Source organism: Streptomyces incarnatus (assembly GCF_001027185.1).
GTDB classification, from domain to species: Bacteria; Actinomycetota; Actinomycetes; order Streptomycetales; family Streptomycetaceae; genus Streptomyces; species Streptomyces puniciscabiei.
In genome coordinates this window covers 8,187,344-8,302,686 of the sequence record NZ_CP011497.1, presented here as the reverse complement: position 1 = coordinate 8,302,686, position 115,343 = coordinate 8,187,344, and the positions used below count along the sequence as shown (strand labels likewise).

The 115,343-nt window shown below is 71.2% G+C and carries 97 protein-coding genes and 5 pseudogenes (2 of these 102 running past the window's edge); 45 read left to right on the top strand and 57 right to left on the bottom strand.

Annotation, left to right across the window (positions count from 1 at the left end):
- The 4 genes from ABB07_RS37900 to ABB07_RS37885 all read left to right on the top strand — a co-directional run.
- Position 1, top strand: partial view of an ABC transporter ATP-binding protein gene (locus tag ABB07_RS37900; protein ID WP_208902960.1) — a 1-nt sliver only. 1,070 nt of this gene lie to the left of the window's left edge; only 1 of the gene's 1,071 nt is visible here; the start codon falls outside the window, past its left edge; the stop codon is cut by the window's left edge — 1 of its three bases falls inside, at position 1.
- A 27-nt stretch (positions 2–28) separates the two neighbouring features.
- On the top strand, positions 29–1,339 hold the full coding sequence (locus tag ABB07_RS37895; RefSeq protein WP_208902959.1) for a flavin monoamine oxidase family protein: 1,311 nt from the start codon (positions 29–31) through the stop codon (positions 1,337–1,339).
- On the top strand, positions 1,332–2,765 hold the full coding sequence (locus ABB07_RS37890) for an aminobutyraldehyde dehydrogenase (RefSeq protein WP_208902958.1): 1,434 nt from the start codon (positions 1,332–1,334) through the stop codon (positions 2,763–2,765). The genes ABB07_RS37895 and ABB07_RS37890 overlap by 8 nt, the downstream gene beginning before the upstream one ends.
- 184 nt (positions 2,766–2,949) lie before the next feature.
- Complete coding sequence (locus tag ABB07_RS37885) at positions 2,950–4,167, top strand: GNAT family N-acetyltransferase (protein ID WP_208902957.1); 1,218 nt, start codon at positions 2,950–2,952, stop codon at positions 4,165–4,167.
- On the opposite strand, the gene ABB07_RS37880 is transcribed toward ABB07_RS37885, so the two are convergent.
- Complete coding sequence (locus tag ABB07_RS37880; RefSeq protein WP_244189666.1) at positions 4,157–5,119, bottom strand: FAD-dependent oxidoreductase; 963 nt, start codon at positions 5,117–5,119, stop codon at positions 4,157–4,159. The genes ABB07_RS37885 and ABB07_RS37880 overlap by 11 nt on opposite strands.
- A gap of 120 nt (positions 5,120–5,239) precedes the next feature.
- On the opposite strand from ABB07_RS37880, the gene ABB07_RS37875 reads away from it, so the two are divergent.
- Complete coding sequence (locus ABB07_RS37875; protein WP_208902955.1) at positions 5,240–5,776, top strand: hypothetical protein; 537 nt, start codon at positions 5,240–5,242, stop codon at positions 5,774–5,776.
- A 33-nt stretch (positions 5,777–5,809) separates the two neighbouring features.
- Here ABB07_RS37875 and ABB07_RS37870 read toward each other — a convergent pair whose 3' ends face one another.
- The 7 genes from ABB07_RS37870 to ABB07_RS37840 all read right to left on the bottom strand — a co-directional run bounded on the left by ABB07_RS37870 (position 5,810) and on the right by ABB07_RS37840 (position 16,128).
- Positions 5,810–6,124, bottom strand: coding sequence for a hypothetical protein (locus tag ABB07_RS37870; RefSeq protein WP_208902954.1), 315 nt, complete (start codon positions 6,122–6,124; stop codon positions 5,810–5,812).
- 145 nt (positions 6,125–6,269) lie between these two features.
- On the bottom strand, positions 6,270–7,028 hold the full coding sequence (locus ABB07_RS37865; protein ID WP_208902953.1) for an SDR family NAD(P)-dependent oxidoreductase: 759 nt from the start codon (positions 7,026–7,028) through the stop codon (positions 6,270–6,272).
- Between the two features lie 31 nt (positions 7,029–7,059).
- Complete coding sequence (gene sbnA / locus ABB07_RS37860; RefSeq protein WP_208902952.1) at positions 7,060–8,043, bottom strand: 2,3-diaminopropionate biosynthesis protein SbnA; 984 nt, start codon at positions 8,041–8,043, stop codon at positions 7,060–7,062.
- 36 nt (positions 8,044–8,079) lie between these two features.
- A complete protein-coding gene (gene sbnB / locus ABB07_RS37855; RefSeq protein WP_208902951.1) occupies positions 8,080–9,150 on the bottom strand; it encodes a 2,3-diaminopropionate biosynthesis protein SbnB in 1,071 nt (356 codons plus the stop codon).
- Positions 9,147–10,151: a TauD/TfdA family dioxygenase gene (locus ABB07_RS37850; protein ID WP_208902950.1), complete on the bottom strand. Its 1,005-nt coding sequence runs from the start codon at positions 10,149–10,151 to the stop codon at positions 9,147–9,149. The genes sbnB and ABB07_RS37850 overlap by 4 nt, the downstream gene beginning before the upstream one ends.
- Before the next feature lie 99 nt (positions 10,152–10,250).
- Positions 10,251–13,532, bottom strand: a complete 3,282-nt coding sequence (locus ABB07_RS37845) for a non-ribosomal peptide synthetase (protein ID WP_208902949.1) — start codon at positions 13,530–13,532, stop codon at positions 10,251–10,253.
- 13 nt (positions 13,533–13,545) lie between these two features.
- Positions 13,546–16,128: a Pls/PosA family non-ribosomal peptide synthetase gene (locus ABB07_RS37840; RefSeq protein ID WP_208902948.1), complete on the bottom strand. Its 2,583-nt coding sequence runs from the start codon at positions 16,126–16,128 to the stop codon at positions 13,546–13,548.
- A gap of 363 nt (positions 16,129–16,491) precedes the next feature.
- On the opposite strand from ABB07_RS37840, the gene ABB07_RS37835 reads away from it, so the two are divergent.
- Together ABB07_RS37835 and ABB07_RS37830 are read left to right on the top strand one after the other, a co-directional pair.
- Positions 16,492–17,478, top strand: coding sequence for a L,D-transpeptidase (locus tag ABB07_RS37835; RefSeq protein WP_244189665.1), 987 nt, complete (start codon positions 16,492–16,494; stop codon positions 17,476–17,478).
- 211 nt (positions 17,479–17,689) lie between these two features.
- Positions 17,690–18,109 carry a hypothetical protein gene (locus tag ABB07_RS37830; protein WP_208902947.1) on the top strand — a complete coding sequence of 140 codons (420 nt, stop codon included), beginning with the start codon at positions 17,690–17,692 and terminating at the stop codon, positions 18,107–18,109.
- Positions 18,110–18,270: 161 nt separating this feature from the next.
- On the opposite strand, the gene ABB07_RS37825 is transcribed toward ABB07_RS37830, so the two are convergent.
- A complete protein-coding gene (locus ABB07_RS37825; RefSeq protein WP_208902946.1) occupies positions 18,271–19,323 on the bottom strand; it encodes a PP2C family protein-serine/threonine phosphatase in 1,053 nt (350 codons plus the stop codon).
- Between the two features lie 349 nt (positions 19,324–19,672).
- Here ABB07_RS37825 and ABB07_RS37820 point away from each other — a divergent pair.
- Positions 19,673–19,972 (top strand): annotated as a pseudogene (locus ABB07_RS37820) (glycoside hydrolase family 11 protein); the annotation flags it as partial.
- On the opposite strand, the gene ABB07_RS37815 reads toward ABB07_RS37820, so the two are convergent.
- The 5 genes from ABB07_RS37815 to ABB07_RS37795 form a co-directional block, all read right to left on the bottom strand.
- Positions 19,954–20,601: a CoA transferase subunit B gene (locus ABB07_RS37815; RefSeq protein WP_208902945.1), complete on the bottom strand. Its 648-nt coding sequence runs from the start codon at positions 20,599–20,601 to the stop codon at positions 19,954–19,956. The pseudogene ABB07_RS37820 and the gene ABB07_RS37815 overlap by 19 nt on opposite strands.
- Before the next feature lie 2 nt (positions 20,602–20,603).
- Entirely contained in the window at positions 20,604–21,404 is an 801-nt protein-coding gene (locus ABB07_RS37810; RefSeq protein WP_208902944.1) for a CoA transferase subunit A, read from the bottom strand.
- Between the two features lie 214 nt (positions 21,405–21,618).
- Positions 21,619–23,571: a helix-turn-helix domain-containing protein gene (locus ABB07_RS37805; protein WP_208902943.1), complete on the bottom strand. Its 1,953-nt coding sequence runs from the start codon at positions 23,569–23,571 to the stop codon at positions 21,619–21,621.
- Positions 23,572–23,687: 116 nt separating this feature from the next.
- Positions 23,688–25,085, bottom strand: coding sequence for an MFS transporter (locus ABB07_RS37800; RefSeq protein ID WP_208902942.1), 1,398 nt, complete (start codon positions 25,083–25,085; stop codon positions 23,688–23,690).
- A gap of 170 nt (positions 25,086–25,255) precedes the next feature.
- Positions 25,256–26,083 carry a 3-hydroxybutyrate dehydrogenase gene (locus ABB07_RS37795; RefSeq protein WP_208902941.1) on the bottom strand — a complete coding sequence of 276 codons (828 nt, stop codon included), beginning with the start codon at positions 26,081–26,083 and terminating at the stop codon, positions 25,256–25,258.
- A 441-nt stretch (positions 26,084–26,524) separates the two neighbouring features.
- Between ABB07_RS37795 and ABB07_RS37790 the strand changes: the two genes are divergently transcribed.
- Positions 26,525–27,991, top strand: a complete 1,467-nt coding sequence (locus ABB07_RS37790) for an extracellular catalytic domain type 1 short-chain-length polyhydroxyalkanoate depolymerase (protein WP_208902940.1) — start codon at positions 26,525–26,527, stop codon at positions 27,989–27,991.
- 141 nt (positions 27,992–28,132) lie between these two features.
- On the opposite strand, the gene ABB07_RS37785 is transcribed toward ABB07_RS37790, so the two are convergent.
- Positions 28,133–29,188: a LacI family DNA-binding transcriptional regulator gene (locus tag ABB07_RS37785; RefSeq protein WP_208902939.1), complete on the bottom strand. Its 1,056-nt coding sequence runs from the start codon at positions 29,186–29,188 to the stop codon at positions 28,133–28,135.
- Positions 29,189–29,309: 121 nt separating this feature from the next.
- On the opposite strand from ABB07_RS37785, the gene ABB07_RS37780 reads away from it, so the two are divergent.
- Entirely contained in the window at positions 29,310–31,439 is a 2,130-nt protein-coding gene (locus ABB07_RS37780; protein WP_208902938.1) for an amylo-alpha-1,6-glucosidase, read from the top strand.
- 349 nt (positions 31,440–31,788) lie between these two features.
- Here the strand turns inward: ABB07_RS37780 and ABB07_RS37775 are convergent, their stop codons facing one another.
- Together ABB07_RS37775 and ABB07_RS37770 are read right to left on the bottom strand one after the other, a co-directional pair.
- Positions 31,789–32,673, bottom strand: a complete 885-nt coding sequence (locus tag ABB07_RS37775; protein ID WP_425264789.1) for an alkaline phosphatase family protein — start codon at positions 32,671–32,673, stop codon at positions 31,789–31,791.
- A 298-nt stretch (positions 32,674–32,971) separates the two neighbouring features.
- Positions 32,972–33,196 carry a hypothetical protein gene (locus tag ABB07_RS37770; RefSeq protein ID WP_067317736.1) on the bottom strand — a complete coding sequence of 75 codons (225 nt, stop codon included), beginning with the start codon at positions 33,194–33,196 and terminating at the stop codon, positions 32,972–32,974.
- A 629-nt stretch (positions 33,197–33,825) separates the two neighbouring features.
- Here ABB07_RS37770 and ABB07_RS37765 point away from each other — a divergent pair.
- Both ABB07_RS37765 and ABB07_RS37760 read left to right on the top strand, forming a co-directional pair.
- Positions 33,826–34,794 carry a pentapeptide repeat-containing protein gene (locus ABB07_RS37765; protein ID WP_208903796.1) on the top strand — a complete coding sequence of 323 codons (969 nt, stop codon included), beginning with the start codon at positions 33,826–33,828 and terminating at the stop codon, positions 34,792–34,794.
- Between the two features lie 141 nt (positions 34,795–34,935).
- A complete protein-coding gene (locus tag ABB07_RS37760; protein ID WP_244189664.1) occupies positions 34,936–36,042 on the top strand; it encodes a PP2C family protein-serine/threonine phosphatase in 1,107 nt (368 codons plus the stop codon).
- A gap of 41 nt (positions 36,043–36,083) precedes the next feature.
- On the opposite strand, the gene ABB07_RS37755 is transcribed toward ABB07_RS37760, so the two are convergent.
- A complete protein-coding gene (locus tag ABB07_RS37755; RefSeq protein WP_208902936.1) occupies positions 36,084–36,794 on the bottom strand; it encodes a DUF1275 family protein in 711 nt (236 codons plus the stop codon).
- Between the two features lie 224 nt (positions 36,795–37,018).
- Between ABB07_RS37755 and ABB07_RS37750 the strand changes: the two genes are divergently transcribed.
- The 3 genes from ABB07_RS37750 to ABB07_RS37740 all read left to right on the top strand — a co-directional run bounded on the left by ABB07_RS37750 (position 37,019) and on the right by ABB07_RS37740 (position 39,565).
- Positions 37,019–37,879: an NAD-dependent epimerase/dehydratase family protein gene (locus ABB07_RS37750; RefSeq protein ID WP_208902935.1), complete on the top strand. Its 861-nt coding sequence runs from the start codon at positions 37,019–37,021 to the stop codon at positions 37,877–37,879.
- 169 nt (positions 37,880–38,048) lie between these two features.
- A complete protein-coding gene (locus tag ABB07_RS37745) occupies positions 38,049–38,945 on the top strand; it encodes a LysR family transcriptional regulator (protein WP_208902934.1) in 897 nt (298 codons plus the stop codon).
- 158 nt (positions 38,946–39,103) lie between these two features.
- Positions 39,104–39,565: an SRPBCC family protein gene (locus ABB07_RS37740; protein WP_208902933.1), complete on the top strand. Its 462-nt coding sequence runs from the start codon at positions 39,104–39,106 to the stop codon at positions 39,563–39,565.
- 161 nt (positions 39,566–39,726) lie between these two features.
- On the opposite strand, the gene ABB07_RS37735 is transcribed toward ABB07_RS37740, so the two are convergent.
- From ABB07_RS37735 to ABB07_RS37720, 4 genes and pseudogenes are all read right to left on the bottom strand, one after another.
- Positions 39,727–39,867: a hypothetical protein gene (locus tag ABB07_RS37735; RefSeq protein ID WP_208902932.1), complete on the bottom strand. Its 141-nt coding sequence runs from the start codon at positions 39,865–39,867 to the stop codon at positions 39,727–39,729.
- A gap of 132 nt (positions 39,868–39,999) precedes the next feature.
- Positions 40,000–40,269: pseudogene (locus ABB07_RS41610) on the bottom strand (LysR family transcriptional regulator); the annotation flags it as partial.
- A 298-nt stretch (positions 40,270–40,567) separates the two neighbouring features.
- Positions 40,568–41,674, bottom strand: coding sequence for an NAD(P)-dependent alcohol dehydrogenase (locus ABB07_RS37725; RefSeq protein WP_208902931.1), 1,107 nt, complete (start codon positions 41,672–41,674; stop codon positions 40,568–40,570).
- Positions 41,675–41,699: 25 nt separating this feature from the next.
- Entirely contained in the window at positions 41,700–43,157 is a 1,458-nt protein-coding gene (locus ABB07_RS37720) for an aldehyde dehydrogenase family protein (RefSeq protein WP_208902930.1), read from the bottom strand.
- Between the two features lie 106 nt (positions 43,158–43,263).
- Between ABB07_RS37720 and ABB07_RS37715 the strand changes: the two genes are divergently transcribed.
- Complete coding sequence (locus tag ABB07_RS37715) at positions 43,264–43,692, top strand: MarR family winged helix-turn-helix transcriptional regulator (RefSeq protein WP_208902929.1); 429 nt, start codon at positions 43,264–43,266, stop codon at positions 43,690–43,692.
- A gap of 29 nt (positions 43,693–43,721) precedes the next feature.
- Here ABB07_RS37715 and ABB07_RS37710 read toward each other — a convergent pair whose 3' ends face one another.
- The gene (locus tag ABB07_RS37710; RefSeq protein ID WP_208902928.1) at positions 43,722–45,020 is read right to left on the bottom strand and encodes a phosphatase PAP2 family protein; all 1,299 of its coding nucleotides are present in this window, start codon (positions 45,018–45,020) and stop codon (positions 43,722–43,724) included.
- A gap of 320 nt (positions 45,021–45,340) precedes the next feature.
- Between ABB07_RS37710 and ABB07_RS37705 the strand changes: the two genes are divergently transcribed.
- Positions 45,341–45,496, top strand: coding sequence for a DUF6131 family protein (locus ABB07_RS37705; RefSeq protein WP_208902927.1), 156 nt, complete (start codon positions 45,341–45,343; stop codon positions 45,494–45,496).
- A gap of 121 nt (positions 45,497–45,617) precedes the next feature.
- Here ABB07_RS37705 and ABB07_RS37700 read toward each other — a convergent pair whose 3' ends face one another.
- The 6 genes and pseudogenes from ABB07_RS37700 to ABB07_RS37675 all read right to left on the bottom strand — a co-directional run bounded on the left by ABB07_RS37700 (position 45,618) and on the right by ABB07_RS37675 (position 50,229).
- Positions 45,618–46,349, bottom strand: coding sequence for a dienelactone hydrolase family protein (locus ABB07_RS37700; protein ID WP_208902926.1), 732 nt, complete (start codon positions 46,347–46,349; stop codon positions 45,618–45,620).
- A gap of 61 nt (positions 46,350–46,410) precedes the next feature.
- Positions 46,411–47,664, bottom strand: a complete 1,254-nt coding sequence (locus ABB07_RS37695; RefSeq protein WP_208902925.1) for an FAD-dependent oxidoreductase — start codon at positions 47,662–47,664, stop codon at positions 46,411–46,413.
- 36 nt (positions 47,665–47,700) lie between these two features.
- Entirely contained in the window at positions 47,701–48,093 is a 393-nt protein-coding gene (locus ABB07_RS37690; protein WP_341845914.1) for a DinB family protein, read from the bottom strand.
- Positions 48,068–48,423: pseudogene (locus ABB07_RS37685) on the bottom strand (cupin domain-containing protein); the annotation flags it as partial. The pseudogene ABB07_RS37685 and the gene ABB07_RS37690, both read right to left, overlap by 26 nt.
- A 406-nt stretch (positions 48,424–48,829) precedes the next feature.
- Positions 48,830–49,654 (bottom strand): cytochrome c oxidase assembly protein, encoded by an 825-nt coding sequence (locus ABB07_RS37680; protein ID WP_208902924.1) that lies wholly within the window; start codon positions 49,652–49,654, stop codon positions 48,830–48,832.
- An 8-nt stretch (positions 49,655–49,662) separates the two neighbouring features.
- Complete coding sequence (locus ABB07_RS37675; RefSeq protein ID WP_208902923.1) at positions 49,663–50,229, bottom strand: DUF2243 domain-containing protein; 567 nt, start codon at positions 50,227–50,229, stop codon at positions 49,663–49,665.
- Positions 50,230–50,534: 305 nt separating this feature from the next.
- On the opposite strand from ABB07_RS37675, the gene ABB07_RS37670 reads away from it, so the two are divergent.
- Positions 50,535–51,449 (top strand): GNAT family N-acetyltransferase, encoded by a 915-nt coding sequence (locus ABB07_RS37670; protein WP_208902922.1) that lies wholly within the window; start codon positions 50,535–50,537, stop codon positions 51,447–51,449.
- Here ABB07_RS37670 and ABB07_RS37665 read toward each other — a convergent pair.
- Together ABB07_RS37665 and ABB07_RS37660 are read right to left on the bottom strand one after the other, a co-directional pair.
- Complete coding sequence (locus tag ABB07_RS37665; RefSeq protein WP_208902921.1) at positions 51,395–52,684, bottom strand: MFS transporter; 1,290 nt, start codon at positions 52,682–52,684, stop codon at positions 51,395–51,397. The two genes, ABB07_RS37670 and ABB07_RS37665, sit on opposite strands and share 55 nt — an antisense overlap.
- Before the next feature lie 125 nt (positions 52,685–52,809).
- Entirely contained in the window at positions 52,810–53,826 is a 1,017-nt protein-coding gene (locus ABB07_RS37660; protein ID WP_208902920.1) for a zinc-dependent alcohol dehydrogenase family protein, read from the bottom strand.
- A gap of 171 nt (positions 53,827–53,997) precedes the next feature.
- Between ABB07_RS37660 and ABB07_RS37655 the strand changes: the two genes are divergently transcribed.
- The 3 genes from ABB07_RS37655 to ABB07_RS37645 all read left to right on the top strand — a co-directional run bounded on the left by ABB07_RS37655 (position 53,998) and on the right by ABB07_RS37645 (position 59,468).
- Positions 53,998–54,879, top strand: a complete 882-nt coding sequence (locus tag ABB07_RS37655) for a helix-turn-helix transcriptional regulator (RefSeq protein WP_208902919.1) — start codon at positions 53,998–54,000, stop codon at positions 54,877–54,879.
- 714 nt (positions 54,880–55,593) lie between these two features.
- Positions 55,594–56,949, top strand: a complete 1,356-nt coding sequence (locus ABB07_RS37650) for an alpha/beta hydrolase family protein (protein ID WP_244189663.1) — start codon at positions 55,594–55,596, stop codon at positions 56,947–56,949.
- Positions 56,950–57,563: 614 nt separating this feature from the next.
- Complete coding sequence (locus tag ABB07_RS37645; protein ID WP_208902918.1) at positions 57,564–59,468, top strand: ArnT family glycosyltransferase; 1,905 nt, start codon at positions 57,564–57,566, stop codon at positions 59,466–59,468.
- 81 nt (positions 59,469–59,549) lie between these two features.
- Here the strand turns inward: ABB07_RS37645 and ABB07_RS37640 are convergent, their stop codons facing one another.
- Positions 59,550–60,752, bottom strand: coding sequence for a PucR family transcriptional regulator (locus ABB07_RS37640; RefSeq protein ID WP_208902917.1), 1,203 nt, complete (start codon positions 60,750–60,752; stop codon positions 59,550–59,552).
- Positions 60,753–60,932: 180 nt separating this feature from the next.
- Between ABB07_RS37640 and ABB07_RS37635 the strand changes: the two genes are divergently transcribed.
- The 3 genes from ABB07_RS37635 (at position 60,933) to ABB07_RS37625 (ending at position 64,211) form a co-directional block, all read left to right on the top strand.
- Entirely contained in the window at positions 60,933–61,922 is a 990-nt protein-coding gene (locus ABB07_RS37635) for an SGNH/GDSL hydrolase family protein (RefSeq protein WP_244189662.1), read from the top strand.
- Between the two features lie 488 nt (positions 61,923–62,410).
- Positions 62,411–62,833 (top strand): hypothetical protein, encoded by a 423-nt coding sequence (locus ABB07_RS37630; RefSeq protein ID WP_208902915.1) that lies wholly within the window; start codon positions 62,411–62,413, stop codon positions 62,831–62,833.
- A 190-nt stretch (positions 62,834–63,023) separates the two neighbouring features.
- Entirely contained in the window at positions 63,024–64,211 is a 1,188-nt protein-coding gene (locus ABB07_RS37625; RefSeq protein WP_208902914.1) for a permease, read from the top strand.
- Between the two features lie 244 nt (positions 64,212–64,455).
- Here the strand turns inward: ABB07_RS37625 and ABB07_RS37620 are convergent, their stop codons facing one another.
- Positions 64,456–64,656 carry a hypothetical protein gene (locus tag ABB07_RS37620; protein ID WP_244189661.1) on the bottom strand — a complete coding sequence of 67 codons (201 nt, stop codon included), beginning with the start codon at positions 64,654–64,656 and terminating at the stop codon, positions 64,456–64,458.
- Between the two features lie 433 nt (positions 64,657–65,089).
- Here ABB07_RS37620 and ABB07_RS37615 point away from each other — a divergent pair, with 433 nt between their 5' ends.
- The gene (locus ABB07_RS37615) at positions 65,090–65,830 is read left to right on the top strand and encodes a dienelactone hydrolase family protein (RefSeq protein ID WP_208903794.1); all 741 of its coding nucleotides are present in this window, start codon (positions 65,090–65,092) and stop codon (positions 65,828–65,830) included.
- Between the two features lie 351 nt (positions 65,831–66,181).
- Here ABB07_RS37615 and ABB07_RS37610 read toward each other — a convergent pair whose 3' ends face one another.
- Both ABB07_RS37610 and ABB07_RS37605 read right to left on the bottom strand, forming a co-directional pair.
- Positions 66,182–67,765, bottom strand: coding sequence for an MFS transporter (locus tag ABB07_RS37610; protein ID WP_208902912.1), 1,584 nt, complete (start codon positions 67,763–67,765; stop codon positions 66,182–66,184).
- Between the two features lie 68 nt (positions 67,766–67,833).
- Positions 67,834–68,244 (bottom strand): MerR family transcriptional regulator, encoded by a 411-nt coding sequence (locus ABB07_RS37605; RefSeq protein WP_208902911.1) that lies wholly within the window; start codon positions 68,242–68,244, stop codon positions 67,834–67,836.
- Positions 68,245–68,303: 59 nt separating this feature from the next.
- Here ABB07_RS37605 and ABB07_RS37600 point away from each other — a divergent pair, with 59 nt between their 5' ends.
- Entirely contained in the window at positions 68,304–68,669 is a 366-nt protein-coding gene (locus tag ABB07_RS37600) for a hypothetical protein (RefSeq protein ID WP_244189839.1), read from the top strand.
- A 213-nt stretch (positions 68,670–68,882) separates the two neighbouring features.
- Here ABB07_RS37600 and ABB07_RS37595 read toward each other — a convergent pair whose 3' ends face one another.
- Positions 68,883–69,971, bottom strand: coding sequence for a carboxylate-amine ligase (locus ABB07_RS37595; protein ID WP_279617434.1), 1,089 nt, complete (start codon positions 69,969–69,971; stop codon positions 68,883–68,885).
- A gap of 1,007 nt (positions 69,972–70,978) precedes the next feature.
- Between ABB07_RS37595 and ABB07_RS37590 the strand changes: the two genes are divergently transcribed.
- The 4 genes and pseudogenes from ABB07_RS37590 to ABB07_RS37575 all read left to right on the top strand — a co-directional run bounded on the left by ABB07_RS37590 (position 70,979) and on the right by ABB07_RS37575 (position 74,379).
- Complete coding sequence (locus ABB07_RS37590) at positions 70,979–71,647, top strand: DedA family protein (protein ID WP_208902909.1); 669 nt, start codon at positions 70,979–70,981, stop codon at positions 71,645–71,647.
- A pseudogene (locus ABB07_RS37585) lies at positions 71,644–72,234 on the top strand (phosphatase PAP2 family protein); the annotation flags it as partial. The gene ABB07_RS37590 and the pseudogene ABB07_RS37585, both read left to right, overlap by 4 nt.
- Before the next feature lie 91 nt (positions 72,235–72,325).
- On the top strand, positions 72,326–72,988 hold the full coding sequence (locus ABB07_RS37580) for a response regulator transcription factor (RefSeq protein ID WP_208902907.1): 663 nt from the start codon (positions 72,326–72,328) through the stop codon (positions 72,986–72,988).
- Positions 72,985–74,379 carry a sensor histidine kinase gene (locus tag ABB07_RS37575; RefSeq protein WP_208902906.1) on the top strand — a complete coding sequence of 465 codons (1,395 nt, stop codon included), beginning with the start codon at positions 72,985–72,987 and terminating at the stop codon, positions 74,377–74,379. The genes ABB07_RS37580 and ABB07_RS37575 overlap by 4 nt, the downstream gene beginning before the upstream one ends.
- Positions 74,380–74,549: 170 nt before the next feature.
- Here ABB07_RS37575 and ABB07_RS37570 read toward each other — a convergent pair whose 3' ends face one another.
- The 7 genes from ABB07_RS37570 to ABB07_RS37540 all read right to left on the bottom strand — a co-directional run bounded on the left by ABB07_RS37570 (position 74,550) and on the right by ABB07_RS37540 (position 81,906).
- Positions 74,550–75,218, bottom strand: a complete 669-nt coding sequence (locus tag ABB07_RS37570; RefSeq protein WP_208902905.1) for a response regulator — start codon at positions 75,216–75,218, stop codon at positions 74,550–74,552.
- Positions 75,215–76,498, bottom strand: a complete 1,284-nt coding sequence (locus tag ABB07_RS37565; protein ID WP_244189824.1) for a sensor histidine kinase — start codon at positions 76,496–76,498, stop codon at positions 75,215–75,217. The genes ABB07_RS37570 and ABB07_RS37565 overlap by 4 nt, the downstream gene beginning before the upstream one ends.
- 35 nt (positions 76,499–76,533) lie before the next feature.
- Positions 76,534–77,385 (bottom strand): ABC-2 transporter permease, encoded by an 852-nt coding sequence (locus tag ABB07_RS37560; RefSeq protein WP_208902904.1) that lies wholly within the window; start codon positions 77,383–77,385, stop codon positions 76,534–76,536.
- Positions 77,382–78,320, bottom strand: a complete 939-nt coding sequence (locus ABB07_RS37555) for an ABC transporter ATP-binding protein (RefSeq protein ID WP_208902903.1) — start codon at positions 78,318–78,320, stop codon at positions 77,382–77,384. The genes ABB07_RS37560 and ABB07_RS37555 overlap by 4 nt, the downstream gene beginning before the upstream one ends.
- A gap of 402 nt (positions 78,321–78,722) precedes the next feature.
- Positions 78,723–79,835, bottom strand: a complete 1,113-nt coding sequence (locus tag ABB07_RS37550; RefSeq protein ID WP_208902902.1) for an ABC transporter substrate-binding protein — start codon at positions 79,833–79,835, stop codon at positions 78,723–78,725.
- A 273-nt stretch (positions 79,836–80,108) separates the two neighbouring features.
- Positions 80,109–81,200, bottom strand: a complete 1,092-nt coding sequence (locus tag ABB07_RS37545; protein ID WP_279617413.1) for a sensor histidine kinase — start codon at positions 81,198–81,200, stop codon at positions 80,109–80,111.
- Between the two features lie 10 nt (positions 81,201–81,210).
- Complete coding sequence (locus ABB07_RS37540; protein WP_208903792.1) at positions 81,211–81,906, bottom strand: response regulator transcription factor; 696 nt, start codon at positions 81,904–81,906, stop codon at positions 81,211–81,213.
- 257 nt (positions 81,907–82,163) lie between these two features.
- Here ABB07_RS37540 and ABB07_RS37535 point away from each other — a divergent pair, with 257 nt between their 5' ends.
- From ABB07_RS37535 to ABB07_RS37525, 3 genes are all read left to right on the top strand, one after another.
- Positions 82,164–83,240: an endonuclease/exonuclease/phosphatase family protein gene (locus ABB07_RS37535; protein ID WP_208902900.1), complete on the top strand. Its 1,077-nt coding sequence runs from the start codon at positions 82,164–82,166 to the stop codon at positions 83,238–83,240.
- A gap of 262 nt (positions 83,241–83,502) precedes the next feature.
- A complete protein-coding gene (locus tag ABB07_RS37530; protein ID WP_208902899.1) occupies positions 83,503–84,330 on the top strand; it encodes a maleylpyruvate isomerase family mycothiol-dependent enzyme in 828 nt (275 codons plus the stop codon).
- 188 nt (positions 84,331–84,518) lie between these two features.
- Positions 84,519–85,259, top strand: coding sequence for a VOC family protein (locus ABB07_RS37525; protein WP_208902898.1), 741 nt, complete (start codon positions 84,519–84,521; stop codon positions 85,257–85,259).
- A gap of 247 nt (positions 85,260–85,506) precedes the next feature.
- Here ABB07_RS37525 and ABB07_RS37520 read toward each other — a convergent pair whose 3' ends face one another.
- From ABB07_RS37520 to ABB07_RS37510, 3 genes are all read right to left on the bottom strand, one after another.
- Complete coding sequence (locus tag ABB07_RS37520) at positions 85,507–85,863, bottom strand: hypothetical protein (protein WP_208902897.1); 357 nt, start codon at positions 85,861–85,863, stop codon at positions 85,507–85,509.
- A gap of 91 nt (positions 85,864–85,954) precedes the next feature.
- Entirely contained in the window at positions 85,955–86,728 is a 774-nt protein-coding gene (locus tag ABB07_RS37515) for a class I SAM-dependent methyltransferase (RefSeq protein ID WP_208902896.1), read from the bottom strand.
- Positions 86,729–86,767: 39 nt separating this feature from the next.
- A complete protein-coding gene (locus ABB07_RS37510; RefSeq protein ID WP_244189823.1) occupies positions 86,768–88,108 on the bottom strand; it encodes an MFS transporter in 1,341 nt (446 codons plus the stop codon).
- A 212-nt stretch (positions 88,109–88,320) separates the two neighbouring features.
- Between ABB07_RS37510 and ABB07_RS37505 the strand changes: the two genes are divergently transcribed.
- Positions 88,321–88,875 (top strand): GNAT family N-acetyltransferase, encoded by a 555-nt coding sequence (locus tag ABB07_RS37505; protein ID WP_208902894.1) that lies wholly within the window; start codon positions 88,321–88,323, stop codon positions 88,873–88,875.
- Positions 88,876–88,935: 60 nt separating this feature from the next.
- Here ABB07_RS37505 and ABB07_RS37500 read toward each other — a convergent pair whose 3' ends face one another.
- From ABB07_RS37500 to ABB07_RS37485, 4 genes and pseudogenes are all read right to left on the bottom strand, one after another.
- The gene (locus ABB07_RS37500; protein ID WP_208902893.1) at positions 88,936–89,289 is read right to left on the bottom strand and encodes a hypothetical protein; all 354 of its coding nucleotides are present in this window, start codon (positions 89,287–89,289) and stop codon (positions 88,936–88,938) included.
- 140 nt (positions 89,290–89,429) lie between these two features.
- A complete protein-coding gene (locus ABB07_RS37495) occupies positions 89,430–92,795 on the bottom strand; it encodes a GH92 family glycosyl hydrolase (protein WP_244189660.1) in 3,366 nt (1,121 codons plus the stop codon).
- A gap of 425 nt (positions 92,796–93,220) precedes the next feature.
- A pseudogene (locus ABB07_RS42115) lies at positions 93,221–93,775 on the bottom strand (ATP-binding protein); the annotation flags it as partial.
- A gap of 25 nt (positions 93,776–93,800) precedes the next feature.
- Positions 93,801–94,709, bottom strand: coding sequence for a LysR family transcriptional regulator (locus ABB07_RS37485; protein WP_208902891.1), 909 nt, complete (start codon positions 94,707–94,709; stop codon positions 93,801–93,803).
- A gap of 70 nt (positions 94,710–94,779) precedes the next feature.
- Between ABB07_RS37485 and ABB07_RS37480 the strand changes: the two genes are divergently transcribed.
- Together ABB07_RS37480 and ABB07_RS37475 are read left to right on the top strand one after the other, a co-directional pair.
- Positions 94,780–95,721 (top strand): NAD-dependent epimerase/dehydratase family protein, encoded by a 942-nt coding sequence (locus tag ABB07_RS37480; RefSeq protein ID WP_208902890.1) that lies wholly within the window; start codon positions 94,780–94,782, stop codon positions 95,719–95,721.
- A 44-nt stretch (positions 95,722–95,765) separates the two neighbouring features.
- The gene (locus ABB07_RS37475) at positions 95,766–96,650 is read left to right on the top strand and encodes an aldo/keto reductase (protein ID WP_208902889.1); all 885 of its coding nucleotides are present in this window, start codon (positions 95,766–95,768) and stop codon (positions 96,648–96,650) included.
- Between the two features lie 80 nt (positions 96,651–96,730).
- Here ABB07_RS37475 and ABB07_RS37470 read toward each other — a convergent pair whose 3' ends face one another.
- Positions 96,731–97,996 carry a PP2C family protein-serine/threonine phosphatase gene (locus ABB07_RS37470; protein ID WP_208902888.1) on the bottom strand — a complete coding sequence of 422 codons (1,266 nt, stop codon included), beginning with the start codon at positions 97,994–97,996 and terminating at the stop codon, positions 96,731–96,733.
- Positions 97,997–98,221: 225 nt separating this feature from the next.
- Positions 98,222–99,301 (bottom strand): hypothetical protein, encoded by a 1,080-nt coding sequence (locus ABB07_RS37465; RefSeq protein ID WP_208902887.1) that lies wholly within the window; start codon positions 99,299–99,301, stop codon positions 98,222–98,224.
- A 315-nt stretch (positions 99,302–99,616) separates the two neighbouring features.
- On the opposite strand from ABB07_RS37465, the gene ABB07_RS37460 reads away from it, so the two are divergent.
- Positions 99,617–100,519, top strand: a complete 903-nt coding sequence (locus tag ABB07_RS37460; RefSeq protein ID WP_208902886.1) for an NAD-dependent protein deacetylase — start codon at positions 99,617–99,619, stop codon at positions 100,517–100,519.
- Position 100,520: 1 nt separating this feature from the next.
- The gene (locus ABB07_RS37455; RefSeq protein WP_425264835.1) at positions 100,521–101,234 is read left to right on the top strand and encodes an Rv1733c family protein; all 714 of its coding nucleotides are present in this window, start codon (positions 100,521–100,523) and stop codon (positions 101,232–101,234) included.
- 19 nt (positions 101,235–101,253) lie between these two features.
- Here the strand turns inward: ABB07_RS37455 and pstS are convergent, their stop codons facing one another.
- A complete protein-coding gene (gene pstS, locus ABB07_RS37450; protein WP_244189659.1) occupies positions 101,254–102,180 on the bottom strand; it encodes a phosphate ABC transporter substrate-binding protein PstS in 927 nt (308 codons plus the stop codon).
- Between pstS and ABB07_RS41230 the strand changes: the two genes are divergently transcribed.
- The 5 genes from ABB07_RS41230 (at position 102,164) to ABB07_RS37430 (ending at position 109,565) form a co-directional block, all read left to right on the top strand.
- Positions 102,164–102,391: a hypothetical protein gene (locus ABB07_RS41230; RefSeq protein WP_244189658.1), complete on the top strand. Its 228-nt coding sequence runs from the start codon at positions 102,164–102,166 to the stop codon at positions 102,389–102,391. The genes pstS and ABB07_RS41230 overlap by 17 nt on opposite strands.
- 210 nt (positions 102,392–102,601) lie before the next feature.
- The gene (locus ABB07_RS37445) at positions 102,602–106,225 is read left to right on the top strand and encodes a hydantoinase B/oxoprolinase family protein (protein WP_208902883.1); all 3,624 of its coding nucleotides are present in this window, start codon (positions 102,602–102,604) and stop codon (positions 106,223–106,225) included.
- Positions 106,226–106,386: 161 nt separating this feature from the next.
- Positions 106,387–107,619, top strand: coding sequence for a site-2 protease family protein (locus ABB07_RS37440; protein WP_208902882.1), 1,233 nt, complete (start codon positions 106,387–106,389; stop codon positions 107,617–107,619).
- Positions 107,620–107,775: 156 nt separating this feature from the next.
- Positions 107,776–108,645, top strand: coding sequence for an esterase/lipase family protein (locus tag ABB07_RS37435; protein WP_208902881.1), 870 nt, complete (start codon positions 107,776–107,778; stop codon positions 108,643–108,645).
- A 29-nt stretch (positions 108,646–108,674) separates the two neighbouring features.
- Positions 108,675–109,565 carry a GNAT family N-acetyltransferase gene (locus ABB07_RS37430; protein WP_208902880.1) on the top strand — a complete coding sequence of 297 codons (891 nt, stop codon included), beginning with the start codon at positions 108,675–108,677 and terminating at the stop codon, positions 109,563–109,565.
- Positions 109,566–109,604: 39 nt separating this feature from the next.
- Here ABB07_RS37430 and ABB07_RS37425 read toward each other — a convergent pair whose 3' ends face one another.
- Complete coding sequence (locus ABB07_RS37425) at positions 109,605–110,600, bottom strand: hypothetical protein (RefSeq protein ID WP_208902879.1); 996 nt, start codon at positions 110,598–110,600, stop codon at positions 109,605–109,607.
- Positions 110,601–110,857: 257 nt separating this feature from the next.
- On the opposite strand from ABB07_RS37425, the gene ABB07_RS37420 reads away from it, so the two are divergent.
- Both ABB07_RS37420 and ABB07_RS41225 read left to right on the top strand, forming a co-directional pair.
- Complete coding sequence (locus tag ABB07_RS37420) at positions 110,858–111,649, top strand: VOC family protein (RefSeq protein WP_244189657.1); 792 nt, start codon at positions 110,858–110,860, stop codon at positions 111,647–111,649.
- A gap of 274 nt (positions 111,650–111,923) precedes the next feature.
- Positions 111,924–112,064, top strand: a complete 141-nt coding sequence (locus tag ABB07_RS41225) for a hypothetical protein (RefSeq protein WP_244189656.1) — start codon at positions 111,924–111,926, stop codon at positions 112,062–112,064.
- Positions 112,065–112,145: 81 nt separating this feature from the next.
- Here ABB07_RS41225 and ABB07_RS37410 read toward each other — a convergent pair whose 3' ends face one another.
- The 3 genes from ABB07_RS37410 to ABB07_RS37400 all read right to left on the bottom strand — a co-directional run.
- Positions 112,146–113,777, bottom strand: coding sequence for a sigma-70 family RNA polymerase sigma factor (locus tag ABB07_RS37410; RefSeq protein WP_208902878.1), 1,632 nt, complete (start codon positions 113,775–113,777; stop codon positions 112,146–112,148).
- A 111-nt stretch (positions 113,778–113,888) separates the two neighbouring features.
- Positions 113,889–115,028: a serine hydrolase domain-containing protein gene (locus ABB07_RS37405; RefSeq protein ID WP_208902877.1), complete on the bottom strand. Its 1,140-nt coding sequence runs from the start codon at positions 115,026–115,028 to the stop codon at positions 113,889–113,891.
- Between the two features lie 141 nt (positions 115,029–115,169).
- On the bottom strand, positions 115,170–115,343 hold the 3' end of the coding sequence (locus ABB07_RS37400) for a hypothetical protein (RefSeq protein ID WP_208902876.1). The gene runs 402 nt beyond the window's last position; only the last 174 of its 576 coding nucleotides appear in the window; its start codon lies beyond the right edge, outside the window — the gene reads right to left on this strand; it ends in the stop codon at positions 115,170–115,172.

Here is a 115,343-nt window from a genome sequence, read left to right as displayed (position 1 = left end):
ACCCCGCCCCATGACGAAAGCGAATGCGATGCATCACGACGTGATCGTGCTCGGCGCGGGCCTCGCCGGACTCGCCGCCGCCCGGGACCTGGCACAGGCCGGCACCGACGTGCTGGTCCTGGAGGCCCGGGACCGCGTCGGCGGCCGGGTCGAGCAGACCCGCACATCCGACGGCCGCACCGTCCAGCTGGGCGGCGAAGTGGTCGGCCACGCCCACACCGCCTACCTCGGCCTCGCCAAGGAACTCGGCCTGGAGCTGGTGCCCAGCTACGTGGCCGAACCCGGCCGCATCACCCGCGCGACACCCGAGGGCCGCTCGGCCGGCGACCCGCACTGGTTCGGCCCCGGCGACGCGGCCCAGCACGAGCGGCTGAGCAGGGAGTTCGGCGACCTCGCCGCGACGGTCGATCCCGACGACCCGTGGTCGCACCCGGAGGCGTCCGCCCTGGACCGGCTGTCCGTCGCCGACTGGCTGCGCTCCCGTCATGCCGCGCCCGCCGTGGTACGGCTGTGGGACATCGGCCAACTGGCCCTGGCGGGCGGGTCGTACGAGCGGATCTCGCTGCTGGCCGCGCTGCGCAAGAGCGCGGCGGTGCCCGGTGCCGGCGACTACGACTACGCCGCCTGGGAGGGGCTGCGCCTGGCGGCGGGGTCGGCGACCCTCGCCGAGGTCATGGCGCGAGAGCTGGGCCCCCGCATCCGCCTCGGCGCGCCCGTCGCCGCGGTCGACGTGCGGCCCGGCCGGTGCACCGTGCGCCTGCTCACCGGCGAGGTCCTCACCGCGGCGGCCGTGGTGAGCGCGCTGCCGGTGGGCCCGCTGCGGTCGGTCCACATCACAGGGGTGAGCGACGCCCGCCTGGCCTCGCTGCACCGGCAACGCCAGGCGACCGCCGCGAAGTTCGCCGCCGTCTACGACGGTCCCTTCTGGCGCGCCGACGGCCTCAGCGGCCTGTCCGAGACGGAGGGGATCCTGGGCAGCACCTGGCCGCAGAACGAGGGCGTGCTGTCGGCGCTGATCCCACCCGAGCGCTACGGCGTCCTGCTGGGCACCCCGCCGCAGCTGCGCACCCCGGAGCTGCTCGCCGAGATCGCCGCCATGTTCGGCGAGGAGGCACTCCGGCCGACCGCCTGCCACCTCCGGCTGTGGGGCACCGACCCGTGGACGCAGGGCTACGTCACCCAGTGGCCACCGGGTGAGGTCATGGCAGTCGGTCCGCTGCACGGCACCCACGAACCGCCGTTCTACGTGTGCGGCTCGGACCAGTGGGTCGCCGGATACATGGAAGGCGCCGTCCGCACCGGCCGCGCCGCCGCCGAGGAGGCACTGCGCCATGGCTGACACCCCTGCCCTCACGGCGGTTCTCAACCACATCGCCGGCGAGGACGTTCCGGCCGTCTCCGGAGCCACCCTGCGACTGATCGACCCCGCGACCGCACTCCCGCACGGGCTCGCCCCGCTCTCCGGACCCGAGGACGTCGACTCCGCCTGCCGGGCGGCCGAGGACGCCTTCGACCGCTGGTCGGCCACGACACCGGCGCACCGGCAGACCGCGCTGCTGCGCATCGCCGACGCGGTGGAACGGGAGGCGGACGCCCTGGCACGCGCGGAGGTGACCGACACGGGCAAGCCGCGCGCCCTCTTCCTCGCGGACGAACTGCCCGCGATCGTGGACGTGCTGCGGTACTTCGCCGGGGCGGCCCGGAACCTGCCGGGTGCCGCGGCCGCCGAGTACACCCCGGGCCGCACCTCCGTCCTGCGCCGCGATCCGGTGGGCGTGTGCGCCCAGATCACGCCCTGGAACTACCCGCTGATGATGGCCGTGTGGAAGATCGCTCCGGCGCTGGCCGCGGGCAACACCGTCGTCCTGAAGCCGTCCGACTCCACGCCCTCCACCGCCACGCTCCTCGCCCGGCTGGCCGCCGAGCACCTGCCGCCGGGCGTGCTCAACGTCGTGTGCGGCGACCGGGACACCGGACGCCTGCTGGTCGCCCACCCCCACGCCCGGCTGGTCGCCGTCACGGGCAGCGTCCGTGCCGGACAGGAGATCGCGGCCGCGGCGGGGGCCGACCTGAAGCGGCTCCACCTCGAACTCGGGGGGAACGCACCGGTGTTGATCCATGAGGACGCCGATCTCGACGAGGCGGTCGAGCAGCTGTCGTACCTGTCCTTCTACAACGCGGGTCAGGACTGCACGGCCGCCGCCAGGATCCTGGTCCACCGGCGCGTCCACGACACCTTCCTGGACGCCTTCGCCAAGCGGGCCGCACAGCGCACGCCCGGCACGTCCGCCGACGCCCGCGCCGACTTCGGCCCACTGGCCAACGCGGCCCAACTCGACTCGGTGCGCGGCCTGTTGCGGCGTCTTCCGGCGCATGCCGAGATCGTCACCGGAGGCACGGTCCCGCCGCGTCCGGGCTACTTCCACGAGGCCACGGTGGTGGCAGGAGCCCGGCAGGAGGACGAGATCGTGCGGAGCGAGGTGTTCGGGCCGGTCGTCACCGTCCAGCCCTTCGCCGACGAGGCCGACGCCGTCCGCATGGCGAACGCCGTGCCGCAGGGGCTGGCCGCGAGCGTCTGGACCCGCGACCACGACCGCGCGATGCGCGCGAGCCGGGCCCTGCGCACCGGCATCGTCTGGGTCAACACCCACGGCACGACCGTCTCGGAGATGCCGCACGGCGGCGTACGGCACTCCGGTTACGGAAGCGACCTCTCCCTCGCGGGCCTGCTCGACTACACCCAGGTCAAGCACGTCATGCTGTGACGACGTGGCCGAGAAGACCGGCCCGGCCGCCAGGGGCGGTCCCGGCCGGCCACGACGTGGTCCGCCCTTCCCCGAGCTGCAGCGGTCGGGCATTCAACGCCCGCTGGTCCTTGGACAGTTGCTCGGTAAGATCGCCGCAGCGCGGAACTCCACACCGACACCGAGCCCAGTGGAGCTGAGGGACATGGCCGCATGGACCACCCGGGTGGCCCGCCCGGACGATCAGACCGACATCCACTCCCTGTTGTCCGACACGTGCGACACGGTGGTCGTTCCGGCGTCGGAACTCCTCGCCGACGCCATTGCGCGCGGTCTGGTGCGGGTGGCCGAAGCAGACGGGAAAGTGGTGGGCTGCATAGCCGCGGAAATGCCGGCGCCCGGGCACGTGCGCCTGTCGGCGATATCGGTCCGGGACGGGATGCGCCGCCAGGGCATGGCCTCCCGTCTCCTGGCCGAGACGGTGAAGGAGGTCCCGCAGCGGCCGAACGAACCGCCGCTGATATCCGCCGTGGCGAAGACGGGCGAACTGGCCCTGGTACGGCTTCTGCTGAAGGGAGGCTTCATAGGGACGCGGGTCATACGCACGGGCCGTACGGACGACGACGTCCACATCCACTATCAGTACACGTTGCGCGTCGCCTACATAGACCCGGACGCCCGGCATCTCGTGCCCGTCAGTGCGCGCGAGCAGCTCACCGATTCCCTGGCACCGGCGGACCACGCCGTGACCGCCCTGGTGACGCTGGCCGGTGAACCCGCCTTCGAAGTCGCCCGGTTCGAGCGGGACGACCCGGCGACTCTGCAGTCCGGGGAAGCCGCCGCGGGCATCGCCTTCTCCGGTTCGATACTCGCCGCCATCACCTTCCTGCTGGGTTTCGCCTTCGCCTCCGGCCGGTTCCCCGACGACGTACGCCTGCTGCTCATCGGGGCGACGTTCAGCACCGTGCTCTCTCTGGTCGTGTATGCCAGCGCCTCCGGTGAACTCGCGCGGATCCGCTCCAACTCCTTCGGCAGGATCATGAAATGGGGGAACGTACTGTCCGAGTACGGCGGCGTGTTTCCCTTGCTCATCTCGCTGCCCGTCATCTACGCACAGGTCAGCGACGACCCCTGGACGACCACGGTGCTCGCCGTGGTGATCAGCACCGCCCTCGCCTGGTACGAGCGATCCGAGTTCTCCATAGCCCGCCGGTTCCACCGCAGCCCCGGTGAGGTCGCCTTGATGGCGCTCACGGCCGTCTCCCCGACGGTTGGTTCCGTGCTGGTGGCAGCGCGGGTCACCAGTTGGCCCTGGACCATGGTCCTCACGGCGACGCTGGCGGCGCGGACCTGGCTGTATCTCTTCCGCAGAGGACCGGAGAGCGGGATCGAGGAGCGCCGGCAGTGGCAGATCAGGGAGTGAGCGGCGCCCCCGCACGAACCCGCTCGGCGATCTCGCGGGCGCAGGCCCAGGACAGCGTCAGTCCGGCTCCGCCATGACCGTAGTTGTGCAGCAGCCGCGTGCCTTCGCGCGTCTCTTCACCGAGCCGGACCCGCGCGCGGACCGGCCGCAGGCCGACCCGGTGCGTGATGACCCGGGCCGCGGCGATCGACGGCTCGACGGCGGCGCAGCGCCGGATGATCTCCTGGGCGGCGGCCTCGTCGGGCCGGAGGTCCCAGGTGTCCCGTTCCGACGTTCCGCCCAGGACCAGCACCTCGGAGTGCGGGTAGATGTAGGTGAGTTCGGCGGCCCCCGGAGTGTCGTCGCAGAAGAACGACCGGATGCCGGGGTTCTCCACCACCACGAGCTGGCCGCGCACCGCCTCGACGGCGGGGTCCGCCGCCAGCGACCGGGCGCCCACCCCCGAACAGTTGACGACGACCGGCGCTTCACGGGTCGCCTCGTCAAGGGTGTTGTAGTGGTGACTGCGCATCCGCCCGCCGGCCCGGGCCAGCCGGCGGGTGAGGTAGCGGAGGTAGCGGGGCATGTCGACGACCGGGGCGCGATACCGCCATCCTGTGGCGAAGCCCGGGTGGAGCTCGTCCGGTGCGCAGACACGAGCGCCGACCGAGCTGCCCCAGGCCGGCATGTCGCACGGGGCACGGGATTCGTGGGTGCCCTCCAGCAACCGGACTCCCGTGTCGGCGTCGTCGCTCAGCGCGGTCAGGACCGACAGGGTTTCCCTGCTCCACGGGCCGACCAGGTGCGCCGGCTCGACCAGATACGGGTCCCACATGGCGCCCGCGGCTGCCGAGGTCGTCTCACCGGGGCACCGATCGCTGTCCACGCGTACGTCCCAGCCCGACTCCGCCAGACACACGGCCGTGGTGAGCCCCGCGACCCCGGCACCGATCACCACCGCGCGGCCCTGCAATGCCCGCCTCCGTTCTCCGCGTCGCGATGCCGAGCCTATCCGTTCGCCTGACTCCCGGCGCCGCAGCGGGTTACTGTACGAACACATCGCGACGCTCACCGTAACCGGAGGAGAAATCCTGTGTCATCGCCCTGCGACCCCCAGCATGCTCCCGCCGGCGATGTGGGCGCAGCGCTCATGCTGATCGACTCCCGGCTCAAAGCCATCTACGACGACGACCACCAGACCGACTCGGAACAACAAGCGCTCACCGACCAGTTCGCCGCGTCCTTGGGCCCCGGCGGATTCGAGGACATGCTGGACGGCGCGTGCACGCTCATCTACATGTTCATGCGGTGGCTGCGGATGGCCTACGAGGACCACGACAAGGACGTCATCGAGTGCGTGGTGCCCCACCTCGTGGCCACGATGCGCATGATGCCGAAGAGTGTTCGTCCCGAGACGATTCCCACCATGGCCGGACTGGTCATCGCCGCAGGCACCGGCCTGAGCCCCAGCCTGTGGCGCAGGCAGTACGGCTACTGGACCAAGGACGAGATGAATCCCCTGGAGGCCACCGCCTTCCTGCTCGCGGAGCACATCAACCGCATCACCGACGACCGCAGCTTCGCCACGCGCCTGATCAGCGACGCCCTGTCTTCTGTGGAGGAAGGCTGACGCAGCGCCGGACCCCACCGTCGGGGGATGGTGTCACGGAAAGCTGTGGTGCCGCACCAGTACCACCACGGCCAGCACCACGAGAGCCACCGCGTACCCCGCCAGAAGCACTGGCGGAAGCCAGGGCTGGGGCAGTCCGGCGTGCCGTGCCTCGCGCGCCTTCTTCACGCACTCGCCCACCCCGATCAGGCCGCTCACGAACGCGAGCATGTGCGCGTAGCGGTGCCAGCCCGAGTTGTCGAGCACCGTCAGCGAGAAGGCGCCACCCCCGGTCAACACCGTCGCCCAGAAGTACGCCATGAACGGCACCACTTCCGGCTCGTTCTTCTCAACTGTGCTGTCCGACACGCTCCGCTCCCCCTCAGCTGTCATGTCGTGCCCGGCGATCATTGATCAGTTGTCAAAGACGCGGTCACGCAGCCCGCGGTTGCCCGGCACACGACATCTTCCAGGGCAATGCGGGCGGCGCCGCGGGCGCCTCGGCCGGCAGCGTCTACGGAAAGAAGCGGCCCGCGCTCGGGTGGTCCTGGGCACCGTCCACGCAGATGTTGGCGCCGTTGATCCCGCCGGCGCGGGCCGACAGGAGGAAGCACGCCACGTCCGCCACCTCGTCCAGCTCGACCAGCCGCCCCCAGGGGAAGTCGTCGCGGGCGAAAGCCTCGTACTGCTCCGGCCGGTTGTCCCGGAACCAGGCCCAACCCCCGCCTTCGAACATCACCGAACCCGGACTGAGCGCGTTCACCCGGATGTTGCGCGGGCCCAGCTCCTGGCCGAGTGTGGCGGCGAGGTGGATCTCCGCCGCCTTCGCCGAGGCGTACGACGACCTGGGGCCCGGCTTCCATCCCGTGATCGACGCCACCACGAGCGCGCTGCCGCCCCCGCGCCGCTCGAAGTGCGGCACCGCGGTGCGGATGGCGTGGGCGGCATGCAGCACGTTCAACTCGTACGTCCGCAGCCAGTCCTCGGGCGTCGAATCCAGCAGCCCACCGCCGTGCACACCGCCGGCATTGGCCACCAGCAGGTCGAGTCCGCCCATCCGCTCGGCCGCCTCGTCCACGGCCCGGGCGAGCGCGTCCGGATCCGTGACGTCCGCCTGGACGCCGGGGAGTCCCGACTCCTTCAGCCTCTCCGGGTCCCGTCCGCAGACAGTGACCGCCGCCCCCTCTGCCTGCAGCGCCCGGCCGATGGCCAGTCCGATACCGCTGCTTCCTCCGGTGATGAAGGCTGTCTTCCCCGTAAGTCCCAGATCCACGGCGGCAGCCTGTCACCAGACGTCGGCATGATCAACCGGTGTCCGCCTGTGCGGTGTCCGCGGCGTCGAGTATCTGATCGCCGTACAGGTCCTGCAGCCAGTTGGTCTGGTAGACGGTGTCGAGGTAGCGCTCGCCGAGGTCGGGTGCGATGGCGACCGCCGTGACGGCGCGTGTGTCGTGTTCGGCCAGCCAGTCCGTGGCGGCGCTGACCACCGTTCCGGTGGAGCCGCCGAACAGGAAACCGCGTCTGGCCAGGCGCCTGCACATACGGATGGTGTCCCTCTCCTCCACCTGGATCACCTCGTCCACATAGGACTCGTCCAGCAGCGGCGGACGCATGCTCATGCCGAGGCCCGGGATCATCCGGCGGCCGGGTTCGCCGCCGAACGCCACCGAGCCGACGCTGTCCACGGCGACGATCCGTACCGGCCGGTGCCACTGGCGGAAGTAGCGTGCACAGCCCATCAGGGTCCCGGTGGTGCCCGCCCCGACGAAGAGGACGTCCAGGTCGGGGAACTGGCGGGCGATCTCCGGGCCGGTCGTGCGGTAGTGCGCCCACCAGTTGCCCTCGTTGGTGTACTGACTCAGCCAGACGTATCGGTCGTCGGAGGCGCACAGCGCACGGACGTACTCGATCCGCGTGCCCAGGAAGCCGCCGTTGGAGTCCTGGTCGGCGACGATGTGGACCTCGTTGCCGAGCGCCTCCATCAGCAGTCTGGTCGACAGGTTGCAACGGGAGTCCGTCACACACAGGAACCGGTAGCCCTTGCTCGCGGCGATCATGCTGAGCGCGACGCCCAGGTTCCCGGAGGACGATTCGACGAGGACGGAATCCGGTCCCAGTATTCCGTCGCGCTCGGCGCGCTCGACCATCTCGTTCGCGGCCTTCAGCTTGATGGAGCCTGCGAAGTTGAAGGCCTCGCACTTCAGATACAGCGGGTATCCGCAGATCGACTCCAGGTCGACGAAGAGATCGCCCTGGTTGAAGTCGTACGGAGCGGAGATGACAGGCACGGCGGACCTCCTGGTGCCGGGCCGAGGGCGACCGCCTCAGCCGTAGCGGCGAAGTTCGTGGAAGAAGTCATCGATGAGACGGAGGTGCCCGGCCCGGGACACCTCGTCGTAGACGTACTTGCCGACGGCGAGGTCGAGGACGCCGAGTCCGAAGGGCGAGAAGATCACGGGCCGGTCGGCCGGCGGTGTGGCGCGTCCGGCCATGACGTCGCTGAGCGTTCCGTCCAGGAAGTCGCGGTTGCCGGTGAGCTGTTCGACCAGGTGGGGTGACGTGTCGGCCTTCAGACAGTGCTCGACGTCGTCGACGAAGTTGGCCGAGGCCAGCAGGACCTCGGGGGCGAGGTCACGCAGCGACACGTGCAGGACCAGGGGGTTGTGGCCGAACCAGGCCGGGTCGCTGACGTGGGGGCGGCCGGCGATGGTGGCGAAGACCACGAGGTCGCTGGCGCGGACGAGGTCCTCGGCGCTGTCGTGGACGGTGATCGGTGCGGTGGTGCCGGCCTGCCGCAGATAGCCGCAGAATCCGGTGGCGCTGTCGGCGGACACATCGTGCACGCCGACCGCCTCGAAGGCCCAGCCCGTGCCGGTCAGGAAGGTGTGGATGTAACGGGCGATCAGGCCCGTGCCGAAGAAGCCGACGCGGGTGGGGCGGGGGCGGCCGCGGCTGAGCCGGTCGGCGGCCAGCGCCGCCGACGCCGCGGTTCTGGTGGCACTGATGATCGAGCTCTCCAGGCAGGCGAACGGATAGCCCGTTTCGTGGTCGTTGAGGATGAGCACCGCGCTGGCTCGTGGCAGCCCGGCGCCGACGTTCTGCGGAAAGCTCGAGATCCACTTCAGACCGTCCACGGGGGCCGATCCGCCGAGGGAGGCCGGCAGGGCGATGATCCGGGCCGTGGGCCGGTCGGGGAAGCGCAGGAAGTACGACGGCGGGTTGACCGTGTCTCCGGCGTCGTGCAACCGGTAGGCGGCCTCGACCAGCGCCACCAGGTGCTGCTCCCGCCCCCTCAGTGCTCGCTGTACCTGGTCCCCGGTGATCACCGCGAAGGTCGGCGCGGGAGTCCGCGCGGGCATGCCCGGCTGGGCGGCGGTCGGCAGTACGTCGGTCATCGCTCGCTCGCCCCCGGGGCCGGGCAGCCGTCGGCCGGCCGCAGGGGCTCGGCCATGCCGACCAGCACCTGCCGCTCCCCGGTGAAGGCCTCCCTGCTGTGCGCGGTGCGGATGTTGTCCACGAGCAGCAGGTCACCGGCCTGCCAGGGGTCGCGCCGGGTGTGCGCCTCGTAGGTGGAGTTGATCAGCTGGACGACGTCCTCACCGATCGGGCTGCCGTCGCCGTAACGGGTGTTGAACGGCAGCCCGTCCTCGCCGTAGACGTCGACCAGGTACTCGCGCACCTCCGGGGCCAGCGTCCACTCGTTGAGGAAGGCGATCTGGTTGAACCAGCAGCGCCGGCCGGTGCGCGGATGGCGGACGACGGCGCTGCGGCGCTGCTCGGTGCGCAGGGTCCCGTCGGGCTGCCAGGTGAAGTCGATGGCGTTGGCGCGGCAGTAGCGCTCGATCTCGGCGCGGTCGCCGGTGCCGAACGACTCCGCCAGGCTCGCCCCGATCTCGTCGTTGTAGGTGCGGGTCAGCAGCCAGCCCTCCCGCTCGAACCGTTCGGTGAGCGCGGTGGGCAGGGCCCGCAGTACCTGTTCGGCATCGGCGACCGCCGTCGCCCCGCCCTGTTCGGGCGCGGTCAGGCAGGCGAACAGCAGCAGGCCGGGCACCTCACGCGGGTAGCTCAGCTCGTGGTGCATGCACATCGGCTGGTTGGCCGGCCAGGTCGTGGAGGCGTACAGGCCGGGACGGTGGGCGTGCCGGGGGGCGAAGGCCTCCCGCTCCGTCATCAGACCGTCGGCCAGACGCGTGAAGACGGCACCGACCTGATCGATGTCGCGCAGCCCGAGTCCGCGGACGACCAGCGCCCCGTGCTCGGTGACCTGTGCGCGCAGCGCCGCTCGGTACTCGGCCACCCAGCTGGGGGCGTCGTCGAGGGGATCGACGTGCAGCAGTGCCGGCTTGTCCGGCCGCAGCTCCACATCGAGCGGTGATGCCAGGGATGAGAACGGCAACTCGGATTCCTTTCGGTCGACCGCCTGGGGTACGACGGGTCTCAGGAGGAGACAAGTGGGACGAGGGGTCTCAGGAGGAGACAAGTGCTGCGAAGGGTCTCAGGAGGAGGCAAGCGGGACGACGGTGCTCAGGACGGCCCGTGCCGCCTCGGCCGGACGGGTGCGCAGGAAGTGGTGGCCCCCGTCGGCGAGTTCGTGCAGATCGACGTGTTCGGCCAGGAGCAGCCAGTCACGGTAGTGGTCGGCGTAGCCGTCGGTATGCGGGTCGTCGGCCGCGACGACCACCGTGACCGGCGCGGACAGCCGCACCGGCGGCGGCGCTTCGAGGGCCTGGCGGAAGTAGCGGTGCGCGCAGACACAGTCGTGCCGGTAGGCCGCACCGAGGTGTTCGGCGTGCGGTTCGTTCAGCTCGGCCAGTTCCGGGTAGCCGCCGTCGGCGGTGAGCCGGGCCGCGATCTCGGCGTCGCTCCGGCTGTCGAGCTCTTCGATCGCCGTGTGCCGGTCGGTGGCCGTGCCGAGCAGGTGTGCGCCGAGGAACACCCGCGTGACGCGCACGCCTCGCTGCGTGAGCCTCCGGGCCGTTTCGATGGCCGGCGCGGCACCCGAGGAATGGCCCCACAGCATGACCCGGGTCAGGCCACGCGCCGTGATCTCCGCGGTGACCTGCTCGGCCACCTGCTCGATCGTCGCGAACGGCTCGGGGTGTGCGGTCAGGCTGTGACCGGGGAGGTCCACGGCGAGCACCGTCACTCCCCCGCCCGCCAGCGCGCGTGCCAGCGGCTGGTAGTTGACCGCGTTGCCGCCCGCATGGGGGAAGCACACCAAGGCGCACTGCGGCACACCGCCGCCGTCCGACAGGGGCAGCAGCAGTTCCGGGCGCTGCCGGGCCGTGCCGTCGATGAGGGCGGCCAGGTCGGCGAGGACCGGGTGCCGGGTGATGTCCTTCAGGGACACCGACCGGTCCAGCGCGAGGCTGAGTCTGACCGCGGTCAGGGAGGTGCCCCCGGAGTCGAAGAAGTTGTCCGTACGGCCGATCCGCTCCTGCGGCACCCCCAGCAGCTCGGCCCAGGCCGCGGCCAGCCTCCGCTCGGTCGGGCTGAGCGGGGCGGCGTCGTCGCCCGCCTCCCTCTGCGGTGCCGACTCCTCGGCCAGTGCCGTCAGGGCCTTTCGGTCGATCTTGCCGTTGGCGGTCAGCGGAAGGCTGTCCTGCCAGTGGAAGGCCGAGGGGACCATGTAGGCGGGCAGGGTCGCGGCGAGGGCCTCGCGCAGCACCTGCGGCAGCTGCTGTCGGCCGGAGTAGAAGGCGATCAGCTGCTTGCCGCCGCCGGACCGCTCGGTGACGACCACCGCGCCGTCCCGTACTCCGTCCACCCGCAGCAGGGAGTTCTCGATCTCGCCGATCTCGATCCGGAAGCCGCGGATCTTGACCTGGCTGTCCCGGCGGCCGAGGAACTCCAGCTTGCCCCCGGGGTGCCAGCGACCCCAGTCCCCGCCCAGGTAGAGCCGTTCACCGGGCCGGTACGGGTCCGTCCGGTACGCCTCCCGGGTCCGCTCGGGATCGTTGACGTACCCCCGGCCCACGCAGACGCCGGAGAACGCGATCAGCCCCGGGGCGCCCAGCGGGACCAACGACAGGTGTTCGTCCACGACGTAGACGCGCACGTTGCCCACGGGCCGCCCGAGCAGCACCCGGTCGGGTACCTCCCGCATGACCTCGTGGTTGGTGTCGTCCGAAGTCTCCGTCAGCCCATAGGCGTTGAGCAGCCCGATGCCCGGCTGGACCGCGAACCAGCGCTGGACCAGCTCCCGCTTCAGTGCCTCGCCGGTCACCGACACGCACCTGAGGTCCGGCAGGGCGCGCGGCTTCTGCTCCAGACGGGAGACCACGACCTCCAGGTAGGAGGGGACGAGCTGGGTCACGCCGACCCGGCCGCGCTCCAGCGTGTCGAGGAACCGCTCCACGTCCGTGATGACGTCCTGCTCCACCAGCAGGGTCCGCCCGCCGACCAGCAGCGGTGCCATGAGCTGCCACAGGGAGATGTCGAAGCACTGCGGGGCCGTCTGCGCCACCACGCACCCCTCGCCGAGCGCCAGGTCGTCGATCTTGGCGTACAGGTGGTTGAGCATGCCCGCGTGCTCGCACATCGCCCCCTTCGGCTCTCCGGTGGAGCCGGACGTGAAGTAGATGTAGGCGAGTTGACCGGGGTCGACCTGAACGCCGAGGTCGTCGTCGGCGTGTGCTTCGGCGTACGCCTCCTCGACCGGCAGCTTCTCGACTCCCGGCAGTGTGGCCAGGGCCTGGTCGAGGGTGTGGGTACTGCCGGACTCGGTCAGCACCAGCCGGCACCCCGAGCGCGACAGCGTCGCCGCGATACGGCCGGCCGGGAAGTGCGGCTCGATCGGCAGGTACGCGCCGCCCGCCTTGAACACCGCCAGCATCGCCGCCGTCCAGTCCAGGTCGCGCTCGGTGACGACGGCGACCACGTCCTCCCGGCCCAGCCCCCTGGCCAGCAGCGCTCGGGCCAGCCTGTTGGCGCGGCGGTTGAGCTCGTCGTACGTCCACTCCTGTCCGCCGTGTACGGCCGCCACCGCCTGCGGATGTGCCCGCACCCGCTGCTCGAACAGTTCATGTGGCCGCGCGTCGGGCAGCTGCCGATGGGGCCCGGCCAGGCCTTCCAGCTGCTCGCGCACCTCCTCGGCCGACAGCAGGCCCTGCCGCGTGTGGTCGGCGTCCGGATCCTGTGTCATCAGCCGCAGCGCCGTGACGTGGTAGCCGCCGATACGCGCGGCGGCCGCGGCGTCCAGCACGTCCGTGCGGTACCGGAGACGCAGCGTCAGCCGCCCGCTCCGGTCGGACCAGCGCACCTGCAGGACGCCGTCGTCCGCGTGGGCCTCGTCGGCCCCGATGGGACCGAACACGGCCTCGTACGGCGGCTCCGTCAGCCCCAGCTCCCGCCGCAGCTTCTCCACCGGGAACTCCCGGTGTGCCAGCACCTCCGCCTCGGCGTGCTCGGCGGCCGACAGCAGCGCCTGCCAGGTCCCCGGCGGAACAGCGGACCGGCACGGCAGGGGCTCGCCGCGCACACCGGTGGTGTAGCCCGTGACCACCTCGGGCTCGCCGGACAGCACGGCCAGCACCTTGAGGTGTGCGGCCAGCAGCAACGCGCTGACCGGCACTCCCCGGTGCCGGACCAGCTGCCGCACCGCCTCCGTCACGTCGTCCGGCACCGGCAGCTCGTGCTCGTCGGCTCCCGGCACCGGCAGCTCGTGCTCTTCCGGTCCCGCCGCCGGCTCCGGAACCCACCGCGGCACCGTGGTGACACCGCCGGCGGTCAGTACCCGCCGCCAGAACTCCCGGTCCGCTTCCACGCCCGTTCCCATCGATTGGCCTTCCTCAACTCGCGTTGACTGCAGTGGCGTTGGGCGATGACGTTGCCCGGCCGAGGTCGATGGACCGGCGGCCGCTCCGGCGCATGTCCACCGCGGGATTGCCGCCCCACTGTGCGTTCCTGGGGACTTCCTCGCCCTTCATGAGGAAGGAGTCGGGTGCCAGCACCGAGCCGTCGCCCATGGTCACGCCGTAGTGCACATGGGCGCCGACGCCCAGCGTGCAGCCGGTGCCGAGCGTGGTGCCGTCGGACTTGAAGGTGCCGTCCTCCTGCGAGTGGCACTGGATCTTGCTGCCGGCGTTGAGGGTGCACTCGTCGCCGATGGTGGTGAGCGTCCGCTCGGTCAGGTAGCAGCCGTCGTCGAACACCCTGCTGCCGATGCGGACGCCCAGCAGCCGCCAGACCAGGCTCTTGAAGGGGGTTCCGTTGAAGACGTTGAGGAAGTGGTCGGGGACCTTCCACAGCCGCTCGTGCCACCAGAAGTACGGGTCGTAGATGGAGCACAACCGGGGGCGCAAGGCACGGAACGACGTGATGCAGCGCTCCACCAGGATGAAGTACGCGGTGGAGAAGGCGAGGGTGAGCGCCAGGTACCCGGCGATCACCACGTGTCCGACGACGCCGTACAGGTCCACCGAGGCGAGACCGAACAGGGTGAGCGCGAAGGTGTGCAGCCATCGCACGAGCAGCATGAGCACCATGGAGCGAAGGTTGTAGCGGTTCTTCGCGGCGAGCCGGCGGCGCAGGGTGTCGCCCGTCCTGAGGTGGTCGAACCGTGCGTCACGGTCCACCGAGCGGGGGATCTCGAAGCACGGTGAGCCGAGCAGTCCCACGCCTTCACGGACCTCGCCGTCGAGGGGAACCATCACCTTCGTCGCGAGCAGGCAGTTGCCCCCCGTCCTGCCGCCTGCCGGGTAGGCGATGTTGTTGCCCAGGAAGTTGTGCGGGCCGATCGACACCCGGGACAGCCGGAAGGACGTACTGGAGAAGTCGGCGTTCATGATCGAAAGTCCGTCGGCGACCATCGTTCCGCTGCCGACGGAGACCAACAGGGGTGTCTCGTGCTGCACTTCGGTGCCGAAGTTCGAGCCGGTCTGCTCGACCCGTGACAGGTCGTATCCGAGTCCGCGGAGGTAGTGCACGATGTAGGAGCTGTCGCCGAAGAGCCAGGCGAAGAACTTGATGTTCGTCATGCGTGCCGTGGCCCGGTGCAGCGCGTAGTGGAACCCGTAGAGCGGATAGACCCTGTCGGGCTTGACGACCAGACCCACCAGGCGCGGGAGCGTGCACAGGGCCACCAGCCCCACGGCGGCGCACCCGAAGAACAGCACGAGGGAGAGCACCAGGGCGTCGGAGAGCAGTTCCGACCGGGACAGTGCGGCGGTCTGCGGGTCGAGTCGCTTGCCGATCGCCGGTACCTCGGTGAACAGCATGTACGCACCGCCGACGGCCAGCGGAACGTAGAGGAGGAACAGCTGCACCAGGGTGCCGAGCCCGAACCAGGCCCGCCGCGCGGTGCCGCAGCCGACCGGAGCGACCCGGACGTAGTCGGTCCGGGTGGGCTCGGCCGGGGATCCGTGCCAGTGCTCGCCGTCCGGGACCGCCTGACCGCGGTGCAGGGCGGACGCGTGGCCCAGCTGGGCACCGTCCCCCATCGACGTGTCGATGTCCAGGACGGTCTTCTCTCCGATGTGGACGTCCCTGCCGAGGGTGATCCGGCCGGTCTGGATGTGTCCCGCGTGGGCCCGGTAGCCGAGGAAGAACGAGTCCTTGCGGATCACCGTGCCCGCACCGATCGTCAGCAGGTCGGTGCAGACCGGGACCGAGTGGGAGAGGATCGTCACTCCCTTGCCGATCCGCGCGCCGAGGGCCCGCAGATACAGCACGTACAGCGGAGTCCCGGTGAGGAACACCATCGGATTGGCGTGCAGCAGCACCTTGACGAGCCAGAAGCGCAGGTACGCCGGACCCCAGACGGGGAACTCACCAGGTCGCCAGCGGCCGATGAGGAGCCATTTCGCGACGACCGGGAGCGCGCACAACGCGATGAACCCGATGCCTCCGAACAGCAGCGACCGCAGGTAGACGTCGGCCACCCCCGAACCGGTGGCGATCCACTCGTAACCCGCGGCGGTGACGAATCCGGAGACGAGGGAGTAGCCCAGGAAGAGCAGTAACTGGATCGTTCCGCAGAGCAGATGGCTCCGAGCTCTCCCCTGCGGCGCCGGAGCCGGCGACGACACGGGCGCCGATTCCGACGGGGCGTCCACCGGCTCGACCGCAGCAGCGGCCTCTCCGAGGGCCGCCGTCAGACGCTGGATCGTGGGGTGCTGATAGATGTCCCTCATGGACGGGGACGGCAGATCCGCTGTCTTCCTCATTCGCGCGCAGAACTGGGCCATGACCAGGGAGTTGGCGCCGAGGTCGGCGAAGAAGTGGCTGTCGACCGGGACGCGCTCGACACCCAGGAGGTCGGCCAGTGCCTCCGCCAGCTTCCGCTCGGTCTCCGCCCGCCCGGAGCCGCTGCCGCTCAGTGCGACAGCGGGTTCGTCCGGTTCCGACACGACCTGGGAGGACTGCTCCACCATGCGATCTCCTGGAGAACGTAGATGTTCCTGATCACGGCCCGGCGGATTCAGTTTGTCCAGATAGATGCGGTCCTGCCACCTTCCCGCCGATTCAACCGCCGGCGAAGAGCGATCCGTACGGTCATATTCCCCTGGTATCCCGCCAGGCCGGGCGGCACGTGACTCACCCGTACGGCGGTCCCCCGGACGGCAGCGCGCGCTCCTCGGGCGACTAGGGGTGCGCCCCTCAGACTTTCGCCCCGGCCGTGGGCACCGAGTTTTGAGACAGGTTTTACGCAACGCGCGCAACTGTGCCCCCGGTGCTCGCTGTCTGACAGGAGGTCGGGCCCGTGAGGGCCGAGGAGCGAGAGAGCGGGGCAGGTCGTGGGACGGCGCAAGGGCGGCATAGGGATCGCACTCGTCACGGGGGCGATGCTGGTGGGCGTGACTGCCTGCGGTGGAGGCGGCAGCGACAAGGCGAGCGGGGGCGACGCCAAGGCGTCGGGCAAGCCGAGTGCGAGTGCCTCTCCGTCACCGACGAAGCCCGCGGGGCCGCCGATGCTGCTGGACACGATCACCCCGCAGTCGGGGACCACGGTCGGCGTGGCCATGCCGATCTCGGTGGTCTTCACGAACCCGGTGGCGGCAAAGGCCCGGGCCGCGGTCGAGAAGCACATGAAGGTGAGCGCCTCGCAGCCGGTGGCCGGCGCCTGGCACTGGTTCGGTGACCGGCGCGCCGACTGGCGGCCGAAGACGTACTGGCCCTCCGGCACGAAGGTGAAGATCGACGCGGACCTGAACGGCGTCAGCAACGGAAACGGTCGCTACGGCGTCCGCAGCTACACGCACACCTTCCAGATCGGCGACGACGTACGGGCCGATGTCTCGGTGACCGGCCACACCATGAAGGTGACCCGCGGCGGCAAGCTGGTGCGCACGCTGTCGATCAACGCGGGCAGCGCCGAGTATCCGACGTGGAACGGCACGATGGCCGTCATCGACAAGGAGGAGAAGGTCCACATGACCTCCTGCAGCGTGGGCATCAGCTGCGACAAGGGCAGCCCCAACTACTACGACCTGACGCTGCCCTGGGACGTCCACCTGACCCAGTCCGGGACGTACGTGCACTTCTCGACCGGCGACCCCAATCCGGGCAGCGGCAGCGCCCGCGGCTCGCACGGCTGCGTCCACCTGTCCATGGCGGACGCCAAGTGGTTCTACGGCCAGGTCAAGCAGGGCGACCCCGTCACCATCACCGGCTCACCCCGCGCCAAGGCCTCGGCCGACAACGGCTACGCCGACTTCAACCTGGGCTGGGACCAGTGGCTCGTGGGCAGCGCCTCCGGGGAGGGGACGACCGCGACGCTGTGATGCGCCGCGGTGGGCGGCGCCGGTCAGCACTCCACGATGCCGACCGGCGCCGCCGTGCCGCGCGGATGACGTTTGTCGTACAAAGTAGAGCGAAAGGCTTGACACAGCGCATGGAGCATCGCTAATCCCAAATCGCTACAAAACGTGCAGATACTCTCACGTTGAGTAGTCAACCCGGGGCCTCGATGTCCCGGCAAGAAAGGGACGAACCATGCGCAGAATTCAGCGCGTTGCCGTCGTAGCCACGGCGGTCGCGGGCCTGTCCGTCCTCGGCGCGGGCGTCAGCTTCGCCGGTGGCCACGGGGCCCCTCCGCAGATCACCGCCGTGGCCAACTCACAGGCCACCGCCATGGCCGTCGGGGGCGGCACCGCGGTGGCCAACTCACAGGCCACCGCAGTGGCCACGTGGGACGGCTACGACCACCGCCCACCGCACTACGCCCCGCACTCGGCTCCCTACGCCGCCCCGCAGACAGCCCCGGCCCCTTACTCCGCTCCGCAGACAGCCCCGGCCCCTTACTCCGCCCCGCAGGCGGCTCCGGCACCATACTTCGCCCCGCAGGCATCCCCGTATTCCGCGCCGCAGGCAGCTCCGGCTGCGTACTCCGCGCCGCAGTACGTCACCGGCTGACGGCTCGGACTGGCCACCGGGACCGGCGGCCATCGCCGGGCGTCAGGTCCAGGGTGCCCGCGGCGCCGGCTTCCGGGAGCCGTCGTACGTCGCCCGGGCGCCCAGGGCCTGAGCCCGGCCCGTGACGAGGCGGACCCAGCCGCAGCACGGCTTCCAGGCGGCTACCCGGAGGGCTCTTGAGGTCCGGGGCGCCGGGAGCGCACGGCGACGGCGGCGATGTCGTCGTCGAGCCTTCCGCCGCCGTAGTGGAGGAGGTCCCGGTGAAGCTGGTCCAGCAGTTCGCGGGGTGCTGCCGGGCCGAGCTGCCGCATCCACTCCGCCAGCGGGAAGAACACGCCGGCGCGGTCCCGGGTCTCGGTCACACCGTCGGTGTAGAGCAGCATCTGGTCGCCCGAGGCGAAGGCGACGGTGTCGACGTGGTAGTCGTCCCCGAGGAGCGCCGAGAGATTGAGGGGCGGCGAGGGGACCGTGGGCTCGAGGACGCGGATCTCTCCGCTCTGCATCAGCAGTGGCGGAGGGTGCCCGCAGTTCAGGACCTTCACATGCCCGCCGGCGTACGGGATCTCGGCGATCAGAGCGGTGGCGAAGTGCTCCGGCTGGTCCGGGTCGATGATCGCGAGGCTGTAGCGGCACATGCTGGTCTCCAGGCGATGGATGATGCCTCTCAGGTCGGGCTGGTCGTACGCGTTCTCCCGGAAGCAGTTGATCACCGCGGAGGCCGCCCCCACCGCCGACAGCCCCTTGCCCCGCACGTCACCGATGAGCAGCCGTACCCCGTACGGCGTGTCGGCCACCTCATAGAAGTCGCCTCCGATCCGGGCCTGCTCCTGGGCCGCCAGATACAGCGACTCGATCTCGACATTCTGGACGCGACGCGGCAGCGGACGGAGCAGCACCTGCTGTGCCGCGTCGGCGACGAGCCGGATCTGGAAGAGTGTCTCCTCGCGCTGGAGCCGCAGGTGGCTCGTATAGGCGGCCGCCAAAGTGACCGCGACGATCGCGGCCGCCGTGTAGGGCGTACCCAGATCCGTGTACACGAGGCTGAGCCCGATCATGACCAGCAGGCAGAACGCCCCCAGCAGGATCGTGGCGAGCACCGGCCACATCGCGGCGGCGAGGGCGGGCGCGGCGGGCAGGAGCCGGCTGAAGGCGATCTCCCTGGGGGTGGCGAAGGCCAGGCCGGCGATGACGACGGTGAGGATCAGGGGTGACATAAGTACGGGGTCACGTCGGCCACCGTACGGAGGGCGGTGACGCCGCGGCCGTCCTGTCCTGATCACAAAAGGTATCTTATCGGGGCATAACGGGCTTCGTTGTGCGAGGGCGCGAGCTGTCCGAACAGTGTCGATGCCGCTCCATGGCTTGTTCCTGACGTCACCGAGGCAGGACGCGAGCAATCGAGCAGGTCGATACCGAAACTTTCGGCGGCAATTCCAGGGACGACTACCTTAATTTCGTCAGAGATTTCGGAAACTGAACCGTTGCCCGCCCCTCCGGCTCGACGCATACTCAGCCCTGGCATGACCACGCCATGTCGCCCATCGGTCCCCAGCGGGAGGAAACATGGACGCACAGAACCTGCCCGGCCACCCGATGAGCCGCAGGGGCTTCATCGGCCGGGCCGGCGCGCTGGCAGCGGTCGCATCGGCGTCGGGCTGCTGCTGCCCGCCGCCGCCCACGCCGCCACGACCATCACCACCAACCAGACCGGCACCGACAACGGCTTCTCCTACTCGTTCTGGACGGACGGCGGCGGGTCCGTCTCCATGACACCGGCCCACCGGGACCTACCAGGGCACGGTGAGTTCCGACGGCGGCACGTACGACGTCTATCGGACGACCCGCTACAACGCGCCCTCAGTGTCGATCAGCAGCCGGGCGCCGGTCGCGGCCCGGACCTGCTCCGCCGTGATGCCGGGCGCGGTTTCGACCAGTCTCAGTCCCGCGGCGGTGACGTCGATGACGGCCAGGTCGGTGATGATCCGGTCGACCACGCGGCGGCCCGTGGCGGGCAGGGTGAGCTCCTCGACGATCTTCGGGGAGCTGTCCTTGGCGACGTGCTCCATGACGACCAGCAGCCGACGGGCGCCGTGGACCAGGTCCATCGCACCGCCCATGCCCTTGACCATCTTGCCGGGGATCATCCAGTTGGCCAGATCGCCCCGCGCCGAGACCTGCATGGCCCCCAGCACGGAGACGTCGATCCGGCCGGCCCGGATCATCCCGAAGGAGAAGGCCGAATCGAAGTAGGCGGTACCCGGGACGGTGGTCACCGTCTCCTTCCCCGCGTTGATCAGGTCGGGGTGCTCCTCGCCGTCGTACGGGTAGGGGCCGACGCCCAGGATGCCGTTCTCCGAGTGCAGCACCACATGCACCCCGTCCGGCAGGTGGTTCGGGATCAGGGTGGGCAGACCGATGCCCAGATTGACGTACTGGCCGTCGCGCAGTTCCCGGGCGGCGCGGGCGGCGAGCTGGTTCCGGTCGAGCGGCATGGTCACTTCTCCTCGGAGTCGGTGCGCGACGTGGTCGCTGCGGCGCCGGTGCGCGCCGGCCGGACGGTGCGGCGCTCGATGCGCTTCTCCAGCGAGGGATCGACGGCGACCACCCGGTCCACGTACACACCCGGCAGGTGGATGTCGTCCGGCGGCAACTCACCGGGTTCGACGACGCGTTCGGCCTCCACCAGGGTCACGCGGCCCGCCATCGCGCACAGCGGGTTGAAGTTGCGTGCCGCGGCGTGGAACACGCAGTTGCCGTGCCGGTCCGCGACGGCCGCACGCACCAGCCCGAAGTCGGCCGTGATGGCTTCCTCCAGCAGGTAGCGGCGGCCGCCGAACTCCCGTGTCTCCTTGGGCGGGGAGGCCACCGCGACGCCGCCGTCCGGGGTGTGGCGCCAGGGCAGGCCGCCCTCCTCCACCTGGGTGCCCACCCCGGCCGGGGTGTAGAAGGCGGGGATGCCGGTGCCGCCGGCCCGCAGCCGCTCGGCGAGCGTGCCCTGCGGCGTCAGCTCCACCTCCAGTTCGCCGGAGAGGTACTGGCGGGCGAACTCCTTGTTCTCACCCACGTAGGAGGACGTCATCCGGGCGATCCGGCCGGCCCGCAGCAGCAGGCCGAGTCCCCAGTCGTCCACACCGCAGTTGTTGGACACGACCCGCAGACCTGATGTACCGGCCTCGGCCAGCGCGGCGATCAGCGTCGACGGGATTCCGCACAGGCCGAAGCCGCCCACCGCGAGGGTCGCACCGTCGGGGATGTCCGCCACTGCCCGCCCGGCCGCGGCCATCACTTTGTCCATGCCGTTTCCTTCCCCACCGGGATTCGTTCCGTTCATCGGCCCGGCCCGCCCGCCGTAGTGCGACGGAGACCAGGCATTCCTCACCCTTACGGCACCGGTCGTCACCGGCCATGTGTGACGCCGCCACGAATGGGCCGGCAGGGGCGGTGCTCACCAACATGTCTGCAGGGGCCGCCGGGATGGAGAGTTGTGGGACCGGCCACCCCAGGCCGGGTCAGGTTGCCGACAACAGGTGCAGGCGCAGGGCGAGTTGGAGCTCCAAGGCCCGCTCGGGGGCGTTCCAGTCAGGGCCGAGCAGCGCCTGGATGCGCTCCAGCCGCTGCACGACGGTGTTCACATGCACGTGCAGCTCCTCCTTCGCCCGGGTGAGACTCCCGCCGCAGCCGAAGTAGGCGTGCAGGGTGCGCACCAGTCGGGTGCCGCGCCGGGCGTCGTACTCGAGCAGCGGTCCCAGGGTGGTGGCGACGAAACCGTGCACGTCGTGGTCCCTGCCCAGCAGCACCCCGAGGAAGCCGAGCTCTGCGGCGCACGCTCCGGTGCCGTCGCGGCCCAGCACGTGCAGGGCCTTCAGGCACCGCGCGCTCTCGGCGTGGGCGTCGGCGATCGCCCGTGGCCCCGTGGCGGGTCCGGCGCCGGCCACCGTGACCGGCGCGCCCACCAGTTGGGTGAGCTGTCCGGCGGCGACCCGGGCCGCCTCGCCCGGCCCGGTGCCGTCGTCCGGCAGCAACAGCACGACGGCGCCCTCGTGTTCCGCGCTGCCGCTGCCGGATCCGAACAGGTACTGCACAGCTGCGGCGGCGAGCCGCTCCCCGGCCGAGTCGCCGGTCACGGCGGCGAGCACCAGGTGGGGCCGGTTCAGGTCGATGCCCAGCCGGCGGCCACGGTCCACCAGACCGGACGGGTCGCGGTCGGGCGCGCTGAGCAAGTCGGTGATGAGGTCGCCACGGACCCGGTTCTCGGTCTCGGCGACCGAGCGCCGCAGCAACAGCAGCAGAGCGGTGACGACGCCGCTGCGCTCGAACAGGCGCCGGTCGGGACCGTCCAGTTCCGGACGCCCGTGCAGGACCAGGCATCCGAGCAGCTCCTGCCCGGCCAGCACGGCGCAGACCCAGCGGCCGTCGCGGAACACCGCGTGGGCGGCGGCGCGTGAGCTCTCGGCGGCGGCGACCAGGGCCGCGGCGTCCGCGGCACTCATGGCGTCCGGTGTGCCCCAGGTGCACATGCCGTCCTCCCCGGCGGCCTCGGTGAGCGGCCATCCGGCGCCGTCGTGCACGACGACGGCACCCCGCAGCAGGCCCGCCACGGCGGCGGCCACGTCCGTGATGTCACCGCCGCGCAGCACCAGATCGGTGAGCCGGTCGTGGGCCTCCTCGGCGCGCTGCATGGCGGCGGAGTTCTCCCGGATCACCGCGTTGGCCTCGGCGAGCTCGGCGAGCGCCGCCCGCGCGTCGGCCATGGCCTTGGCGGTGTCGATGGCGATGGCGGCGTGGGCGGCCAGCGAGCACAGCAGCGCGACCTCGTCGGGAGAGAAGGTGCGGGGCGTGCGGTCCGCGGCGAAGAGCGCGCCGATGACCTGCCCACCGCTGCCGGAACCCAGCAGCAGCGGTACGCCGAGGATCGCGACCAGGCCCTCGTCCAGGACTCCGGCGTCGATGCTGCCGGTGTGCACGAACCGGTCGTCGGTGCGGTAGTCCGGGGAGGCGTAAGGGCGGGCGGTCTGCGCGACGAGGCCGCCGAGGCCTTCCCCGAGCTGCAGGCGCAGGTTCTGGAACAGTTCCGACACCGATCCGTCGGTGACCCGCATGTAGGTGTCCCCCGCCTCCTCGTCGGGCAGCGTGAGGTAGGCCGTGTCGGTGCCGAGGAGCATGCGGGCGCGGCGCACGATGGAGCGCAGTACGGCGTCGAGGTCACGCAGCGCCGCGAGGTCGCCTGCGGTGTCGAACAGGGCGGTCAGCTCCGCCTCGCGGCGCCGGTGCTGTCCGAGGATGCTCTGGACGCGCAGCGCCGCTGCGGTGGCCTGCTCGATCTCCGCGAGTTCCGGCGCCGGGGCGCCCCCGCGCCGCGCCTCGACGGCGACGGCTCCGAGGTCCTCGGCGGGAGCGCCTTCGGCGAGGAGGTCGAGCAGCCTGTGCAGGTGGGGGGCGACGGATGTGGGTTCTTGGGGCATGGGCTGGCCATCGTTCGGAAGTCGGTGAGGCGGTGGGACCGGTCAGCGGCAACGGCGGGGGCCGGGTCTCCTGACCGGAGAGACCCGGCCCCCGCTCGGGGACGCGGTGAGGGGTGTCAGGTGGAGGCGGCGGTCTGCTGGCCCGCGACGGGCCGTGCGGCGGTGTCGTCCGGGTCGATGGCGGCCAGATCGCTGCCTCGGGTCTCCCGGGCCGCGATGACGGCGATCACGGTGATCAGGGCGGCCAGACCGACGTACACCGAGATGGGAGTGGAGGTGCCGTAGGAACTCAGCAGCGCGGTGGCGATCAGCGGGGCGGGGGCGCCCGCCGCCACCGAGGAGAGCTGGGCGCCGATGGAGGCACCGGTGTAGCGCATCCGCGTGGCGAACAGCTCGGAGAAGAACGCGGCCTGCGGGGCGTACATGGCGCTGTGGAAGACCAGGCCGACGGTGACGGCGAGCACGAGCGCGGGGAAGGACCTGGTGTCGAGGAGGCCGAAGAAGGCCCAGGACCACAGGCCCACGCCGACCGCGCCCACCAGGTACACCGGCTTGCGGCCGATCCGGTCGGAGAGCGCGCCGAACAGCGGGATCAGGCAGAACTGCACGGCCGAGCCGATCAGCACGGCGTTCAGCGACGTCTGCTTGCCGATCTTCAGGTGGTCGACGCAGTAGGTGAGGACGAAGGCGGTGATCACGTAGTACGAGATGTTCTCGGCCATCCGGGCGCCCATCGCGACCAGGACGTCGCGCCAGTGGTTGCGCAGGACCGCGACGAACGGCAGCTGCTCGGCCTGCTGTTCGGCCTTGCGCCGCTCGGCCTTCGCGAGTGCCTCCTTGAACAGCGGGGACTCGTCGACCGACAGCCGGATCCACAGGCCGATCATGACCAGTACGGCCGAGAGCAGGAAGGGCACGCGCCAGCCCCAGGAGGTGAACGCGTCGTCGCTCAGCAGGCTGGTCATCAGGGAGAGGACGCCGACGGCGAGCAGGTTGCCGGCGGGGGCGCCGCCCTGCGGCCAGGAGGCCCAGAACCCGCGCTTCCGGGGATCGCCGTGTTCGGACACGAGCAGGACGGCGCCGCCCCACTCCCCGCCGAGAGCGAAGCCCTGGATCAGACGGAGGGTGGTCAGCAGCAGCGGGGCGGCGACGCCGATGCTTGCGTAGCCGGGGACGCAGCCGATCAGAGCGGTGGCGCCGCCCATCATCAGCAGGCTGATGACCAGGAGTTTCTTACGGCCGAGGCGGTCGCCGAAGTGACCGAAGACGACGGCGCCGATCGGGCGGGCGGCGAAGCCGATGGCGTAGGTGAGGAAGGAGAGCAGGGTGCCGGTCAGCGGATCCGACTCCGGGAAGAACACATGGCCGAAGACCAGGGCGGCGGCGGAGCCGTAGAGGAAGTAGTCGTACCACTCGATGGTGGTGCCGATCAGGCTGGCCGCGACGATCTTGCGGAGACCGCCTGGTCTGCCGGAGGTGCCTGGGTCGTTCACGGCGGTGTGAGCGCTGGGCATGGTTGTCACCGTTTCGGAGTGAGAAGGGAGCGGATCCGCCGGGCTCGGCCGGTGCCGGGTGACGGCCGAGCGGGTCCGGGGGCGAGTGGATGGGGACATACAGGGATGGGCGGGGACAGGGACAGGGGTAGAGACAGGGGCAGGGACAGGGGGCAGACCGGAAAAGGCCGTCAGTGGGCCGTCCAGCCGCCGTCGAGGGGGATCGAGCTGCCCGTGATGTAGCCGCTGCGCTCGGTGCAGAGCCACAGGGCCGCCGCGGCGACCTCCGCCGGCTCGATGAGGCGCTTGATCGCGGTGCGCTCCAGGAACACCTGGTCCGTCACGTCCGCCGCCGGTATGCCGTGGGCGGCGGCCTGGTGGGCGATCTGTTCCTCGACCAGCGGGGTGCGGACGTAGCCGGGGTTGACGCAGTTGCTGGTCACGCCGTGCGCGGCTCCCTCCAGGGCGACCACCTTGCTCAGCCCCTCCAGTGCGTGCTTCGCGGCGACGTACGCCGATTTGTAGGGGCTGGCCCGCAGGCCGTGCACGGAGGAGACGTTGACCACCCGGCCCCACCCCCGGGCGTACATGTGCGGCAGGGTGCGGCGCAGGATGCGGAACGGGGCCTCCACCATGACCCGCTGGATCAGCGTGAAGCGCTCCGGAGGGAACTCGTGCAGGGGAGCGACGTGCTGCAGACCCGCGTTGTTGACCACGATGTCGGCGTCGTCCGGCAGCATGTCCACGGCCTCGGGCGCGGAGAGGTCGGCCACGACGGCGACGCCGCCGATCGCCTCCGCCACCTCCTTGGCCGCCTCCGCGGCCCGGTCCACCACGTAGACCTCGGCCCCGGCCGCGGCGAAGTGCTCGGCACAGGCCCGGCCGATACCCCTGGCCGCGCCGGTGACCAGGGCTTTGCGGCCCGCGAGGAATCGGGTCGGGCCCGGCGCGGACACCGCGGCAGCGCTCGGTCCGGGGAGCTGGGGAGGACTCTCGGCGGAGTTCCTGGTGCTTTCCATGGCGGAACACGGTAGGGAGGAACCCCACAGTGAGACACGTGGGCCGACGACATATTTGCGCAGCATCAGGTGGGTGCCCGCACTATGTGCCGACGGTCGCCGGCTGGTGCGGCGTGCGGAGGCTTCCCGAAGTGTCCGATACGCCCCCTCACCCACGGCGCCCGGGCCCTGCTCATGCCACGGCGGCATCGCCAACACCATGTGTGCGCGAGCCACCTCGGCTACGGCTTTCCTGGCCGCCCTTCACATGTCGTGGGCCGGCAACCGGTCGTACGGTCCGCTGCGAGTGAGCCGGTACGACAGTGTGCCGTGGCACCAGCGCCTCGCACCGGGCGGCACGGGGACGAGCCGGCCCGGCGTTGCTCTGCGAAGCGCCCGGCCAGGGCACCGGGCAGCGCCCGTGCTCCCCCTCTGCTCTCCCCCACCCCTAGGAGCCGCCCCATGCGTTCCACTCCTGTGCGCACACTCTTCAGGCGCACCGCTCTCGCCGCCGGGCTCGGGGCCCTCGCCGCGGGCCTGAGCCTGGTCGGCCCCCTCACCCCGGCCGCCGCGGCCACGGGCACCTTCCAGCAGGTCACGAACTTCGGTTCCAACCCCGGCAACCTGGCGATGTACGAGTACGCGCCGGCGAACCTCCCCACAGGCGCCCCGCTGGTCGTCGCCCTGCACGGCTGCACGCAGTCGGCGAGCGACTACCACTCGCACTCCGGCTGGCAGAAGTTCGCCGACCAGTGGGGCTTCGCCGTGGTCTATCCGCAGACCGGCACGGCCAACAACAGCCTGTCCTGCTTCAGTTGGTTCGACTCCACCAAGGACACCCGCGGCAAGGGCGAGGCGGCGTCGGTGGTGCAGATGGTCGACACGGCCGTGGCGCAGTACGGTTCGGACCGCAGCCGGATCTACGTCACCGGTCTGTCCGCCGGCGGCGGTATGACCGCCGACCTGCTCGCCGACTACCCGGACGTGTTCGCCGGCGGCGCCGTCGACTCCGGGCTTCCCGCTCAGTGCGCCACCACACAGAGCGCCGCTTCCGGGTGCCAGTACAGCAACCAGAACCTGACCCCGAAGCAGTGGGGCGACAAGGCACGCGGCTCCGACCCGGGTTACACCGGGCCGTGGCCGCGTGTGGCGATCTGGCAGGGCACCTCGGACACCACCGTCGCACCGGTCAACGGCACTGAACTGCGCGACCAGTGGACCGATGTCCGGGGCATCGGACAGACGGCCTCGAGCACCCGGAACCTCACCGGCGGCACCACCGAGAGCATCTACGACGACTCCGCGGGCAAGCCCGCCGTCGCCCTCTTCTCGGTCTCCGGTATGGCCCATGGTCTCGCGGTCAACCCCGGTTCGGGCGCCGACCAGTGCGGCAGCACCGGCACCTACTACCTCGACCACATCTGCTCCAGCTACTACACCGCGAAGTTCTGGGGACTGGACGGTTCCGGCAGCGGCACCGGAAGCAACTCCCTGCCGGCTCCGTCCGGGGTGACGGTCACCGGGACCACCGACACCAGTGCATCGCTGTCCTGGAACGCCGTCAGCGGCGCCGCCTCGTACGACGTCTACCGCGACGGCACGAAGGTCGGTTCGGCGACGGGTACGTCGTACACCGACACCGGCCTGTCCGCCGGCACCTCCTACCGGTACACCGTCGCCGCGGTCGACTCCACCGGTGCCGTCGGTGCCTCCTCCTCGGCCGTCACGGCGACCACGACCGGCGCGGCTCCGCAGTGCTACACCGACAACAACTACAACCAGGTGGCGGCCGGGCGCGCGCACCAGAGCGGTGGTTACACCTACGCCAACGGCTCCGACCAGACCATGGGGCTGTACAACCTCGCCATCACCCACACCCTGAAGCAGACCTCCCCGGGCTACTTCGTCGTCGCCGACTCCGGTTGCTGACCCGGTGCGGCCGACGGGTCCGGCGTGCTGCGGTGGCGCCGGACGCCGAGGGTCTCGTACCGGCTGGACCGGGTGGCGACGAGGAAGTGGGTGAACTCGTTCCACGAGCCCTGGAAGGCCCGGCCGCCCCGCGGCGGATGGCTACTCGGCCGCGGTGGCCGCCGCAGCGCTGCTGTCGCGTACGACGAGCGCCGGCTCCAGCAGCAGGCGCTCGGGCGGTGCGTCGGGAGCGGCGATCCGTGCCAGCAGCAGCCGTACGCACTCCCGGCCGACCTCTTCCAGCGGCTGGGCGACGGAGGTCAGGGCGGGCGAGAGGATCCCGGCGGTCGGGGAATCGTCGAAGCCGACCACGGCGACGTCCCGTCCGGGAAGGGCGCCGCGTTCGCGCAGCGTCTGGTAGCAGCCGAGCGCCAGCATGTCGCTTGCCGCGATCACGGCCGTCGCGCCCGCGTCCAGGAGCGGCTTCACGGCGGCACGGGCCGCGTCGCTGTGGTCCGCGCTCTGTCCGCGCCGCCCGCGGGTCGGAAGACCGTGGCGGCGCATGGCCCGCCGCCAGCCCTCGGCGCGGTCGTCACCGGCGCCGGAGGTGCCGCGTTCCCAGCCGAGGAAGGCGATCTCGCGGTGGCCCTGGGCGACGAGGTGTTCGACCGCGGCGTCCGTGCCCGAGGCGCCGTCGACATCGACCCAGTCACCGATCTGCCGGCCCGACCACATCCGGCCGAAACCGACGAAGGGCACCCCTCGCCTGGCGAGCCATGCCTGTCGTGGGTCGCCGCGGTCGGTACCGCTGAGCACGAAGCCGTCGACCTCGTGCTGGGCGAGCACCTCCTCGTATCCGTCCAGGCCGGGGCCGCCGGGCGGGCAGGCGAAGAGCAGGATCCGGTGACCGGCCCCGTCCGCGGCCTGCGACAGGGCGTGCAGAAAGCGGTCCAGGACGGGTTGTCCGGCCGGAGCGGGCTGGATGCCGTAGCCGATCAGCCTGCTGGAGCGGGTGCGCAGTGTCTGTGCGGCGCGGCTGGGGCGGTACCCCATCTCGTCGATCGCGCGGCGGACCCGCTCCAGGGTCTCGGGCCGGAGCATGCCGGGCGAATTGATCGCGTTCGACACGGTCTGCGGCGAGACTCCGGCCCGCCGGGCGACCATCACGAGGGTCACCGGGCCGCCCTTGGCCGAGGAGGTCCTGCTGGAGCGGGGCATGCGGCTCTCCGATGCAGAGAGGAGATTCGGAGTTGATTTTAGCGTTCCAAAACCGTTGTCACGGCTCTGAGGACGGACTTAGTGTCCTTGGAACGATCCAACGCCGAGAGGTTCTACGCCCTTGGACACCCATGTCAAGCCGCAGGACGCCGACGGCCCGGCCCGGTCATCCGCGTCCGCCGTCCCGGGCCTGCAGCCGTTCCTGCACGACGCGGTGGTCATCGTGCACGCGCCGAGCCTCGCGGTCTCGCGCGCGGACGGGCAGCTCAGCGAGGGTGCGGACGGCTTCTACCACGGCGACCGCAGAGCGCTTGCCCGGCTGACCGTCTCGACCGAGGGCATCCCTCTGGCGCCGGTCCAGGGCGGCCTGCGAGGAGCGGATCGCGCGGACTTCCGGGCGGTCCTGCGCGGCCTCGGCGAGACCACGCCGGACCCGGCCGTCGCCCTGCACCGGCGCCGCCGTCTGTCCGCCGGCCGGCTGGAGGAGACCTTCGAGCTCACCAACTCGGGTACCGAGCACGTCCGCGTGCGGATGACGGTGCACGCCGGGACGGACCTCGCCGCCATGGAGCAGGTGAAGTCCGGGCAGGTTCTGCCGCCGCTACCGCAGCAGGCCCTGGACGCCGGGGGCACCGGCCTGTCCTGGACCGGCGCCGACTTCGCCGTAACCCTGGTCGGCGAACCCGCCCCGACCGCGCTTCGTCTGACGACGGGTCACCTGGCGTACGACATCTCCCTCCAGCCGGGTGCCGCATGGAGCATGACGTTGACCTGCACCGCGGCCTACACCGACGGCGACCGGTTCCCGGCCCCTCCTCACGGCCAACTCCCTTGGCAGACCCCGCGGATACGCAGTGCCGACCGCGGGCTCGACCGCTGGCTGGAGCAGTCGCTGACCGACCTGGACCGCCTGCGCCTGACGGACCCCCGCTCCCCTGCCCCGGACCGTCCGGACCAGTTCCTGGCCGCCGGAGCCCCCTGGTATCTGACCCTGTTCGGCCGCGACTCGCTCTGGGCCGCCCGGATGCTGCTGCCGCTCGGCACCCGCCTCGCCTCCGGCACCCTGCGCACGCTCGCCCGCCGCCAGGGCACCGCGACCGACCCCGCCACCGAGGAACAGCCGGGCAAGATCCTGCACGAGGTACGCCGGGACTCCCTGCGCGACAACGGAGGACTCTTGCTGCCTCCGGTGTACTACGGCACGGTCGACGCCACGCCCCTGTGGATCATCCTCCTCCACGACGCCTGGCGCTGGGGCCTGCCCCCGGAGGAGGTCGAACCACTGCTGCCGCACGCCGAGTCGGCGCTGGCCTGGATGCGCGATCAGGCGGAGGCGAGCGGCGACGGCTTCCTCAAGTACGTCGACCACACCGGTCAGGGCCTGTCCAACCAGGGCTGGAAGGACTCCGACGACTCCATCCGCTTCCGCGACGGCCGCCTCGCCGCCGCGCCGATTGCGCTGTGCGAGGTCCAGGCCTACGCCTACGAGGCGGCATGCGGCGGGGCGTCCCTGCTGCGGGCGTTCGGCCGGGCCGGGGCCGAGGAGTGGCAGGAGTGGGCCGAGCGGCTCGCCGAGCGGTTCCGCGGGCGCTTCTGGGTGGAGGACGCGTACGGCCCCTACCCCGCCGTCGCCCTGGATCGCGACGGCCGGCCGGCGGACGCGGTGACCTCGGGCTTCGGTCACCTGCTGGGCACGGGACTGCTCAACGGGGAGGAAAGCGCACTGCTGGCCGCCCGCCTCACCGGCCGCGACCTCGACGCCGGGCACGGTCTGCGCACGCTGAGCAGCGGCTCGGTGGGCTTCAACCCCTATGGCTACCACACCGGTTCCATCTGGCCGCACGACACCGCCATCGCCGTACACGGCCTGGTCAGGGCCGGTTTCCCGGACGCCGCCGCGTCCCTGGCGAGCGGTCTGCTGACCGCCTCGGCCGCCTTCGACGCCCGCCTTCCCGAACTCTTCAGCGGCCACGGCTCCGAGGCCGGTCCCGGCCCCGCCCCCTATCCGGCGTCCTGCCGCCCCCAGGCATGGGCGGCCGCCTCCTCGGTCCTGGTACTCCAGGCCGCCCTCGGTCTCCACGCGGACGTCCCCGCCGGCACGGTCACCGTGGCCCCCGGATTCGCCCGGGCATACGCACCGCTCACCGTGACCGGCCTCCAGGTGGGCGGAGACCGGCTGGACGTCACGGTCACGGCCGACGGAGCGGTGCACGTGAGCGCGCCGCGAGGACTGACCGTGCTCGCACCCTGATACGGCCGCCCGTCTGTCGCACGGCGCGGCATCGCTCCTCGGGCCGGCCACCGATCGCCGCTCCATGGATGCGGGCGGCACGAAGGTTCACCGCTCGACTCGACGGCCGGTCCGGGTGGACTGGGTGCACTGGTACGCGGCTCCCGGTCGGCTCATGAGCCGGGAAGCGCGGGGCCGAAGACGGCGAACCGGGCGATGTCCTCCGTCCCCGCCGGCTGCACGACGCAGTGGATGTGTCCCCCCACAGAGATGCGCCGCTGAAGGTTGGCGGGGCCGCGGCCTCGCGTGAGGCCGCGGCCGTCGCTGTGTCACCGGCGCAGGCCGGCGGTGTACGGAGCGCTCCGCAGGGTCAGTTCCAGATGCCGGCGATGTCGGAGGCGCTGGCCGCGGCGCCGGCGTGCGTGGTCAGCCCGGCCAGGTCCTCGAGGGTGCGCAGCACGTCGTAGTGGTTGTAGTGCGTCGAGGTGGAACTGCCCGGCGCGACGTGCGCGCCGTAGAACACGGTGGCGATGTGGTTGCTGTGCGAGCTGTCGTCCTCGTCGAAGGTGACGGCCAGGATGCTGTTGTGCGTCTGGGCCCAGGTGGCGTAGGCGCTGAGGTTGTTCTTCAGCCAGGTGTCACCGGTGCTGATGGAGCAGTCGTGCATGTCGTTGCACAGGTTCGGGACGACGAACGACTCCTTGGGCAGGGTCGTGTAGTCCGTCGGGAACTGCGTGAAGGTGTGCGCGGTGTTCAGCGGGACGTTGCTGAACGCGAACCACGGGTTGTGCTTCCGGGCGTACTTGGTGGCGGAGTTGGTGCAGACCGTGGAGCCTTCGGAGGGCAGACCCTCGTTGTAGCTGCCCCAGGTCTTGCCCGCGGCGATGAGCTCGGAGCCGAGGTTCGCGGCACTGCTGAACTGCGGGGTGTAGCAGTTGTCGTTGGTGATGCCCTGGTTGTTGCCGGAGAACAGGTCCAGGTAGTTCGGCTGGCTGGGGTGGGTGATGGCGAACGAGTTGGTGAGGTTGCCGCCGCCGGCCTTCAGCGTGTTGTTCAGGTACGGGGCGCTGGTGCTGCCGATGACCTGCTCGTAGGAGTGGTTCTCGAAGACCACCACGATCACGTGGTCGGGTGTGGGAAGACCGGCGGCCTGAGCGGACGGCGCGGCGACCCACATCCCGGCCAGGGCGGCGGGGAGGGCGGTGACGAGGGAGAGCGTCCGGTGAGAGCGCTTGATGCGGGACAGCAAGGACACGGTGGACCTCCTGTGTGAGCGGTGAGCGGGGAGGTTCTCCACTGATCAGGTCCTTTCTGATCAGGCGGTAGGAGACTAGGGGTGCGCCACCGCGGCCTTCAGGTGTCAGACAGTGAAAACCCGTCAAACAGCCGTTGGATCCAAATGTCTCCGCCGCTCCTCGTATTCACCTGCCGGAGGGTTGCCCCTACACCCCGGCGCGATGACCAGGGGCAGCCCAGCCGCCGACACGATCGCCACCTCACCGCAGCCGTTGGGCTCCCGTCCGTAGAGGGCGTCCAGGGACGACGCCGGCCGACTACACCTCCCCGGTCGCGAACAACTCCAGGTGCCCGCACTTGGGGCAGCGGAATGCCTCTATCTGCCGCCGGGGCCGGCCCATCCGCTTGGCACCGCCGAAGATGCCCCGCTCCAAAGCCCCTTCGATCCAGCGCGCGTAGCCACGCGAGTGCTCGCCGGCATCCTCGATGAAACCTTCCATCAGACCGACAGTGCCGCAGTGAGTGCACGTGTAGTTGTTCATCCGGTGAGTGTAGAAAACGGGGTACGCGCTCCGCCGCCCGTCACCCTGGCACCGGCCGCCCTGCCGGCACCGTACGGCGCCCTGGCCTACGACGTTGGCGTGGCGGCCGCGTTCAACGCCTCTGCCATCCGGTCGTCAGTCCTGCGCCGGCGCCGAGCCTGTAGGGCTTGCCCATCGGCGTCCAGTTCGTCGTCGTCCACTGGACACCTGGAACATACAGCGGCGCCCGGGCCAGCATCGCACCGCGCGCCGGACCCACCGGAGCCGGACGTCCGCGCCCCCGGCCGTCGCTCGGGGTGTCGTGTGCCGTCTGCGAGAATGGACGGTGTTCTCGGAGCGCCGTGGTACGCGGTGGTCATCGCCCAACAGGAGCACACACGGTGTCGCGACAGCACGGAAGCCCCTCTTCTTCCGGGGAGCGGAAGCGCCCCGCTGCGGGCGAGGGCCCGAAGCAGACCTCCTCGGCGGGAGGACGCAAGCGGTCCCTTGCTGACGGCGGGCAGGGGCGTCCGTCCCAGGCGGGCGAGCGCGGGGCTCCGTCCGGAGGGCAGGACGGGGAGCGTGCCACGGGCCGGGGCCGCGAGCAGGCCGCGCCGGCGGGGCAGGGTCGTGAGCGCGCCACCCTCGGCATGGACCGCAAGGCGCAGCAGGGCGGGAACAGGCGGCAGGCCGGGAAGGTCCGACAGGCCGGGACGAACCGACAGGCGCGGAAGGATCGGACGAACCGGCCGGAGCAAGGGGGGCACGACCTCGGGGCGTCGCACGATCCGAGCGCATCCCGGAATCCCATCGCCTCCCAGGAGCGCGAGGACCTGCAGGCCGACTGTGCCAGTTGTTTCGGCCTGTGCTGCGTGGCCCTGCCGTTCTCCCGCTCCGCCGACTTCGCCGTCAACAAGCCCGCCGGGCAGCCCTGTTCGAACCTCCAGTCGGACTTCCGCTGCGGCATCCACGCACAACTGCGTGACAAGGGCTACCCCGGCTGCACCGTCTTCGACTGCTTTGGCGCCGGGCAGAAGGTGTCCCAGGTCACCTTCGGCGGCACCGACTGGCGTCAGACACCGAGGACGGCGCGCTCCATGTTCGAGGTCTTCCCGGTCATGCGGCAGCTGCACGAGTTGCTGTGGTACGTCGCCGAGGCCCTCGATCTCACCCCGGCGCGCCCCGTCCACAAGGAGCTGCGGCGGGCCATGGCCCGCATCGACGGCCTGACCCGCGGCAGCGCCGAGTCGATCACCGGGCTCGATGTGAACGCGGTGCGCGGCGAGGTCAACACGCTGCTGCTGCGGGCCAGCGAGCTGGCGCGGGCCCAGGTGCCGGGCCGCAGGAAGAGTCACCGCGGGGCCGACCTGATGGGCGCGAAGCTGGCCGGCGCCGACCTGCGGGGCGCGAGCCTGCGCGGCTCCCTGCTCGTCGCCGCCGACCTCAGTGGTGCCGATCTGCGCGAGGCCGATCTGATCGGGGCCGACCTGCGTGACGCCGACCTCAGCGGGGCCGACCTCAGCGGCGCGCTGTTCCTCACCCAGGCACAGCTGAACGCGGCCAAGGGAGACGCGGCGACCGTGCTGCCTCCCACGCTCAGCCGTCCCGCGCACTGGTAGACGTGGGGAGGGCGCCGGGTGGAACACCCGGCATCAGGGGGGCAGGCTGTAGTCATGCGGTCGCACATCCGCCCATCTGGCCCCTCAGCGGCGGGCGGTCATAGCCGGGTCCTCTTCAGACTCGCGCAGTGTGTGCCATTCATGGTCGTACTGCTCGCCCTGGGGATCGAGCTCTCCCCCGCACACGCCATCATCACCGGCCCTCTCCTCGCCGCCATGCCGGCACTGGCTTCGCTGACGATGGGCCCCAAAGGCATCCTTTCGGCAGCGGCCGGAGCCTTCACCGTCACCGTCATCACGGCCACTCTCCACCACAGCTGGGGAGGCCAGGTCTACAGCAACCTCGTCTCCCTCCTCGTGGTGTCGGCAGCAAGCGTCACCATGAGTAATGCGATGCGCACGCGCAGGCAGAGCGAGCTGAACCAGGTTCGCCGGGTCGCCGAGGCGGCACAACGGGTTCTGCTGCGGCCGGTGCCGCCCCGGCTCGGGCCCGTCCGGATGGCCAGCAAGTACCTCGCGGCGGAGACGGGCGCGCAGATCGGCGGCGATCTGTACGAGGCAGTGCACACCCGGTACGGGGTCCGGATGATCGTGGGAGACGTCCGCGGCAAGGGCCTGCCTGCCGTGCGCCTGGCCGCAGCCGTGCTGGGTGCGTTCCGGGAGGCCGCGCACTACGACGAGGATGTGGCGGAGGTGGTGAATCACTGCGCGGCGGCGCTGGAGCGCGAACGGGCGGCCCTCAGCGAGCTCGATCCCGCCGATCAGGACGGCCTTACCGAGGATTTCGTCACCGCGCTCGTCGCTCAGGTATCGGACGCCTTCGTCGTCGAGGTCGTCAATCGCGGCCATCCGCCCCCGCTGGTGCTCCGCCGGGGCAAGGTGGTGGCCCTCATCCCCGCCTGCCCCCTGCCGCCCCTGGGCCTGGAGGATCTCATGACCGACCCGCCTGCCGAAGTGGAGAGCTACCCGTTCGCGCCCGGTGACCGTCTCCTGCTGCACACCGACGGCGTCATCGAAGCCCGCAGCCCAGACGGCGATTTCTTTCCCCTGCCCGAGACCGCGGAATCGGTGCGCCCCTGCACCCCGTCGGAATTCCTGGAAGGGCTGCATCAGGAATTGATCCGCCACACCCACGGCTACCTGGCGGACGACGCGGCGATGCTCCTCGCTGAACGGCTCGACGAAGCAGGCGACAGCAACGCACCAGACCGACGTACCTGGGCGGAGAGACCGAGAGGCCGGCGGTAGCTCATGTGCCTCAGTCAGCGACCGGTTCCGCCCGCGGTCGGTCAGGAGGGGCCGGAGGAATCGCGACGCCGTGCCGCGAGCGGTGTCCAGGCGGTGGCGATCGCGCACAGCAGCAGGATGAGGGGCGGGAGAGCGGCCCAGGCGCGCGCTTCCTTCAGCAGCGCGGCGGAGACGGCGGCGCCCGCGATGAGGCCGATGAACCGCAGCGGCACCCAGACGCCCGGGCGGCCGGCGCCGATGCCCTTGACGATGTAGGTGGCCAGCGTGCCGGTCAGATAGGTGGTGGGCGCGGAGGCCTCCCCGGCGGCCACCATGGCGGCGGACTGCGCCCCCATGGCGAGCGCTGCTCCGAACTGCAGGACATCGCGGGTCGCTGTGCCGGGCATGCCGCCGGTGAGTCCCCAGACCAGCGCGGCCACGGCCAGGACGACCGCCTCGGCGCCGAGGACGATCATGATGTGCCGGGGCCAGTGGGTGGCCGCCGTGACACGGCCGCGCGTGCACCAGGCGACGACCAGCGCGCCCACGCCGAAACCGGCCAGCGCCAGCACAGCCGCCTTCACACCGACGGCCTCGCCCCGGCCGACGGCCATGCCGAGCAGGGCGAAGTTGCTGGTCATGACTCCTGCGAAGACCCGGTCCAGACCGAGGAAGGAGACGGACTCCAGGGCTCCGGACGCGGCCACCAGCAGCACCACGGCGATCCGTAGGGATCGTCCCGGGGCGGTCTTCGCCTGCACCTGCTGCTCCACCGCTCCCCCGGCCGGACTCGTCACTCTTGGTGGGCCATAGTAACCCTGCGCTACAGAACCTTTCCAAGGGGTCACGAGTTCAGCGGCAACAGAACGGACGGGCGTGGGGCACGTGATGCCCTCCGGGTATCACAGGCGCCGGAAGAGGTCTTGGACGCCGCTCCGTCTCCGCGCGCAGGCTGGTCAGCGAAGTCACCGGCCTACGGAGGTTAGGAGCCACGACCATGAAGATCTTCCTCACCGGTGGATCCGGGTACATCGGCAGGGCCACGATCAGCGCGCTGGTCCGCCACGGGCACACCGTCGAGGCACTGGCCCGCACCGACCGTGCCGCCGAGACGGTCGGCGCCCTCGGGGCGACGCCGGTGCGTGGCGGGCTGGGAGACCTCGGCGTACTCAACGCCGCGGCGGCCCGCGCCGAGGCGGTCGTCCACCTCGCGCAGGCCGAGACCGGAGACGAGGACCTCGCGGCCGCCTCCGCCATGCAGGACGGCATCGGCACCGGTACCTATGTGCACACCGGCGGCACCTGGGTCTACGGCGACACCGGCGGGGTCGTGGACGAGACCGCTCCGTGGCATCCGCCGGCCCTGGTCGCCTGGCGCAAGCCCGTCGAGGATGCCGTACTGCAGCGGGCCCAGCACGGCGGCCGCCCCGTGGTCGTGCGGCCCGGCCTGCTGTACGGCCGCGAGAACCGCCTGATCGACATCTTCTACGCCACCCCGGGCAGGGAAGCGGGCGCCGTCCCGTACATCGGCGACGGTGCGAACCGCTGGGCGCTGGTGCACGTCGACGACCTCGCGGAGCTGTATGTCGCCGCGCTCAAGGCGAGGCCGGGTTCGGTGTACGTCGGCGTGGGCGGCGTGAACCCCACCGCCAGGGAGTGCGCGCTGGCCGTCGCCCGGTCCGTCGGCCTCGAGGGCAAGGTCGCCTCCATCACGCTGGAGCAGGCCCGCGCGCAGATGGGCCCGATCGCGGACGCCTTCGCCCTGGACCAGCAGCTGACCCCGGCACGCGCCGAGGCGGAGCTGGGCTGGACCCCGACGCACACCGACCCCCTGGCCGTACTCGCCGTCGGCGAGTGAACCGGCCGGAAGAGGGTGGGAAGACCGTCCGCAGCGGCTCCCGGCACCCGGGGCGGTAGATTCCTCGTCACATGCCTCGGTCGTCCCATGGGGCGATCGATGCGGTCGCTTCAGGACGGCCGGGTGACCAGACGAGTCGTCGCACGGAGAAAGTGAGCGGTGAGTCCGGGTGGATCTTGATCTGCGGAAGCTCCGGTATTTCGTGGCGGTGGCCGAGGAGCTCCACTTCGGACGCGCGGCCGAGCGGCTGCACATCGCACAGCCCGTGCTGTCCCGGCAGATCCGGAGCCTGGAGGACGAGCTGGGCGCCGAGGTCTTCGACCGTGGCCGGCGCGGCACGCTGCTCACTCCGGCCGGACGGCAGTTGCTGGAGGACGCCGTACCGCTGCTCTCCTCGGCGCAGGCGCTGGTCCGGCGGGTGAAGGCGGCGGCGCAGGACACCCCCACGCTGACCGTCGGCTTCATGCCCGGCATCACTGTCACCCCTGCCACGGCGGCCTTCACCGCACGCCATCCCGGCGTCAACGTCCGCCTGCTGCGCACCACTTGGGACGACCAGGTGGAGGTACTGCGGGACGGCCGGGCGGACATCGGCGTCGTACGACTGCCCATCGACCAGCGCGGCCTTCAGGTGCGGCCGCTGTTCAAGGAGCCGCGGGTCGTCATGCTGCCGGTGGGGCACCGACTGGCGGACAGGGCGTCGGTGTCCGTCGGCGACCTCGCCTCCGAGCACCTGCTCCAGGACCCGGACGCCGTACCCGAGTGGCGTGATGTGGCGCTGGAGTTGCGCGGCAAGCGGCGTCCAGACGTCCCGGAGATCCACCAGGTGGAGGAGAAACTGGAGTTGGTGGCCTCCGGAGCCGGCATCTGCGTGCTCCCGCTGTCCACCGCCGGCTTCTACACCCGCCCGGACGTCGTTCCGCTGCCCGTGGAGGACATCGGTCCGGGCGAGGTGGCCCTGGCATGGGCGGCCTCCCGCCGCTCCCCCCTCATCCACGACTTCGCCGAGGCCGCGGCGGAGACTCTGGGCCGGCCTCTGACCGAGGAGCGCCCGGACGCGGACTGAGCCGGGCAGGCACCTGCCCCGTAGGCGGGGCTGCCGCCGCGTACGGGGCTGCGACCGCTGCCCGGACGTACGTGCGGCCGGTCGCACAAGCCCAGGGGTAGTAGCCGGTGACGTGCCGGGTACTCGGCTCACCACCGGATCGATCAACGGAGGCACTGATGAGCACGGTCAAGGAAGCAGTGGAAGTCGACGTGCCCCTGCGCACCGCCTACAACCAATGGACGCAGTTCGAGAGGTTCCCGGACTTCATGGAAGGCGTCGAGGAAGTCAGGCAGCTGGACGACCGGCACAACCACTGGACCACCAAGATCGGTGGGGTCCGCCGGGAGTTCGACACGGAGATCGTCGACCAGCTCCCGGACGAGCGCATCACCTGGCGCACCACCAGCGGTGACACCACGCAGAAGGGCTCGGTCCGCTTCCAGCGCGTCGACGACACGCACACCAGGGTGGAACTCGTCATGGATGTCGAACCCAGCGGGGCCGCGGAGAGGGCCGCGGACATGCTCGGAACACTCGACCGGCGCGTCAAGGGCGACATGAAGCGCTTCAAGCAGTACATCGAGCAGCGCGGAGGAGAGTCCGGAGCGTGGCGCGGACGCATCCGGCCCGGGGGTTAGTGGTACCTCCTGAGGCTACGGCGCCCCGCCACCGTCCCTGCCGGTAAGGGGATCGCACGCGAACGCATGCCGGCTGCGGCTGGTGTCGGTGGCGGCCGGCGAAAGGCGTTCCAGGCTGCGGCTCGGACCGGTCCGGCTGGGCGGCCCCCGGACGGACAGCCCTACAGGCCGATGTTGGTGAGCGGGAGATTCCAGTCGCTGCTCTCCATATCGCCACGCCCGTCCCGAGCCGCAGCCGGTACGGCGCACAGCATCAGGCCGGCCACGGCAAGAGCCAGGACCCCGAGGAGACGACGCTTCACGATTCCTCCCTACGACGACAGCACCGACCACCCTGGACCGAGCCGGGACTCGGGCCTGCCCGGACACGCCGGTCGGTCCGGGTCTTGCCTCCAGGTGGCTATTTACTCGCTTGAGCAAGCAGATAATGTACGGCCGGACAGCGAGCCGGCCCGGCGCTGGAGGTCGTCGGCCCGTTCCAGCAGGGCACGGGTGTGCGGCAGCAGCGCGGCGCCGGCCGGGGTGAGGGAGACCGAGCGGCGGTCCCAGTCGAACAGCCGCACACCCAGGTCCTGCTCGAGCACCTTGATCTGCTGGGACAGCGAGGGGCCCGCGATGAGCAGACGCTCGGCGGCCCGCCCGAAGTTCAGCTCCTCGGCGACGGCGACGAACTACCGCAGCTGACGCAACTCCACACGCGCCATGCCACGCGCAGGGAGACTCCGCCTGTCAGCGACCAGGAAGGCGGCCTGAGCGGCGCCCTCTCCCCGCCCCATGGCACCTGCCTGCGGCGCCGTGTCACATACCGGTGGGAGAGGGAGGAGCCCACGATCGAGTGATTGCATCACTTGACCGTATGGATCACAGCCGCTGTGGATCCCCGCGTCCGCGCTTCCAAGCCACTCGCATCCCGGCGGCCCGTGCCCGTCCGGGACCGGTTGCAGCGGTCGCTCGACCAGGCCCTTCGCGGCACGGCCGAGGACGGCGGAACGACGGGCGCGCTCAGAAAGTGAGCACGGGTTTGATCGTCTTGCCCGCCTTCATGTCCCGCACCGCCTGGTCGATGTCCGTGAACGGATACGTGGTGATCAGGCGGTGCAGCGGCAGCCGTCCCTCCTTGACCAGTTGGACGAGGGCGGGGATGAAGGTCTGGGTCTCGCTGTCGCCCAGGGTGAGCCCGACGATCCGCTTGCCCGGCAGCAACCCATTGACGTCCAGGGCGACTTCGGTGCCGAAGGGAGGGGCGCCGACGATGACCAGGGTGCCGCGGGCGGCGAGCGCGTCGGCGCCCTGGCGCAGCACGGCGACGTTGCCCGTGGTCTCGACGATTCCGTCGGCTTCCTGCCCGTCCGTCAGGGACGCGAGGGTGTCGCCAAGGTCGGCCTCGGCCGCGTTGACGGTGTGCGTGGCGCCCAACTCCTCGGCCAGGGTGAGGCGTTCGGTGAACCGGTCGACGGCGATGATCCGGGCGGCCGGGGTGAGGGCGGCGGCCATCACCGCGGACAGGCCCACGGCTCCGGCGCCGAGGACGACGAGCGTGCTGCCGGCCCGGGGTTCGAGGACGTTCCACACGGCACCGACGCCGGTCTGTACACCGCAGCCGAGCGAGGCGATGGACTCGAGCGGCACATCGGGGTCGACCTTCACCAGGCTGCGCCGGTCAACCAACGCGAGTTCGGCGAAGGAGGACTGGCCGAAGAAGTGCCCGCCGAGCGGGCTGCCGTCGCGGCTGATGGTGCTGGTGCCGTCGGCGCGCCGGCCGCCCATGAGGTTCAGCGGGAGCCAGGTGGCACAGTACGCGGGGTGTCCGTCACGGCAGTTGCGGCAGCCGCCGCAGGAGGTGAAGGACAGCACGACGTGGTCGCCGGGTTCGACGCCGGTCACGTCCGGGCCGACGGCCTCGATGACACCGGCTCCTTCATGGCCGAGGACGCCTGGCAGCGGGAAGGGCAGAGCGCCGCTCGCCACGCCGAGGTCGGTGTGGCACAGGCCGGTGGCGACCATGCGCACGAGGGCCTCACCCGGTCCCGGGGTGTCGAGTTCGACGTCGCGGAGCGTGAAGGGCGCTCCCGCGGACTCGACCACTGCGGCGTGCGTGATGATGGTCATGCGGTGAACTCCTTTGTGCAGGTGCTCAGCCGAGCGAGACGACGACGGACTTGACCTTGGTGTAGGCGGCGAGGGCCTCGGGGCCGTACTCGCGGCCGAAGCCGGAGTCCTTGACGCCGCCGAACGGGACCGCCGGGTCGAGCATGGCCCAGTCGTTGATCCAGACGATGCCGGCCTGCAGCCGCTCGGCGACGCGGTGGGCGCGTGCGAGGCTGGTGGTCCGGATGCCCGAGGCGAGGCCGTACGGCGTGGAGTTGGCGAGGGCCACGGCCTCGTCCTCGGTGTCGAAGGGCTGGACGGTGAGGACGGGGCCGAAGATCTCCTCCTGGACGACGCGGGAGTCGTTGGCCAGGCCCGTGATCACGGTGGGCTTGTAGTAGTAGCCGCCGCCCAGGTCGAGCCGCTCGCCGCCGGCGACCACCCTGGCGCCCTCCTTGCGCGCCAGTTCGACGTACTCCTCGACCTTCTTCAGGTGCTTCTGTGCCGCCATCGGCCCGACCGCGGTGCCCGGATCGCGTGGATCGCCCACTGGCAGCTGCGCGACGGCCTCGGCGAGGATGGCGACCAGGGTGTCGTGCACCCGGCGGGCGACCAGCAGCCGGGGGCCGGCCATGCAGAACTGGCCGGTGTTGAACACGAACGCCTTGGTGATCGCGCCGACCGATTTCTCCAGGTCGGCGTCCTCGAAGACGAGGTGCGCCGCGTTTCCGCCCAGCTCCATCATGACCGTCTTGAGCCCTTCACCGGCCACGCTCGCCACGTGCCGGCCGACGGCGGTGGAGCCGGTGAAGGCGACCTTGTCGATGCCGGGGTTGCGCAGCAGCGCCTCACCCGCCACCGGGCCCGTGCCGGTGACGACGTTGACCACGCCCTCGGGGACGCCTGCCTCCGTCAGCAGGCGACCCATGTACAGGGCGCTGAGAGGAGTCTCCTCGGCGGGCTTGTGGACGACGGTGTTGCCGGCCGCGAGGGCCGGTGCGAGCTTCGAACCGGAAAGAATCAGCGGGAAGTTGAAGGGTGTGATGGCGGCGATGACGCCGAGCGGCTCGCGTCTGGTGTAGGCGAAGGCGTTGAGCGGGGTGTCGCGGGTGGCGCCGTCCTGGCTCTGCGCGAGGCAGGCGTAGTACTCGTAGTCGTTGGCCGCGTTCGTCACGTCGACCGCGGTGCACAGGGAGATCGGCTTGCCCACGTCGAGGCTCTCCAGGGCCGCGATCTCCTCGGCGTTCGCTCGGATCAGCTCCGCGACCCGGTGCAGCACGCGCCCGCGCTCGCGCCCGCTCATCCGGGGCCACGGCCCGGAATCGAAGGCGTCCCTGGCCGCGCGTACGGCGGCGTCGACGTCACCGGCGCCGGCCTCCGCGACGGTCGTGATCAGCCGACCGCTGGACGGGTCGATGACGTCCATGCGGGCGCCGTCGGCGGCTTCGCGCCACTGGCCGCCGATGAACAGCTGTCCCGGACCGGTGTGGATGGTGGTGGCCATGACCGACTCCCCAGCATGGTTCGGCAAGTTTTCAACCAACAGGTTTCCTGTTGGTCCTGCAGTCTGAGCAAGGTCAGGTTTCCTGTCAATGGTCTAGGGTGCGCGCATGGTCGATACACGGACACGCCCGTCGTTGCTCTACATGGTCAAGCAGGTGGAACTCGTCGTGCGCTCACACCTGGACGAGCTCGTCAAGCCCGCGGGGATCACGGCCCTGCAGTACACCGCCCTCACCGTGCTGGAGCGGCATGACGGACTGTCGGCGGCCCAGCTCGCCCGGGACTCGTTCGTCACGGCGCAGTCCATGGCCGATCTCGTACGGTCGCTGGAGGGCCGGGGGCTCGTGCGGCGGGAGCGCAACCCGCGCAACCGCCGCGAACTGCTGATCCTGCTGACCGACACCGGGCGCGAACTGCTCGACCGGTTCGCGGGTCCCGTGCGGGACCTGGAGGAACGGATGATCCACGACCTCACACCGCACCAGGCCGAACAGTTCCGTCAGGCGTTGTCCAAGGCGTGGCACGCCCTGTCGTAGGTCTGACTGAGCTTCCCTTGCCAGGTGGCTCAGACAGGCTCGGGTTGTGGTTCCGCACGGGGCACCGGCGCGGCAACCGGCTCCCACAGTTTCGCGGCCCGCGCGTAGCCGTGGGCCACCGACGCCGCCGCCAGAAGGAGAAGTGGCCCGAACACCCACGGCTGCCGGGCCATCTCCACCGGCAGATACCGGTACGACACCAGGAGTGCGGCAAAAACGGTCGCGCCATGAACGACCAGCTGGATTCCCGACCGGTCCCAGCCGCGTTCGTGCGAGCGCAGAGCTGCCTCGATCGTGAGCGCGAACACCGCGCCGGCGATGAGATCCACGCCGTAGTGGTAGCCGAATCCCAGCGTTGCGCCGAGCGTGGCCACCAGCCAGAAGGCGCCTGCGTACCGCAGAGTCCGTGGGCCCCTGCGGGAATGCAGGAATATCGCGGTGGCCCACGCCGTGTGCAGGCTGGGCATGCAGTTGCGCGGCGTGATCTCGTCGAACGGGATCTGGTGCGGGGCACCGATCGGCGGCGGCGTGTCGGGCCATACGTCGGCCACCGCCCAGTGCACACCGCCGGTACCGGAGGCGCCCGGGCCGTAGGCGAAGACCGGTCCGACCACCGGGAAGATCATGTAGATGGCCGGCCCGAGCAGGCCGATGACCAGAAAGGTGCGCACCAGATGGTGGCTCGGAAACCGGCGCTCGACCGCCACATGACGCAGCTGGTACGCCGCGACGACGACTGCGGCCACCGCGAGCTGAATGTAGACGAAGTCGAGAACAAGGCCGCCGATGGGATCGGTGGCCCTGACCAACCGGCCTGCCAGCCAGGACGGGTTGCCCAGCGCGTGATCGGCGGTCGCCACGTACGGGTCGAACACCGCCGGGCGGGTCTTCGACGTGATCAGCAGCCAGGCGTCGCCCGCCTTACGGCCGGCCACGAGCAGCAGGCCCAGCCCGACACCCTTCAGAAGCAGGACACGTTCCCGCCCTCTTCGGCGCGTGAGGGCGATGACCGCGTAGCCCAGAACCACCCACAATGCGCCGTTGCCGAAGGGGTGGCCCTCGGTGATCTTCACACCGAGCGCCCACCGCACCAGCAAAAAGACGACGTCAATACCGATTGCCGTGCCGGCCGCGACAAGCCGTTGCCGCCAGGTGAGCACCACCATCATCAACGCCATACTGGCGTACAGCAGAAAACCCGATTTGGGCGGGCATATCACCTCTCGCGCCTGGTTGGTGAGCGGCCCCGGGAGGCCGTAGCGACGCGCGGCCACCTCCAGCGTGACGAGGAACCCGAGGGCCACCACAGCCGCCGTGCCCCACAGCACCCCCCGTGGTTGCCGCCACGCGGCGAATTCAATTCTGCACTTTATTCGCGAAAACACCCGCGACGCGATAGGTATCAATTGTTTGGCCGATTTATGAGTTGTTAATCAAATTGCTCACCCTTGGGCCGGACAGCATGGTTTTCCGGTGACGGGTGAGCCATGAGGGATCTCCTCGTGAGTTGGATCATGCTACCAGTCACGCAAGGTAGTCAATCCATGTCTCCGGTACGACAAGCCGGAACAGCGGTTTCCGGGGGGCGTAGCGCGTGTCACTTCGGGGCACTCGGACGTCAAGAGCGATTCATCACCAGGAGGCTGCCATGATCGCCCTGGGTGTCATACTCCTCATCGTCGGTTTCATCACCGGGATATCCATTCTGTGGACCATCGGCATCATCCTCTTGGTCGTTGGCGCGGTGCTGTGGATCCTGGGTTCCATGGGGCACGCGGTCGCCGGCCGACGGCACTACTGGTAGTCATCGAGCCCTCTTCCCGGCCGCCCAGCCCGGGGCATGGTGTCTCCCGCGCTTCGGCGCGGGAGGCACCCGTCCATACCGATGCGGCGTCGACGTCACCGTCGGACGGGACGGAAGCGCCCTAGAGGTGCTCTGCCAAGGCCGCGTAGACCCTTCGCCAGGCATCGGCGCCGGACTGCGGGTCGTAGTCGGCCGGGCGGTCCGCGCAGGCGAAGCCGTGCCGGGCGCCCGGGTAGGTCACCAGGTCGTGCGGCACCTTGGCCTCGGTGAGTCGCTGCTCGGCCTGCTCCCACTCCTCGGCCGGGATGATGTGGTCCAGCTCGCCGCGAAAGCCCAGCAGGAAGGCGCCGCCCTCGGCGATACGCGCGCTGGTCTCCAACGGGGGCACCGGGCCGACCAGCGGGAAGCCGCGGTTCAGCAGCCAGCCCGGATAGAAGACCGCGGCCAGCTCGAAGCGCAGCTCGGTCGCCGCCCGCACCGCGATGTGCCCGCCCATGCTGAGCCCGAGGAAGGCCACGCCCCGTTCCCCGGCCTCCCTGCGCGCCGCCGCCAGTGCCGCGGAGGCGTCAGCCACCAACTCGTCCCGGTCCAGCGCGCGCATCAGTACCAGGCCCTGCTCGCGCTCCTCGGCGGAGTACCCGAGCTCGGTCCGGCGGGCGTTGCGCCAGTAGTAGTCGGGCGCCAGAGCGACGTACCCGGCCGCCGCCAGCTCCGCGCAGGTGCCGCGGACGTAGGCGTTCACTCCGTACAGCTCGGAGCAGACCACCACGGCGCCCCGCACCTCACCGGGCGGGCGGTGCACATACGCCTCGATGCCGCCCGCTTCGCCGAGTCTCTCCCACTGACCGGTCATCAGTTCCCCCGTTGCCTCGATCACTCAACGCCGACGCGATCCTAGCCGTGCGCAACGACGTTCACAGCGGGATCGGCGTGAACATGGGGGGCTCCTCGGCCGGTGTCAGGGCGGTGGGGCCGTACACCCAGTCGGTGAAGGAGTAGTCGTAGGTGTCCCGCGCCCGCATGATCGCGTTGCGTCGCAGCCGGCGCTCGCCGTCGAGGTGCCACAGCTCGCCCCAGGCGCGGGCCGTGGTCTGCACCCGGCGGCAGTGCTCCGTACGGACCGCCTCGTACGCGGTCAGCGCGGCCTGCCAGTCCGGCCCGCTCTCCGCGCAGGCGGCCCCGGCCTGCCGGGCGTAGTGCCGGGCGAGCACCCAGCCGTCCTCGATCGCCATGATCGCACCCTGGGCCATGTACTGCAGCGGCGGGTGGGCGGCGTCGCCGAGCAGGGCGATACGGCCGTGTACCCAGGTCGCGACGGGATCGCGGTCGAGCATCTGCCACCAGCGGTCGCGCCACATCAGCGGGATGCCCTTGCGCACGGTGTCGCAGGTGGCCTCGAAGGCCGCGTCGAGCTCGTCGGGAGTGCCCCAGTCGGCCCGGCCGGCCCGGGCCTTGGGGGACTCGAACACGGCGACCTGGTTGAACATGTCGCCGCCGCGCAGGGCGTACTGGACGAAGTGGCAGCGGGGGCCGATGTAGACGGTGACGTCCTTCTCCGCGATGCCGTTGTCCCGGACCTGCTCGATCGGGACGGCCGCGCGGTAGGCGACGTAGCCGGAGCTGACCACCGCGTCGCCCACCAGCCGGCGGCGGGCCACGGAGTGCAGTCCGTCGGCGGCGATCACCAGCGGCGCCTCCTGGGCGCTGCCGTCCGCCAGGCGGATCAGCGCGCCCTCGGCCGTGTTGTCGTACCCGCTGACGGTGTGGTCCGTCAGCAGCTCGACACCGGCGCGTGCGCAGGCACGCAGGAAGATGCCGTGCAGATCACTGCGGTGGATGACCATGTAGGGGAAGCCGTAACGGCGTTCGAGGTCGCGCAGGTCCAGCCGGGTCAGTTCGCGGGAGTCGAGCGCGTCCCGCATCACCATGTTCTGGGGGACGACGCCAAGGGCCCTGGCCTCCTCCAGCAGGCCGTACTCGGCGAGGATCCGGGTGCAGTTGGGCGCGATCTGCAGGCCTGCGCCCACCTCGCCGAACTCCTTGGCCCGTTCCAGGACGCGTACGCGCAGTCCCTGGCGGCCCAGGGCCAAAGCCGCGCTGAGGCCTCCGATGCCACCGCCGACGACGAGGACGTCGGGCCGTCCGGCGGGGGTGGATCCAGGGTTCATGATGTGTGTTCCTTCGGTCATCGGACGGTCCCCGCGTCACGGCCAGACGCCCAGCGTGGGGGCGGGCGTGCCGTCGGGGGTGAGCGGGCCGGCGTCCCGTCCGGTCAGGCAGGCCGCGATGTCGTGCAGCTCGTCCGTGACCAGGGCGGCCGCGCCCTCGCCCGGCAGGTCCCACGTGGCCCCGGGCCCGGCCGTGGCCCGCAGGCTCACGGCCGGGCCCGGTGCCGCGGCGCGCTTGGTGACGACGTCGTCGCACAGGGCGGTGAGGGAGTCGGCGGGCAGGTCGGCGAAGGACACGCCGCCCGCCAGGTCGACGGCGTGCACGCACACCTCTCGGGAGCGCAGCCAGGGCACCTCGGTCGCCGGTACGGTCCGGTCCTGTGCGGTGACGACCCGCGCGCGCCACTGGTCCGCGTCCAGCGCGCCCATCCCCCGCTCCGGCCTCGACGACGAACCGGAAGGCGTGCTGGGTGTGCCGGTGCTCCGGGGCGTCCTCGCCGGGCATGAGGTACTGGATGGCCTCTCACAGCGTCGGGGTGGCGAACGGTCCGCCGCCGAGGGAGGGGTTGGCCGGCGCGATGGCCCGGCGCTCGCCGCCGCGGCCGACGGGGACCAGGTCGCCGGCCTGGTCTGCCAGCTCCGGCAGCCGTTCCCAGCGCCACAGGTGCGGCACGGGAGCGGGGGTGGGTCGGCCGGCGTCAGGTCGCCGATCTCGGTCCACAGCGGTACGAGCAGTTCCTGCTCGAAGCCCCGGTACAGCTCTTCGAGGGATGTCTTGGACGATGGAGGACTGAGTCACACCCCCCACCGTGCGCCGTGTCCGCCATGAGGACGCAGGGATTCCGGAGAGCAGAACATGTCGCCTCCTCGCGCCACCGCATGGTTACGGGGCATCGGCTCGCCTCGCACCGCGCATGGGTTCGACTCGCGTCGCGCCCCTCCCTCCCCACCATGCACGCGGAGCCGAGCTGGGGCCACCCGGCCGGCAGCCTGCGCGGGGACACTGGGCGCCGCCCGCTGCGCGGTCTTCGCAGCCTGGGCGCCTCCTGCTGCGCGGTCTTCGTGGCCCGGATCGCGAACGCGGTGCGCTGCCGGCGGCTGCCGGCGTGGTGCGTTCGGCGTACCCCTCCCAGCCGAGACCTCTGGCGCGCGGGCGCAGGTCGGTTCAGCCCGTGGTCGGCGCGCCTGCGGCTGGTCGGGTGCGCCGCCCGGCCGCCATGGTGCGGCGTTCGGGCCGCCAGGTCGCCACGAGCGCGCCGGCCAGCAGGAGTTCGGCGATGTCCCCGCCGTAGTACATGATCTCGGCGCCTTGCTGCACCTGGTGGATGGGGGCGTGGACGTCGATCAGGAAGCCGCCGTACAGGGCCTGTGCGATCAGGGCGTGCGCGGCGATGGCGATGCCCAGGTACACCAGCCGGCTGCGTACACCGGGCCGGGTGGGTGCGGGGTCAGGTCCGGCGATGACGTGGGCGAACAGGCAGCCCGACGCCAGGAAGTGCGCGTGCAGGAGCCGGTGCCCCGCCGGGTGGGCCATGGCGGTGTCGTACAGCGGCGTGAAGTACAGCACGCCCAGGGTCGCGGTACTCAGCATGAGCGCTGTCGCGGGCCGCACCAGCAGTCGAGCCGGTGCGCTGTGCAGTGTGACGGCCACTCTGCGGGCTTGGCCGTGGGGCAGCGTGCGCAGGAGGAGCGTGACCGGCGCCGCCAGCACGAGCGCGAGGGGCGCGTACATGCCGATGAGCATGTGCTGGGCCATGTGCCCGCGGAAGTCGGAGTGCGCGGCGGGTCCCAGCGGCGGCAGCAGCGCGACGGCGAGCAGCGCCAGACCGGTGAGGAAGGATGCCGACCGCCAAGTGCTCCACCCCTGTACGGGGTTGCGGCGCCGGGCCCGGTGTGCGGCGAGCAGATAGCCACCGGCAGCGCCGAGCAGGAGCACCACCGTGAGTACGGTTCCGGGCAGGCCGTCACCGCCCCCTCCCTGCTGGTGCATCGTGCCCATCAGGCGCGGCCCCCGGCCCGCTCGCCGCCGGGGGAAGCCTCGGGGGCGACGGGCCGACCGCTGCGCTGCAGCAGATGACCGCTGATCAGGAACAAGCCGCCCAGGACGAGGAAACCCGCGTCCCACCAAGCCTGGTGGGGGCCGCCGCGGACATGGTGGATGCCGAGGATCTGGTGGTCCAGGACCCCCTCGACCAGGTTGAACAGACCCCAGCCGGCCAGGATCCAGCCCCACAGGACCCGCGAGGTCCACACCGCTCGCCGGTCGTGCGTGACCCGCGCGTACAGCATGGCCAGGCCCACCAGTACGGCGATCCAGCACACCGCGTGGAAGATGCCGTCCCACACCGTGTTCATCTCCAGCCCCGACACCGTGTGGGGGTCGTAGTACTTCACCCCGATGTGGTCGTGGTTGGTGCTGGTGAGCATGTGGTGCCACTGCAGCAGCTGGTGCAGCAGAATGCCGTCGACAAATCCGCCGAGGCCGACCCCGAGGACGATCCCCGGCAGCCGCAGAGTGTTCGGCACCGCCGGTAGTGCGCGGGCGTCGCCCGCCGTCGTGGCCATCACCTGTTGTCCGTCCCGTCGACAGTGTGCGTCAGCGTCAGGTCCTCCCGACACGGTTTCCCGTCCGGCTCACCTCAACCAACTGTCCGTACGGCTTCGGCCATGTCGCCCACGGGCCGGCGACGCACCGCTGTGCCTCGGAGAACACAGGAGTTGATGACACCGCGGCAGGGCCGGGGAGCCCCTCCGGGATGTGGGCCCGGGCTGAACGAGACCTGTTCACCCACACGCTTCTTGTGAACGAAGGCATCCAGGTTGCCCGGGACCCCACCGAGAGTCCATGACGACGTCGCTACTGTGATCGGATGACAGAATTCAGCGTCCTCGACGACGGCACCCATTGGCAGCAGGACTTCGAGCGCCGGCTGCTCGCCTCGTACACGGCGGCCGGGTTCACGCAGGCCGCCGCGGAGCGCGTGCTCGAGGGTGTACGCGCCGGCATCGGCGACTGGACCATCGCCGAAATCACGGACGCCGGCGTGCGCGTGGGGTACGTCGCCGTGGTCGTGGCCGACAACAACGGCGCCCTCGCGGGCCGTATCGGCGACCTCCACATCGACGCTCCGCACACCGGCCGAGGCCACGAGCAGGCCGCCCGGGACTGGGCCGAGCGATGGTGTGCCGAGCGTGGCGCACGCCGACTGAGCATACGTCTCACCGAGCCCGCCGGCGCGCTGTTCGACGGTTACGGTGTCCGCGGCCAGCTCAGGACGCGGCACATCGACGCCCCGCCGAAAGCCCTCGCCGGCGTCACCGCACGGCCGATGACACCGGCCGAGTACCCCGACTGGCTGGCCTCGGAGAAGGCCGCCTACGTCGGCGACATCGTCCGCTCGGGTGCCCTGGGCCGTACGGAGGCCGTACGCAAGTCCGACCGCGACTTCGCCGAACTGATTCCCCAGGGCCTGGCGACGCCCGACCACACGTTCCTGGTGCTCGAGGCGCAGGGTGAGCAGATCGGCACCGGCTGGCTGAAGCACCGGTACCTCCCGGGGGTCACCTTCGGCTACGCGCTGTACATCCAGGAGCAGCACCGCGGCAAGGGATACGGTCGAGCCGCGATGGCGGCCGGCGAACAGGCGACGCTCGAAGCCGGCGACACGACGCTGATGTTCAATGTGTGGGGCGGCAACGAGGTGGCCATGAACCTGTACACGAGCGCCGGCTACCACGTCGTGGAGGAAACCCGTTCCACCGGCCTTCCGCCCTCCGCGGCCTGACCCGGGCTCAGCACAGCACCATGGGGGGCTGTGCGCTGGCCCACGATGCGCGCGGTGCGTACGCCGCCGCCGGACGCGGCAAGGGCGGTCAGCGGGAGCAGGGTCAGGGCGGCGAAGACCGCGCCGACCAGGGGCGGACCGGTCAGGCCCAGGGTGGAGTTCAAGGCCGTACCCGCGATCGCGGAGCCGACGGCGATGCCCACGTTGAAGGCGGAGGTGCTCAGCGCGGAGGCGAGGGTGGGGGCCTCGCCGGCGAAGCGGACGGCGAGCGCGGTGACCACCGGGTTGACCGTGAACCCGGTCAGGCCCATCAGGAGGACGAGGGTGGTGACCGTGACCGGGTTGGTGGACAGCGGGATCAGCAGGAGCAGGACCAGCGCGGTCGCCGCTGCGGCGACGACGGTCGTGGCCATCGGGCGGCGGTCGCCCAGGCGGCCTCCGGTGGTGGTGCCGCCCAGGGCACCGATGCCGAAGGCGACGAGGACGAGCGGTACGGCGGCCTCGGGGATGCCGGCCCGGTCGGTCAGCAGCGGCGTGAGGTAGCTGTACGTGGCCAGCACACCGCCCATGATCAGCATCGCGGCGGTCAGCGCGAGCCAGAGCCGGCCGTGGCGCAGGGCGCCGCACTCGGCCCGCAGGGAGACGGTCGCGCGCTGTTTCCGGGCTGGGATGAAGCGGCCGATGAACGCGGCGGCGAGGGCGGAGAGCGCGGCGAGGGCCCAGAACGGGCTGCGCCAGCCGGCGTACTGTCCGGCGAACGAGCCGATCGGCACGCCCACCACGTTCGCCAGGGTCAGGCCGCCGATCATGACGCCCATGGCCCGGGTGGCCGCCGCGGGGCCCGCGGCGGCGGTGGCGACGACCGCGCCGACGGACCAGAAGGCGCCCGTCGCCAGTGCGGTGACGACGCGGGCGATGAGCACCACGGTGAAGGAGGCACTGAGGGCCGCGACGACGTGGCCGAGGCTGAAGACGGTGAGGGCCAGGATCAACGTGCGGCGCTGGGGCAGGCGCAGGGTGGCCATGGCCATGGCCGGCGAGCCGACGATCATGCCGAGGGCGAAGGCGGTGATCAGCAGGCCGGCCTTCGAGGTGCTGACACCGAGGTCGCCGGACAGCTCCGGCAGCAGTCCGGCGATGACGAACTCGGTGGTGCCCATGAGGAACGTGCCGGCGGCGAGCACCCAGACGACGAAGGGCAGCTTGCCGGGGGTGGTTCCGGGCGTGGAAGACATGCGTGCGGTCTCTCCTCGGGGCGGGCGCGGGCAGGTGGGGCTCCTGCGGCGGAGGCTGATGCGGTACAGGCGGGGAGGGTGACGTCGACGGTGGGTGCCGTCGCGTACGGCCGTCCGCCAGAGGGTCAGGGCTTGAGCAGGGCCTTGATGGCGCGGCGCTCGTCCATGGCCTGGTAGCCCTCGGCGACCTGCTCCAGGGGCAGGGCGAGGTCGAAGACCTTGCCCGGGTCGATCCGGCCGGTGAGGACCCTGTCGATCAGGTCGGGCAGGAAACGGCGCACGGGGGCGGGGCCGCCGCGCAGCCCGACGTGGGAGAAGAACAGCTCCTGGCCGTCGATCGCCACCTCGTGCGGTACGCCGACGAAGCCCACGTTGCCGCCTGGACGGGCGGAGCGCAGGGCCTGCCGCATCGCCTCGGGCGTGCCGACGCACTCCAGGACGGAGTCGGCGCCGATGCCGTTCGTCAGCTCCTTCACCCGGGCGACGCCTTCCTCGCCGCGCTCGGTGACGATGTCCGTGGCCCCGAACTCGCGAGCCAGCTGCTGCCGGGGCTCGTGGCGGCTCATCGCGATGATCCGCTCGGCGCCCAGTTCCTTGGCGGCGATCACACCGCACAGTCCGACCGCGCCGTCACCGACGATGACCGCGGTGGCGCCGGGCCCGACCTCGGCGGCGAGAGCCGCGTACCAGCCGGTGCCCATCACGTCGGAGACGGCGAGCAGGCTGGGCACGAATGCGCCGTCCGGGTGGTCGTCCGTGGCGACGAGAGTGCCCTGGGCGTTCGGGATGCGGACGTAGTCGGCCTGGCAGGTGCTCATGAACTCGCGGTTCAGGCAGGAGGACTGCCAGCCGTTGAGGCAGTTCGGGCAGGTGTTGTCCGAGGTGGCGAAGGAGCCGACGACGAACTGCCCCGGCCGGACCGAGGTGACCTCACCGCCGACCTCCTCGACAATGCCGACGTACTCGTGGCCCATGGGGTGGGGCTGGTCGATGGGCTCCAGGCCGCGGTAGGCCCACAGGTCCGAGCCGCACACGCAGGTGGCGACCGTGCGGATGATCGCGTCGGCCGGGTGGAGGATCTTGGGGTCGTCGCGCTCCTCGAAGCGGACGTCGCCGGGGGCGTGGATCACTGCGCCGCGCATGCTGGTGCTTCCTTCGTGCCGGGGATGTCGTGCGCCGGGAACGTCGTGCTGGGGTGTCCCTGAGATCGAGCGTCACATGCGGGAGCAGCGGCGAAAAGCGGAGCAACACATCCGGGGAAGGCCGCATCCTGGGAGTGATTTCTCCCCCCTTGCTCAGGTGGGACGGGTGCCATGCTGGGAAGCATGACCAGCAACGTCCCCCGCAATGAGCTGGGAGAATTCCTCAAGCGGCGCCGCGCCGAGCTGAGCCCGCGCACGGTCGGGCTGCCGGAGACGCGCGCGCCGCGCCGGGTGGCCGGGCTGCGCCGCGAGGAGGTCGCCCAGCTCGCCGCGATCAGCACCGACTACTACACCCGGCTGGAGCAGGGCCGTATGCAGGCGTCGGCTCCGGTGCTGGACGCTCTCGCCCGGGTACTCCACCTGGATGACGACCAGCGGGCGTACCTCTTCCAGCTCGCCGGCAAGACCGCCGGCCGCACCCGGCGCCGGGGCAGGCAGAAGGTGCAGCCCCAGTTGCAGCGCGTGCTGGACGACCTGACCTCCACTCCGGCCATCGTGCAGGGGCGCCGCGGCGACATCCTGGCCTGGAACGCCCTGGCCGCCGCTCTGGTCACCGACTTCTCCCGGATCCCGGAAAAGCACCGCAACTACCCCCGGATCCAGTTCACCGACCCGGCCATGCGCACCCTTTACGCCGACTGGGAAGCCTCCGCGCAGATCTCCGTGGCCCAGTTGCGGATGGAGGCGGCGAAATACCCCGAGGATCCGCGCCTGATCGAGCTGGTCGGCGAACTGTCCATGCGGGACAAGCAGTTCGCCCAGTGGTGGGGCGAGCACCGGGTCGCCGCCCGGACCGTCGGCACGAAAACCCTCAATCATCCGGTCGTCGGGGAACTCGTCCTGGACTGGGACACCCTCACCGCCAACACCGACCCCGACCAGCACCTGACCGTCTGGACCGCGGTGCCCGGCTCGCCCACCCACGAACGGCTGCGCATCCTCGCCTCCTGGGCCGCTGACCAGAACCTGTCCGCCTCGCCCTCCACCAGCTGAGGAGGCGGCCCGGCGGTGAACTCTGCGAGTCCGTTCGCGACCAGCGTGTCGAGCGTGCAACGTCGGCTCGCTCACCGCTTCCGCCCCTCCCCTGGGCCCCCGATCCTCATCGAGTCGTGAGCTTCACCGGCGCGAACAGGCCGACCGCAGACAGCTTCATCGGCTGTTGGGTGGCCTCTACGGCACGTCCTCTCGGCGGCTGATCCTCCGCGCGAGTCGCGTGGTGGACCGCGAACCCCACTCCGGCGCAGGCCAACTGGCACCGGTCCGCGACGTGCCGAACGCAGGCTTCAGCAAGCCGTGTTCGGGCGAGCCCAAGTCGCCGCTGCAGCTCCCCGGCCCAGCCGCATGGCCTGCTGCAAGCCGGCGGCCAGGACTCGGGCCTGCACGACCCGGGCTCCCGGCATCTCCCGGTTGCAGAGCCGAAGCGCAACGACAGGCGCGACGGGACAATGCGGCGTACCGCGCCCCGTCGGCCCAGGAGCCGTGTCCGCCCGCGGACTCTTCCGGTCGCATCGATTCCATGGCGGGCCCCTGACCGCCGCCAGTACGGCCGCAGCGCGTGCCGGCCGCCGCCGGAGTGCGCGGGGTGAGGGGATCCACGCGTCAACTCCACGGTGACCGCACGGTGGCGCGATCTCTCGGTCCGGGCAGCGGTACGGTGTGCCCCTGACCATCACCGGGCCGATGGCCTGTGATCACCAGGGGAGTTCTATGCACCACCGCAGACCGCGCCACCGCCGCAGGCTCATAGCCCGAGCGGTCGGTACCGCAGGTGTGCTCGCCGTCGCCCTGGGTGCCGGGGTGACGCCGTCGATGGCCGCCGGGAAGACGCCCTCCCATCCCACGGCCACGGGGTCGTCGCCCGATCAGGACACCACGAACGACCAGGACAACACGAACTGGGCGCCCGAGAATGACAGCGCGGCCGTGCCCAAGGGCACCCACCCGGCCGCCACACTCAGCAGGGGCCGGACCTCCGCCGTCCAGCTCAGGCTTCCCGCGCCGAGCGGGCGCTACCAGGTCGGCACGTTCAGCCAGCACCTCGTCGACAAGTCCCGCACAGACCCGTACGTACCGGGCAACCGGGCGCGCGAGTTGATGGTGACGTACTGGTATCCGGCCTCGTCCACGTCCGGGTACCCGCTGGCACCGTGGATGCCGTCGGGTTCGGGTGCTCACTTCCTCTACTCGCGCGGCCTGTCGCCGCAGCAGGTCACGCTGCCGCAGACCGCGAGCCACGTCCTGGCCCCGGTCAAGACCTCGCTCGGCAAGCTGCCCGTGGTCCTGTACTCGACCGGGCTGCACTCGGACCGCGCGATGGGCACCGCCCTGGCCGAGGACCTCGCCAGCCGCGGTTACATCGTCATCGCCGTCGACCACACGCACGACGCCAACGAAGTGCAGTTCCCGGACGGACGGCTCGAGGTCAACACCATGCCGGCCGGGGCGCACTCCTCCGACACGCTCAACGTGCGCGCCGCCGACATCCGCTTCGTCATCAACCAGCTCGGCACCATCGCCAAGGGCGGCAACCCGGACGTCGACCGCGCGAAGCTTCCGTCCGGTCTGTCGCGGGCGGTGGACACGTCCCGCGTCGGGATGTTCGGCTGGTCGCTGGGCGGCGCCGCGGTGGACACCGCGATGCAGCTCGACCACCGCATCGCCGCGGGCGCCAACCTGGACGGCCAGTTCTTCGGCACGGCGCCGGGCAAGGACCTGAACCGCCCGTTCATGCTCTTCAGTTCCGGCACGCACAACCGCAACAACGACTCGTCGTGGCGCACGCTGTGGCCCCATCTCAAGGGATACCGGGTCGACATCCAGCTGCACGGCTCCAGGCACCTGTCGTTCAGCGACAACGAGTGGCTGGTGCCGCAGGTGGCGCCCCTGCTCGGGATGTCGCCGGACCAGGTGCGGCAGCAGTACGGCTCGATCGACCCCAACCGGGCGATCAAGGTCCAGCGTGACTACCTCGCCGCCTTCTTCGACCAGGAGCTCCGCAAGAAGCACAGCACCCTCCTGGACGGCCCCTCCAAGAGTTACCCGGAGATCGCCTTCGTCCGCTGACCGGACCCCGAGAAACGGGCCCCTCGTGGGGCCCGCCCATCCCGGGCGCCCGGCCGAGTGCGACCTGGGCCACCGCACCGGCACGACACGAGTACGAGTACGACCCGGGGACGTAAGTGTGATTGTTGTGTGATCTCATGCGGCTAAAGTGTGCGCCTGTCGAACGTTCGGGCGCTCGCCGCCCGGTTGAGAGAGGATCCGCCGCCCTGCCCACCGCTTCCCGGGCACCGCGCCACAGCGCACCCTCCGCCCGCCAGAATGCCGCTGCCGGGCCAGGTGCGCCCGCCGGGCGCCTCGCTCGTCGTACGACTGCCCGGGGTAGCCGCCCTCCCCGTGGCCGGCCCGAAGGCCATCCGGCCCACGGGCGTGCCAGAAGCCGTGTCGACCACCGCGTCCTGTGCACGGGCCTCGACGACCGGGCCCGCCACAGCGCCCCCACCCCGGCCGGGCTGCCCCCGACGGCACCGTCACCGACGGGCTGTCCCAGCCGTACTGCCACCCACGCACGACCACCGGCGGTCTGCCGGAGGGCACGCACCGGCGCCGCCCGCGGCTCCCGGGCAGCCCACCGCCTGTGACCCGCCGCACCGCCTGACCACTGAAGGACCACCGCAATGGCCACCCTCCCCACCGCCCAGACCACCGGCGCCCGCAGCGGCCACCGGGCCGCGCGCCGGCGCGGCAGCCGGCCGGAAGCTCCGGCGGCCTGGGAACGTCCGGCGCTGGCCGCGGTGCTGGTCGTCGCCGCGCTGCTGTACGGCTGGGGCCTCGGGCACGCCGCGATTCACCCCTACTACAGCGCGGCGATACGGTCCATGGCCGCCAGTTGGCGGGCCTTCTTCTTCGGCGGTCTGGATCCCAGCGGTTCGATCACCCTCGACAAGCTGCCCGGCGCCTTCTGGCCCGAGGCCGTATCGGTCTGGATCTTCGGCCCGAGCACGTGGGCGGCCGCGCTGCCTCAGGTCATCGAGGGCGTGCTCACCGTATGGCTGCTCCACCGGATCGTACGGGCCTGGGCCGGGCCCTTCGCCGCGCTGGTCGCCGCGCTGGCGCTCACCTTCACCCCGGTCACCGTGGTCCTGAACAGGGCCACCATCCCGGACACCGCACTCACGCTGCTGCTGGTGGCGGCCGCCGGCGCCCTGCAGAAGGCGGTGCGCTCCGGGCAGCTGCTGCCGTTGATCACCTGCGGCGTGTGGGTCGGGCTCGCCTTCCAGGCGAAGATGCTGCAGGCATGGCTGGTGCTGCCGGTCTTCGCCCTCGTCTACCAACTCGCCGCGAGCGGCACGCCGTTGCGACGGGTCCTGCGCCTGCTGCTGAGCGGTGCGGTGGCCTTGGCCGTCTCCTGCTCGTGGGCGCTGCTCGCCTGGGTGACGCCCGCCGCGGACCGCCCGTACGTCGACGGCACCTCCAACAACAATCCCTTCAGCCTGGTCTTCGGCTACAACGGCCTGAGCCGCTTCAGCGACGACGACACCGCGCTCGGTGCCGTGTCGGGGACCGCCGCCAGCCGGACCTCCGGGAACACCGGCTGGGGCATGCTGGTCAACCACACCGTCGGCCCGCAGATCGCCTGGTTCCTGCCGCTGGCCGTGCTCGCCACCGTACTGGGCCTGCTCTGGCGCGCCCGCGAACCGCGCACCGACCTGCTCCGCGCCGGTTTCCTCCTGTGGGGCGGCTGGCTGGCCGTGCACGCCGTGGTGTTCAGCGTCTCCAACGGCAATCACCCGTACTACACGGCCGTGCTCGCACCGGCCGTCGCCGCGCTCGCCGGTGGCGGGCTCGCCCTCTTCCGGTCCGAGTACGAGGCAGGTGGCCGGCGGCGCGTGTGGCTGCCGTCGGCCATCGTGCTGACGGTGGTCTGGGCGGTGGTGCTGGACGTGCCGACCTTGTTCGTCTCCTGGCTGCTGCTGCTCGCCGTGGGCCTCGCGGGGTGCGGCGCGCTGGGCCTGTGGACCAACGAGTCACGCGCCTCCCAAGTGATGGTCCAGGGCTCCCTGGCCGCCGGAATCGCGGCCACTCTGCTCCTGCCCGCCGGCTGGGCCGTCTCCGCGCTGGACCCGCTGTACGCGGGCGCCTCCACGTCGCCCACAGCCGGTCCGGTCGGCAAGGTCTACCGCAACGCCGTCCACCACCGGTCCGCTCTCCGCCGGGTCGGGCTCGACCGGCCCAGCGCCCGCGACACCGCTCTGCTCGACTACCTCACCGCGCACCACCACGGCGAGAAGTACCTCCTCGCCACCCAGGCCGCCTACCCCGCGGAGCGCCTGCTGCGCGCCCGGTCCCAGCCCATGCTGGTCATGGGCGGCTTCACCGGCAAGACCCCCTTCCCCACCGCCGACGAACTCGGCACCCTGATCACCACCCACCAGCTCCGCTACGTACTGCTCACCCCCCTGCGGCCCACCACCCCGGCCACTACATGGGTGAAGTCCCACTGCACACGCATCCACTCCAAGGCCTACGGCTGGCGCACCAGGGGAAGCCTCAGCCTTTACGACTGCCACCCGGGCAACTGAGCCGACGGCACCGCCGACCCCGGCGTGCCTGCGAGTCGCCCCAAGCCCTCCCACGGCCGCGCACCCGGCATGCGGGGTGGCTCAGGGCTTCTCGGGCGTCGGCGGGAGGAGTCGTAGTGCGTGCAGGGCCACCGAGATCTCGGCGACGGCGCGGGGGTCCTGCAGGGAGCGGCCGGTCAGTTCCTCCAGGCGGCGCAGCCGGTAGCGGACGGTGTTGCGATGGCAGTAGAGCCGCCGCGCGGTGTCGGCCGCCGACCCCCCGGACTCGTACCACTGCTCCAAGGTGTCCAGCAGCCGATGCCGTTCCTCGGGTGGCAGTTCCAGGACACGCGCGAAGACCGTGTCCGCGATCCGGGTCGCGTCGTCCACGTTCGCGGCGACCAGCAGGGCGAGGGGACTGTCGTCGAACCGGACCAGGCCCGGCGTCCCCGCCGGCAGCCGGGCCAGCGCGAGGCGCGCGTAACGCAGGGCCCTGGGGGTGTCGCGCAAGGCATCGTACGCGGGGCTGATCCCCACCCGGGCCGGGGTGAAGCCGCCGAGGACTCGAAGGACGGCGTCCTCACCGTCCGGGACGCGGACCGCTGTCACGCCGATGTGCAGGTCGGGCAGCAGCCGCCAGGCCGAGCGGATCCGTTCGGCCTGCAGCCGGGCCTCGATGCCGGGCAGTGCCTCCCGGCCCGGTGCGGGGACGGCGGCGGCCACCACGGCGAACGGCCCCTCGGTCGGCAGGCCGAGCGCGTCGGCGGCCTCCCACAGGGTGGTGCGGTCGGTGAGTACGCCCGTGAACAGGGCCTCCACCAGCACGGACCGTTCACGGTCGCGCTGGAGGAGCAGTTCGGACGCCGTCTCGCGGTAGGCGTCGCTGGCCGCCGCCGCGAGGCCCTCGTTCACCCACCAGGCGGCCAGGGACACGATGGTGTCGGCGGTGACGGCCCGTGCGGCACGGGCTTCGGCCGCCAGCTCGGACCACAGGAACTCGGAGCCGACGCGATAGGCGTGCAGCAGCTCCCCCAGCGGCGCTCCCTCGCGTGCCGCCCTGCGTCCCGTCTCCTCGGCCGGGTCCATGCCGGCCGTGCAGCCGTTGGCCAACTGCCCGAAAACCAGCTCGGTGTTACGGCGGCAGCTGGCGGTCAACTCCTCCAAGGCGACGGGGCCTTGGGCACCGTAGTAGGTGACCTCGGCCCGGATGCGGCGGGCCATCCGGGCGCCGAGCTCCTGCGCGCGGCCGAGCAGCGCGGTCGCGACGGGGGCGATCTCGGCGGGTGGCGGTGGCGTGCGGGGCATGACCAGCAGGTTACAAATCGCCGCGCCGCGCACAAGAAGGCTGTGCACGGGGACAACCGGGCCGCCGCACCGCTGTGTGCGGGCACATGGCCCGCCGGATCGACGGCCACGACGATGTCCGCAACGTTACCGGCCGGTATCGGAGTTGCGTTCCCGTCCTCACACTCCCCTGGAGCAGCCGTGCCCAGAGCCGCGACCACCAGCACGCACATCACTCATCGAGCGCCACGCGCCCAACACACCCGGGAAGCGCGGAACACCCGGGCCGACCGGCGCGTGAAGGCGCTGGCGAAGGGCGTATCCGCGCTCGGCGGCGGTGTGCTCCTGGCCACCGCCTCCGCCGCCGTCCCCGCCCACGCGGCGTCCGTCAGCCCTGGTTCGAGCGGTGCGCCGGCCGGCGTCTACGCGGCACTCGGCGACTCCTACGCCTCCGGTGCCGGCATCCCCGCCCAGTCCGGCGGCGCGTGCATGCGCTCCGACCACGACTACGGCCACCTCGTCGCCGCCGACCTGGCCTTCGGCACGTACAGGGACGTCAGCTGCGCCGGCGCGAAGACCGGCGCACTGACCACCGCCCAGACCGACGCCGGGGCCGTCGTCAACGGTCCCCAGATCGACGCCCTCACACCCGACACCACGCTGGTCACCCTCACCGTCGCCGGCGACGACCTCGGCACGTCCGACTTCGGCTTCGCCGACATCGCGGCCACCTGCTCCACCCTGTCCGTGACCAATCCGCTCGGTACGCCGTGCCGCGACTTCTACGGCGACACCCTCAGCGAGCGGCTCGACTCCGCCGCGACACAACTCCGCGCCGCCCTCAAGGCGCTTCAAGACCGCGCACCACGTGCCGAGGTGCTGGTCGTCGGCTACCCGGCCGTACTCCCCGACGACCCCGTGCAGTGCCTCGGCAAGATGCCGGTCACCACCGGGGACCTCGCATTCCTGCGCTCCGTGCTCGGCGAGCTCAACGACACCGTCGCCGCGGCCGCCCGCGCCGCCGACGCCACGTACGTCGACACCCTGACCCCGACCCGGGGCCACGACAGCTGTTCCTCCACGCCGTGGATCGAGGGCCTGTTCCCCACCTCGCCCACGCTCCCCCTCCATCCCAACGCCACCGGTGAACTCGCCATGGCGAACGCCGTACTGGCCGCGCTACGCCACTGATTCCCACCCGGCCGTCCGGCCGCCCCACGCGGGCCGGACCCGGTCCCCTGGGCGGGCCGCGGCGGCGGCCGGCGCGGGGGCTGCAGGCCGCGGCGGCGGCCGGCGCGCGAAAACAGGGTGCGCCCGCTCACCCGCCTCGCGACCCTGCCGCAAGGGTCCATCGTCTCCAGCCCCTGGCCATCCGGCACACCCGCCGTCTTCCCGCCCCGGCAGGGCCGGTCGGCGAAGGCGCCGTCGCCGCACGGCAGTTCGACGCTGTTGATATCCGTGGAGTCCGGGCCGGGTCGCACTGCTGGCGGCCTTCCTGCGGGCCCCGGACGGCCGGTGGCACGCCAAGTGGCTGCACCCGTAGCTGAAGGGGACTCCGACGTCCGACCGCGTCGAGGGCAACCGGGTGACGGTGGCGGGGGCCATGAAGGGGCTTCCTTCTCACCACTCCTTGGATCCAGCCTCCTCGCGTTCTTTCCCCGTCACCTATGATCATGGGCATGTCGGCACTCCGCGAGCGTTCCGCCCACAGTCAACTGGCCCCCGGTGAGCGCCTCCTGGCCTACGCCACCGTCGTCCCCGCCAAGAGCGCCAAGGGCATCGGCATCGGGGCATCCCTCGCGAACCACATGGTCAACACCATGGGCGCGCAGTCCGGTGGAGCGGGCAGCATCGCCGCGGGGATGCCGCGCACCTCCGGAGCGCTGTTGATGCGCGTGACCGACCAGCGCGTCGGACTGGTCCAGCCACTGGACGGCACCCCGGTGTGGGAGGTGCCGCGGTCGTGGGTGACCCGGGTCGAGCGCCGGCCCCGGACGCAGCTGATGGCCCGCTTCCGGCTGCACTTCGCCGACGGCTCGTGGCTCGCCTTCCTCACCATGCGACGCCGTACGATCGAGCAGTTCCGCTCCCTCATCGGCTGACGTCGCCCGACTGCCCTCCCTGCCGCCCTCCCTGCCGCCCTCCCTGCCGCGCACATACCGTCCGCGGGCGCCTGTCCCTCTCCTCGGCCGTTCCCACGCCCGCCGTCAGGCGCGAGAGTAGAGCCCGCATACCCCTCCGGGGTATAAAGTGGAGCTCGCCGGCGGCATACAACGGCGAAGGGTGTGCACCATGCATGCGATCGGCCACGCGCTGTCCATCGCCGGGTCCATGACCTGGGAGATCACCTGGGCGTTGATCCTCGGCTTCACGTTGTCGGCCGTCGTCCAGGCGGTGGTTCGCCGGGAGACGGTGGCACGCCTGCTGGGGGACGACCGGCCCCGTACGCTCGCCCTGTCCGCGGGGCTCGGCGCAGCCTCGTCGTCCTGCTCGTACGCCGCCGTCGCGCTCGCCCGCTCGCTGTTCCGCAAGGGGGCGAACTTCACGGCGGCGATGGGCTTCGAGATCGCCTCGACCAACCTGGTGGTCGAACTGGGCGTGATCCTGGCGCTGTTGATGGGGTGGCAGTTCACCGCCGCGGAGTTCACCGGCGGCCCGATCATGATCGTCGTACTCGCGGTGCTGTTCCGGCTCCTCCTGCGTGAGCGGTTGCTGCGGCAGGCGCGGGAGCAGGCCGAGCGCGGGCTGACCGGATCGATGGAGGGGCACGCGGCGATGGACATGTCGGTGCGCGCCGAGGGCGGCTTCCTGCGCCGGCTCCTCTCCCGTGACGGCCTCACCTCCGTCTCGCACATCTTCGTCATGGAGTGGGCGGCGATCCTTCGCGACCTGGTCGCGGGACTGCTGATCGCCGGGGCGATCGCCGCGTGGGTGCCGGACGACTTCTGGCGCGCCTTCTTCCTGGCCGACCATCCGCTCGCGGCGAAGCTGATCGGGCCGCTGATCGGGCCGGTGGTGGCGATCGCCACGTTCGTCTGCTCGATCGGCAACGTGCCGCTGGCCGTGGTGCTGTGGAAGGGCGGCATCAGTTTCGGCGGTGTCATCGCCTTCATCTTCGCCGACCTGCTGATCCTGCCGATCCTGAACATCTACCGGAAGTACTACGGCGCACGGATGGCCGCCTTCCTGCTGGGCACGTTCTTCGCCGCGATGGCGGTGGCCGGCTATGTCGTGGAGTTCTCCTTCGGGGGTCTCGGCCTCATCCCCGACCAGGCCGACGCGAAGATCCCCCAGGAAGGCGTCAGCTGGAACTACACGACCTGGCTCAACATCGCCTTCCTGCTGCTGGCCACCGCTCTCCTGGTCCGTTTCCTGCGCACCGGCGGCCCGGCGATGCTGCGCATGATGGGCGGCTCACCGGCCCGGGGCGGGCATGACCACGACCACACGCACGGTGACGGCGAGCACCACCCTCACTGAACCGCTGCGGCCGGCGCCGTCTTGGCGGTTCCTGACCCTCCACGCACCCGCGGGTTTCGAGCGGTTCACGCTCGAGCTCGCCACACCCGCCGTGTCCACCGACGTCCCGCCCATCGTCGATCTCCCTCCGGACTCTGCGGCGCTCGCGTCGGCGGCTCGCTCCCGCGGCATCGAAATCCTCGGATCGGCGCTCCTGCCCTGACCGGCGCCGGGACCGCCTGGCCCACGAGGATCGCGCCCGGCGTCAGCGGGCGCAGCCGACGTCCAGTACCTCGACCACGTCGTCGCGGATGGTGTACACGAGCCAGCACCACTCGCCGAACGCGGCGGCGAGGTCCGGCGCCCGTGTCTCGTCGTCGTCGGTGACCGCGGTGATGAGCATGATGATCTCTTCGTGCATCTCGTTCGGCACGTCGAAGAGCACGTTGGCGGCCCTCTGGATCATTTCGACTTTCATGGCACCCCCCGGACAAGCAGGAGCGGCTGGGTTCGGCGGAGCCGGGACCGAGTCTTCGGGCTGCGCTCAGCGTCCGAACAGACCCCTCGTGACCACCGTAAACCCACCGGGGGCACACCGATGCCACTGAATGGCGGATGGCTTCGGTCCCGGCATCCGGAAAACGTGTCCACCGACGCAACCGGCGCAGCAAGACCAACACCAGTCACATCACCCCCCATCGCGTGGGCCGGGATCTTGGGCCTCCGCAAAACCCGTTGGCGGAACCACGGCAGCCACTGCTACGTTGCCGGAGGCCGTGCAAGAGAGCGAGGAGGTGGTACCCGTGAACGTATCGACAGGGGTGCTCCCCTCCGGGGCCACGGTCGGGCGATAGGTCGTCCGGGAGCGCCGTTCCATGGCACTCCCGAAAGGCACGACCGTGCACTTCACTTCTGAACAGCGTCTCGACGACGCTGTCCTCGAGCGCGCATTCACCCTCGGCGAGATCCCGGGCATCCTGTGGACGCCCGGATCCGCGTGCGCCTCCGCCCCGGCGCCGCTGATCCTGCTCAGCCCCCCTCCTCTGGGGCTGCGCAAGGCGTACCCCCGACTGGTGGCCCGGGCCCGGCACTCCGCGGCGGATGGCTTCGCCACGGCCACCATCGAACTACCCGGCAGCGGCGACCGCCCCCGCCTGCCCGCCGCCGAGCGAGCCCACGCCGACCTGCGCCGGGCCATGGAGGCCGGCGAGCCGGTAAGCGACGAGATCATCGACGCCCTCATCCTCCCGCTGGTCGACAAGGCGGTCCCGGAATGGCAGGCCGCCCTGGACGCCCTCCTGTCGCTGCCCGAACTCGGCGGCCCGGTCGGGTACTCGGGGGGAGTGATTTCCATCGGGACCCGGCTGGCGGTGGTGGAGCCGCGCATCTCGGCCGCTGTTCTGTTCGCCGGGAGTTTCGTCCCTCGCGCCATGTTCGAGGAGGCCCGTCAGGTCACCATTCCCCTGCACGTCCTGCTGCAGTGGGACGACGAAGGGAACGACCGGCAGGCGGCCCTGGACCTGTTCGACGCCTTCGGCTCCGAGGAGAAGACGCTGCACGCCAACATGGGCGGGCACACCGGCGTCCCGCCGTTCGCGGGGGACGCCGCGGCCCAGTTCTTCACCCGGCACCTGAAGTGACGCCGGTCCGTCAGACAACCAGCAGACGGCAGCCGTGTTGGCCAGGACGCTGCTCATCCAGGTGTGCCGGCCGGGAGGTTGGTTTCCACTGGCCTCACAGGGTCCAGCCGTGGGACGTGGCTGTGGAGCCATGCCTTGCTATGACACTCGACATAGGTCGGCGCAGCCACACCAGCCCCTCCGCCTGCAACTCGTAGATCGTCTGTCAGCGGCACGCGCGGCCGGCGGCCACCTCACCGTCACGGCGCCGCCCGCCAAGTACCAGGCCTGGGCGCACGACTCCCCCGGCGACAAGAAGTGACGTTCAAGAAGGAGCCGTCAGGCAAGTCCGCCTGGATCTGTCGGCGGCGGTCAGCCGTCGACGTCGCAGGAACCCCGGGTGCGGGGCTGCTGGGTGGGAGACTCCGGCGCGGGTACAGGCGCGGGCACTGGCTTGGGCGGCCGGAGGCGGAGGAGCACCGCGGCGGTGGCGAGCGCGGTGGCGGCCCCGGCCACCAGCAGGCTGGTGTGCAGTCCGTCGACGAAGCCGGAGTCGAAGTACCGCAGTGCGGTGCGGAGGTTCAGGCCCAAGTGGGCGGGGGCGACTCCGCGCTGGGCGACGATGAGGTGAGCCGCGGTGCCGCGCTCGCTGGGGTCGGGCACGCTGCCGGAGCCGGCGAGGTTGCCGGCGACCGAGGTCTCGGCGCGAGCGTTGAGCAGCGAGCCGAGCACGGCGATGCCCAGGGCCGTGCCCACCTGGCGGGTGGTGTTGACGGTGGAGGCGGCCGACCCTGACCGCTCCCGGGGTACGGCGGCCATGGCGGCCGCGTTGGTGGGTGCGATGCCGAGTCCCATGCCCAGGCCGAGAACCGCGAAGAGCACGCCCACCTGCCCGTAACCGGTGGTGGGGGTGAGGCTCAGCAGACCCAGCAGGCCGACGCTGACCAGGCCGTAGCCGGCCACCATGACGCCTCGGGGGCCGAAACGGGCGGTCAGCTTTCCGGCCTGCGTCGAGCCGATGGCGATGGCCGCCGAGTACGGGAGGAACTTCACGCCGGTCATCGCCGCGCTGGTGCCCTGGACCTGCTGCAGGTAGAGCGACAGCAGGTAGAAGGTGCCGTAGGCGCCGAAGCCGAGTATGAACGATGCGATGTTGGTGATCACGAAGCGCTGGTCGGAGAAGAGCGAGACCGGCAGCATGGCGCGCGGAACACGACGCTCGACGGCGACGAAGGCGAGGAAGGCGACGACGGCCACGCCGAAGAGCACCAGATTCCGTGTCGCGCCCCAGCCGTCGCGGCCGGCCTCGTTCACCGCGTAGGTGAGCGCGGCGAGCCACACGATCCCGAGGATCTGGCCGACGGGATCGGTGGCCGCGTGCTCCGGGTCGGCGGACTCGGCGATGCTTTTGATGCCGGCGGTGAGGGCGATGATGCCGAGGGGCACGTTGATCAGGAAGATGGCGGGCCAGCCGGCGGAGTCCGTGAGCGCTCCGCCGAGAAGGGGTCCGAGTACGACGGCCAGGGCGCTGCACGCGCCCCACAGGCCGATCATCCGGGCCCGCTTCGCCTGGTCCGGGAACCCCTGTGCCAACAGCGACAGTGCTCCGGGAGTGACGGTGGAGGCTCCGGTGCCCTGCAGCAGCCTCCCGATCACCAAGGTGGTGGTGTTGGATGCCACCGCGCACAGCACCGAGCTGAGAGTGAACAGGGCGAGCCCGGCCAGGAAGACCTTCTTGCGCCCGAAGCGGTCGCCCAGCGCGCCGCCGGTGAGCATGAAGGCGGACAGGCACAGGGTGTAGCCGTCCACCACCCATTGGATGTCTGTGATCCGGGCGTGCAGGTGGGTCTGCATGGCCGGAAGCGCCACGTTGACGACGCTCATGTCGAGCAGGGCCATGAAGGTTCCGAGGAAGACTGCTGTGATCAGCCCGACGGGATGGCGCGGTGCGGACACAAGGGCTCCTGACCGGTCGTGAGGAAAAGCCGATGGGCCGCACCGTTCCACTTCATGTCGACTTGAAGTCAAGCGTCCAGGTAGGCGTCGACCTCCCGGTGGACCACCGGGCACTCCTCCGCCGGGCGATCACGCGGGCAGTCCAGGTAGTGCACGAGGTAAACCCGGGCCCGCCCGAGACGGTCGATCTGCTCGTCGATGGCCGCCAGGCGCCCGTGCACCGTCTCCCGCCAATGACCGGTCTCCGTGCGTCCGGCCAGCACAGTCGCGATCTCGTCCAGGCTCAGCATGCCGCTCTCCTGCCAGATCCGGATCAAGGCGATCCGCCGCAGCTCCGTGGCCCCGTAGAGCCGCCGCCCCGATTGCCGGGCCGCGGGTCGCAAGAGCCCCCGTTCCTCCCAGTAACGCAGCGTCGGCGCAGAGATCCCCAGCCGGTCGGCGACCTCGCCGATCGTCAGATATTTCGTCCCCTCATGCATGGTCGACATCATGCGTCGGCATGAGCTCACCCGTAGGTGCACCCTGCAGGATCCGGTGCATGGATCCGGAGCTGCTGGAGCGGATCATCGCGCGGCGTGCGGAACTGGACGAGCTTGAAGAACAGCCGGCCAAGCAGTTGGCAGAGGTGCGGGCGGAGCGGGACGAGCTCGCCGTCGCCGAACGGGTCCTGGAGCGGGTGAGTGGACAACTCGCCGACGAGCGGGCCTCGGCCGCGCTCATGCCCGGGCAGGTGGGTGGCCGGCACGGTGATGGGCTGCTTCCGTACCGCGAGCTGGACGTGGAGAAGACCATGCTCCTGCCGGATTACGAGCGCATTGGTCGGGCTCGTCGATCGCGGCTGGCCGCGCAAGCTTCCCGACGGCCGGTTCACCACCCGCCTGTGACCGAGGCACTGTTGCCCTGAACGATGAGGCGCGAGCGTAACCGGCATGCCTCCGGCGGCCGTTGGAATGGTGCCCGCGCCACCCGCCTCCTGCGCGCCTTGCTCGTTCTGACGAACCTCGAAGTCAACCGCTGATGGACGATCTCCTCCACGGACAACCGCCCACGGCCAGCGTGAGCACCCTGAGTACCGGTCATACCAGCCTTCTGGCCGGCGTCTTCAAGGTGGCGGCAATCAATGCGAGGGAACCTCGACGGCGAGATCGTCCACCACAGCCCGCAGACCGCCCTGGTGTCGTTCCGCCACGCGCCTCTGTCGCGCGGAGCCGGACCCGTTGAGCTGCACATGGGCCAGCCAGGCACTTACGCGCCGGTCGTCGCCGTGACGGCTGAGGTGCGGCTCGGCCCGTTTCCACAGCTCCTCGATCAGCCGGGCGACGGCCGTCGGAGCGCAGTCGCGGGTGTGTGTGCCCGGCAGGGTGCCGACCGGCCCGTGCCGGGCGGCCTGCCAGCACGCCGCCCGTAACAGCAGCTCCGGGACGTCCGGGGCGGGTTCGCCGGAGCGCACCAGCTCCACGGCGTGCCCGACGAGCGCACGGACGAGCAGCGCGTACGCGGTGGTGGTCCTGGCGTCGGGCAGCACGTCCGCGATGCGTACCTCGATGGTGGGCAGATGCGCCGACGGCCGGACGTGCCAGTAGACCATGGCCGGATCCAGCGCCGCTCCGGAGGCCACGAGCCGGTCGACGAGCCGTTGGTAGTGCGCCGCGTCGCGCAGGTGGGGAGGAGGTCCGGCCGAGGGCCAACGGCTCCAGACCACCGAGCGCCAGCTCGCGTATCCGGTGTCCGCCCCATCGCCGTAAGGGGAGTTGGCGGTCAGGGCCAGCAGCAGCGGCATCCAGCCCCGCAGGTGGTTGACCGCCCGGACGGCTTCCTCCCGGTCGGCCACGCCGACGTGTACGTGGCAGGCGTTCACGCCCTGCCCGTGCACCACGGGCCCGAAGCGGCCGGCGAGGGCCCGGTACCGGGCCTTGTCGAGGATGGGCGGCGGCCCGGAGCGGCCCAGCACCGCCACCCCGCTGGGCACCAGCAGACAGTCGTGCTCGGCCGCCGCGGCAGCCGCACCGGCGCGTAAGCGAAGTACTTCCGCCTCCACTTCGGCTCCGGTACGGCACACCGCACTGACCGTCTCCAGCTGGGACTGCGACAGCTCTGGGCTCACATGCGGCCCGCCGAGGCGAGCTCGCGCGGCAGGCACCACGGAAACCGACCTGGACACGGCCGACCTGGTGCGCCGGTCGGCCAGGACGAACTCCTCCTCCACACCGACCGTCGGCGGTGCGGGCGCCTCCGGCGAGCACCCGGACCCGCCCGCAGCAGCAGGGGTCACGGCGTCAAACGGCTCTGGCACATCCAGCCCCTTCGGGAGACACGGGACACCGGCATCCACTCGGCACGACTCGGCGCAGCTCGCGCTCACTCCTCACGCGCCGGGGCGCTCAGGCCGGTTACCGACGAACAACGAGTGGGACCGTCATGCTGAGCCTTCGGGCGAAGCCGCTGCAAGCGGTTGCCCGGCCACCGTCACAGCGCACGGACCGGCCACCCGCCGCCCCGTGGAGTCCTGCGTCAGCTTTCGGACGCTCTCCGACAGGGGCACGCAGAACCGTTTGATGATCCGCTCACGGACGTCGCGCGTGTCCGCCACCATCGACTAGTGCCGCGGAACCGGCCAGTGCCAGCACCAGGCCGATGCTGAACGGGAGCCAGCGGTGCTCGACGAGGTCCCATGCGTTCCAGTGCAGGACGCCGGCGGCCTGCGCGTCGTCGGGGTCGGCGGGGTCGTACCTGACCGATTAACCGAACTCTGTTCGATATGTCAAACAAGTCGTCTCGCGATCCTCACTCCGCTGGGAGCTCCCATGAGCCGTTGACATGGGCACACGCTCCCCACTGAGTGATGATGGACACTCCAGGAATGCACCATTCAATATGCTTTGCTCCCTTGCCATTGATCGGCTGCCGGGCCCGAATCGTCGGGCACCGGGACGGGAGCCGTCCAGGTGGGCGAAGACGAGGCCTTACCGAGGCGCCGTACCCTGCTGGGAAACGTCCGTGCGGGCGGGAGCGGAGCCGCGCGGATCCTGGTGGGGGAAGCAAGGCTCCGGGCACCTTCAATGCCGGCCGTCCCGCCGAGGGCTTTCGCACAGTGCCCGTCGTCCGGGAACGCATTTCACGCGCCGTTCGTCTACAGTTCCGTAGACCGTCTACTTCACTGTAGTCATTCGCTGCCGGACGTTCATTCTCGTCCGAGCCGCAGGAAAGGCGCCCATGACCGCTCCACCGCATCTGGCCGCGCAGCTGGCCGTCAACGTGCTCGACGCCCATTCACTGCTGGCCGCCTTCGGCGTGCTGGGCGTAGGCGTGGTGATGTTCGCCGAGACGGGCCTGCTGATCGGGTTCTTCCTGCCGGGTGACTCCCTGCTGTTCACGGCGGGGCTGCTGTGCACGGGTACGGCGGACCAGGCCGTGAAACTGTCCCTGGCACCGCTGCTGCTCGCGGCGGCCCTCGGCGCGCTGGCCGGGGCGCAGTGCGGATACCTCCTCGGCCGGAAGGCGGGCGGCGCGCTGATAGCCCGCAGCCGTTCCCGGCGGCTGCACGAGGGGGTGAAGCGCGCCGAGGAGCTGCTGGAGCGGTACGGGCATGCCAAGGCCGTCGTGCTGGCCCGGTTCATCCCGGTGGTGCGGACGGTGCTGAACCCGATGGCGGGCGCGCTGGAGGTCCCGGTGCGGACGTTCACGGTGTGGCAGGTGACGGGCGGCCTGGCCTGGAGCGTCGGGCTCACTCTCGCCGGCTATGCGCTGGGCTCCTCGATCCCGAACGTCGACCGTTACCTGCTGCCGCTGGTCGCGTTGATCGTCGTCGTGTCCCTGGTCCCGCTTCTCGCCGAGGTGCTGCGGGCCCGCCGTGGCGCCGGCGCGAGGGGAGGAAGCAAGTGATCCTGGCCTTCGACGGGTCCTCCATCGACGGCTCCGCCTATGCGGACGTGGTGCGCCTGGCCCAGCACTCCCCCGGCTGGCTGGACGACACCGTCTCGGCCTGGTCGACGTACGGGCTGGCGGTGTTCGCCGTCCTGGCCGCCGTCGGCTGGTGGCGCGCCCGGCGCTCGGGGGTTGTCGCTGCCGCGGTGACGGCGCTGCTGGTGCCGGTGGTCGTGATCGTGGCCTACGGCGTGAACTCCGCCCTGAAGCTGATGGTGCGCGAGGACCGGCCGTGTCAGAGCCTGCACGTGCGGACGCTGGAGGCGTGTCCGGCGCCCGGCGACTGGTCCTTCCCCAGCAACCACGCGGCCATCGCTGCCGCGGCCGCCGTGGCCCTGGTGTTCGTCTCGCGCCGGCTCGGGGTGACAGCGGTCGTGGCCGCGCTGGCGATGGGAGTCTCCCGGGTGTGGGTCGGCGCACACTATCCACATGACGTCCTGGCCGGTCTGGCCGTCGGCGCCCTGGTGGCCGGAGCGGCGATGGTCGCGATACGACGGCAGTCGGAAGCCTTGGCGCGCCGGCTCACCGCCCTGCGCCTGGGTGCCCTGCTGCTGACGTCATGAGTCGCTGAGAGGTGACGGCTGTCCGAATCGTTCATCGTAGGTACGACCCCGGCCGGAAGGCCCACGGAGGATCATGCGCCCCAAGATCCTGATCGTCGAGGACGATCACGCCCTGCGGGACGTGCTGCGCCGGGGTCTGTACGACGAGGAGTTCGAGCCCGTCCTCGCGGCCGACGGCGCCACCGCCCTGCGGCTGGCCACCGCCGACATCGCGGCGGCCGTCCTGGACGTCGGCCTGCCCGACTCCGACGGCCGGGACGTGTGTCAGGCGATGCGCGCCAACGGCTTCGTCGCCCCCGTGATCTTCCTGACCGCCCGGCACCAGCTCACCGACCGCCTGTCCGGCTTCTCCGCCGGCGGTGACGACTACCTGCCCAAGCCCTTTCACCTCGCCGAGCTCGCCGCCAGGCTGAGAGCCGTCATCAGACGGACCGCCACCACGGCGATGACCTCGGCCGGCGACCTGGTTCTGGACCCGGTGGAACACGGCGCGACCGTGCACGGTGCCCGCCTCACCCTGTCGCCCACCGAGTTCCGGCTGCTGGCCATGCTCGTCGCCGCGGACGGCACCCTTGTGCGCCGCCGCGACCTGGTGCGCGCCGGCTGGCCCGAGGGCGCGCAGGTCAGTGACAACACCCTGGACCAGTACCTGAGCCGGCTGCGCCGCAAGCTCCGGGAGGCGGGCAGCAGCCTCAGCATCAGTACGGCACGGGGGATCGGACACCGTCTGGCATGAACCGCGACCTCCACGTCCTCCGCGGCCTCCGCCGCCTCGCCCCGCGCACCCTGCGCGGCCGGCTCTCGCTCGTGGCGCTGACCACGGCCGCCCTGCTGATGACGATCCTGACCGTGGTGTTCAACGCCGTCATGGACCGGCACCTGCAGCATCAGGCCGACGACGAGTTGCGCAACCGCGCGGCAGCGGTCGCCACGACCGTCGACACCAGCGGTCCCCGGGTCCGCGTCCTGGAAACCGCCAACGACCGCCTCCTCGACACCAACGTGTGGATCTACGCCGGAAACCGCCTGCTGGAGAAGCCGCCGTCCACTGCGGACGGCAGCCCCCTGACACTGGCCGCCGACCGGCTGGCCGCGCAGCGCGAGCACGCCTGCACCACCGTCCAGTCCCACGGTCAGCGCCCCGCAAGGCTGTGCTCTCATCCCCTCCCCGGCCGCCACGCCGTCGCCTCTGTCGTCACCGCACTGGATCTCGCCCCGTACCGCAGCTCGGCCGACACCCTGCTGCTGGGGTCACTGGTTCTCGACGCCGTGATGCTCGGCTGCACTTACGCACTCACCCGTCTGTCCGTCGGCCGGGCCCTGCGCCCGGTGCGGACGATGACCGACCAGGCCACGCAGTGGAGCGCCATAGGCTCCGACGAGCGGTTCGGAACGGAGGATCATCCGGCCGAACTCGCCCGGCTGGGAGCCTCGTTGGACCAGCTCCTGGACCGCATCCGCACCGTATTGCGCCACGAGCAGCAGCTGACGGGAGAGCTGTCCCACGAACTGCGCACCCCGCTGACCCGGATCATCATGGAACTCGACTGGTGGCGGGCCCGCCCGCGCACGGACGCCGAGACCCGAGCCGCGCACGACGCGATCGCCGAGGCCGCCCAGTCCATGCGGACGATCTGCGACACCCTGCTCAATGAGGCCCGCGAGAACGCGCTGAACCCGTCGACGACCCCCGGAGCGACCGATGTCGTGCCCGTCCTGGACCGCCTGCTCAAGAACCTCCACACCCCAGGCGCGGTGAAGACCACGGTGGAGGCGGAAGCACCGGTGCTGGACGCGGGGATAGCCCCCGCCCTCCTCGAACGCATCGTCAGCCCGCTGCTCGCCAACGCCGCCCGCTACGCCCGCTCCCGCGTGACCGTGACCGCCCGGCGGGTGTCCGGCGCCGTGCGGATCGAGGTCGTCGACGACGGCCCGGGCGTACCGGAGGGATTCGTGGGCGAGCTCTTCCAGCCCGGCCGACGCGCCGACTCCGGTGACGGGCACGACGGCGCGGGCCTGGGGCTGCCCCTCGCCCGACGCCTGGCCCGCGCCGTCGGCGGGGAGGTGTCCTACGACCCCGGGCACGCCCCCGGCGCCAGGTTCACGGTCAGCCTGCCCGCCGGGTGACGGTCGGAGTGGTCGCCGACCCCTACCTGAACGCATCCTGACCGGCCGCGGCGCCGCGCGCCTCCTCGGACCGGCCCCCGCGGCGTCGTCCCTCACCCTCGCCTGCGGCATGAACAACAGCAGCACCGGCGCCGTCCTGATCACCACCACGCTGCCCGACGAACCGCACGTCAGTCCGCCTGCGGCCGGGCCAGGCCGTGGTCGTAGGCGAAGATCACCGCCTGGATGCGGTCCCGGGCGCCGATCTTGGACAGGACGCGGCCCACATGCGTCTTCACCGTGGACTCCGAGAGGACGAAACGCTCGGCGATCTCGCCGTTGGTCCAGCCCTTGCCGATGGCGACGAGGATCTCGCGTTCGCGGTCGGTGAGGGCACTCAGGCGGGGATCCTCCGCGGAGCGGTCCCCGCCGGACGGCACGAGTCGGGCGAATTCGTGCAGCAGGCGGCGGGTGAGCGCGGGGGCGATGACCGCGTCGCCGACGGCCACGGCGCGGATGCCGGCGAGGAGTTCCTCGGGGCGGGCGTCCTTGAGGAGGAAGCCGCTGGCTCCGGCGCGCAGGGCCGCGTGGACGTACTCGTCGAGGTCGAAGGTGGTCAGGACCAGGACACGGGAGCGGTCACCGGCGGCGACGATGCGGCGCGTGGCCTCGATGCCGTCCATGCCGGGCATGCGTACGTCCATGAGGACGACGTCCGGCCGCAGTTCGGCGGTCTTGCGCACGGCTTCGGCTCCGTGGGCAGCCTCCCCGACGACCTCCGTCTCTGGCACGGAGTCCAGCAGCATCCGGAAGCCGTAGCGCTGCAGCGGCTGGTCGTCGACGACGAGCACGGTGGTCACCGGGCACCGCCCTGGGGAGCGAGGTCGAGGGTGGCGCGTACCGTCCATCCCGGGCCCGCGGGACCCGCGCTGACGTGTCCGCCGTAAAGAGCTGCTCGTTCCCGCATGCCCACCAGGCCGTGTCCTTCCTCGTTCGCCGTGCCGGGACGGCCGGCCGGTGCGGGCGGTCCGGAGTCCTGGACGGTGATGGTCAGCCGGGTGTCCTCCACGGCGATCGCCAGGTTCGCACAGGCGCCCGCGCCGGCGTGTTTGAGGGTGTTCGTCAGGGCCTCCTGCACGATGCGGTAGACCGTGAGCTGCACCCCGCTGTCGAGGGCGTCGACATCACCGGCCGTACGGTAGACGACCTCCAGGCCGGCGGCGCGGACCCCCTCGCACAGTGCGTCGACGTCCGTGAGACCGGGCTGCGGGCTCAGCTCGGGCTCGCCGCGCGGGCCGTCCGGCTCACGGAGCACGCCGAGTACCCGCCGCAGTTCGCTCAGGGCCAGGCGTCCGGTGTCGCCGATGAGGTGCAGTGCCTCCTTTCCTCGCTCCGGGGCGGCGGCAGTGGCGTAGGCGCCCGCGTCGGCGAGGGTGATGATGACGGACAGGTTGTGCCCGACGATGTCGTGCATCTCGCGGGCCACCCGCGCCCGCTCCGCCGCCACGGCGAGCCTGCCCCGCTGGTCGCGCTCTGTCTCCAGCCGGGCCGCGCGGTCCCGCAGCCCGGCCAGCTGGGCCCGCCGGATGCGGATCATCAGGCCGAGCGCGAGGGCCGCGGTCGCGGTGCTGAGCAGGAAGAACAGCGCGTCCCAGACCGACACCGCCGCCGAGACCCGCGCCGCGACCAGGCCCAGCGCACCCACCATCGCCACACAGGCCCACGGCAGCTGCCGCAGCCGCCCGTGCAGGGCCAGGCTGTACAGGGCGACGAGGAGGGCGACGTCCGCACGGAGCGCGACGCCGAGGGACCACTGGACGACGAACACGGCCGTGACGGCGCCGAAGGCCGCCGCGGGCGCCCGCCGCCGCCACAGCAGGGGCAGCACCAGCCCGGCCTGCAGCAGGAGCATCCCGGCCGTGGGCGGCCGGGTGAACACCAGATGGAAGCGGCGTGGGCCGTCGCCGTCCCCGTCCATCCCGTGCAGCAGGTCCGGCAGGCAGAACATCAGGAAGACCAGCACCACCACCGCGGTGTCCAGCACCCACGGGCGGGTCCGGTCGGCGTGCCGGAGCCGCTGGCCGGCCCGGCCGAGCCGGGCGACCAGCGGCCCCATCCCGCTGAGGTCATCGGTGGTCACGGAGGTCACCAGACCATGATGCGGCCTGCTGCCGCTCAGACGTCGCTGCGCAGGAGCCGGTACGCCGCCCCTGCCAGCGCCAGTGCCGTCCAGCCGAGGAAGACCAGGAGCCCGGCCGAGGGCGACAGGGTGGTGGAGTCATGGGTCAGCGCGAAGATCGACTCGCCCGCGTGGCTCGGCAGGTAGGGATCGATGTCGCCCTGCCACGAGGTGGGCAGCAGGGAGACCAGTCCGGGCACCAGCATGAGGGCGGCGACCAGGACCGAGATGCCGCCGGCGACGGACCGCAGCAGCGCCCCGAGGGCGGCGCCGATCACGCCGACCAGGCCGAGGTAGAGCCCGGCGCCCAGCAGGCTGCGTACGACGCCGGCGTGACCGAGACCCATGGCGGCGGGCGTGCCGGACACGATCTGGCTGCCGACGAGGAAGGCGACGAACGCGCCGAAGGTCGCGACCACCAGGGCGACCAGCCCGTACACCGCCGCCTTGGACCACAGCACGGGCAGCCGGCGCGGTACGGCGGCCAGGGTCGAGCGGATCATGCCGGTGGAGTACTCGCCGGCCGTGACCAGTACGCCCAGCACGCCGAGGGCCAACTGCGCGAAGTTCGTGCCGAACAGGGACAGGCTCACGGCCGTCGCGGTGGCGAAGTCGCGGTCCATGTGACGGCCGGAGTCGAGATTGGACTTGTAGTGGCTCGCGGCGATGACACCGAAGGCGACCAGGAACAGCAGACCCAGGCCGAGGGTGATCCAGGTGGACCGCAGGGACCAGAGCTTGGCCCACTCCGAGGCCAGTACGCGCCGTCCGGTCACCCGGTAGGCAGGCCGGTCCTGAGCGGCCGGAACGGTCTCGGGAGTCTCGGGAGTTGCCGTGAGGGTGCTCATGCCGCGCTCCCGGAGGTCTCGGTGCCGGTCGTGGAACCGTGGTACTCCACGGCGTCCCTGGTCAGTTCCATGAATGCCTCCTCCAGCGACACCGCCTTCGTGGTCAGCTCGAACAGCGGGATCCCGTGCTCGGCCGCCTTCAGCCCGATCTCCCGGGCGGACACCCCGGTGACCTGCAGTTCCTCGGAGCCGATACGGCCGGTGATCTCCACGCCGGGCCCGGCCAGCACGTCCCGCAGCCGCGCGGGGTCGTCCGTCGCGACCTTCACGGTGTCGCCGCCCGCCTCGCGGACCAGGTCCTGCACGGTCGTGTCGGCCAGCAGCCGCCCCCGGCCGACGATGATCAGGTGGTCCGCCACCAGGGACACCTCGCTCATCAGGTGCGAGGAGACGAACACCGTGCGCCCCTCGGCGGCGAGCGACGTCAGCAGGTTGCGGATCCAGAGCACGCCCTCCGGGTCCAGCCCGTTGACGGGCTCGTCCAGCATCACGGTCTGCGGATCGCCCAGCAGGGCCGCCGCGATACCGAGCCGCTGCCCCATGCCGAGCGAGAAGGCACCGGCCCGCTTCTTCGCGACGCTGCCGAGACCGGCGAGTTCGACGACCTCGTCGACCCGGCGGCGCGGAATGCCGTGAGTCAGTGCGAGCGCCCGGAGGTGGTTGTAGGCCGAGCGGCCCGGGTGGATCGACTTGGCCTCCAGCAGGGCCCCGACCTCCTGCAGCGGTGCCTGGTGGCGGGCGTAGCGGTGGCCGTTCACCGTGACGGAGCCGCTCGTCGGCGCGTCGAGTCCGACGATCATGCGCATCGTCGTGGACTTGCCGGCACCGTTGGGGCCGAGGAACCCGGTCACCGTGCCCGGCTTCACGGTGAAGTCCAGACCGTCGACGGCCGTCTTCTCCCCGTACCTCTTGGTGAGCTGCTGTGCCTCGATCATTCGCGTTCTCTCTCTCGGACTCGGGCGCCCGACGCGCCCGACGCCTCCTCCGCCACGCTAAGGCCGTGATCTCCCGGATCCGGTGGTACCGGGGGACCGAACACCGCCGCGCAGGTGGTACCGGGGTACTACGGCTACCGCGCGATCTCCGCTGCGTGCTGGTGCCGCCGCGCCTGCGCCGGACCGAGGAAGCCTTCGTAAGCCACCCCGGCGGCAAGGGCAGCCGCCCCGCGCCGAGCCGCACCCACCGGTCCGGCGCGAGGAACACCTCGGCCACGGCGTACGGCGCCTCCGTCAGCGCGACCCGGCTACTGGCGCTCCCCAGGCGCAGGGGTCAACCCGTGGACCAAGTGGGCGGCCTCACGTTCGGACAGGTCTGGGCGATCGGACCTGAGTGCTCTCTCAGCCGGCGTGGAGGATACGAAAGCGACCGGGTTCCGCCGGATCCCGGTCCACGACCTGGACCGGCGCCCACGCCCACTGCCGAACGCTGATGCCCGGGGTGCGGGAGAACTGGATCTGCCCGCGGGTGCCTTCGACCGCAACGCTCGACCAGGACTCGGCGATGCGTGCCCGGTCCACGCCATGAGAACGCAGCACATCGGCGAGGACGGCGACCGTGTCGTACCCCTCGAAGGCGACGAAGGAAGGCGCTTCGGCCAATCGCTCGCGCAGGGCCGTCTCGACGCGTGTGCCAAGCGGGCTGAGACGCTCGGGCAGGTAGCGCAGGAACGGGACGGAGGCACCATCCTCACCCAGCAACGTCGCCCACTCGGCGAACTCCGGTTGCCCGGCCGGAGCTCCGATCAGGACATCGCCGAGGCGCTGGTCCCGCCGGACGGACTTCACGATCGACACCGCCGGCTCCGGGTGGCCGACCAGAAGAAGCGCAGCCGTCACGCGCTGGTCGACGAGTTCGTCGCACAGCGTCGCGGGGTCGAGCGCGCGCATGTCGAGTTCGATGACGGTGCCGCCGCGTGGGGCGAGATGGTCCCGCAGGATGCGGGTCCCGGATGCCCAGTAGACACTCGGCTCGGCTGCTACGGCGATCCGGCTGTGGCCCGCGCCGAGGAGGAAGTCTCCGTAGATCCGCCAGCCATGGGACTGCGCCGGGGCGAGGCGGGCGACCCACTCCGTCGGTTGTTCGGTGAGCGCGTCAAGAACCGCTGACGAGCACAGGAACGGCAGGCCGAGGGCGTCGGCCCTGGCAGCGGCCGCACGGGCGACGACACTGTGGTACTCCCCCGCCAGAGCGGCCACGCCCAGGCCCGCCAGTTCGTCCACGGCCGCCGCAGCCCTGTCCGGATCAGCGGCGGTGTCCCGGACCAGCAGCTCAAGTGGTCTTCCGGCGATCCCACCGCCGGCATTGACTTCGTGGACGGCCAGCTCCAGTCCAGCGAGCAGGTGCCGACCGGCCCCGACCCACCCAGGCCGAGTGAGTGGAGCAAGCGCGCCGATCCGGACTGATGAGCCGTCAGTCCCCTCCGTTCCACGTGCCGATGGCGGCGTGTTCATGTGCTGGCGTCTCCCGAGTGACGATTTCGGCTGCGGTTCGCCCGGATCACAGAGTGATCATGAGTGACGCCGAGAGTAGCCGAGCCGAGAACGGCCGACTTCGACGCCCCTGCGTTCTCGCCGGCTTCTCCAGCGCCCTCCTGCGCGGCTCGGCAACACCCTCACGGTGCTGACCACGCCACGGGCGCTGCGGCGTGCGACGCCAGGCCCGCACAGAGAACTCACCAGCTGGTGTCTGCCCGAGGCAGCACCGCGCGGCCATTCCCCGATTCGCTAGCTTTCGGTCTGCGGGGCTGCGGCGGGTAGTTCCACGGTGATACGGATCCCGCCGGCGGAGCGTGGCGTGAGCGTGAGGGTTCCGTCGTGTGCGCGGGTGATGGTTTTGACGATTGCCAGGCCGAGGCCGACGCCTGCGTGGTCGGTGTGGATGCGCTCGGTGCCGCGCTGGAATGGTTCGGTGAGTGTCGAGACCAGTTCCGGGGGGAGCTTTTCGCCGGTGTTTTCGACAGTGAGCACCACGGTGCCGGGGCGGACGCTGGTACTCACCCACACCATTCCCTGCTCAGCCAGGTTGTGGACGATCGCGTTGTGCACGAGGTTCGTGGTCAACTGCAGCAGCAGTGCTTGCGATCCGGTCGTGGGGGCGATGTCGCCACCGGTTTCGATGGTGACGCCGCGCTTTTCCGCGAAGGGGAGGAGCGTTTCGGTGGCTTCTTCCGCCACGAGGGACAGATCGACGCGCTCCCGGCTGAACGATCGCTGCTCAGCGCGGCTGAGCAGGAGCAGTGCCTCGGTGAGGTCGATCGCCCGGGTGTTGACGGCGTGCAGACGGTCGAGGAGTTCGCCTGTGTCACGGTTGGGATCGGTGCGGGCCACGTCGAGAAGCGCCTTCGAGATCGCCAGCGGGGTGCGCAACTCGTGAGCGGCGTTCGCCGCGAATCTCTGCTGTTCGGCGACATGTGCTTCGAGCCGGGCCAGCATCACGTCGAAGGCGTCGGCGAGTTCGCGGAACTCGTCCTTGCGGCCCGGCAGCCGGATTCGATGGGAGAGCGACCCGGTCGTGGCCATACGTGTGGCGCCCGTGATGCGGGTCAGGGGGGCGAGCATGCGGCCGGCGAGGAGCCACCCTCCCGCGAGACCGAACACCAGCAGGAATGCCAACACCGCGGCTGCCCTCGGAGCGAAAACATGCAGCAGGTTGGACCGTACCGGGAAAACACCATGAGTGAGCGTGCCCGTGGGGACGATGAGCGCACGCTCGGGGACGTAACGCAGGAGGAACATCCACACGGCGGCGAGCAGCAAGACACCGGCAAGCATGAGGAATCCGGCGTAGCTGAGGGTGAGTTTCAGGCGAACGCTCAACCCAGGGGCTCTATCCACGCTCATCTCCGTCGTGTCCGGCCCCTGGTTCCGGCTCGATGCGGTAGCCGACGCCCGGCACGGTGGCGATGATCCAGGGTTCGCCGAGACGCTTGCGCAGTGCCGATACGGTGATGCGCACGGCGTTGGTGAACGGGTCGGCGTTCGCATCCCACGCGCGTTCCAGGAGTTCTTCCGCGCTGACGACACCGCCCTCGGCAGCGACGAGGACTTCGAGCACGGCGAACTGCTTCCTGGTCAGCGCGACATAGCGGCCGTCGCGGTAGACCTCCCGGCGGAACGGGTCCAGCCGCAGACCTGCGATCTCCCGTACGGGAGGCCTGTTATGGGCGCGTCTGCGGTCGAGGGCTCTGAGCCGGAGCGCGAGTTCTTTGAGTTCGAAGGGTTTCGTGAGGTAGTCGTCGGCACCGAGTCCGAATCCGGAGGCCTTGTCGTCGAGACGGTCGGCCGCGGTGAGCATGAGGATCGGCATGCCGCTGCCGGAGGCGACGATGCGTTTGGCGATCTCGTCACCTGAAGGACCGGGAATATCGCGGTCGAGGACGGCGATGTCGTAGGCATTGATGCCCAGCAGTTCCACAGCGGTCTTGCCGTCACCTGCGATGTCGGCCGCGATCGCTTCCAGGCGTAGACCGTCGCGGATGGCTTCTGCCAGATAGGGCTCGTCCTCGACGATCAATACACGCATGCCGTCAATGCTACGAGTCGGCACATATCGTCGGCGTATCGAAAACCGCATACGTGCCGACAACACGCCGGTGTCTTGACTGGCACCATGGCTCGCACCTCACCATCGGCACGCACAACGACCCGCCGGATTCGTCGGCTCCTCACAGTCCGCATGTTCGGCTCCGGTGCGATAGAGCGTGACTACCCGCGCATGTATGCCACCCCCACCCAGGCCCCGAGGACGCAACAGTGACCGGCAGTGCGCGAGGACGGACGATGGCGCAGGTGGACTCGGTGGAGACCGGACAGGACGGCGCCGGTCGCCGGGCCACCGGCGCCAGGGCCTGGCCCGCGGGCATCCGCCGGGCGATCCGCACCGGCTTCCCGCCGGGGCGGTGGAAGCGCGGCCGGGTCCTCGCGGCACTGGCGGTGCTGCTGGGCCTGCTCATGCCGCTGCACGCGGAGATCACGAACACCGGGGGCCTCGGCAGCCTGGTGGAGACCTTCCTGCCGTGGTTCGGCCTGTTCATCCCGGTGCTGCTGGTCGGGGCGCTGTGGCGCCGCTCCGCCTCCGCGGTGGTCGCGCTGCTGCTGCCGGCCGTGGTGTGGGTGAACCTCTTCGGCGGGTTGCTCGGCGACAAGGCCCGTTCGGGCGGCGACCTCACCGTGGTCAGCCACAACGTCGACGCCGGCAACCCCGACCCGGCCGGCACCGCCCGCGACCTGGCCGCCTCCGGGGCGGATCTGCTGGCACTGGAGGAGCTGACCCCGCAGGCACGGGGCACGTACGAGAAGGCGCTGGCGAAGGCGTACCGGTATCACACGGTGCTGGGCACGGTCGGGCTGTGGAGCAGGCTGCCGCTGTCGGACACCCAGCCGGTCGACGTCAAGACGGACTACGGGCCGCTGGCGGAGACCAAGCCGGCCGACGTCAAGCTGTCCTACGCCCGGGCGCTGCGCACCACGGTCGCCACGGACCAGGGTCCGTTGGCGGTGTATGTGGCCCACCTGGGGTCCGTACGGGTGTTTCCCAGGGCGGGCTTCGGGACGGTCGGCAGGGACAGAGGCGCGCAGGCGCTCGGCGAGGCCATCGCCGCCGAGCGGAACGAGCGGGTGGTGCTGCTCGGCGACCTGAACGGCACCACGGACGACCGCGCGTTCGCCGACATCACCTCGCGCATGCGCTCGGCCCAGGACGCGGCCGGAGACGGCTTCGGCTTCAGCTGGCCGGCGAGGTTCCCGATGGTGCGGATCGACCAGATCCTGGTCCGAGGCGTGGAGCCGAGGAGCTCGTGGGTGCTGCCGGCCACCGGCAGTGACCACCTGCCGGTGGCGGCCCGTATCAGCTGGTGAACACCGCGTACAGGCTCCGATCCCTCCCGGGACCCGGGATGCGGTAGACACTGTCCCGCTGTCCCTGATCCCGTGACTGCCGCCTCTCGGGCGAGGGCATACGAGACGTCCGGACCAGCGCCAACCAGGGCGCCGGTGACGCGCTGCAGGTACGGCCGCACCTGCAGGGCCCGCGGGGCTTGTCGCGCGCCTCCGAGTCTGGTTGGGTACCAGCGCCGCAGGCACGTTGGGCGTGTCGGCCGGGTGGGAGTGGAGCAGGCGCGTGCACACGACGGTACGGCAGGACGGGTCCTGGGCCCTGCCCGAGGGGCTGGGACAGGCGATACGGGACACCGCCGAGGAGATCGCCGCGGTGTTGCGGAGCGCGAGCGACACGACGCCGGCCGTGCCGGGGTCGGAGTGGACCGTCGGCGAGGCCGCCGCCCACCTGGCCATGGCCAACGAATTGATGGCCGACCTCGCAGCCGGGCGGGAGCGCCCCTACGGCGACGGAACGCCCCAAAGCCTCGCCGGGGCCAACGCGGAGTCGCTCGCCGTCTTCCCGGAGCGCCGGGCGGAGCCTCTGGCGACGATGATCGTGGAGCAGGCCGAGGCGTTCCTGGACGCTGTCTCACGCCTCCCGGCCGACGGCCCGGCCCTGGCCACTCCCCTGGGCGCGATGAACCGGTCCGTTCTCGCGTCGTACCTGCTCACGCACATGCTCGGCCATGGCTACGACCTGGCTCGCGCCCTGCGGCGTGCGCACATGGTCGACCGGGCACGGGTGGCCTTGTGCATGCCGTTCATGCTCTCGGTCATGCCGCGCGTCGCGAACCCCGCAGCCACGGCCGGGCTCACCGCCCGCTACCGGATCCGCCTGCGCGGGGGCGAGACCTTCGACGTGTCCCTGGCCGACGGAACCGTGCAGGTGACACCGGGGGCACCACCGCAGCGCGCGGACTGCACCATCCTGCTCGATCCCGTCGCCTTCCTGCTCATCGCGCTGGGCCGGCTGAATCCCTGGCGGGCCATCGCCCAGGGCAAGGTCCTCGCCTGGGGCCCCCGACCATGGCTGGCCGCCCGCTTCCCGCCCCTGTTCACCGCGCCCTGAGCCGGAGCCGCCGGGCGACGTCCTGAGACAGCCCGCGGCCCGCTCACGCCCCACCCTGGGATGCGGGAAGGCAAGGTCTCGATCCTGGGAGAGCAAGGTCTCGCGGGAACAACGCCCACAACTCGTCCGGAACCAGCCGCCCGGCCGGATCAGTCATCCCCCATGACCGTGCCCATAAGATCGGCGGCATGGCACTGCGACCCGTTCAGTTGAACATAAAGGCTCTTGATGGCTCGGCGGTCGGCCGGTTCTGGGCGGAGGCGCTCGGCTGGAGTGCTTACAGCCCTGGCATGACCACCTACGTCGGACCCGCCGGCGGACTCGTCTGGCCGGACCCGGTCGCCGTCTGCGTCGACATCGTCCCGGTCGCGGAGCCCAAGACAACGACAAAGAACCGTGTGCACCTGGATCTGGCCACCACCTCTGCGGCCCATCAAGCGGAGTTGGTCGCACGCCTGAAGGCTCTCGGTGCGACGCCCGCCCACGTGGGCCAGGGCCAAGTGCCGTGGACCGTCCTCGCCGACCCGGAGGGCAACGAGTTCTGCGTGCTGGAGCCTCGGGAGATCTACGCGGACACCGGCCCGATCGCCCGGGTGGTGGTCGACTGCGCGGATCCGCGGGCCATGGCGCGGTTCTGGGGTGAGGCCATGGACTGGGCCCTGCACGAGGTGACCGACGAACACGCGGTGTTTCGCTCCGCCAAGGGAGTCGGCCCGTATCTCGAGTTCCTCCGCACGCCCGACGGGAAGACCGTGCCGGACCGCGTCCACCTCGACCTGCTGCCGAACCCCGGGGACGACAAAGCAGCGGAGGTGACCCGGCTGCGGGCCCTCGGGGCCACCGACCTCGACCTCGGCCAGGGCGACGTCCCTTGGACGTGCCTGACCGACCCGGAGGGCCACGAGTTCTGCGTCCTCGCCCCGTCCTGACACGGAGCTTTGACGACACCGCGACGGGTGAGCTCTGTGTGCTCATACGCCGTAGCCCGGGGCGCCGAACTGGGCGGCCCTCTGGCCCTCGACGTTCTCGTGGGTCACGCGCTACGGGATGCACTCCCACCGTAAGACGGCCAACCGGGTGACGCACGCCAAGGAGTACGCGAGGGCCCGAGCGGCGCGGTTCCGGCGGGGCGGACAGGTGAGGAGCTTTCGGCGTGCGCGCGCGTAGGGATGGCGCTCAGGACGACAGGGTGACCAGTCGCTTGCCGTCCTGCGTGGTGGCGCACTGCCGGTACGGGTCGGGGTCGCCCTGGTGTTCCTGGCACTTCCATGTGGCCCCGGCCGCGCGCACCTCTATGGGTGCGCCTTCCGTGCCGTGCCAGACCTTGGTGTAGGCGGCAGCCACCCGGAGCGCGGTGGCACAGGGCACGTCCTTGGTGGCCGACACCGCGAGCCCGGTGGCCCGGTCCGTGCCGCAGTACGAGGTGGTGTCCAGGTGCACGCCGGTGTGGGCGAACGCCTGGGCGGACCCCGCGAGGCAGAAGGCGGCGGCTCCCAGCAGACCGGCGGCCGTAGTCATCCTGGTCGAGTGCATGGCGTACCTCCTCCGCGAGAGCCTCGGCGCACCGAGTACCCAGACACCGGGTACCCGGAGCGTGTGGCGCCGTGGGCGAGCGATAGCCCGACTAGCCGTCCGAGCCGGTGGCCGACGGCGGTGCCTCGACGACGAAGAACAGGAAGTTGGGTGTGGTCGACAGCTCATGGAAGCCGTCGGGGAACAGGTCACGGGCGGCCGGGTCGGGCTGCGGCTCGCTGATCACGGAAAGCCGGAAGCCGGCGGTCGTGAAGGCATCGGTCATCGCGTGCAACGGCCTGCGCCAGAACCTCATCGGGACGGTCTGCCCGTTGAACGTCCAGTCGAAGGCATAGCTGGTCGTCGCGAAGTAGTCGGGCCGAGGGTCCCGGATCGTGTAGGCCACGACGGGGTGGTCCACCGAGGCGATCAGCCGGCCGCCGGGTCTGAGCACGCGCCGTATCTCGGCCAGCGTCGGCCCCCAGTCCCGCAGGTAGTGCAGGACCAGCGACGCGACCACGTCGTCGAACGTACCGTCGGCGAACGGCAGGCGGTCCTTCAGGTCGACCAGGTGCAGGGCCGCGTCGGCGCCGAGCCGCCGCCTGGCCAGCGCCAGCATCCCGGCGCTTGCGTCGATGCCGGTGACGACGGCGCCGCGGTCGCGCAGTGCGGCGGACAGGGGGCCTGAGCCGCAGCCGGCGTCCAGGATCCGGCGGCCGGCCACGTCTCCGGCGAGGGCCAGCATCGCGGGCCGCGCGTAGTACGCGTTCACGAGGCTGTGCTCGCTCTCCGCCGAGTACGCCTCGGCGAAGCTGTCGTAGTCGTTCACCCGGGCCGCATCCGCGGACTCGGCGAAACTTTCGGGCACTTCGGTGGCGCGTTCCATCGTCGCAGCCTAGTAGTCGCATGATCCGCCGGACGGGATTCAGCTCTCTCGGGGCCTGGCCGGCACGCAGAACCAGGCGAGGACCGCTGCCGTCAGATAGGCGAGAGCGCCGACGGCCATGCTGGTGCGCAGCCCGGCGGCGTAGTGGGCGGCCGTGACGAGCAGACTGCCCCCGAGCGCCACTCCGGTGGCGCTGCCGATCTGGCGGGCCGTGTTGAACAGGGCGGAGGCGGCACCCGAGTACGACGGCGGCGCGGCGCCCATCACCGTCGCGGTGGACCCGGTGAGGGCGAAGGACGTGCCGAATCCCGCGGCCATCATCGGGGCCACCAGCAACGGGTAGGCGGGATCGGCACCCGCCGCGGCCCAGCCCGCGAGCCCCAGGGCGGCGAGGAGCATGCCGGCGATGACCAGGGGGCGGTCGCCGGTACGGCGGGACAACCGCCCGGAGACGACGGAGGCGAACATGGTCATGGCCACCGCCGGGAACAGCGCCAGCCCCGTGCCGAGGGCGCTGAAGCCCCGCTGGTGCTGGAACTCCAGGCTCGCGGTGAACACCATGCCGTAGAAGCCGAAGTTGAACAGCAGCCCGATGAGGGCTCCCCCGCCCATCGCCCGGGAGCGCAGCAGGGGAAGCGGCAGAACGGGGCTGCGGGCCAGCCGCTCACGTACCACGAAGGCCGCGGCGGCCGCCGCGGCCAGGCCCACCCCGGCGAGGACCGCCGGATCCGTCCAGCCCCGCCGTCCGGCCTCGTTGAGCGCCCCGGTCAGCAGCGCCACCGCCGCCACGATCGCGAGCTGCGCCGGCCGGTCCAGGGGCCGGGCGGCATGCCGGGGTGAGCGCGCCACGTGCCGCAGGCTCAGCAGCAGGCAGGCCGCTCCGACGGGAAGGTTGATGAGAAAGACCCAGCGCCACCCCACCGTGGTCACGAGCAGGCCGCCCAGCAGCGGCCCGGCCGACGCCGCGATGCCCGCCATCGAACCCCACAGCCCGAAGGCCCGTGAGCGTTCCGCCGGCCCCGGATAGGCCTGCTGGAGCAGGGCCAGGGACCCGGGCACGATCAGTGCCGCGCCGAACCCTTCCAGCAAGCGGGCACCGACCAGGAAGGGGGCGTCGGGTGCCAGGGCGCACCCGGCCGAGGCCACGGTGAACACGGCCACGCCCCAGCAGAAGACCCGTCGGTTGCCGAGCCGGTCGCCCAGCGCGCCGCCGGTCAGCAGGAAGCCCGCGAAGACCAGCGTGTAGCCGTCGGTGATCCACTGGATGCCGGTGAGCGAGGTCGCCAGGTCCCGGCCGATCACGGGCACGGCGACGTTGATGACCGTCACGTCCAGGATGACCATGAAGTACCCGGCGCACACCGCGAGGAGCGGTGCCAGGGAACGCCGTTCGGGCCGGGGAGCCGCCTTGTGAGAGGACACGGGCCCATCGCCGTCGCCCGGCTCCGCGAACACCACGGTCTCAACCCCATCCCGCGCACGGACGTACACGAAGGACGCCACAGTAAGGGACATGTGCCTCGTAGCCCGGGACTGGCGGCTCGGCATCAATGGGTTTGCCGGAGGCCGTCCCGGTCGGATAGGAAGCTCGCATGCTGAGGGGCAACAGAGTCGGGCTCAGGGCCCGGCACGAGGAGGACATACCGATCCTGAAGGCCGAGCTCTACGACGACGTGGTCAACTCCTCACGGGCCGAAAGCCGGCCGTGGCGGCCGCTCACACCTGGTTCGAAGGATCCGCGGCTCGTGGTGGACGACCAGGAGCCGGGGCACGTCCCGTTCTCCGTGGTGGAGCTGGACGGCGGCACGCTGGTCGGCACCGCGACGCTGTGGGGCATCGACAACCACAACCGGTCCGCGCACATCGGGCTGGGACTGCGGCCGGCTTACCGCGGCAAGGGTTACGGCACCGACGTGGTGGCGGTGCTGTGCCACTACGGCTTCGTCGTGCGCGGGCTGCAGCGGCTGCAGATCGAGACGCTGTCGGACAACGCGGCGATGCTGCGCTCCGCCGAGCGCAACGGCTTCGTCCGCGAGGGCGTGCTGCGCTCCTCGGCCTGGGTGTTGGGCGAGTTCCTGGACGAGGTGCTGCTCGGGCTCCTCGCCCAGGACTGGAAGCCGGGCTCGAAGGCCTCGGCTGCCGCCTGACGGTCAAGGCCGGGCCGTGGCGCAGACAGGGAGAACCGTCCGCTGCCGTGCTGCCGCCGTTCAGCCGGCCGGCCGGAACCGCAGTGCCGACCAGGTGTCGTCGATGGCGACCTGCCGCACGGGACGCACGCCCTGCTCGCCCAGCGCGGCGGCCAAGGTGTCGCGGTTCAGGTCCGTTCCGAGCTTCCCGCCCTTCGGGTAGGCCACCCAGGCCAGGGCATCGCGCCGCGCGGCGGCGATCGCCGCCTGCGCATCCGCTCCGGGAAGATCACCAGAAGTGGTCACGAAGACGAGCACCGCGTCGGCCGAGGCCGCCTGCACCGTGGTCTCCACGTCCAGCTGGACGTCGTCGGGCCTGCCCAGCACCACGACACTCTGACCGGGCTTGATCTGCAACTTGCTGATGACGGACACCTCTCAGATCCTGTCACCCCGGACGTGGCACCGCCACCGAGCAGCCCAGCCTTCCTCCGCCACCGGGGAAGCGCCGGACGGGCCGGTCCCGGGGCTCGCTTTCCGGGAACCGGCCCACCGCCGTCAGGGTCCGCCGTGGCTCACTGGCCGATGCCGTAGGCGAACAGGTGGTCGGTGCCGGTCGAGCCCGTCACCGGCAGGGTGATCGAGGCCACCTGCTTGGACGCGTCGAGGGGGACCTTCGTGGCGAAGACGTAGGTCTTCACCCCGTCCCGGCCCCCGCTGCCGGTGTTGCGGTATCCCGTCGTGACGGCCGTGGTGTCACCCGGAAGCGGCTTGCTCGACCCGGCGTTGAGCGTCCAGTCGGAGAAGCCGACCGTCGCCTTGGAGGTGGTGCCGTCGGTGTAGGTGACGGTCACCGTGCCCGAGACCCCGCTGCCGTCGGTCGGTGCGTTGGCCGCCGTGCCCAGCAGGCCCAGCGACGCGCCCGAGGTGCCGGCCGGCATCGGGATGGTCTGGCCGGCCATCTCCAGGTTGTCCAGCTGACCGGACTTCACCGTCGGCCAGGTGTAGGAGATGCCGTCGACCGTGACGGTGGAGCCGCTCGTGACGCCGGCCGCGGACAGCGCGTTCTGCGAGAACGCCCAGCCGCCGTCGTCGAAGCCGCCCGAGAAGGTCGCGCCGTCGGGGTAGATGCCTTCGTTGGTCGCGTACGGCCACAGCTCGCCGGCCTTGGCCACGGCCACGCGGAGGGCCGCGCCGCTCAGCGCCGACCCGGTGCTGTGGTCGGTCAGCGCGAAGGTGACCGGGAACGTTCCTTCGTTCGCCCCCGCCGTCACGTGGACCTTCGCCTCGGCGGTGCCCGAGGCGGGCACCTTCAGCGAGCCGGAGGAGCTGTCGAGCGTGACGCCGGAGGGCGCCGTCGCCTTCCAGTCGACGGTGACGTCCTTGCTGCCGAGGTTGGTGAGGTCGAGCGTGGCGTCACCGGACGCGCCCGGCTGGAGCACCAGGCCGTCGCTGGAGGGGCCGGTCGCGGCCAGGACCCGGTCGCCGCCCGTGGTGTCCGACGGCGGCACGGCCGACGGGTCCGAGGCCCAGGACCTGTCCGGCTGGGTGCCGAGGGTGAAGTCGACCGTACCGGCGCCCTTGAACTGCTGGTACGTCAGCCAGGAGGTGTTCCACTCCTTGCCCTTCACGGCGAGGGACTGCACGTACGGGGCGTCGGGTGCCGCCTGCGGCGCGTCGATCCGCACCGTCTTGCCGCCCGCGAGGGTCACCTCGGCCACCGGGAACGCCGGGCTGCCGAGCGCCAGGGTGTCCGTGCCCGGGGTCTCGGGGTACAGGCCCAGCTCCGACCAGACGTACCAGGAGCTCATCGCGCCGAGGTCGTCGTTGCCGAACGAGCCGACCGGAGCGTTGAAGTACAGCTTCTGCTGGGCCTCGCGGACGGCTTCCTGGGTCTTCCACGGTTCGCCCGTGTAGTCGTACTCCCAGGGGATCTCCACGCTGGGCTCGTTGCTCAGGTTGGCGTTGGTGTTGCCGGGGTCGGTGATGTTGTCGAGCAGGCCGTCCAGGTAGGACGAGTACGCCTTGGCACCGCCGCGCGCCTGGATGAGCTGCCGCAGGTTGAACGGGACCATCGGCGTGTACTGGGCCGAGGTGCCCTCCACGAACCCGTTGGAGGTGCCCGGGGTGAAGCCGCCCGCGAACTGGCCGTCCTTGTCCTTCGCCTGCATGTAGCCGGTCTGCGGGTTGAAGACGTTCATCCAGTCCTGGGCCCGGGTGGCGAACTTCGTGTAGACGTCCGTCCTGCCCAGCGACTTGGCGAACGCGGCGAGGGCGTAGTCGGCGGAGTCGTACTCCAGCTGGGTGGAGACCGGGCCGTAGAAGTTGCAGCAGCCGTAGTCGTTCTCGTCCAGCGGGAGGTAGCCCTTGGCGTCCCGCACCGACTCGCCGGGGCGGTCGTTGTTCGGGACGGTGGCCTCGTGCTGCAGGGCGGCGAGCGCCTTGTCCGTGTCGAAGCTCCGGGCGCCGAAGGCGTACGCGTCGGTGATGATGCCGGCGGCCGGGTCACCGACCATGACGTAGCTCTCGCCGTTGTTCGAGGCCCACTTGGGCAGCAGACCCGTCTGGTCGTAGCCGTTGAGCATCGAGGTGACCACGTCGCTGGTGACCTTGGGCTCGACCATCGCCATCAGCTGGGTCTGGGAGCGGTAGGTGTCCCAGCCCGAGTAGTTGGCGTACTGGGCCTGCTGCCCCCTGGCCAGCTTGTGGATCTGGTTGTCCATGCCCATGTACTGGCCGTTGGCGTCAGAGAAGACGTTCGGGTGCAGCAGGGCGTGGTACAGCGCGGTGTAGAACTGCACCTGCTGGTCCGCCGAGCCGCCGCCGATCCGGATCTTGTTCAGCACGGCGTTCCAGGCGGTGTGGTTCGCCTGCTCGACGGCGTCGAAGTCCCAGTTCCTGATCTCGCTGGCGAGGTTGTCCGCAGCGCCTGCGTCACTGGTGTAGGAGATGCCGACCTTCGCCCGCACCGTCGGGTCGGCGGAGGTGTCGAACGTCAGGTACATGCCGTTCGCGCCCGTCGTGGGCGGCTCGGCGGACGTGCTCGCGGCGCTCTTGCCCGCACCCGATGTCCGGGGCGCCGCGCCGGCGTTCGGGCTCGGTGACGACGTGCCGGAGGACGTGCCGCCGCTCCCGTGCACGGTCGGGGACGGGGCAGCCGGAACGGTGAAGTGCTTTTCCTTCAGCGGCTTCGACGGGTGTGCCTGCGGGTTCTGCCGGGCCCTGCCCGCCTTCAGCGACGTCTCGCCGGGGTTGATGGTGCTGCCGACCCAGGTGCCGCTGCTGGTGAACGGCTGGTCGAACTTGATGTCGAAGTGCAGCGTGTAGCGGTTGTTCGCGCCGCAGAAGTGACCGCTGTCGATCGAGCCGCTGATCTCGTTCTTGTTCACCACCTGGACGCGGGTGCCGTCCACCTGGGTGGCTCCGCCGCTGAGCTTGAACAGCAGGTTCGCCTGCTTGCCGGCGGGGAAGGTGAAGGTGCCCAGACCGGCGCGGGTGGTGTCGGTGAGCCGGGTCGTGACCCCGCCCGCGTCGGTGACCTTGTAGTACCCGATGCCGGTCTGCTCGTTGTCGTGGCTGAAACCCACGGACGCGTTGCCGAGGTTGCCCGACAGCGTGCCGGTCACCGGCAGGACGGGCAGGTCGCCCGCGACGCCGCAGCCGGGTCCCGAGACGTGGGTGAGGCTGAAGCCGGAGATCTTGTCGTCGTTGTACTCGTAGCCGCCGCCGGAGGGGCGGTCGGGGGTCGTGTCGGGTCCCCACTGCACCATGCCGGCCGGCATGTCGGGGCCGGGGAAGGTGTCCACCTCTCCCGAAGTGCCGATGAGCGGGTTCACGAGGGACGCGGGGTCTTTCACCAGCGCCGGTGTCGCGGCGCTCGCGGCATAGGCGTCCCCGGTCGCCGGGAGCGGGAGCGCGGCGATTCCCAGGACGCAGATCACGGCCAGGCGTTGACGGAGTCTTTTTCGGTTACGTGGCGCGGCTGAACGTCGGGGTCGGACCATCGGTTGCCTCCGCAGCGGTTCGTGCTTCGCACAGGTGCTGACGTGCCGAGGGACGGGGAACGTCAGGGGACGGCAACGGTGCCGGACCGTGTCGGACGGTCTGACAACGTTGCCATGCACGAGTGTCGAGTGAAACGCGTGGGCTTACGGCGTGTCAACGAGGTCAACGTGGCTTTCTGAGTGCGAAGTTCACCATCGGTGCGGTCGGTAGCCCACCGCCACGGTCCCAAGCGGTCCCGGCTCCCGGCGGATCCGAGGCTGGACTTCCCGCCCGTGCGCCGCCATCGGGGCAGCAATGCATCCGGTGCTCGACCGAGGTCATGCCCTCAACTGCACTAATTCCCTCCGCAATTGGGCACTGTTCAACACAAGGCGGCTTCCGCAGTCCCACTCTGGGCGTGCACCAGCACTGAAACGGACGAGCGGCGAGGTGACTTCCTCGCAGGCAACGCCCTTGCATTGCAAAAGTGACCGGCAATGGCGCAGGGTGCGTTCCTCGTCCCGCGGAGCGCCGCTTCGGTCATGTTGTGCCCCAGCTGCGGGCGTGCTTGACGGTGGGGAGTGCTGGAGGAGGTGTCGCTGACTTCGCGGGTCAGGGAGCGGTCGCGGATCAAGCGCAGCTGAAAGGGCGGGCCTCCGTAGCGGACCGCGTTGGCGACGAGCTCGCCGGCGACGAGTTCGGCGGTGAAGGCGGTTTCCTCTTCGACGGACCACGCCCGCAACTGCCGGCGCACCGCTGCCCGGGCCATCAGGTCATCCGGCTGGAGGTCCAGCCCGGCAAGGGAGTGGATGACGGTCGGCAGTTGTCCCATCATGGTCGCAGCGGCAATCCCCCGTCCGGCGACATCGCCGACGATCAGCGCCGTCCGCGCCCCCGCCGGCGCGATGACGTCGAACCAGGCGCCGAACCGCCGTCCACGTGTCGTCCGGGCAGTGGTGAGGTCATCCCCCGACGGCCGCTGCCGCCTGCTCCTGAAGGGCCTGGATCAGCGTCATGACCGCGGGGTGGTCGCGGCGGCGCAGCACGGCAACGCCGATGTGCCGGGTGGGGGCCGGCGGATTGAGGGGAACGGACCGCAGGCCCGGCAGCTCCGGGGCCAGCGCGATCGAGGGGATCAGTGAGACGCCCACGCCCGCTGCGACGAGCGAGCGGGCGAAGAAGTAGTCGGTCGTGGTGCCGCGTACCTCCGGGGCGAAACCGGCGTGCTCGGCATAACGGCGCAGGTATGCCTCGGTCTTGAGGCAGCCGAGCACCCAGGGCTCTTCCGCCAGCTCGGCGATGTCGAGTGCTGCGCGGTCGGCCAGGGGGTGCGCCTCGGGAAGGACGGCGTGCAGGGGGTCCTCCAGCAGCGCGGTCCACTCCACGTCGGAGCTCCGGCCCGGCCGGACGGGCAGCGGCCCGTCGAACCGGTAGGCGAGCGCGACATCCACGGCACCTTGCCGGACCAGGGGCAGGCTGTCCTCGGGCTCGGCCTCCCGGACGTGGGCCACGAGGTCGGGATGGGCGGCCGTCATGCGGGCGAGGGCGCCGGGCAGCAGGAGCCGGCCGCCGCTGGTGAACGTGGCGAGGGTGAACTGGGTGCGGCCGGTACCCAGCCGTTCGACCTGCCGTCGGGCGTGCGCGAGCTCCGCGGCGACCGACTCTGCGGCGCCCACCATGATCCGGCCCGCCTGAGTGAGGGTCACCCCTCGGGTACTGCGTTCCACGACCCGTGCACCGAGGCTGCGTTCCAGGGCCGCGACGTGCTGGGAGACGGCGGAGGGGGTGAGGCGCAGGGCGGCCGCCGCCCGGTTGAAACTGCCGTGCTCCGCCACAGTCCGCAGGACGCGGAGCCGCTGCACATCGATCAACAGTTTTCCTTTATACGCATCCATCAAGTCGGCACTTCTGCTGGTGACTTTAGGCGTCGAGGATGAGTGCATGCAAAGCATCTGCGTCATCGGCGGAAACCGGTACTTCGGAAAGCTCCTGGTCCAGCGCCTTCGGGCAGCCGGACACCAGGTCACTGTGATCAACCGCGGCTCGACCGTGCCGCCCGACGGTGTGGAGCACCTCGTCGTCGACCGGGACGACGAGGCCTCGCTCAGCGCCGCCCTCGCCTCCCGGACCTTCGATGTCGTCGTCGACCAGGTCTGCTACACGCCGGTGCAGGCCGCGATCACCGCCCGTGCCTTCCAGGGCCGCACCCGCCGGTACCTCATGACGTCCACCATCGAGGTCTACGACCCGTCGACCGCCGCGCTGCCCTCGGTCCCGCTCGGCACACCGGTGCCGGAGGAGACCGTGGACCCCGCCACGTGGCGGGTGAGCACGGATCTGCCCTGGCACCACGACGCCTACTTGGAAGCGCACTACGCCGAGGGCAAGCGGCAGGCGGAGGCCGCCTTCACCCAGCGCGGCGGGTTCGCGTTCGCCGCCGTACGCAGCGCCCACGTACTCGGTGGCGGCGCTCAGGAGTTCACCGGCCGGCTGGCGCACTACGTCGAGCGCATCAGCCAGGGCAGGCCGCTCGCCGTGCATCCCTCGGTGCTGCCCACCGTCTTCATCCACTATGCGGAGCTGGCCGACCTGCTGCACTGGGCGGCCACGGACACCGACTTCACCGGCCCGCTCAACGCCTGCTCGGACGGCCTGCTCGACGTACGCGACCTGAGTGCCGTGATCGCCGGCCGGACCGGCCGAGAGCCGGTGTACCGGGTCGCCGCCCCGGGCGAGGCGGCTTCCCCGTTCTCCTTCGACCGCCACTACGCCATGAGCAACGCCCGCGCGAAGGATCTGGGCTTCACCTTCTCCCGCACCGCCGACTGGCTGCCCGGCGCCGTGGCCGAAGCCCTCGCCGTATCCGCCACCCCGGCACGCTGACCACCACGAACACACACCACGAACACACCGGAGAACCGACGCACATGAAGTACCGCCCCCTGGGGAACACCATGGTCGGCGCGATCGGCCTGGGGGCCATGCCCCTGTCCATCGAGCACCGCCCGGACGAGGAACGAGCCGTCGCAACCGTCCACGCCGCCCTCGACGCCGGCGTCACCCTCATCGACACCGCCGACAGCTACCACTGGCACGCCGACGAGCGCGGGCACAACGAACTCCTCATCGCCCGCGCCCTGGCCCGCTACGGCGGCGACACCTCCCACGTCCTCGTCGCCACGAAGGGGGGCCGAGGCCGCCCCGGCGACGGCCGCTGGACCGTCACCGGCACCCCCGCCCACCTCAAGCAGGCCGCCGAGGCCTCCCTCAAGCGCCTGGGTGTGGACACCATAGGCCTCTACCAGCTGCACAAGCCCGACCCGGACGCGCCCTGGGCGGAATCGGTCGGCGCGCTGCGCGAACTGGTCGACACCGGCACCATCCGGGCCGCCGGAATCTCCAATGTGACCACCGGCCAGATCCTTGAGGCCCGCGCCATCCTCGGTGACGCGCTGGTCTCCGTGCAGAACCAGTACTCCCCCGCCGTTCGCGACACCGAGCCCGAACTGGAGCTGTGCACCCGGCTCGGCCTGGCCTTCCTGCCCTGGAGCCCGTTGGGCGGCATCTCCCGCAGTTCCCTGGACGGCCCGTCCGGCCCGGCCTCCACGGGCACCGCCTTTCACCGCGTCGCCGCCGAACGGGGCGTCAGCTCGCAGCAGATCGCCCTGGCCTGGCTGCTGGCCCGCTCCCCCACGGTCATCCCGGTACCGGGCGCCAGCCGTCCGGCCTCGATCCAGGACTCCGCCAGGGCCACGGAGATCGAGCTGGAACCGGCGGAACTGGCGGAACTGGATGCCGCACTGCCGAACTGAGACGCCGACGCCGTCGCCGCCCGCACAACGGCGTGGGCACGTCGGAGGCCGCCGCGCAGTGCGGCCTGCGTGATACGGCGTCAGTGCTGCGGGCGCCATTCGAACAGCAGGATGGTCACGTCGTCGCGCAGTTGGTTGCGCTGGTAGTCGAGGATGGCGTGGATGAGCAGCCGCAGCACCTCGGCCGGCCGCTGTCCGGCGGCGTTGGAGCGGATGATGAAGTCGGTGAACCGGTCGAGGCCGAACTCCGCACCGTCCGCGTCGCGCGCCTCCACGACACCGTCGGTGTAGAGGAGGACGCAGTCCCCCGGTTCCAGTGTGGTCTCGTGGACCTGCCGGGCTCCCGGGGTGAGGTGGACGGCCAGGCCGATCGGCGGCTGCGGGGGGCTGTCCAGCGCCCCCTCGATCACCCGCTCCGCGCGGATCAGCAGCGGCGGCGGATGACCGCAATTGACCCAGCGCAGCACTCCGGACTCCGCGTCGAGCCGGCACAGCACACCCGTGCAGAAATGGTCGGGCAGCCACTGGGCGAGCGCCTGGTCGACGGCGCCGACGACGTCAGCGAGGCTGCCACCGCTGCGGCGGGCGTTGCGCGCGGCCGCCATCGCGACCGACGTGGTCAGACCCGCGGCCAGATCGTGCCCCATGGAGTCGAGGATCATGGTGTGCAGCACGTTCTTGACCACCGAGTGGTCGAAGGCGTCGCCGGCGATGTCGTACGCCGGCTCCAGGACCGCGGTCGAGACGCACCTTCTGCTTCCGACGGTGTGGGGTGGCAGGAAGGCCCGCAGCATCTCGGCGGGCAGGCCCATGACATCGGTGCGGGTGCGGGCGGCGAGCCAGTCGCTGTAGGCCCGCTTGGAGGTGATCAGCATGGCGAACAGATCGGCCAGCATCCGGCCGCGGCGCATCCGCACCTCGTCGAGCGAGCCGGTCCGCACCGCCAGCACGCCCAGCCGCTCCGCGCCGTCGATCAGAGGCACCCAGACGGTCGAGCCGTCGTCCGCCTCGGCCACCTGCGGGCAGACCGTGCGGTATGCCCAGCCGGCCTGCGAGCCCTCCACCGGCAGCGGCTCCATGGCCTCGTCCAGAGGGATGAGCAGCCATTGCTGCAGGTCGACGAGGTAGATCAGCGCCGTTTCCAGGCCGAGGGCCGCGGCGCACCGGTTCGCCAGGCCGGGCAGTTCGACGGGCAGAGCCGTCTGCGCCTCGACGATCAGCTCCGCCAGCCGAATCTCGTCGACGGCGGTGTCGACACCGGCGGACGCGTGCGGTGGGTCCGGCACGGGGATCACCCCTTCCGAGCCCAGTTTCACACCGATCCCGGCCGCTCTCACGTCAGGCATGATCGCGCGGGTGCGGTCGCGCCGAGGGTGGTGTCGCCCCGCAGGAGCGCTCGACGGCGGTCTCGTGCCGGTGACTCGGGCGACCACCTGCCGGACCGGGCGCCGTGCCCCATGCGCAAGGCGTGAACCCGGCCCTGGTGCCCGGCGGATGAGCAGTCCCGGAGTGTTCCCGTCGCGCGCGAGGCCGTGGTGTTCGACGGCTTCGGTGGCGGTCCCGTTCGCCGGTCAGGAGAGGGTCGCCGACCTCCTGCGCCGGCTGACCACCAGCACTGCTGCCACGGCGCCCAGAGCGATGCCTCCGATGCCCGCACCCAGCCACACGGCGGTAGGCAGCCCCTTCGGACTGTCACGGCGACTGGGGTCCTGGGTGACGGTGAGGTAGCTGGTCTTCTTCACGCGTCCGCGGTGGCTGACGACGGTGACGGGATACGTGCCGGGGGCCAGGCCGGGCTTGATCCGCGCCGGGCCCCAGAAGATCGGGTCATCGAGCTCATGGCCCTTGATTACGTCGAACTCCAGCTTGGCCGGAGAACGGAACGCGGGGGAGGTCGCGGTCATGTGCTCCTCCTCCCCGGGGTCCGGATGCGCGTCCTGCCACTTGACATACACCGTCCGTCCCGCCGCGGTCCTGAAGCCCTTGTCCCGGGCGCTGAACACATACCCCTCGTTCACGAAGAACGCCGGGCCCCTGGCCTGGCCCAGATAGTCGTCGTCGCCCGGGCGGGCCGAGCGGACGTCCAGCCGGGTCCGGGCCTTCTGCCTCCCGTCCGCGTCGGTGACCCACACCGGGTACGACCCGTCGCGCAGGCTCGGCCGCACCGGCACATCAAGGGCCTTGAACGTACGGGTGTTGTTCCAGGAGTCCTTGTCGTACGCGAGGCGGACGGGGGAAGCGAACGCCGTGGAACGGGCCGTGAAGGACGTGCCGGTCTCTCCGGGGAACAGGTCGTCGAAGAACAGGTTCACCCTGGTGCCCGGGCGTCCCTCGCCGCCTTCCACTTCGATGGACGGACGCCTCGGCGGCTTGACGTCGATCGTGTCACGGGCGACGACCTTGCTTCCGGCCTTGACGACGAGCGGATACGAGCCGGGCTTGGCCGACATCGGAATCGGCGCCTTCACGCCCTCCCCGCCGGTGTCCGCCGCAGGGTTGTCCAACCGGACCGGGGCCGCGAAGACCGGGGACTCGGCCACCAGGCGCACACCCGGCTTCCGTTCGTAGTTGAGCAGAGCGATCCCGATGGCCTCACCGGGGCGTGGGCCCGCGAACGCCTGGCTGATCGTCGGAGGGTCTCCACCGGCCACCGCCGACTCCGTCAGGCCCCCACAACTCAGCACCCCGCCACATACACCGACGGCCACCATCCGCTGCCAGCTCGCCCTCATGCCGTCCCCCTCTCACTCGAAGAGGAAGAGGGAAAGACCAGCCCGACGGTTGGCCAGGCGGCCGAGGAAGGCGTCGCGTACTCAACCGGCCTGCGGATACCCGGGGGTGAGGAAGCCCCGGGGGTGAGGAAGCCCCGGGCGGTTCCTTCGCCGGCGTCACCGTGGCCGGCACGGCGCGCCATCCGGCTGATCGGTGGGAGCTGCTGAGGGCAGCCCGTTCCGTACCCTGGCGGCATGCGTATGCGCCCCACTCTGAGCTGGACCCCTACCGAGGACCTGCCGCCGGGCACCACGGATCTGGAGCCGGTCGCCGATGCGCTGAGCACCGGCGGTGTGCTGGTACTCAGCGGGGCGGGCATCTCCACGGATTCGGGCATTCCCGACTACCGGGGCGTGGGCGGGAGCCTGAGCCGGCACACCCCGATGACCTACCAGGACTTCACCGCGAGCGCGCAGGCCCGGCGCCGGTACTGGGCGCGCAGTCACCTCGGCTGGCGCACCTTCCACCGCGCCGGCCCCAATGCCGGGCACCGGGCCGTGGCCGCGTTCGGGCGGCACGGCCTGCTGTCGGGTGTGATCACCCAGAACGTCGACGGCCTGCATCAAGCTGCCGGCAGCGACGGTGTCGTGGAGCTCCACGGAAGCCTCGACCGGGTCGTCTGCCTCACCTGCGGTGCCTTCAGCCCGCGCCGCGCACTCGCCCGGCGGCTGGCGGAGGCCAATCCGGGCTTCGCCCCGGTGGCCGCCGGCATCAATCCGGACGGTGACGCCGACCTCACCGACGAACAGGTCGGGGACTTCCAGGTGGTGTCCTGCACGATCTGCGGCGGCATTCTCAAACCGGACGTGGTGTTCTTCGGCGAAGCCGTTCCGCCGCGACGGGTGGAGCACTGTCGCCGGCTGGTCCGTGAGGCGGCCTCGCTGCTCGTCCTGGGCTCCTCGTTGACGGTGATGTCCGGTCTCCGGTTCGTCCGCCAGGCGGCCCAGGCCGGGAAGCCGGTGCTGATCGTCAACCGGGACCCGACCCGCGGCGACCGGCACGCCGTCACCCGGGTCGCGCTCCCTCTGGGGCCGGCGCTCACGAGCGTGGCCGACCGGCTGGGCATCACCGTTGAGGGCGAGGCGGCGCCCGGGTGACGTGGTGAGGCGCTGTTCCTCACCGTTCTCCCCCAGGGGCTTCTCGATCACCGGTGCTTTCCCTACCGTTCCGGAGAACACCGGCGAACACGCGCCGGTGCTCGTGAGGGGGTGGGGACTCGTGGCGAGGAAGAGAGCGGGGCGGCAGGGACCGGTCCATACGAGTCTGTGGCGGTTCAGGCGCAGCCCGCTTCGGCGGACCAGCGATCTCGTCGAGGCGTGGCTTTTGCTCGTCGCATGGGTCGTGGGGGTGCTGGGTGGCGCGGTCGCGGGGGTGTTGGCGGCGATGGTGGCGGACCGGGATTTCGAGGAGGAGCGTTCCGGTCGCCGGCAGGTCGTGGCGGTTCTCCTGGACAACGCCAGGGCCGCGGTGCCCGGGCACGCGGACGTGAGCACGGCCAGTGCGACGGTCCGGTGGACGACGCCCGACGGCCGCGCGCGCACCGGCCGGACGACGGTGGCCGCGCATACCCGTGCGGGCACGCGGGTGCCGGTGTGGACGAGTGCGCGAGGCGACCTGGTCTCCCAGCCCCCCGCAGAGTCCGACGCGGTGATGAGGTCGGCCTTGGTCGGCGTGGGGGCCGTCATCGCCACCGGATGCGTGGTGTGGGCTTCCGCGCGAGCCGCACGTGCCCTGCTGGACCGAAGCCGTATGAGGCAGTGGGCGCTGGACTGGGAACGCGCCGACACCCGGCGGGGTGGCAGGACCGCTTGATCGATCAGGGGCCTTGGTGTCAGGACAGGGTGCTGATCTTGCCGCGTACCTGGTTCACGATGGCGGCAGGCAGCGTCGCGTAGCCCTGGAAGGTCAGATCCTGTTGGCCCTGTCCGTCGGCGATGTACGTCAGGAACGCCTTGGTGGCGGGCCAGGTGGCCGGCTTGTTGCCCTTGTCGCAGACGATCTCGTACGTGACCATGACGATGGGGTAGGCGCCCGGGGCCTTGGTCGTGTAGTCGAGTGCCAACACGAGGTCGGCACCGGTGCCGGTGATCTTGGCGTCGGCGATGGCCTTGGACGCCGCGAGGACACTGGGGGCGACCGGAGTGGCGGCGCCGGTGGCGATCGACACCATCGGAATGGTGCGGCTGATCGCATGCGTCAGCTCGACATAGCCGATGGCACCCACGGTCTTCTTCACCTGTTCGGCGAGGCCCGAGGAGCCCTTGGCGGACAGGCCGCCCTTGGCCGCCCAGTCCTTGGCGTGCCCGTACGGCCAGGCGCCGGGGGCGGCGGCGCTCAGGTAGGAGGTGAAGTTGTCCGTCGTGCCGGAGGAATCCACGCGGTGCAAGGCCTGGACCGGCGTCGACGGCAGCTTGGTGCCGGGGTTGAGCTTCGCGATCGCCGGATCGTTCCACTTCGTGATCCGCGAGTCGAAGATCCTGGCGAGGGTGGGGGCGTCCAGGACCAGCTTGCCGGCCCCTGGCAGGTTGTAGGCGATGGCGATCGGCGCGCCGAGCACGGGCAGGTGGACGGCGTGACCACGGTGGGAGCAGACGCTCCTGGACTGGGTGATCTGGGCGGTGCTCAGGGCGGAGTCCGAACCGGCGAAGGCGGTTCTGCCGCTGAGGAAGTCCTTCTGGCCGGCGCCGGAGCCGTTGCCGTCGTAGCCGATCCGGGTGCCGGCGCAGACCCGCGTGTAGTTCTTGATCCAGAACCGCATCGCGAACTCCTGCGCGGTCGAGCCGGAGCCCGACACGGTGGACGCCTTGCCGCACTTGACACCGATGGCAGCGGTGGCGGCGGGTGAGTCAGCCGGCGACGGACTCGCGGAGGGCCGGGAACTGCCGCTCGATCCGCAGGCCGTCAGGAGCAGGACGCCGGAGACGAGCGCCGAACTGGCCGCCGCGGCGAACGACCCGCGCTTCCGCTGAAGCTTCACTCTCCGGTGCTCCTTCCCACAGACCGCCGGGGCGGCGCAGCAGAGGCATAAGTCGGACGACCGCGGGCGGAGTACATCCCGGCCGCCCTCACTATATGCATGCAGTCATACACTATCCGTAACGACCCGGCCGTCGCCTCCCGCCGTACAAGCCGACGGCGGCAGTCCGGACGGTCACCGGGTGAAGGCGCACAATGAGTGCATGACTGGTCGCTGGCAGTTCTGGATCGACCGTGGTGGCACGTTCACCGATGTCGTGGCCGTGACCCCCGATTCCGAGGTGATCAGCCGCAAGCTGCTGTCGGAACAGCCGGAGGCGTACCGGGACGCGGCGGTCGCCGGGATCCGTCTGATGCTGGGCCTGGAGGCGGACGAGCCGATTCCCGGCGACCGGATCGAGGTGGTGAAGATGGGCACCACCGTCGCCACCAACGCGCTGCTGACACACACCGGCGAGCCGACCGTCCTGGTCGTCACCCGGGGCTTCAGGGACGCCCTGCGCATCGCCTACCAGAACCGCCCTCGCATCTTCGACCGGCGCATCCTGCTTCCGGAGGCCCTCTACGACCGGGTGGTCGAGGTGGACGAACGGGTGGGCGCACACGGCGAACTCGTCCGGCCCCTCAACCTGGACGCCGTACGCGAGGCACTGACGGCGGCGTACGCGGACGGGTTCCGCAGCGCCGCGGTGGTCTTCCTGCACGGCTACCGCCATGCGGCGCACGAGGCCGCCGTCGCCGAGGCGGCCCGGGTCATCGGCTTCTCGCAGGTCAGCTGCTCACACGAGGTCAGTCCGCTGATCAAGCTGGTACCGCGGGGCGACACCACCGTGGTCGACGCCTACCTCTCCCCCATCCTGCGCCGCTATGTGGACCAGGTGGCCTCCGAGCTGAACGGTGTGCGACTGATGTTCATGCAGTCCGGCGGCGGCCTGCGCGAGGCGGGCCGCTTCCGGGGCAAGGACGCCGTGCTGTCCGGCCCGGCGGGCGGTGTCGTGGGCATGGCGCGCGCCGCGACCGGCGCGGGTCATGTCCGGGCGATCGGCTTCGACATGGGCGGCACCTCGACCGACGTGTCCCACTACGCGGGCGAGATCGAACGCGTCCTGGGCACCCAGGTGGCCGGAGTGCGGATGCGGGCGCCCATGACCGACATCCACACCGTCGCCGCGGGCGGTGGCTCGATCCTGCACTTCGACGGGATGCGCTACCGGGTGGGCCCGGACTCGGCCGGCGCCGACCCCGGCCCGGCCTGCTACCGGCGCGGCGGGCCGCTGACCGTCACCGACGCCAACGTCATGCTCGGCCGCATCCAACCCGCCTACTTTCCACGGGTGTTCGGCAAGGACGGCGCCCAGCCGCTGGATGCGGCGGCGGTCCGTGCCCGCTTCGCCGAGCTCGCCGAGCAGACCGCCGCCGCGACCGGGCGGCGCCGCAGCCCGGAGGAGGTCGCGGCGGGATTCCTCGACATCGCCGTGCTGAACATGGCGAACGCGGTGAAGAGGATCTCGGTCCAGCGCGGCCGCGACATCACCCGCTACGCGCTGGTCGCCTTCGGCGGCGCGGGTGGCCAGCACGCCTGCGCGGTCGCCGACCGGCTCGGCATCGGCACCGTCCTGGTCCCGCCGCTCGCCGGGGTGCTGTCGGCGTACGGCATCGGGGTGGCGGACGCCGTAGCGCTGCGGGAGCGCTTCGTCGAGGCCGCTCTCGACCGGCCGGAGACGGCGGCCCGGGTCGAGGCCGTCCGGTCGGAGCTGGAGGAGCGGGCACGCGCCCAGCTGCGCGAGGACGGCGTGCCGGACCACACTGTCCGTACGGCCGCCCGCGCCCTGCTGCGCTACGAGGGCACCGACTTCTCGCTGCCCGTGCCACTGGGCCCCGCCGACCGGATGCGGGCCCACTTCGCGCACGACCACCGTGACCGCTACGGCTTCACCATGGACAAGCCGCTGGTCGTCGAGGCCATCGCCGTCGAGGCCACCGGTTCCTCCGGCCCGCGCACCACCGCCCCGGCGACCGCCCAGCCGCCGCGCACCGGCGCACTGCGACCGGCCGACACGGTACGGACGTTCGCCGAGGGCCGCTGGCAGCCCACGCGGCTGTACCGGCGCCAGGACCTGCGCCTCGGTGACAGCGTCGAGGGCCCGGCGATCATCGCCGAGGCGGACGCGACCACGGTCGTCGACCCCGGCTGGCGGGCCGCGGCCGACGAGCACGGCGACCTCGTCCTCACCCGCTCCCGTCCCCGCCCGTCCCGTACGGCGGTCGGCACCACCGTCGACCCGGTGTTGCTGGAAGTCTTCAACAACCTGTTCATGTCCATCGCCGAACAGATGGGGGTACGGCTCGAAAGCACCGCGCACTCGGTCAACATCAAGGAACGCCTCGACTTCTCCTGCGCGCTGTTCGACCCCGACGGCAACCTCATCGCCAACGCCCCCCACATCCCCGTACACCTGGGCTCCATGGGCGAGTCCATCAAGGAGGTCCTGCGCCGCAACCAGGGCTCGATCCGGCCCGGCGACGTCTACGCCATCAACGACCCGTACCACGGCGGCACCCACCTGCCCGACATCACCGTCGTCACCCCGGTGTTCGACGAGGCGGGTGAGCGGCTCCTCTTCCTGGTCGCCTCGCGCGGCCACCACGCCGAGATCGGCGGCATCAGCCCCGGATCCATGCCCGCGTTCAGCACGACCATCGACGAGGAGGGCGTGCTCTTCGACAACTGGCTGCTGATGCGCGACGGACACTTCCGCGAGGACGAGACCCGCCATCTGCTCACCAGCGCCCGCCATCCCTCACGGGACCCGGACACCAACCTCGCCGACCTGCGCGCGCAGATCGCCGCCAACGAGAAGGGCATCCACGAACTGCGCCGCGTCATCGACCAGTTCGGGCTCGACGTCGTCCACGCCTACATGCGCCACGTCCAGGACAACGCCGAGGAATGCGTACGCCGCATCATCGCCACCCTCGACGACGGCGAGCACCGCTACGAGACCGACAACGGCGCCGTCATCCAGGTCGCCCTGCACATCGACCGCGAAGCACGCGGCGCCGTACTGGACTTCACCGGTACCTCCCCTCAGCAGCCCGGCAACCTGAACGCACCCACGTCCGTCGTCATGGCAGCCGTGCTGTACGTCTTCCGTACCCTCGTCGCCGATGACATCCCGCTCAACAGCGGCTGCCTGAAGCCCCTCGACGTGCGCATCCCCGCGGGCTCCATGCTGTCCCCCGCCTACCCGGCGGCCACCGTCGCCGGGAACGTCGAGACCTCCCAGGCCGTCACCGGCGCCCTGTACGCCGTCCTGGGCGCCCAGGCCGAGGGCTCCGGCACGATGAACAACATCTCCTTCGGCAACGACCGCTTCCAGTACTACGAGACCGTCGCCTCCGGCGCCGGCGCGGGTGAGGGCTTCGACGGCGCGGACGCCGTGCAGACCCACATGACCAACTCCCGCCTGACGGACCCCGAGATCCTGGAGTGGCGCTACCCGGTGCGGGTGGAGGAGTTCCGCATCCGTGAGGGCAGCGGCGGCGACGGCCGCTGGCGGGGTGGGTGCGGAGTGGAGCGCCGGATCCGGTTCGCGGAGCCGATGACGGTCGCGGTCGTCTCCGGTCACCGCCGCGTCCCGCCCTACGGCATGGCCGGCGGCGCACCCGGCGCCCTCGGCGAGAACCTGATCGAACGCGCCGACGGCCGCATCGAGCGGCTGCGGGGCTGCGACACCGCGAACGTGACGGACGGCGACGCCCTGGTCATCCGCACCCCCGGCGGAGGCGGATACGGAGCCGCCGACGCCGCCCCGCCCGCTCACTGACACCCGTGGTGCTCCGCCGGGCCCGGGAAGCCGGTCGCCGTTCATACGGTCGGCCACCACGCTGGTCGGGTCGACGCAGGTGTTTCCCGTCGTCATGGCCGGTGACGGACCATGGAGGGGGGAGCTGGAGTCGGAAGGGCAGCCCGGCGGCGGTGATGGCGATGCGGGGTTCGATCTTGCTCGGTACTGTCCGCGGGATGGCGGTGCGGGCGCACTGGAGTGTGCCGCTGATCATGCTGCTCTTCGCCTACGGCCTGGCCACCCGGACGCTTCCGGGATACGCGCCGGGCCAGGCACCGGTGCTGTACGCGATCGGCGCGGTCGTCGGCGCCGCGCTGCTGCTGGTGAGCCTGGTGGTGCACGAGGTGGCCCATGCGCTGGTGGCCCGCAGGGCCGGGCTCTCCGTGCAGGACGTGACGCTGTGGGCGCTCGGCGGACTGACCCGGATGGAGCGGCCCACGACGGCACGGGTCGCGTTCACCGTCGCGGTCAGCGGGCCGCTCGCCAGCCTCTTCCTCGGCGGCCTCGGACTGGGCGCGGCGTACGGGGTGCGCGCCGCACTGGGGTGGCGGATCGCGGTCGCCGTGCTGGGCTGGCTGGGTGGCACGAACCTGCTGCTGGGCGTCTTCAATCTGCTGCCGGCCGCGCCCCTGGACGGCGGCCGGCTGCTGCTGGCGGTGCTCTGGTGGCGTACCGGGGACCGCGATCGGGCCCAGCGGGCGGCAGGGCGTGCGGGACAGGTCCTGGGCACGGCGCTGGGCGTGTTGGGCTGGCTGGCGTTCGTGAAGGGGATGACCGGCGGGCTGTGGCTGATGGTCGTCGGCATGTTCGTGGCGGCCGCCGCCGCGGCCGAGCGGCGGTGGGCCGAGCTGGCCACGGCCCTGCGCGGCGTTCGGGTGAGTCAGGCCATGACCACTCCGGTGGTCACCGGTCCCGACTGGCTGACCGTGGACCGCTTTCTGACCGAGGTGGCCGCGCAGGCGCGCCACTCGGTGCTGCCGCTGGTGGACTTCGGCGGCCGTCCCAGTGGTGTCGTCCGGCTGAGCCGGCTGGCCGTCCTGCCGGCCGACCGGCGGGAGTCACTGCGGGTACGGGACCTCGCGACGCCGCTGTCGCGGTGCACCCTCGCCGCACCTGAGGAGCCGCTGAACTCCGTCCTGGAGCGCCTCGCCACCGGGGGCGGGCTGCCCATCCTCGTCATGGACGACGGCCGGCTCTGCGGGATCGTCACCGCCCATGACATCGACCGCTGCCGCCGGCGCCCGGGGCACCCGCCCCTCGCGCGTTCCCCCAGGACGCGGCTCCAGGCGCTGCGGAGCCTCCGTGGCAGCCGCGCGGGCCCGCGCCAGTCCCAGCGCCGGCGAGACGCGGGTGAACCGGGACATCTCCTGTGACCTGCGGGGATCCCGCTGCGGTGGTGAGGGAATCATGTTCACGCGCACAATGTTTCTCATGTAGGGCCAATGGGGGTTACCCGGAGAAGGTGAACGGCCACGGCTATTCCTTTCGGACCCCATCTGTCGGTGCCGGGGATGTCTCCGGTACGCGGCGTGGGTATCGAGGCCAGCAGGGCCGCGGGCCGGCTGGTGCGGCTCCCTCTCGACATCGCCGCGGGAGGCGTGGGGCAGCTGGCCGGGTACTTCGTTCATGCCGTGTCCGAGCAGGGCACGAGCGGAGGCGAACCGCCGACGCCGGAGGGGGACATCCCCGTGCTGCTGGTCCATGGGCTCGGCGACGGGGAATCGATCGTCGCTCCGCTGCGACGCGGGCTGGAGGGCCTCAGTGCGGGGCCTTTCGTCACGGTGAGCTACCACGCCTTCAGCCCGGACATCCGCGCCGCCGCACGAGTCCTGGGTGAGCAGGTGGAGCTGGCGAGCGCCCGCAGCCCGGGGCGGAACGCGGTCGTGATCGGGTACAGCCTCGGCGGCCTGGTCGCCCGCTACTACGTGCAGGCGCTGGGCGGAGACGCGCACGTACCGCTGGTGATCACGCTGGCGACACCGCACGGCGGGACGGCGGCGGCCCTGCTGGCACCACCGCATCCACTCCTGCGCCAGCTGCGCCCCGGCAGCAGGCTGCTGACCGAGCTCGCCGAGCCGGCCGCGGGGTGCCGTACCCGCTTCGTGGCCTTCTACAGCGACTTCGACGAGGTCGTGATCCCGGCTTCCCGGGGCCGCATCGACCATCCCGACCTCGAGGCCCGCAATGTGCTCGTGCCCGGCGTCGGCCATCTCACCCTGCCGCTGCACCAGCCGGTCATCGACCAGGTGCGCTCTCTGCTGACGGCGGCGGGGCAGGCCGCTGCCGCCACACGCTCCCCACGCGGCCGCGGACCGAGGAGAAACGGGCAGGGCCGAGGCACAGCGGACGTTCCCGTGACAGGCGGCCCGAAAGGGAGGACGCTGAAAGGGAGCCGGTAGGAACGTCAGCACGCGCGCGGACGGACAGCATGACCTCCTCGCCCAGCCCCGAGAGCCCCACGACGGTACGCCCCTTGCGCCCCGAGGACGAACCGGGAGTGCGGGAACTCATCGACGCCGACCGGCTTCCCGGGCAGCCGCTCTGCACCTCTCAGCGGCTGGCCGCGCACTGGTGCGGGCCCGTTCCCCTGGTCGGCGCGGCGGTACCGGCCAGGCCCCGGATCAGCGTGCTCACCGATGCGCGGGACCGCCTCTGCGGGACCGTCGCGTACATGTCCTGGGCCGATGTGCGGACCGGTCTCATCTGCTGGATCCACGCGCACGAGGACCGGTCCGCCCTGCGCGCCCTGATCGGTCACGCTCTCGCCGCCCTCGCCCACTGCCCGCGGATCGAGGCGTTCGTGTGTGCTCCGCCGGGCGCCCTGGAGCCGGGCGGCCTGCCCCGCACGCGACGCGGCGCCACGCACGACACCTTGCTGCAGACGGGTTTCACGGGCCGCTGCCAGGGCTGCTACATGCACCTCGTGCTTCCGGCCGAACCGCCGACGGGCAAACTGTCCGCCGACGTCTTCCCGTGCGACTTTCCCCCGGGCCACCGAGTCGTCATCCGCGAGGACGCCGAGCCCGTCGCCGAGGCGGTGGTCAGCATGGGGCCCGACCGGACCGCGACGCTCTACTGGCTCGAGACCATGCCCGGGCGCCGGCACCGCGGCCTGGGCCGCAGGCTGCTCGGTCAGGCCCTGGCCCTGCTGACCGAGCAGGGCGCCACCGAGGTGTCCCTCGTCCTGGACGACGCCCAGCGGCCCACCGCCGAGGGGCAGGCCGCCGCCCGGCTCTTCCGCTCCTTCGGCTTCGCCGTCGTCGACGAGCTGTGGACCTACCAGCACCGACGCTCCGGGTCACCGCGACCTGACGCATGAGCCCGAGACCGGACGGGTCCCGGCCCGCGCCAAGTCGGCTCAGGCGTGGACCCGTTCGGCGGCCGCGAGGATGGTGGAACGGGCCTGATGGCGACGCTCGTACTCCAGCACCCGGCGGGTGAGGCCCTCTCCGGCGTCGGCGAGCCGCTTGCGGATGTCACCCGCGTTCATGCCGTCGTAGCCGGGCCAGGGCTCGGGCCCGAGCAGATCCGCGATCCTGGCCAGGACGGCGGGACGGGCGGCGTGGGACCGCTCGTACGCGCCGACCGTGGCGAGTTCCGTCTGCGACAGCTGCGGGAGCCGGTCGAGGATCATCCTGGCGCTGAGCCTGCGGTAGTCAGTGATCGGCAGCGCGTCCTCGGCGATGAGAGCCCCGTCCGGCACGCCCTGAAGCCGGTCCACGCCGGGCATGCGTACGGCGGTCTCCCGCAGCCAGGTGCTCCAGTCCCGGACCGTCTGGGTGGCGCCGCCGACGCCCACGCCCTCGGAGGCCACCGCCGCCTCGGCGGCCATCACCGCTGCCTCGGCCTGCTGCTCCAGGCACCCGGCGAGTTCCTCCAGCGTCTCCTCGCCCTCACGGCGGATGGCGCTCAGCAATTCCTCGGTGGCGGGATCCTCCGCCTCCTGGGCGATGCGCTCGGCGGCCCGGCAGATGGCCACGGCGAAGGCGGTGGCCGCATACTCCTCCTCGACGTTCTTCAGCAGCCGCTGCTCCGTCGCCTTCCCCTGCTGGCTCCGCAACAGGGCGCCCGGCGCGAACATCGCCGCGTCCAGGGGCAGCCGGACCGCCTGCCTGGTGATGTCCCAGGCGTTGCCGAGAACGTTCTGCACCAGCCGGCGCGGCTTCAACGCCGCCAGACGTTCGTCGATCACGTACACGTGCCCCCGGGCGTCGCCGACACGGCGCTCCAGGATCTCCCGGTACTCCCCGGAGGGCGTCACTGCGAGGTCGGCTTTGAATCGGTCGGCCAGCGCGGCTTGGGACTCACGGACCTCGCGCAGCGCAGGAACGAGCATGTCTGTGGCTACGGCCATCACGTTTCCTTCGGCTAGGGCGATGCTCGCACGACATCGGGCCAGAACGGCCCCGCCCCCCTCGTCCCCTACCGTGCCCCGAAACGGCCTCCCCCGCATCTTCCCGGCGGCCGCTCGGGCGGAGAAGGACGGAAAGGGGTTTTCCCCGGTGGGCCGCGGGCAGGCGAGGTGCGGGACCTGGATTCTGGTTGGACACTGGAGTCGCAGTTGTGGTCGGCGGCGTAGGAAGCCAGGGCGCGATGGCCATGAGGGACGGCATGACACATTCCTCCGACGCGAGGGATGTCGTCTTCACCCATTCCGTGTTCGGCGCTCCGTGCTGGGTGAGTCTCACCAGCCGCGACCTCGACGCCACCCAGGACTTCTACGGTGCCGTGCTCGGCTGGCAGTGCCGCAAGGCCAGACTGGGCGAGCATTTCCGGACCGCGCTGGCGGACGGGGTGCCCGTCGCGGGGATCGCGGCGGTGGCCACCATGTGGCAGATGGCCGTGGCCTGGACGCCGTACTTCGCCGTGACGAACGCGGACGAGACCGTGGCCCGCACCCAGGAGCGATGCGGCACCCTGGCGGTCGGGCCCATCTCGTTCCCTCCCGGAAGAGCGGCCCTGCTCGCCGACCGCGACGGCGCCACCTTCGGCATCTGGCAGGGGAAGCTCGTCACCGAGTGGGAGGCGTGGCGGCAGGTCGCCCCGACCTTCATCACCCTGCACACCCGCGACGCCTTCGACGCCGCCATCTTCTACGGCCAGATCCTCGACTGGGCCTCGGACCTCCCCGGCTGCTGCGAGGTCGAGTACGCGGGCGACGAAGTGCTGCTGCGCAGCCAGGGCGACATCGTGGCCCGTATCGAGTCGGGCTCGGTCGAGGCGCCACCGGACCCCTCGGTCCGACCGCACTGGCAGGTGCACTTCGCCGTGGCCGACGTGGGGCCGTGCGCCCGGGCCGCGGAGAAGCACGGCGGCAGCGTCCTGCGGGAGAGCGAGCACGAGGCCGTGCTGCGGGACCCCGACGGCGCGAAGTTCACGGTGACCGCGCGTCGTCAGCGCTGACGTCCCCGAACCCTCGGCAGTGCACCGATCCGGTCGCCACGGTCGCTGCCACACACCGCCGCTCCCGCCTGTACACCGCCTGCCGGGGGAATGGCCGACCGCCGCACGGCGCTGCTTCGCAGGCGTGTCCTACTGCGCCGGTGGGCGGCGCGTTCGCCGACCCGACGCGACGACGCGGGACTGAGAGCGCTGCGACGGCGCCCGCTGGTCCGACTTCGAGTACCGGGTCACCCCTGGCGACCTCGAACCGTGCACCGGCTGGGCGGTGGGCAACGTGGGCATCGTCCGCGAACTGCTGCGCTTCGTACGGCTGAGCCGCGGTGGCGATCCCCGGTACGCGTTCGCCTGGCCGGACCAGCCCGCGGTCCCCGCTCGGGCCACGATCCGCCCCTGCGTCACCGGCGCCGTGCCGTGATGGCCGGGGCCGCGGCGGGGCCCCGTACACCGTCAGTGGCGATGGCGTCACTTCGGCACCGGCCCATGGCCCAAGGTGGTGTCACTGCTTGGCGCCGAAGTCCTGCGTCCACCACGGGCCGCCCGCACCGTTGTGCACACCCACGCCGATGTCCTTGAACGAGCAGTTGAGGATGTTCGCCCGGTGACCGGGGCTGTGCATCCAGGAGTCCATGACGGCTGCGGCGGTCTGCTGGCCCTGGGCGATGTTCTCGCCGTAGGTGGACCAGAGATAGCCGGCGGCCGTGATGCGCTGTCCGGGGTCGGCGCCGTCCGGGTTGGTGTGGTCGAAGAAGTGGCGAGCGGCCATGTCGTCGGAGTGCCCCTGGGCCGCCTTCTGCAGCCGCGCGTCCTCGGTGAGGGGACCGCAACCGGCGCTCGCCCGCTCCTTGTTCACCAGCGCGACAACCTGGCCGACGACGTCGGTCGGTGCCGGCCCGGACGGCGCCGTGCTCGCCGGGGTCGCGGCCGGTCGGGCGGGCGGCCGGCTGCTGGGTGCGCTCTGCCTGCCGCGGGTCACCGTCTTCGTCGGTCGTGGCTTCTTCGGTTTCGACGGTGCCGGGGAGGGCGATGCCGACGGCGACACACCACCGGCACTGGGCGTGGCGAGGTCCGGGACGGGGGCGGCCGCTCTTCGCTCCGCGCTCGCGGTGTCGCGGCCGGTTCCGGAATCCGTACGGATGTACCACAGACCGCCACCGACGACGCAGGCCGCGACGACGGCCCCGCCGACGGCCCGGCGCCGCATGCGCCGACGCCGACGGGACTGGCGGCGCGAGCCGGTCCCGCCGCGTGTGCCGCCTCGTGCGGTGCCCGGGGCCGGCCCGGTGCCGCCCCCGATGACGCCGAGCGGTGTGGCAGCACCTGCCGGTACGGCGCTCCCGGCGAAGGCGGACATCCTGTCCAGCAGCGCGGGCGACGCTGCCACCAGCGCCAGACCGGCCAGCAGTCCCTCCGCGGGCATCAGGCCGCTCCACAGTCCGCTGCAGCGGGGGCAGCCGCGCGCGTGCCGGGCTATTCGCTTGCGCCACAGGGCCGAGGGCCTGCCGTCCCAGGAAGCCAGCACGATGCGGAGTTCCTCGCACCGCGGCCGTGCGTCGAGCGCCCGTACGACCACCCGGGCCGCCTCCAGCTGCGCCTTCATCCGCTGCACCCGGACCGCTGTGTGCTGGGGCGACAGATCCAGGGCCGCAGCCACCTCCGCCCGGTTCAGCTCACCGGCGCACTCGAGCCACCACAGCGACAGCAGTCCCCGGTCATCGGGCTCCAGCCAGCGCGTCGCCCGCGCGGTCTCCTGGCGCTGGCCGGCGAGCTGGAGCTGGACCACCGTCAGGTCGACGAAGTCCGCGCCCGGATCGGCCAGGTCCTCGGCTTCCTCCATCGTGCCCAGGGCGGAGCGCCGGTTCTGCCAGTGGGCCCGGACCTGGTTCATCGCGATCGCCACGAGCCAGGAGCGAAAGCGCTCGGGAGTTCGCAGTTCGCCCAGCCCGTCCAGGGCGCGCAGCATCGTCTCCTGTACGACGTCGTCGACGTCGACCGAGCCGTTCAGCGCCCGGCCCACAATGTTGTAGACCAGCGGAAGGTAGGCGTTGACCAGCGCGTCCTGAGCCTGCGTGTCGCCCTCCCGGGCGGCCGTGACCAGTATCGCCGTCTCCGCCGCGTCCTGCGTACTCATATGAATGCTTCCTGTCATCGAGGCCGAACGATTGTGTCCGATACCTGGGAGATCGCTCGACGCGCCCCCGATAACAGTTCTTGGGCAGTGAGTTTCAGGTCTCTCCCGCGGCTACGCCACGCTCCGCCAGAAGTCCCGCATCAGCGGGGTCGGTGTCGGGTTGGTCATCGCCACTTGTGTCAGGAGGATCGCCACCGTGCCCAGGGACGGGACGACGTGGGCCGTCGTACCGGTGCCGCCCACCCAGCCGTAGCGGCCGGGGACGTTCCAGGGGTCGGCCGGGGTGACGTCGACCTGGCCGCCGTAGCCCCAGCCCTGGCCCTCCAGGAACAACGGGACGCGGGCGCGCTGTTCGGCCGTGAGGTGGTTGGTGGTCATGCGGCTGACCGAGGTGGGGGTGAGCAGGCGGTGGCCGTTGCCCTCGCCGCCGTTCAGCAGCATGCGGGCGAAGGCCAGCCAGTCGTCGGCCGTGGAGACGAGGCCCCCGCCGCCAGAGTGGAAGCGCGGAACGCGGCTCCACTGGCCGTCAGGGGTGTCCGTCAGTTCCAGCGAGCCGTCCGGGGCCGGGGTGTAGGAGGAGGTGAAGCGGTGCCGCTTCGCCGCCGGGACCTCGAAGCCCGTGTCCGTCATGCCCAGCGGCTCGAAGATCCGTTCCGCGAGGAAGTCGGGGAAGGTGCGGCCCGACGCGCGGGCGACCAGGATTCCCTGGAGGTCGGAGGAGGTGCCGTACAGCCAGGCGTCTCCGGGCTGGTGCAGCATCGGCACCTGCGCGAGCAGGCCCAGCCAGGTGCCCGGATCCGGCCAGTCCCGCAGGGCCCGGCCGTCCTTCTGCACGGTGAACAGGGCCTGCACCGCCGGGAGCGAGAAGTCGGCGGGGAAGCCCCACCCGGTGCGGGAGCTCAGCAGGTCCTCGACCGTGATCGGGCGGGCCGCCGGGACGACGTCCGCGACCGGGGCGTCGGGGGCGCGCACCACGTTCGGCTTCGCCAGCTCCGGCAGCCACTCCTCGACCGGGGCGTTAAGGCCCAGTCGTCCCTCTTCCACCAGCATCAGGACCGCCGCCGCCGTGATGGGCTTGGTGATCGACGCGATGCGGAAGATCGTGTCCCGTGCCATCGGGGCGGTGCCGTTGGTGTCCACCGAGCCGGTGGTCACCACCTCGACGGCGTCGCCGCGGGCGACGAGGCCGACGGCGCCCGGGACGGTCCCGTCGTCGACGTACCGGTGCAGGGTGTCGTGCAGAGCGTTCATCGGTGGCCTTCCGGTCGGCGGTTTTCTCCGGCGAGTACGACTCCCGGGGCGGCGCGAAGTCATCGGCCGGCGCGGTTCGGTGGAAGGCCGGGAATGCGGTGCCTGCCGCGTGGGACGCTCTACCGGTCGTGTCGGGCACCGTCAGGTGCCGCCGGCCCGCGCCGCAGCGGACTCGTGGCCGGGTGCTGATGCGAGGCCGACGAACAACGGCATCCGGTGCAGCGGCGGGGGTTCTCCCGGCAGGCCGAGCCGCTGCCAGGCCAAGCGGGCCGACACCTTCAGCACCCGCCGGGCCCGCACTATGAGCAGGACGGC

Coding starts and splice junctions, on each gene's coding strand:
- ABB07_RS37475 (WP_208902889.1), top strand. CDS start 95,766: ATGAAGTACCGCCCCCTGGGGAACACCATGGTCGGCGCGATCGGCCTG.
- ABB07_RS37580 (WP_208902907.1), top strand. CDS start 72,326: ATGCGCCCCAAGATCCTGATCGTCGAGGACGATCACGCCCTGCGGGAC.
- ABB07_RS37590 (WP_208902909.1), top strand. CDS start 70,979: ATGACCGCTCCACCGCATCTGGCCGCGCAGCTGGCCGTCAACGTGCTC.
- ABB07_RS37680 (WP_208902924.1), bottom strand. CDS start 49,654: ATGCACCAGCAGGGAGGGGGCGGTGACGGCCTGCCCGGAACCGTACTC.
- ABB07_RS37720 (WP_208902930.1), bottom strand. CDS start 43,157: ATGGCCACCACCATCCACACCGGTCCGGGACAGCTGTTCATCGGCGGC.
- ABB07_RS37505 (WP_208902894.1), top strand. CDS start 88,321: ATGCTGAGGGGCAACAGAGTCGGGCTCAGGGCCCGGCACGAGGAGGAC.
- ABB07_RS37750 (WP_208902935.1), top strand. CDS start 37,019: ATGAAGATCTTCCTCACCGGTGGATCCGGGTACATCGGCAGGGCCACG.
- ABB07_RS37815 (WP_208902945.1), bottom strand. CDS start 20,601: ATGCCGCTCGACCGGAACCAGCTCGCCGCCCGCGCCGCCCGGGAACTG.
- ABB07_RS37445 (WP_208902883.1), top strand. CDS start 102,602: ATGACTGGTCGCTGGCAGTTCTGGATCGACCGTGGTGGCACGTTCACC.
- ABB07_RS37655 (WP_208902919.1), top strand. CDS start 53,998: ATGCTGGGAAGCATGACCAGCAACGTCCCCCGCAATGAGCTGGGAGAA.
- ABB07_RS37765 (WP_208903796.1), top strand. CDS start 33,826: ATGGACCGCAAGGCGCAGCAGGGCGGGAACAGGCGGCAGGCCGGGAAG.
- ABB07_RS37460 (WP_208902886.1), top strand. CDS start 99,617: ATGCGTATGCGCCCCACTCTGAGCTGGACCCCTACCGAGGACCTGCCG.
- ABB07_RS37790 (WP_208902940.1), top strand. CDS start 26,525: ATGCGTTCCACTCCTGTGCGCACACTCTTCAGGCGCACCGCTCTCGCC.
- ABB07_RS37895 (WP_208902959.1), top strand. CDS start 29: ATGCATCACGACGTGATCGTGCTCGGCGCGGGCCTCGCCGGACTCGCC.
- ABB07_RS37560 (WP_208902904.1), bottom strand. CDS start 77,385: ATGAGCACCCTCACGGCAACTCCCGAGACTCCCGAGACCGTTCCGGCC.
- ABB07_RS37715 (WP_208902929.1), top strand. CDS start 43,264: ATGGTCGATACACGGACACGCCCGTCGTTGCTCTACATGGTCAAGCAG.
- ABB07_RS37520 (WP_208902897.1), bottom strand. CDS start 85,863: ATGCACTCGACCAGGATGACTACGGCCGCCGGTCTGCTGGGAGCCGCC.
- ABB07_RS37440 (WP_208902882.1), top strand. CDS start 106,387: ATGCGGGGTTCGATCTTGCTCGGTACTGTCCGCGGGATGGCGGTGCGG.
- ABB07_RS37785 (WP_208902939.1), bottom strand. CDS start 29,188: ATGCCCCGCTCCAGCAGGACCTCCTCGGCCAAGGGCGGCCCGGTGACC.
- ABB07_RS37665 (WP_208902921.1), bottom strand. CDS start 52,684: ATGTCTTCCACGCCCGGAACCACCCCCGGCAAGCTGCCCTTCGTCGTC.
- ABB07_RS37425 (WP_208902879.1), bottom strand. CDS start 110,600: ATGGCCGTAGCCACAGACATGCTCGTTCCTGCGCTGCGCGAGGTCCGT.
- ABB07_RS37740 (WP_208902933.1), top strand. CDS start 39,104: ATGAGCACGGTCAAGGAAGCAGTGGAAGTCGACGTGCCCCTGCGCACC.
- ABB07_RS37700 (WP_208902926.1), bottom strand. CDS start 46,349: ATGACCGGTCAGTGGGAGAGACTCGGCGAAGCGGGCGGCATCGAGGCG.
- ABB07_RS37690 (WP_341845914.1), bottom strand. CDS start 48,093: ATGGGCGCGCTGGACGCGGACCAGTGGCGCGCGCGGGTCGTCACCGCA.
- ABB07_RS37630 (WP_208902915.1), top strand. CDS start 62,411: ATGTCGGCACTCCGCGAGCGTTCCGCCCACAGTCAACTGGCCCCCGGT.
- ABB07_RS37800 (WP_208902942.1), bottom strand. CDS start 25,085: ATGCCCAGCGCTCACACCGCCGTGAACGACCCAGGCACCTCCGGCAGA.
- ABB07_RS37770 (WP_067317736.1), bottom strand. CDS start 33,196: ATGAACAACTACACGTGCACTCACTGCGGCACTGTCGGTCTGATGGAA.
- ABB07_RS37705 (WP_208902927.1), top strand. CDS start 45,341: ATGATCGCCCTGGGTGTCATACTCCTCATCGTCGGTTTCATCACCGGG.
- ABB07_RS37760 (WP_244189664.1), top strand. CDS start 34,936: ATGGTCGTACTGCTCGCCCTGGGGATCGAGCTCTCCCCCGCACACGCC.
- ABB07_RS37845 (WP_208902949.1), bottom strand. CDS start 13,532: ATGGGAACGGGCGTGGAAGCGGACCGGGAGTTCTGGCGGCGGGTACTG.
- ABB07_RS37480 (WP_208902890.1), top strand. CDS start 94,780: ATGCAAAGCATCTGCGTCATCGGCGGAAACCGGTACTTCGGAAAGCTC.
- ABB07_RS37805 (WP_208902943.1), bottom strand. CDS start 23,571: ATGCCCCAAGAACCCACATCCGTCGCCCCCCACCTGCACAGGCTGCTC.
- ABB07_RS37890 (WP_208902958.1), top strand. CDS start 1,332: ATGGCTGACACCCCTGCCCTCACGGCGGTTCTCAACCACATCGCCGGC.
- ABB07_RS37410 (WP_208902878.1), bottom strand. CDS start 113,777: ATGAGTACGCAGGACGCGGCGGAGACGGCGATACTGGTCACGGCCGCC.
- ABB07_RS37525 (WP_208902898.1), top strand. CDS start 84,519: ATGGCACTGCGACCCGTTCAGTTGAACATAAAGGCTCTTGATGGCTCG.
- ABB07_RS37675 (WP_208902923.1), bottom strand. CDS start 50,229: ATGGCCACGACGGCGGGCGACGCCCGCGCACTACCGGCGGTGCCGAAC.
- ABB07_RS37540 (WP_208903792.1), bottom strand. CDS start 81,906: ATGCGTGTATTGATCGTCGAGGACGAGCCCTATCTGGCAGAAGCCATC.
- ABB07_RS37810 (WP_208902944.1), bottom strand. CDS start 21,404: ATGGACAAAGTGATGGCCGCGGCCGGGCGGGCAGTGGCGGACATCCCC.
- ABB07_RS37825 (WP_208902946.1), bottom strand. CDS start 19,323: ATGTCACCCCTGATCCTCACCGTCGTCATCGCCGGCCTGGCCTTCGCC.
- ABB07_RS37470 (WP_208902888.1), bottom strand. CDS start 97,996: ATGCCTGACGTGAGAGCGGCCGGGATCGGTGTGAAACTGGGCTCGGAA.
- sbnB (WP_208902951.1), bottom strand. CDS start 9,150: ATGACCGACGTACTGCCGACCGCCGCCCAGCCGGGCATGCCCGCGCGG.
- ABB07_RS37695 (WP_208902925.1), bottom strand. CDS start 47,664: ATGAACCCTGGATCCACCCCCGCCGGACGGCCCGACGTCCTCGTCGTC.
- ABB07_RS37430 (WP_208902880.1), top strand. CDS start 108,675: ATGACCTCCTCGCCCAGCCCCGAGAGCCCCACGACGGTACGCCCCTTG.
- ABB07_RS37555 (WP_208902903.1), bottom strand. CDS start 78,320: ATGATCGAGGCACAGCAGCTCACCAAGAGGTACGGGGAGAAGACGGCC.
- ABB07_RS37660 (WP_208902920.1), bottom strand. CDS start 53,826: ATGCGCGGCGCAGTGATCCACGCCCCCGGCGACGTCCGCTTCGAGGAG.
- ABB07_RS37840 (WP_208902948.1), bottom strand. CDS start 16,128: ATGGTGGAGCAGTCCTCCCAGGTCGTGTCGGAACCGGACGAACCCGCT.
- ABB07_RS37550 (WP_208902902.1), bottom strand. CDS start 79,835: ATGAACACGCCGCCATCGGCACGTGGAACGGAGGGGACTGACGGCTCA.
- ABB07_RS37405 (WP_208902877.1), bottom strand. CDS start 115,028: ATGAACGCTCTGCACGACACCCTGCACCGGTACGTCGACGACGGGACC.
- ABB07_RS37600 (WP_244189839.1), top strand. CDS start 68,304: ATGGATCCGGAGCTGCTGGAGCGGATCATCGCGCGGCGTGCGGAACTG.
- ABB07_RS37515 (WP_208902896.1), bottom strand. CDS start 86,728: ATGGAACGCGCCACCGAAGTGCCCGAAAGTTTCGCCGAGTCCGCGGAT.
- ABB07_RS37830 (WP_208902947.1), top strand. CDS start 17,690: ATGCGCAGAATTCAGCGCGTTGCCGTCGTAGCCACGGCGGTCGCGGGC.
- ABB07_RS37725 (WP_208902931.1), bottom strand. CDS start 41,674: ATGACCATCATCACGCACGCCGCAGTGGTCGAGTCCGCGGGAGCGCCC.
- ABB07_RS37650 (WP_244189663.1), top strand. CDS start 55,594: ATGCACCACCGCAGACCGCGCCACCGCCGCAGGCTCATAGCCCGAGCG.
- ABB07_RS37605 (WP_208902911.1), bottom strand. CDS start 68,244: ATGCATGAGGGGACGAAATATCTGACGATCGGCGAGGTCGCCGACCGG.
- ABB07_RS37795 (WP_208902941.1), bottom strand. CDS start 26,083: ATGGAAAGCACCAGGAACTCCGCCGAGAGTCCTCCCCAGCTCCCCGGA.
- ABB07_RS37640 (WP_208902917.1), bottom strand. CDS start 60,752: ATGCCCCGCACGCCACCGCCACCCGCCGAGATCGCCCCCGTCGCGACC.
- ABB07_RS37645 (WP_208902918.1), top strand. CDS start 57,564: ATGGCCACCCTCCCCACCGCCCAGACCACCGGCGCCCGCAGCGGCCAC.
- ABB07_RS37670 (WP_208902922.1), top strand. CDS start 50,535: ATGACAGAATTCAGCGTCCTCGACGACGGCACCCATTGGCAGCAGGAC.
- ABB07_RS37885 (WP_208902957.1), top strand. CDS start 2,950: ATGGCCGCATGGACCACCCGGGTGGCCCGCCCGGACGATCAGACCGAC.
- ABB07_RS37535 (WP_208902900.1), top strand. CDS start 82,164: ATGGCGCAGGTGGACTCGGTGGAGACCGGACAGGACGGCGCCGGTCGC.
- ABB07_RS37420 (WP_244189657.1), top strand. CDS start 110,858: ATGACACATTCCTCCGACGCGAGGGATGTCGTCTTCACCCATTCCGTG.
- ABB07_RS37625 (WP_208902914.1), top strand. CDS start 63,024: ATGCATGCGATCGGCCACGCGCTGTCCATCGCCGGGTCCATGACCTGG.
- ABB07_RS37575 (WP_208902906.1), top strand. CDS start 72,985: ATGAACCGCGACCTCCACGTCCTCCGCGGCCTCCGCCGCCTCGCCCCG.
- pstS (WP_244189659.1), bottom strand. CDS start 102,180: ATGCGGTTCTGGATCAAGAACTACACGCGGGTCTGCGCCGGCACCCGG.
- ABB07_RS37620 (WP_244189661.1), bottom strand. CDS start 64,656: ATGATCCAGAGGGCCGCCAACGTGCTCTTCGACGTGCCGAACGAGATG.